This window comes from Mesorhizobium sp. M1342, from assembly GCF_040317955.1.
GTDB lineage: Bacteria > Pseudomonadota > Alphaproteobacteria > Rhizobiales > Rhizobiaceae > Mesorhizobium.
This window is the reverse complement of record NZ_JAMYLI010000005.1, coordinates 1-115,343: the sequence shown is the minus strand read 5'-3', so window position 1 is coordinate 115,343 and position 115,343 is coordinate 1. Positions and strand designations below refer to the sequence as shown.

The following is a 115,343-nucleotide window of genomic DNA, read 5'->3' as shown; positions in this document are numbered from 1 at the left end:
TCGTTGCCGGCTGCGACGGCTATCATGGCGTCAGCCGCAAATCGGTGCCCGAGCGTGCGCTAAAAATCTTCGAGCGGCGGTATCCGTTCGGCTGGCTCGGCGTGCTGGCCGAGGTGCCGCCAGCCGACCGCGAACTGGTCTACGCCAATCACGAGCGGGGTTTTGCGCTGTGCTCGATGCGCTCGACGCATCGCAGCCGCTACTATGTGCAGTGCCCGCAGGACGATCGCGTGGAGGCGTGGTCGGATGAGCGCTTCTGGGACGAGTTGCGCCGCCGCTTGCCGGAGCAGACGGCGGCAAATGTCGTCACTGGACCGTCCTTCGAGAAATCGATCGCGCCGCTGCGCTCCTTCGTTGCCGAGCCGCTGCGCTTCGGCCGGCTCTTCCTGGTCGGTGATGCCGCCCACATCGTGCCGCCGACCGGCGCCAAGGGCCTCAACCTCGCCGCCAGCGACGTGCGCTATCTCTTTGCCGGCCTGCACGATTTCTATCGCGACAAGTCAACGGCCGGCATCGACGCCTATTCAGGCAAGGCTCTGGCACGGGTCTGGAAAGCGGTGCGTTTCTCCTGGTGGATGACGACGATGCTGCACCGCTTTCCAGACACCGGCGAGTTCGGCCAGCGCATCCAGGAGGCCGAACTCGACTACCTCGTGCAGTCACGTGCCGCATCGACCGCGCTCGCCGAGAACTATGTCGGCCTGCCGTACTGAGGGCCGCGGATCATCCGGCGCCTTGCTGCCTGGCAAAGTCCGACAGCATCGGGCGCTGCCCTTTGAGGATCTTCACCTCGGCCTCGGCCAAGGTGAACCAGCCCGCTCTGTCCACCTCCGGGAACTCCTTCAGGAATCCCGACCTTGGCGGCCATTCCATGGTAAAAATGTTGCTCGTGATGGCGGCGACATCAATGTCGGCGGTCGCCTCGACAGACCAGGCCATGACGATCTTTCCGCCTGGTTGCCTGTAGTCGCCGAGACGCGTGAAGGACCCATCGACCCTGATGCCGAGCTCTTCCTCGGTCTCGCGCTGCGCTGCCGCCAACTCGTCCTCGTTCTCGCCGATGAGGCCCTTCGGTATCGACCACGCACCGTCGTCCTTCTTCGCCCAAAACGGTCCGCCCGGATGAACCAGCAACACCCTGAGATCGCCGTCGCCGCGGCGATAGATCAGCAATCCCGCACTGCGTTTTGCCATTGTGATACGTCCGTTTGCGAAGCCGGCAGCCTGCCGATGGTCCTTGAATCGTTGACGCGAACCTTGCACCTAGGGATTGCGACGCTATGTCAGGTTCGTCTGCATTGCACCTCACCCGCGAGTCCGGCAATCTGATACCATCGCTTATTTGGCGGCTCGAAGGCTAGGTGACGATGCAACTCGGTCTTATTGGCTACTATAGCGACTTCGTCGTGTATCCGCTGGTAATCGCCGTGCTGGCAGTGGCCGGGCTGCTCGAGGCCGGCGAAGAGAGTGCACCAGGCTGGATCGGCACGGTCCTCGCCTGTCTAGGCCTCTGGACGCTGATCGAGTATGTGCTGCACAGGTTCGTTCTTCACCATATTCCCTACATCAAGGACCTGCATGATCGTCACCATGTCGAGGAGCGCAGTTCGGTGGGCACCCCGACCTGGCTCAGCCTCGGGGTGCATGCGCTGATCGCGTTTGTGCCCGTTTGGGTGGTCTCGGACTTCGCAACCGCGAGCGCGGTAAGCTGCGGGCTGATGCTGGGGTACCTCTGGTACATCAGCATCCACCACATGATCCATCACTGGCACCCCGCCCATCCGAGCTATCTCTACACGCTCAAGCGCCGACACGCCGTGCATCATCATGTCGACGAAAACGCCAATTTCGGCGTGACGTCGATATTCTGGGATCGGGTTTTCGGGACGGCGCGGCTCTAGTCCGAGGCCAGACCAACCCCAACCGTTCAACGCCTCTTCCCGCGACCGCCGGGAGACTTGGCTCCGCGGGGGCCGCTCTGAACCGGCGTGTTGTTCTGGTTCTCGTCGGACAGTTTTCGCCAGCGGGCAAGGCGCTCCGGATCGAGCGTCCCGGCCTTTAAGGCAGCCTGCACAGCGCAGCCCGGCTCATGCACATGCGTGCAGTCGCGGAACTTGCAGAGCGGCGCGAGCTCGGTGATTTCGGCAAACAGCGTGTCGATGCCGGAGGCGACGTCGCTGACCTGCAAAGTCCGCATGCCCGGCGTATCGATCACCCAGCCGCCGCCGGCAATGGCGTGCAGCGATCGCGACGTGGTGGTGTGGCGTCCCTTGGAATCGTGCTCGCGAATGCCTCCGGTCTGTTGCGGCGATTGCTGCGCCGATCCGGCCAGCGTGTTGACCAGCGTCGATTTGCCGACGCCGGAGGAGCCGATCAGCGCCACCGTCTGGCCGACACCGCACCAGGCAGCCAGGGCGGTTGCCGCATCCGATGTGCGGGGGTTCAGCATCACGACCGGCAATCCGCGCTGCAACGCGGCAGCCTGCCTTTCATAGGTCTCGGCGTCTTCAGCGGTATCGGCCTTGGTCAGCAGGATCACCGGCGTCGTTCCGGCTTCATTGGCCAGCGCCAGGTAGCGCTCGAGCCTGGCGGGATTGAAGTCGGCATTGCACGAGGTGACGATGAACAGCGTGTCGACATTGGCCGCGGCAAGCTGCGGCACCCTGCCGCCCTGGGTGCGGCGTTCCAACACCGTCTTGCGGGACAGGCGGCGCTGGACAAGGTGTTCATGCCCATCGACCAGCACCCAGTCGCCGACCGCATAGTCACCGGTGTTCGCCTGCGCCGGCAGCGTCAGATCGACCGGCCCTGCCTGCGACAGGCCGGTCAGGCGATCGCGGTGGACGGTGGCGATCCGCGTCGGCACGAGATCGGCGTCGTCGGGCTCGAGCTGATCAGCGAAAAAATCCGTCCAGCCCAGGCTGGCGAGAGATGGCATGGAAGAATCCGTCACGGCTTTGACCACGGCGTCGCAGACATCGGACAGTATCCCTGGCAGGTGGCGAACGGGCGAGGCGATTGCCCAAGCCGTGTATGGGCGGCATGGCGACATTTGGCAAGCAGGCCCGTAGCCGAGAGCGAGCGGCAAGCTTCTGCAGCCTATCCCTTGATAGTCGAACTGACGATCAAGTCGACGAAACAGCGCTGTCCGAAAGCGTTTGGCGGGAAAACGGCGGCGAGCCACGTCAGCTTTAAACGTTAACAAATAATTTGACGCATGCAATTTTTTTGCGCTCTATTGGTAACCGTGAAAATTGACTGAATAAGTTCTGTCGAGCATTGTCGCATCCGGTCAACGGCCGCATGACTGGTGGCGGGGCCGATCATGGCAGGGGATCAGGAATATATCGATGGCGGAGAAGACACACCGCACGATGGACGACTTCGCCCAGGCATGCGGCGTGTCCCGGCCGACGCTGTCCAAATATTTCGACGATCCGGCGAGCGTGAAGCCGGCGACGCGGGCGCGCATCGAAGCCGCCCTGCGCTCCTCGGACTATCAGCCCAACCTTTTCGCCCGCAACCTCAACCGCAAGCGCACCCGCAACATCGGCATCGTCGTGCCGACGATCACCGATCCGTTCTACGCCGAGATGGTCAGCCGCATCGAATTTCGCTGCCGCGACGAAGGCTACTGGCCGATCGTCATCTCCTCGCATGGTTCGCCGAAGCTGGAGGCGGAGTCGGTCAGGACGCTGCTGTCCCTGAAGGTCGCCGGCGCGATCATCGCCCCACTGGGCCTGGCTTCTGACCGCGGCGTCTTCGACAAGCTCGGGCAGGACATTCCGATCGTCTATTTCGACACCTATATCGAGGGCGATACGCCGTTCGTTGGCAACGACAACCGGCAGAGCGTCTCGACCATCGTCGACTATCTCTGCCGTTCGGGTGAGCCGCCGGTCTATCTTGACATCCCACACGTCAACCACAACTCCGGCGAACGCCAGGAAAGCTACATCGTCGCGATGGAGACCGCCGGGTTCAAGCCGGTCGTCATCGAGGCCGCCCGCGATTACACCTGGGACTTCGAACGCATCGGCTACGAGCAGACGGAAAAAATGCTGGAGGCCGGCGCCTTGCCCGGCCGCACAATCCTGTGTGCCAACGATCGTCTCGCCTTTGGCGTGATGGCGGCTGCGTTCTCGCGCGGCCTGAAGGTCGGCCGCAGGCCCGATTGCGATCTGCGCGTTGCCGCGCATGACGATCATCCGCTGAGCCGCTACACCTGCCCGGCGCTGACCACCATGGCGCAGGATTTCGCCGCCATGGCCGGGCGCAGCGTCGAGATCCTGCTGGCCTTGCTGGACGAGGCCGATCCGCCGAAGCAGGGCATGGCGCGCACCGTCAAGCTCGGCGCCACCCTGGTGATGCGTCAGTCAGCCTGAGCGACCTGCATCAGCTTTTCTCGAACTGGCGCCAGGCGGCCACCGCCTCGGCCACCGCTTGCCGGGCAGCGGGGATATGGCGTCCCATCGAGACGAAGCCGTGGATCTGGCCCGGCCATTGCCGCAGGATGAGCGGAACGCCCGCGGCTTGCAGGCGCGCCGCATAGGCTGCCCCTTCGTCGGCGAGGATGTCGCAGCCGGCAAGCGCCACAAAAGCCGGCGCCGCGCCGGCGAGGGCAGGCGCCAGCAAGGGCGAGACGCGCCAGTCCGTGATATCGTCGGGCGTTCGCAAATAATGGTCGCGGAACCAGGCCATGGTGGTTGCGGTGAGCCCGAAGCCGTCGCCGAAACGCCGGTAGCTGTCGGATGTCTGCCGCGCGTCGGTGTTGGGATAGATCAGGATCTGCGCGGCAAGGGACGGCGCCAGCCCATCGCGGGCGAGCAGCGCCAGCACGGCGGCGAGATTGCCGCCGGCGCTGTCGCCGGCCACACCGATGCGTCTGATGTCGATGCCGAGATCGGCGGCGTTCTCGGCCAGGAAACGAAGAGTTGCCAGACAATCCTCGAGCCCGGCGGGAAATTTATGGTCCGGTGCCAGGCGATAGTCAGGACAGACAATGACGGCGTTGCCGAGATTGGCCATCAGGCGACAGATCTCGTCATGCGAATCGAGGTTGCCGATGACCCAGCCGCCGCCATGCAAATAGAGCAGCGCCGGCGCCCCGCTTTGCGGTGCGCCGATGCCGCGATGGATGCGGAGCGCAATAGGCCCATTCGGCCCGTCGATCTGCCGTTCCTGGGTCGCAGCGACCGGCTCGTGCTCACCCTGTAGCGCCGGGAACGAGGCGTTGTAGGCAGTTCGCGCCGCCGCCACGCTGCCGGTCTCGAATGGCTCGCCGCCGGCTGCACGACCAATTTCGAGGACGCGCAGCGCATCCGGATCGAGCGTCATGATCATACCCTCAGGCCAGCAGGCTGCTCGCCTCTTCCTCGGTCAGCAGAGCCGGCTGCACGACATCGCCCGCGATGGCGACCGAGCCCTGTGTTTCACCGGAGCGCAGGATAGCCTCCATGACCTCCAGTACATGCAGCGCAAGGCTGCCGCAGGCCCGTGGGGTGTTGCCGGTTTGAAGCGAGCGCACCAGATCGGCGACGCCGAGCATGCGGTAATTGGCGCGATCGGGTGCCGCGTAAGGCCAGTTGCGGGCGCCGTAGAGCTCGCCCTCGCTGGCGAAATCCTGCCAGTCGGTGCCGCGTTCCGACAGCGACACCGTGCCGCCGAACGTGTCGGGGTCGGGCAGGCGCAGCGAGCCCTCCGTGCCGTGCAGTTCGATCGGATGGTTGGAGTGGCGAAAGACGTCCCACGAGGCGCCGAAGGTGACGGTCGCGCCGGAGCGGAACTCGAGCAGCGACAGCACATTGGTCGGCGTGCCGACCTTGAATGTGGTGTTCTTGAATGGCCCTTCGGCGGTGATCAGCCTTTCTTCCTGGCCGCGTGTCGCCATTGCCATGACGCGCTCGACCGGGCCGAGCAGATTGACCAGCATGGTCAGATAGTACGGACCCATGTCGAACACCGGGCCACCGCCTGGCTGGTAGTAGAATTGCGGGTTGGGGTGCCAGTGCTCCATGCCGCGGCCCATCATGAAGGCGGTGCCGGTGACCGGACGGCCAATGGCGCCCTGGTCCATCAACCGGCGCGCACGGCGCCCGGCAGCACCGAGGAACGTGTCGGGCGCCGAGCCGAGCAGCAGGCCGCGCGACCGCGCCTCATTGACCAGGCGCTGTCCATCGGCGGCCGAGGTGGCGAGCGGCTTTTCGGTGAAGACGTGCTTGCCGGCCGAAAGCGCGGCAAACGAAATATCGAAATGCGCCGCCGGAATGGTCAGGTTGAGGACAAGATCGATCTCGGGGTCGGCCAGCAGTGCATCGACGCCGAGTGCCCGTATGCCATATTCCTTCGCCCGCACTGCCGCCATGTCGGCGGAAATATCGGCGCAGGCGCGCAATTCGATGCCGCCGAAGAGGGCGGCATTGCGCAGATAGGTCATCGAGATATTGCCGCATCCGATGACGCCGATCCCGAGTTTCGTCATTGGTATCCCGTGCATTTTCGATCGTACCTCCCGATGCGCCATGCTCCGCCGGATTCGCCCAGCCGGCAACGGATCGCTTTCGCAAAGGGCTATACAACATTTTAAATATTGACGCGCGTAAAATTTTTATACAACATGCGAAAATGCTGGCGCGATATCGGGAGGCTGCCAGCCCTGGGAGGAGAAAATGACCGACATGAAAAAAGGCCGACCGCCGATGCGAATCCGGTGGGTCATGCGCGCATTGGGTATTTCCGTCGTGGCCAGGGACCGCGAGGGAGTCAGGCATAGATCACCTTGGCCCCGGTCCTATCAAGCTGGCTGCGTATCGCGCCGGACAGGCCATCGTCCGTGATCACGACATCGACGCTCGACAGCGAAAAGGCCTTTGAGGTCCCGCTGACGCCCCATTTGCTCGAATCCGCAAGGAGGACAACGCGCCGGGCCATGCGCACGAGGTTTCGCTTCGTTCGCGCCATGTCTTCGTTCACGTCGACCACATCCAGTGACGAGTCAATCGCATGCGCTCCAACAAAGACCTGATGCGCTACCAAGCCGCCGAGAGCCGTGTCGGCATCGGTGATCAGTGTGCTCACCGTGTCTGGATAGACCCGGCCGCCGATCATGTGAACGTCGAGCCCGGGCCGATGCATCAGATGCTGCACGATATTCATCGCCGTGGCCGCGACCACGACATTGCTGAGCGGCGGTAACAGCATGGCAACCTGCATCAATGTCGAGCCGCCGTCGAAGATGACCGATTGGTTGTCCTCGAACAGTTCTACCGCTGCCCGGGCGATGCGTTTCTTTGCATCGAGGTTCGTTTGCATCCGCCGGGCGAACGCGGCCGTGGTCGAATCCGTGGTCCGGGTCACTGCGCCTCCACGGGTCTTGGTCAGCAGTCCCTTACGGTCCAGTATCTCGAGGTCGGAGCGCACCGTGACTTCCGACACGCCAAAATCGTCTGACAGGTCCTTGATGCGAACCTGTCCGCTGCGTTGCACTTCACCCAGGATCGACTGGCGTCTCTGCTCTGACAACATGCCCTGTCCTTGCCTCCATGCGCCAAGCGATCGCCCTGGCTTCGGTTCACTCTACCAAAAATATGCGAATTCGAAAGCTTTCGAAAGATTGCATTTGTCTTTTCTTTCGCAAACACTGGGTCCAGGATTTTGAAATCAATCGATTGGAGATTTTGGACTCATGAGCCTCGGAACCAAGGTGCGCCTGGCGCGCCTCTTCTCACATCCGTCGGGGAATCTTTTTGGCGGCGCGGTCGACCACTTTGTCGGCTATGGCGACGTGCGCAAAGGAGGTCTTGCCGACCTGCCGGGCGCGCTTGCACGCGTCATGGTAGGCAAACCCGACTACGTCAGCATCCAGCCTGGCACTGCGCGCCATCTGTGGCCGCAATACGCGGGCAAGGCTTGCCTGGTGATCCAGGCCGGCTGCTTCACCCCGGACGATCGCATCAGTGAACTAATTGCAACGCCCGAGGATGCGGTGCGCGCTGGCGCCGATGCGTTGGCCGTGGCCATTCCGGTGCGCGGCGCGACCGAGGGCAAATACATACGCTGGCTGACCGATTCGGTGAATGCGGCGGCCCGTTACGGCATGCCGGTGGTGGCGCATATCTACCCTCGCGATTTCACCGACGGGGCAAAAATCGTCTTCACCCCCGACGAGATCGCCTATGCGGCACGCATCGGCTACGAGTCCGGCGTCGACGTGATCAAGATCGGTTACACGGGCGATTTCGAGTCGTTTCGAGAGACCGTTCGGACCTGCCCGGTGCCGGTTGTGATCGCCGGCGGTCCGAAGACCGACACGCTGCTCGGCGCCCTTCAGCAGACGGCGGACGCCATCCGTGCCGGCGCGCGCGGTGCCGTGGTGGGCCGCAATCTCTGGGGGCACGGCGATCCGGAAAAGGCAGCGTTCGCCTTTCGAGGCGTCATCCATGACGGCCTTTCGGCGCAAGACGCCTTGGCGAAGGCGGGTGCCTGAACGATGCCCACCGTCCCTTCAATCCTCGGCTTCGGAGCTATTGCGATCGACGACATCGTCTATGTCGATCAGCCGTTGTCGGCGGGCAAGGGGAAGGTTCTGCAAAGTGCCCGAGCTTTCGGAGGAAATGTCGCGACGGCACTTGCCGCCGTCGCGCGGCTCGGCGGAAGCGCCGGGTTCGTCGGATGGCTGGGCAATGCCGCCGACGACGCCGTGTTGTGCGATCTCGTTGCGAGCGGCGTTGAAACCGCGTTCGCGCCGCGCCACCCGCACGCGCGCCCGGTGCGCTCGCGGATCACCGTCGGTTCGGATGGCGAGCGATTCATCGCGTATGACGACGAAGCGATGCTGGGCACCGCGCCGGACTTTCCGGACGAGGTTCTCAGCCGCGCGACAGTCCTGATCGTCGACAGTTACGGGATCGGGTCGCTGGATGTCGTGGCCCGGGCTCGCGATCTCGGCCTTGCGATCCTCGGTGATGTCGAATGGAGCCACGGCCCGGCCACCGAGAGACTGATCGGGCTCTGCGACCATCTCATTCTTCCGCTCGGCTTTGCGCGGACCGCCACCGGCCGCCGGTCGCCGGCCGAGATACTCGACGCATTGTGGTTGCCGTCGCGGTCCGCCGTGGTTCTGACGGATGGCGGCAGGGGCGTCTTCTATCGCGGACGCGACCAGACAGGGCTCTGGCACCTGCCTCCGCACCGGGTTGCCGTCGTCGACTCGACCGGCGCCGGTGACTGCTTTCATGGCGCCTATGCCCTTGCATTAACGCGCGGGGCCGACACCGCAGGCCGGGTCGCATTCGCGGCTGCGGCGGCGGCCCTTTCGATAACGGGGCGGGGCGGACGCGAGGCGCTTCCGACCAACGACCAGGTCATGGAACTTCTGGCATCGACGAAAGCGCCGTCGGCAGTCGAACTGAAATATGCGCGGCTCGATACCGGAACTTAGTCCGAACTATCCGAGGAATATTTCGCAGGTGAACATAAGCCGAGGACAATCATAAAAATCAGTGGCTTAGACTTGTGGAGGGAGGAATATGGCAGAAGTCGTTCTTGAGAATATCTGCAAGACATACGGGAACAATTTTCACGCAATCGACCAATTGAACCTGTCGGTCAAGGACGGCGAGTTTTTGATTCTCGTCGGGCCGTCCGGCTGTGGCAAATCCACCGCGCTGCGGATGATCGCGGGATTGGAGGACGTCACCAGCGGCAGCCTTCGGATCGGCGGAGTCGACGTTGTCGACATGCCGCCCAAGGACCGCGACATCGCGATGGTCTTCCAGAGCTACGCCCTCTACCCGCATATGACGGTGTTCGAAAACATCGGCTTTTCGATGCGGCTGGCGGGCAAGCCGAAGGCCGAGCGCAAAAAGCGCGTGGACGAGATCGCCAAAACCCTTCAACTGACGTCTCTGCTGGACAGCAAGCCCGCGAACCTTTCAGGCGGACAGCGTCAAAGGGTTGCCATGGGCCGCGCCATGGTGCGCGAGCCGGCAGCCTTTCTCATGGACGAACCCCTTTCCAATCTGGACGCGAAACTGCGCGTTCAAATGCGCGCCGAAATCACCAGTTTGCAAAAGCAGCTCGGCGTAACGACCATATATGTGACCCACGACCAAACCGAAGCCATGACGATGGGCGACCGGGTCGCGGTGTTGAAAGGCGGCGTGCTGCAGCAGGTCGACACACCCAAGAGGCTCTATGAATCGCCGGTGAACGCCTTCGTTGCCGGCTTCATCGGGTCTCCTTCAATGAACCTTTTCGAGGCGACCCTGACGGGCGACGAACTGATGTCCGGCGCCTTAGCCATCCGGCTGCAGGATGCAGCCTTCGTCCGCAGGCCGGACTTGAGGTCGTATGCGGGGCGCAAGGTCGTGTTCGGGATACGACCGGAGGATCTCTATGACAGCAGCCTCGAATCCGGCCGCAAGTATCAGACGATACCGGCAAAGGTGACCTCGATCGAAGAACTTGGATCCGAACAAATCGTCCATCTCGACATCGACGCGGTCCGGGTGGACTCCGGCGACCCCGACGCGGTGCAGGATTTCGGCCTGGCGTCGAATGCGGTGGCGAAATTCGAACCGGTCAGCACAGTCCGCTCCGGCTCGGAAATCAGGTTGGCCCTGGATGATACCAAGCTCCATTTCTTCGATCCCGAGACGCATCTGGCAATCTGAATATCAGCGATAAGACCCGCGGGTGAGGGTGAGGCACCTGCATAAGAAGACTTGTGAATAACCAGACGATCGGCCGCATTGTGCGGTCGAATATAAAGAAGGAGGAGAAGATGACGTTTCGTATAAAACCCGCGATGCTGAAAATAGCCGCAGCCGCATGGTTGCTTGGCGCAACCGGCGCCATGGCGGATACGACGCTGGAATTCACCCAATGGTGGGAGCCCGAATTGCCGGCTGGCTCGCTCAGGGCAATCATGGATGACTTCGAGGCCGCAAATCCAGGAATCAAAGTGACGCTGGTCAGCGGCCCCTACGCGACCACGCGCGACCAGATCTCGGTTGGTGCTGCAACCGGAACGCTCAGCGACGTCGTCGGTCTCGACGGTGCCTGGGTGAACAATCTGAATGCGCAGAGCGCACTCGCCGACATGAATCCGATGATGGATGCGAGCGGTTTCGACAAGAGCCAGGTCGCGGACATCGTCAAGGTGGACGGCAAGGCGGTGATGTTTCCCGTGGCTTCTTTCGTCTATCCGGTCTTCGTGAATTTGGACCTCGCCGCCCAGGCAGGCGTGACCAAGCTGCCGTCGACCCGTGCGGAGTTTCTCGAAGCCGCCAAGAAGATGACGATCGCCGACAAGAACCAGTATGGCTGGGTGCTGCCCCTCTCGCTGCAAACGCCATCCGGCGTCCAGAACGACATGATGTCGTGGGTTTGGGCTTCGGGTCAGTCGATGATGGCGGACGGCAAGCCGGACCTTGAGGGCAAACCGGTGGTGGATATGCTCACCTTCGTCAAATCTCTCAACGACGCCGGAACCATCTCGCCCGGCATCGCCACCAAGACCGAGCAGGAAAAGGTCGAGGAGTTCGTCAACAACCGCGTCGGGATGATGATCGACTCGCTCGCGCATGTGAACCTCATCCGTAAGCGCAATCCCAAGCTGAACTTCGACCTCATCCCGGTCCCGGTCGTGGAAAACTATACCGGCAAGCGCGGCCTTCCCTATGCCTCCTGGGGCATCGGCATCTCTGCTGCCTCGAAACATCAGGAAGAGGCCTGGAAACTCGTCCAATATGTGATGAGTGAAAAGGTGAACGCCAAGCTCGTATCGCTTGCAAACGCCTTCCCGGGCAACGTCAACGCCCAGCCCGATTTCGTGACCTCGGACAAGGCTTTCGGCAAGGCTTTTGAAATCTTCAAGACCGGTTATCTCGCCAATGAGTTCACGGGCCTGCCGGTGGCAGAAGACCTGATGACCCAGTTCGACGTGCAAGCTCAAAAGATGCTCGCCGGCGAGCAATCTCCGGAACAAGCCGCAGCCGCCGCTCAGAAGGGCTGGATGGCGAAATTCTGATCGGCCTGTTCCCGTTTGCTATCTTTGACCGGGTGGCCTGACTTCGGGCAGGCCACCCGGCAACAACGGATCGGCAATTTGAGTGGACCTGTTTTTGAAGCTTACCTTCTCTTGAAGGCGTATCCCAAGGTTGGCACATGACCCGGCAAAAGCGCTCCCACCATAAGCTTAAACGAGCGGTCGCACCCTACCTCTATCTGTCGCCCTCGCTGCTCATAATCGGGCTTCTGATGCTGCTGCCGATGGTGACGGTGATTGGCTACTCGTTCCAGAACAGCGCGGTGCTGCGTCGTGACCCATCCTTTGCCGGACTGAAACACTACCAGGCGATCTTCGACGACCCCGTGTTCTGGGCTTCGCTGTGGCACACGCTCTACTTCACATGCATGAGTGTCATTTTCCACATGACCATTGGCATGGCCTTCGCGCTCATGCTGAACAGCGACCGCATCAATCCGACGCTGCGCAATATTCTGCGCGTGCTCTACATATTGCCCTGGCTGTTCACCGCGGTGATTATCGCCGTGATCTGGCGCCTGCTGCTTGAGCCGAACGGTGTCGTGAACAGCATACTCATGCAAATCGGCATCATCGGTTCCAAGGTCGAATGGTTTTCCTCGCCTGAGACCGCGCTGCACGCCGTCACCTTCGCCAATATCTGGGCGGGCTATCCGCTCTTCATGGTCAGCCTGCTCGCGGGTTTGCAGGGCATTCCCAAGGATTTCTACGAGGCCGCCGATATCGACGGGGCGAAAGCCTACCAGAAGCTGATCTTCATCACCATTCCGCAGCTGATGCCGATCATCATCAGCATCTCGCTGCTTGACTTCATCTGGACCATGCAGGTCTTCCCATTAATCTGGATAACGACGGGCGGTGGCCCGATCTACTCGACCGAGGTCCTCAGCACCTACACGTACAAGCTGGCGTTTTCGAGCTACAACCTGTCGCAGGCTTCGGCGAGCGCTGTGGTCATCTTGTTGATCTCTCTCGGCCTGACGCTGTTCTATATTCGCTATCAAAAGGCTCGGTAGTCATCATGAGGAAAAGGCATACGCCGAAAGACAGGCTGATCACCGTCGCGCTCCATGTAGCGCTTGCAGCGGGGCTCTTTTTCGCGGCATTTCCGATCTACTGGATGCTGAGCAGCTCGTTCAAATCGAATACCGAAATCTTTGCCCTGCCACCAACCATCCTGCCAAAGGCGTTTACGCTGGAAGCGTATGCAGCCATCCTTGGCGACCCGGTAAAGCTGCGCTTCTTCTTCAACAGCTATTTCGTGGCGGGAGCGGTGACTGTGCTGACGGTGCTGATCGCCCTGCTGGCGGCCTACGGGTTCAGCCGCTTCAACTTCCGCGGCAAGGGCAGCCTCAACACAATCATCATCAGCACGCAGACGATTCCGCCGATCACACTTTTGATCCCCTTCTTCGGGCTCGTCGTCTCATACGGCATCTTCGACACCTATGTCGCACTGATCCTGACTTATCTGGTGTTTACGCTGCCCTACGCGATCCTGCTAATGACGGGGTATCTGAACACCTTGCCCCGCGATCTCGATGAAGCTGTAGCCGTCGATGGCGGCACCAGTTGGACAGCGCTTTGGCGGGTGATAGTCCCGATTTCACTGCCTGGCATCGTGGCGACGTCAGTCTACACCTTCCTGTTGTGCTGGAACGAATTTCTCTTTGCGCTGACACTGACGAAGTCAACGTCCATGCGCACCGTCCCGATCGGCATCCAGCTGTTGATGGGGCAGCACGCCTTCGAATGGAACCAGATGATGGCAATGAGTGTGCTCGGCTCGCTACCGCTCTTGCTCATCTACCTCGTTGCCCAGAGGTACTTCCTCGCCGGCATGACCGCGGGCTCGGTCAAGTAGGACGTCCATCCGACGGCGACGCAGGGTGGCATCAAGCAATAGGCGATACCAAGGAATGAAAGGATGAACGTGAAAGACCTCAAAGTCGGCTGCCAGACCTTCACCTGGGAAATGCTGGGAGACCGGTTCACCGGCGGCCCCGACGATCTGCTGAAGGCGATCTCTGACGGTGGCTATGCCGGCATCGAGATCACCGACACCATGATCGGACATTATGGCGACAAGCCGGAGGAGTTCGCCGCCGCGCTGAAGGCGTCGGGGCTGACGCTGGTTTCCTTCGCCTTTGGCTCGAACAGTGGTTTTACGCTGAAGGAGGAGATCGGCGCCGATCTCGAGACCGCCAAACGCTGGATCGACTTCGCCGCCGCCTTCCCTGGCGCGCTCGTGTCGATGGGCTCTGCGACGGTGGTCTCCGACGGTCCGCGCGACGACAAATTCGCCATCGCCGCAGAGGTCTACAACGAGGCTGGCGAGCTTGGCCGCAAGACCGGCGTCCAGGTCGCGGTGCATCCAAGCTCGCACCACAACACGCTGCTGTTCGACCGGGCCGACTACGACACGATCTTTGCCTTGCTCGATCCCGATCTGGTCGGTTGGGTGCCGGATACCGGCCATATCCTGCGCGGCCACAAGGACATGGCCGACACGCTGCGCACCCACCGCGACCGCATCCGCTACATCCACCTCAAGGACGTCGATGCCAACGGTACCTGGGCCATGCTTGGCAAGGGCGTCTGCGACACGCCTGCGGTCATCGAGATCGCCGGCACCGCACCGCGCTTCAATGGCTGGCTGGTGCTGGAGGAAGAATCCGAAACGGCCGCCGCCGATCCCGCCGGCGCGGTCAAGACCAACCGCCAGACGATGCGCTCCTACGGCGCCTGAAGAACGAGACGATGATCAAGAAACAGGACAGACGCCTCAGGGTCGGCGTGCTCGGCTGCGGCCCCATCGCGCAGTTCGCGCATCTGGAATCCTGCGCCAAGGCCGGCAATGCCGACCTCTACGCCATCTGCGACGCGGCACCCGATCTGCTTGCGCGCATGGGCGCGACCTACGAGCCGCAGAAGATGTATTCCGACTATGAGGCAATGCTCGCCGATCCTGAGCTGGAAGCGGTGATCGTCGCCACATCGGACGCCTATCACGTGCCGATGTCGATCAGGGCGCTCAACGCCGGCAAGCATGTTCTCTGTGAAAAGCCGATCGGCACCTCGGTTGAGGAAGGCGAGGCGCTGGCCGAAGCGGTCAGGCGCTCGGGCAAGATCCTGCAGGTCGGGCACATGAAGCGCTTCGATCCGGCACTGGAGGCGGCGCGCGACTTCGTTCGAGACGAGATCGGCGAAGTGCTGGCGCTGAAGGCCTGGTACTGCGATTCCACCCATCGCTACACCAACACCGATGCCGTGCAGCCGCTGCCCGTCACCAGCAGGCTAGCCAGGAAGCCAGCGGGAAATCCCAAGGCTGATCTCAGGCAATATTTCATGCTGGCGCATGGCTCGCATCTCGTCGACACGGCGCGTTTCCTGTGTGGCGAAATCCTTGCGGTCCGCGCGCGCCTCAACGAGCGTTTCGGCGCCTATTGCTGGTTCGTCGAGACCGAGTTCGCCAGCGGCGCGCTCGGCCATCTCGACCTGACGGTTGCCGTGCGCATGGACTGGCACGAAGGTTTTCAGCTCTATGGCGAGAACGGCTCCGTTATCGCCAGGACATTCAACCCTTGGTATTTCCGCGCCAGCGAGGTCGACATTTTTCATGAGAAGGACGCGACATCGCGCCGGCCGCTCGGCGCCGATGGCCATTTCTTCCGCCGCCAGCTGGAAGGTCTTGCCGACACGGTGCTGAACGGCGCGCCGATGCGCGGCGCCAATGTCGAGGACGGCATCGGCTCGATCCGCGCCATGGTCGCCATCGCGCGTTCGGTGGTATCAGGCGAGCGAGTCGAACTCGCCTCGGTTTCGGGGGCGGTGTGATGCGTCTCGGCATTTTCGCCAAGACCTTTGCCGGCACCGACCCGGCCGCCGTGCTGGCTGCGGTGAAGCAGTCGGGATACGAGACGACGCAGCTCAATCTGGCCTGTGCCGGCCTGCCGTCGATGCCGGATGCTGTGCCGGCGGACGCCATCGCCTCCATCCGCACCGCAGCGCAATCGAGCGGTGTCTCACTTGCAGCACTTTCGGGCACCTACAACATGGCGCATCCCGACAAAGCCGTGCGCGACGATGGCCTTCGGCGTCTCGCCGTCGTCATCGAGGCTGCTGCTGCCCTCGACATCCCGCTGCTCACGCTCTGCACCGGCTCGCGCAACGCCGCCGATCAGTGGGCCTATCATCCCGACAATGCCGATCCGGCCGCCTGGTCCGACATGGCCGCCGAGATGGCGAAGGCGCTGGCGTTGGCCGAAGGTGCCAATGTCGATCTCGGCATCGAGCCTGAGCAGGCCAACATCGTCACCTCGGCCAGGGATGCGACCCGGCTGATCGCCGAGATGGGATCGAAGCATCTGAAGATCGTGCTCGATCCGGCAAACCTGTTCGAACACGCCACGCCCGGCGAGGCGCGCGCCATCGTTGCCGCCGCGATCGACGAGGCCGCCGGCCACATCGCCATGGCGCACGCCAAGGACCGCTATAGTGACGGCCGCTTTGCCCCATCAGGGCAAGGCATCGTCGATTTCCCGGATTTCGGCGCGCGGCTGAAGGCAGTCGGCTTCGAGGGATCGCTCGTCACCCACGGGCTGTCCGCCGACGAAGCCCCCGATGTCGCCGCCTTTCTACGAAGGCTCCTCTGATGGGCGCCGCCCCGACGATCCTGCTCCGCGACGATGCAGCGCTTCGTGTCTTCGACACGGGGCAGGGCAGACTTCCCGTCGTCTTCCAGCATGGCCTCGGCGGTGACGCAGCGCAGGTCGCGCAGAACTATCCCGACAGCCCGTCATACCGCCGGCTGACCGTCGAATGCCGCGCGCAGGGCGGTTCCGGCGCCGGTAGCAAGCGCCCGTTTTCGATCGCGATGTTCGCCGATGATGTGCTGGCCGCCGCAGATGCGGCCGGCCTCGACCGTTTCGTCGCCGGCGGCATTTCGATGGGTGCGGCCATTGCCTTGCAGCTTGCCGCCCGCCACCCTGACCGCGTCCTGGGTTTGGTGCTTGTTCGCCCTGCCTGGGCTTTCGACGCGGCACCGCAAAACATGCGCCCTTACGTGGAAGTGGCGGAGCTCATCCTCAGCCGTCCTTTATCGGAGGCGCGAGATATCTTCGCGGCGTCCGCGACGACCGCACGCTTTCGAACCGAAGCGCCGGACAATCTTGCTTCCCTGCTCGGCTTCTTCGCGCGCGAAGACGCGCCCGTCTTCGCCGAGGTGATGCAGGCGATCGCAGAGGATGGACCTGGCGTGACGCGGGCAGCGGCCGCTAGCCTTGCGTTCCCTACGCTCGTCATCGGCAGCGGCATCGATCTGGTCCATCCGCTGGCCGCCGCCCGCAGCCTCGCCGACGCCATCCCCAATGCGACCTTTGCCGAGGTGAGGCCGAAGGCCACCGACAAGGAGCGCCATTTCGCCGAAATTCGCGCCGCCATCGCGGACTTTCTCGACATAAATTTCAACAACCAGGACCAGTCATGATCTCGAAACCTCTCTCAGGCCCGGCCGCCATCGCCGCATTGCCACGCGATCGGATGATCGCCGAATTCTCGCTGTGGTCGGCCAACCTCGCCAATTTCGAAAACGACTTGAAGCGCATCGAGCCCTATGTCGATCTTCATCATATCGATGTGGCGGACGGCCACTTCGCCCCGTCCTTCCTGTTCTTTCCCGATCTTGTCGCCCGCATCGCCGGGCTGACGGCGAAACCCATCCACGTCCATCTGATGGTCGATGAAGCAATCGTCGAGGCGCAGACGCGCCAGTTCATCGAGGCCGGCGCCGACATGATCAGCGTCCATGCCGAGAATGGCGAGGCCGGATTGCGCGCCGTGCGGCTGGCGCGGGAGCTCGGCGCCGAGGCCGGCGTCGTACTCAGGCTGGAGACGCCTGTGGAAGCGGTGACGGCCTTTGCCCCGGAAGTCGCCTTCGTGACGCTTCTTGGAACCGCAATCGGCGTCAAGGGACAGAGCCTGTCGGACAAGGCCTGCGACAGGCTGGGCGCTGCCCGCGCCATCCTGAGAAAGGCCGGCCGTGAGGCACAGGTGGTTCTGGCGGCCGATGGCGGCATCCGCCACGAGACCGTGCCGTCGCTGCGTGCCGCCGGGGCTGAAACCGTGGTTCTCGGTTCGCTCGCCTTCGGTGACAAGGACCTCGCCGGCCGCATCGGCTGGCTGCACGGCTTGAAGGTCGCGGCATGACATCAGAAGCCGCCCTTGCGATCGATCTTGGCGGGACGGAGCTTCGTGTCGCCCTGGTCGACCGCGACGGCAAGATCCTGGCATTCGCGGCGGTGCCGACGCAGGCGCAGGCCGGTCCCGATGTGGTGATCGGCCAGATCGAGGCGTTGGCGGCGACAGTCCACGCCGAGGCGCCGGCACTCTCGATCGTCGGCGTCGGCGTCGGTGCGCCGGGACCGCTCGATCCGCTGGCCGGCATCGCCGTCGGCCCGCCGACACTCGCCGGCTGGCTGGACGTGCCGCTTGCCGACATCCTCGAGCGGCGGCTCGGCCTGCCGGTGCGGCTGGAGAACGACGCCAATGCGGCGGCGCTCGGCGAATGGCGTTTCGGTGCCGGCCATGGTGCGGGCTCGCTGGTCTTCGTCACGGTTTCCACCGGCATTGGCGGTGGTGTCGTCGTCGACGGCCGCATCCTGCATGGCCGCCGTGGCCTTGCCGCCGAGATCGGTCACATGACCATCACCAATGAAGGCGAGCGCTGCGTATGCGGTGTCGTTGGCTGCTTCGAGGCCATCGCCTCGGGAACGGCACTTGGCCGCCGCGCCAGCGCCGCCACGGCAGCCGGAGACGGCTCTACCTTGCGACGCTTGTCAGCGGACGCGGAGGTAACCGGCCGCCATGTCGTCGAGGCGGCACGGCTGCAGGACGCTCTTGCCTCGGCCTTGCTGGAGGAGGAAGCGCGCTGGCTGGGTGTTGGCTTCACCAATCTCCTGCATCTCTATTCGCCCGATGTGCTGGTCGTTGGCGGCGGCATCGCCAATGGGCTCGACCTGATGCTGCCGACCATCGAGGCGACCATCAGGCAACGGGCCATGCGCGCCTATCGCGACGTGCCGGTCGTTCAGGCCCAGCTCGGCCGCCATGCCGGGCTCGTCGGCGCCGCCAGCCTTGTGCTGTTCGACGACGGCGGCACTTTGGCAGCCCGCATGCCTGTTGGCCCAAGCACGTTTCCGGACACCGCTGAGCAAGACCGGCACGGTCTGACGTTGCGACCTGCATGACAAAGGCCAGAGGCAGCACGCCTCCGGCCTTTTACGCATTGACCGCGCGTCATTACTCGGCGGGAACAACGTCCGCCGGCAGGCTATCGTCGGCCGTGCCCGCCAGCGCCCTCGCCAGCTTGGCCTCGTCGAGTTCGCCTTCCCAGCGCGCCACCACCAGCGTGGCGACAGCATTGCCGACGAAGTTGGTCAACGCCCGGCATTCAGACATGAAGCGGTCGACGCCGAGGATCAGCGCCATGCCAGCGACCGGCACCGCCGGAACCACCGAAAGCGTCGCCGCAAGGGTGATGAAGCCGGCCCCGGTGATGCCGGCGGCACCCTTGGAGGAAAGCATGGCCACCAGCAGCAGCAGGATCTGGTCACCCATCGACAGGTGGATGTTGGTCGCCTGTGCGATGAACAGCGCCGCCAAGGTCATGTAGATGTTGGTGCCATCAAGGTTGAAGGAATAGCCGGTTGGGATGACCAGGCCGACGACCGAGCGCTTGGCGCCGGCCTTCTCCATCTTTTCCATCAGCGAGGGCAGGGCGGCCTCCGACGAGGAGGTGCCCAGCACCAAAAGCAGCTCTTCCTTGATGTAGCGGATCAGCGACAGGATGGAGAACCCGTTGTAGCGGCAGACCGCGCCAAGCACGACGAACACGAACAGGAACGACGTCACGTAGAAGGTGCCGACCAGCATGGCGAGGTTGATGACCGCGCCGATGCCGTATTTGCCGATGGTGAAGGCCATGGCGCCGAAGGCACCGATGGGGGCGGCCTTCATCAGCACGCTGACCAGCTTGAAGATCGGTGTCGTCAGCGCCTGCAGGAAATTGAGCACGGGCGTGCCCTTGTCGCCGACCAACGCCAGCGCGATGCCGAACAGCACCGAGAAGAACAGCACCTGCAGGATGTCGCCATCGGCGAAGGCGCCGACGATGGTCGACGGGATGATGTTCATCAGGAAGCCGGTGACCGACTGGTCGTGCGCCTTGGCGGCGTAAGTGCTGATGGTCGAGGCGTCGAGCGTCGCCGGGTCGATGTTGAAGCCGGCGCCCGGCTGCACGACATTGGCGACGACAAGGCCGATGATCAGAGCCAGCGTCGAAAAGGTGAGAAAATAGAGCATCGCCTTGCCGGCGACACGTCCGACCTTCTGCAGGTCGCTCATGCCGGCAATGCCCGTCGTCACGGTCAGGAAAATGACCGGGGCGATGATCATCTTGACCAGCTTGATGAAGGCGTCGCCGAGCGGCTTCATGCTCTCGCCGACCGACGGATAGAAATGGCCGAGCAGGATGCCGACCGTGATCGCGACGAGCACCTGCACGTAGAGTTGGGCATAGAAAGGCTTGCGCTGCGCGGCAAGCGCGCCTGATTGGTCTGCGATGTGCATCGAACTCTCCCTGGCCGGATGGGGCGGAGCGCCCTGCGTGACTTCTCCCATCGCGGCGCTCCGGTCGCACGCCGCTGCCAGGGAGTTTTGCAAGCGTTGTGCCAGTTCGCGGAAAGGCCGGAACCACGGGATTTCCGCCTTTGTCTGACGTCATGCGGGCAAAGCCTGTGCGGATTTCCGCACAGGCAGTGTTTGCCTGGGCGGATTTTCGCATTACACTGGCCGAAAGCCGCGAGCAAAGGGGAGAGGGCAGACGCCGCAAGCAGACACCGATAGCGGATTCCCTGGATTTGCCGGCCGTGAATTGCTGCGCGAGGCGGTGGCGCGGCTGCGCGATGGCCGCTGGGTTGCCGTGGTCGTCGCTCTTGCCTTTCTGGCCGGCGCGATCGCCATTGCCGGGCGCATCGCCTCCGGCCAGGCGGCCGATAATCTGCGCGAGACGGCACTCGCCGCACTGCCGCTGGCGGCGGGAACCCTGACCGGCGAAATCGAAAAGCAGCGCCTGGTTCCACTGGTGTTGGCCAGAGACGATGCGGTGCGCGGCGCTCTGCGCCGGGCCGGAAAAATGAAAGAAAAGGCCCTCAACGACAAGCTCAAGTCGATTGCCGGCGATGCCTCGGCATCCGCCATCTACATCATCGATACGGCAGGCATCGCCATATCAGCCAGCAATGCCGACGAACCGGCGAGCTTTGTCGGCATCGATTACAATTTTCGGCACTATTTCCGGGAAGCGATGAGCAAGGGTGCTGCCAGCCAATATGGCCTCGGCACAATCAGCGGCAGACCGGGGCTGTACCTTGCCAGCCGCGTCGACGATGGCGGCAAGCCGCTTGGCGTTGCGGTGCTGAAGGTCGAACTCGACGGCGTCGAAGCCAATTGGCGTTCCAGCGGTTTGCTTGTGTTCATCACTGATGAACGCGGCGTGGTGCTGGCTACCAGCCAGCCCGACTGGCGGTTCCGTGCGCTGGCACCACTGTCGGCCGAGGACACCGCCGCAGCCCACGAGCAGCTCCAGTTGGCCGATGCAGGCTTCGAGCCGCTGCCGATCCGGCGCGGCGCGGGTGACGGCCTGGCGACGATCGACAACGCGGGAAAACCGCGCCAGTTCGTCGAGGTGGTGCAGGATTTGCCTGGTGCTGTTCCTGGCTGGCGTCTCTGGCTGCTCACTCCCGCCGACGCTGCTCTTTCATCGGCCGCCAACACGGCGCGCCTGACCACGCTGCTTGGGCTTCTGCTGATGGGCTTGCTTGCCTACGTGCTGACCCGGCGCCGGCGAACGCGCAGGCTGAGGCAGGAGGCGCTGGCGCGTATGAATGCCGAGCTGGAGAGCCGAGTCAGCACGCGAACGGCCGAGCTGACCCGCTCCAACACCGCACTTGCCGGTGAAATCGCCGAGCGCGAGAATGCCGAAGCCAAGGTGCGCCGGCTGCGCGACGACCTCGCCCAGGCCAACCGGCTTTCCATCCTCGGCCAAATCGCCGCCGGCGTGGCGCACGAGATCAACCAGCCGGTCGCCGCTATCCGCACCTATGCCGAGAATGCGTGCCGCTTTCTCGAAACCGGCAAAACCGAACCGGCCAGCGGCAATCTGACGTCGATCGTGTCGATGACCGAGCGCATCGGCGCGATCACCGGCACCTTGCGCACTTTCGCCCGTCGACCCGGGGTTGCCGCTTCGCCGCTGCCGGTGCGCGAGGCAATTGATGGCGCGCTGTCGCTGCTGTCGGGCCGCATCCGTGATTCCGGCGTGACCATCGTCAAGCCGCGCGGCAATGCCTCGCCGGTGGTCCTGGCCAGCCGCATCCGGCTGGAGCAGATACTCGTCAACCTTTTGCAGAATGCGCTCGACGCGATGAAGGACCAGTCTGATCCCCGCATCGAGATCCAACTCGCCGAGCACGACGACAGGGTGCTGATTTCGGTGCGCGACAATGGCCCAGGTCTCGGCCCGGAAGCAGCCGGCAATCTGTTCATGCCGTTCCAGACCACCAAGGAGAAGGGGCTTGGTCTCGGGCTGGTGATCTCGCAGGAGATTGCCCAGGAATTGGGCGGCACGCTGCGGCTCGATCCCAGCAATGGCACCGGCGCATCTTTTACCGTCGACTTGAGGCGAATTGAATGATTGAGGGATCAGGGTTGGTGGCGCTCGTCGACGACGATGCGGACCTCCTTCACGCCACAACGCAATTGCTCGAGCTTGCCGGCTTCACTGTGGTCGCGCGCGACGCCGCCGAGGCAGCGCTTGCCGTTGTCGACAGGACCTTTGAAGGCGTGGTGGTCAGCGACATCCGCATGCCGGGCATGAACGGGCTGCAGCTGTTCGATCGCATCAAGGCGATCGACCCGGACATACCCGTGATCCTGGTCACCGGCCATGGCGACGTCGATCTCGCAGTGGCCGCGCTCAAGGATGGTGTCTACGATTTCATCCCAAAACCCTTTGCCGGCGACCGCCTTGTCGAGGCGCTGAAACGGGCATCGGAGAAGCGACGACTGGTGATGGAGAACCGGCGGCTGCGCGAAGCCGCGGCGCTCGCCACTGACGGCCTGCCGCTGATCGGCGAGGCTCCTGCCATCAAGCGGCTGCGCGAGACCTTGCGCCAGATCGCCGACATGGATGTCGACGTGCTGGTCGAGGGAGAAACGGGAACCGGCAAGGAAGTGGTGGCTGACCTGCTGCACAGGTGGGGGCGGCGGCGCTCAAAACCCTTCGTGGCACTGAACTGCGGCGCCCTACCGGAGACGGTCATCGAGAGCGAGTTGTTTGGCCATGAGGCGGGCGCGTTCACCGGCGCGCAGCGGCGGCGGATCGGCAGCATCGAGCATTCCAGCGGCGGTACGCTGTTTCTCGACGAGATCGAATCCATGCCCCCGGCGCTCCAGGTCAAGCTGCTGCGGGTGCTCGAAACGCGCAGCCTCACCCCGCTTGGCTCGAACGATATCAGGCGCATCGATCTCAGGGTCGTTGCGGCGACCAAGGTCGATCTCGGGCGGTCGGACCAGCGCGGTGATTTTCGCGAGGATCTGTATTTTCGCCTCAACGTGGTGACGCTGCGCATACCGCCGCTGCGCGAACGGCGCGGCGATATCCCGATGCTGTTTGGGCATTTCCTCGGCAAGGCGGCGGAACGGTTCGGCCGGCCCGTCGCCAAGATGAATGCAGCCGTCAGCGATCATCTCCAGTCGCATGACTGGCCGGGCAATGTCCGCGAGCTCGCCCATTTCGCCGATCGCGTCGCGCTCGGTCTCGGTCCGGACGATGAGGTGAGGACGGTCTCCGCGCACGCGCCGGAGCCTGCGGCAGCATTGCCCGAACGGGTCGGCCAATACGAAGCGCAGCTCATCCGTGACGCGCTGCGCGACCATGGCGGCGACGTGCGCGGCGCCATCGACGCCCTCGGCGTGCCGCGCAAGACCTTTTACGACAAGCTCAAGCGCCACGGCATTGCCGCATCCGAATTTCGCAATGGCGGCGATACCGATACGCAACCCATCTCGGAAAAGCGATGAATACGACCATTGAAACGACGGCAAATCCCTCGCCGGAAGAACTCGCCTTTCTCGGCGAAAGGTTGACGGCGTTCAACGACGGCGATGTCGGCGCATCCGAAAGGAAGGCGCTTGTGGTGTTTGTGCGCGACGAGGATGGCGCGGTCGTCGCCGGCATTTCCGGTTACACGGCCTGGGGCTGGCTCTATGTGCAATGGCTCTGGGTCGATGAGCGGCTGCGCGGCCAGCACATGGCCGGCACAATGCTGGACGCGGCCGAACAGGAAGCGGTGGCGCGCGGCTGCAACAATGCCTGGATCGATACCTTCAATCCGAACGCCGCCAAGGTCTATCAGCGCCAGGGCTATCGGCCCTTCGGCTCGCTGGCCGATTTCCCTGTCGGCCGCAGCCGCATCTTCCTGCAGAAGGAACTGGTTGGCGGTTGAGCAATTCCAGGAAAAGTGTGAAGCGGTTTTGCGTCCGGAATTGCGTCAAAGCAAGAGTCTAGCCGGCGAGTTTTCCGCCACGCATCGGCTGCGGCGCGCCGGTGGTGCTCGGGAAACTGATCGGCAAGCCGCGCAACACGCGAACCGCGAGGAAGGCAAAACACTCCGCCTCGACCGCATCGCCGCTCCAACCGAGGCTTTCCGCCAGCACCACCTCGACGCCGGCGCGGCTGGCCAGCATTGCCATCATGGTCGGGTTATGGCGACCACCGCCGCTGACCACCAGCTTTTTAGGCCGGCTTGGTAAGAGGTCGAGTGCCTTGCCGACGGCGCCGGCGGTGAAGGCGGTGAGCAAGGCGGCACCATCCTCGGCATCCAGGCCGTCCGCCATCGCGGCACCGAAGTCGAAACGGTCCAGCGATTTCGGGTAGGCTTTGCTCAGATAAGGGTGCTGCAACAGCTTGGCCAGCCGGGCCTCGTCCACCTTACCTGCACGGCCAAGCGCGCCGTCGCGGTCCATCTCGCCGAGCCCCTTCGACTTGATGAAATCGTTCAGCGGCGCGTTGGCGGGTCCGGTGTCGAAGGCGACGACATTGTCGGCGCCATCCCACCAGGTGATGTTGGCGACGCCGCCGAGATTGAGTACGGCGACCTCGCCATTGGCGCCGGCGCTGCGCATCAGCGCGGTGTGATAGACCGCGGCCAGCGGCGCGCCTTGCCCGCCGGCGCGTATGTCGGCCGAGCGGAAATCGTATGCGACCTTGGTGCCCAAGATGGCATGCATCAGCTCGCCATCGCCGAGCTGCCTTGTCTGGCCCAGCCGTCCAACCTGCGGCGCGCGATGCAGAACGGTCTGGCCGTGAAAACCGACGACGCCGATATCGGCCATCGTCATGCCATAGCCTTCGACCAATTCCTTGACGGCTGCCGACTGGGCACGCGTCAGGGCTTCCTCCGCGGTGCGGAAGATCGCCGGCTCCGGCCCGACAAAGTTCCACGCCCGCGCCTCCGTCAGCGTCTCTTCCAGCAGGGAGCGGATAGATGGGGGATAGGGCATCAGCCGATAGGTGCCGAAATCCTCGATCTGCTCGCCATCGGTCTTGATCAGCGCGACGTCGATGTTGCCGTCCAGCACCGTGCCGGTCATCAGGCCGACGGCCCAGATTGGTTCCATAATCGTTTCCTTATCGAACATGATCTTTTCCGAAAACGGTTTCCCACTTTTCGGGGCCATGCTCCAGTCCCCATTAATGAGGCCGCCGACCGCTTGACGAAGCAAAACGATTCCACTGTCGAAATGACGTGTCGGATGGATCCGGTTGGTGAGCAAGGTCCAAGCCTTGCCCCTGTCGAGGCGGGGGTCGCGGTGCCGAGGCGGACCTATCCTCGTAGCGCCACGGGCGACACTGGACTGCGCAACGCCGGTTCTGCGGTCGTTTGGGCTCAACACAGCGGCAATGCCACCTCTTGCCTATCATGCGCGAAGGCGCGACCTTGCTCGATCTGGCAAACGCTTCCGCCGAAATCCGCAAGGGAGAGAAAATCATGACATCATCCGATGTGGCCGTCATTGCAGGCGCGGGCGCTGGTGTGAGCGCCTCGCTTGCGCGCCTTCTCACCCGGGAAGGCTTTCGCGTGGTTCTGGCCGCCCGCAACGTCGAGAAGCTGGGCGCTCTGGTCGATGAGACCGGTGCGCTGGCCGTTGAGACGGATGTCGCCGACGCTGCGTCCGTCGCCAGGCTGTTCGACACCGCCGACAAGGCCGGCCCGCTGGCGCTCGTGGTGTTCAACGCCAGCGCACGCACACGCGGCCCGATCGCCGAGCTCGATGCGGAAGCGGTCAAACAGGCATTGCTGGTCGGCGCCTATGGCGGCTTCCTGGTCGGCCAGCAGGCGGCGCGCCGGCTGCTTGTCCGGGGATCCGGTTCGATCCTGTTCACCGGCGCCACCGCCAGTGTGAAGGGCTTTCCCGGCTCGGGCGGCTTTGCCATGCCGAAATTCGGCCTGCGCGGCCTGGCGCAGTCCATGGCCCGCGAACTCGCCCCGAAGAACATCCATGTCGCCCACTTCATCATCGACGGCCAGATCGAGCCGCCCGGACAGGCAGCCGATCCCGACCGGCCGGACCGCCGCCTGTCGCCGGATGCCATCGCCGAGGCCTATCTCACAACCCATCGCCAGCATCGCAGCGCCTGGAGCTCGGAGCTTGAGTTGCGGCCCTGGGTCGAGACGTTTTGACAATCCAGCTGACCGGCGGGCGGGAAGTAATGCGATCCTTCCGCCGTTCCTTGCATATTAGGCAATGCTGATATTTTGTGGCGCTAAGCTGCTTATCCAATACATAAAAAGACATAGGGTAATATATACGTTTGTTTAACGCCGGTTGTGCATGTTGCAGCTTTCCCGGGTTAATTGAGAACGCGCATGTCGGTTACACGTCGTACACTGCTTGCGGCCGGGAGCGGCGGGTTGCTGATTTCACAAGCCCGGGCAGCCAGCACTCTGGGACAGCAGGCGGAGAGCGCCCCTCAACCTATCGCGAGCGGCGATGCATTGCGCATCGCAATGCCGGCCTTCGCTTCCAATCCGTTCTTCCCGGCCGACGGATCGGGGGACGATGGTATAGACATGGAACTGGCCCACGGCATCGCCGCGGCGCTTGGCGTCGAGCCGGTGTTCGACCGATCCGCCGCAACGTTCGACGATATTGTGAAACAGGTCAGTTCCGGACAGGCCGACCTGGCGATTGGCAAGCTCAGCCGGACGCTTCAGCGCGGCCGGTCGATCATCTATTCGCGCCCCTACGCCATGCTGCGGCAAGGGCTGATCGCCAACCGCCTCAACCTGGCGCGTATCGCGCAAGGCAAGCCGCCCGAAGGGATCGTCCGTGATTTCTCAGGCGATCTTGGCGTGATCGAGGGCTCTTCATTCGCCACTTATGCGGCCACGACTTTCCCGCATGCGCAAATCCACCGCTTGGCAAGCTGGGATCTGATCATCGATGCGATCCGAAACGGGACGATCGACATGGCCTATCGCGATGATTTCGAGATCAAGAAGCTGATGGTCGACGATCCGTCGATGACGGTCGTAGCGCGCTCCATCACGCTGACCGACAAGGTCGATACGATCGCAGTCGGCGTGCGGCCGGACAATCCGCATCTCGCAGCCTTTGTCGATCTGTATCTCGATCTCGCGCGGGGTCAGCAGGTTCTCAGCACGGACGAGATCATCGCCCGCTATCGCCAGGGGAGCAAAGCCTGACATGGCAATCTCCGAGTTAGCCGGACCCCTGCCTTTCGATTGGCGCCTGATGGCCAGGCGCATACTGCGATCACCCGTGACGACGATCGCGATGATTGCTGCAGGGATCCTGTGCGGCCTCTACTATCCAGATTTTGCCCATGCGATCAGCCCTGTCGCACAGCTCTACCTGAATTTCCTCAAGATGGTCGTCCTGCCCTATTTGGTCTCGTCGGTCATCTTCTCCATCACGGCGATGGTCCAGGACCCGAAATCGGTCCGCTACCTCGGCAAGGTGGGTATGGCCGTGCTGGTCGTGTCGTTCCTGAGCGTGCTGGTGAGTGGCACCTTGTCGCTGATCCTGCAGCCGGGCCAGATCGAGAATCCCCAGTCGCGCATCGAGCTTGGCGAGTTCATCAATTCGCAAGGCAGCGTATCCACCGATCTCGCCTTCCCGTTCCAGCCGCCAGCCTCCAATGGGGATCCCAATGGCGGGCACTCGATCCTGCTCGACCTGGTGCCGAACAACGTCTTCAATGCCCTGGCCTCGGGCCAGACCATTCAGGTCCTGCTGTTCTGCCTGCTTTTCGGGCTCGCGATGGGGAAGATTCCCCAGCCCTCGTCCATGAGCCTGACCCAGGCGCTCAACGCGGTCTACCGGGCCTGCACGGTGCTCACCAACTGGTTCATCTGGGGGTTGCCCTTTGCAACCTTCATCCTGATCGCGGACCAGACAGCGTCGACCGGAACCAAGCCGCTCATGCTGATGGGCGGTTACCTGCTGGTGATGGGTCTTTCCTGCCTTACATTCGTTGCCGGGGCATTTGCCATTATCGCGATCCGGTCGCGACGCAGCTACTGGACGACGATCAAGACCTGCCAGCCGCTTCTCATGGTGGCCATCACCACACGCTCCTCGGTCGCCTCGCTCCCATGGGTCATCAACCTGTTGGGCGAGCGCCTGCGGTTCAGCCTGGTGGTCGTCGAACTGCTCGTGCCGTTACAGGCGGCACTGCTGCGGACAGGCCCGGCACTGCTCTATACCTCGGGTGCGCTGTTCATCGCTCAGCTCTACGGCCACCAGCTTGCAGTCCCGGACCTCGTGCTCGTCGGTATCATCTCAGCGCTTCTCGCGCTCACCACCGGCGGCATGGGCAGCCTGCTCATCCTGTCGCAGATGTCCATCGTCTGCGGCTACCTGAAGCTTCCCTTCGAGGCGGCGTTCGTCCTGTTCGTCGCGGTGGATGCAGCCGTCGACACGTTCATGACGCTGGCCAGCGTCTGCACCGTCGCGGCGAGCACGGCAATGATCGCTCCCAGCCACAGGGAGGCGGCACAGCCTGAAACCGTCTCGGAACAGCTCGAAGCCGAGCCTGCCAGATGATCGACGACAGCATCCGTCCCCAGCTCGGCATTATCGGCGGTCTTGGGCCGCTTGCTTCGGCTGATTTCTACTTCAAGCTGACCCGGATGACCCAGGCGCTCAGAGACAACGAACATGTGCCTGCCGTGATCCTCAGTGTCCCGCAGCTGCCCGACAGGACCGAAGCGATCCTTGCCGGCCATGACGGGCCGCTGGCGCCTTTGAAAGCCGCGGTCGCGACGCTCAATGCGCTCGGCGTCGCCCGCATCGCGATGCCGTGCAACACCGCCCACCATTGGTACGGCCAACTGGCGGCGAATTCGCGCGCGGAAATCATCCATATCGGAGATGCTGTGGTGACGGAGACGCGTCGCAGCCTGGATCAGGGCCGGGTTGCTGTTCTCGCCACCCAAGGCACGCTGGTCTCCGGCTTCTACCAGGACAGGATGTCGGCAGCGGGATTTGAGCTCTGCCTTCCCGCGAACACCGAGTTTCAGGCCTGCGTCGACAGCGCGATCAGCCTCGTCAAGGCGGGTTCGATCGCGGATGCGGCGGTTGAAACCGAGCGCGCGCTCGACATCGCGCAAGCGGCCGGCGCCGATGCAGCCCTGCTCGGCTGCACCGAACTGTCGGTGGTGGCCGCCAGCCTCAACGATATCAATGGATTGGTCGTCATCGACAGCAATGCGGCCTTGGCGCGAGCCTGTCTGACACGATTGGGCTTCGGTGCCCAGGAAGCCCGCGGCCTGCCGACCGTATCGCGGCTGCCGGAACATGACCGATCGATGCGCGCCAGCTTGGCCGCACTGGTCTAGCCCTATGGATAGAACCTCATAGCATTTCGGAACCCGTCAGCCTTGGCGCGGCACGCCCTTGGCAAGCAGGTAGACGAGGTACGGCCCGCCAAGCAGCGAAGCGAACAGGCCGGCGGGCAGTTCGTAGGGAAAGGCCGCCATGCGCGACAGCCAGTCCGAGACGATCATCAGCAGGGCGCCCAGAAGCATCGCTCCGGCGAGATGGACGCGGGCGTGGGAAAAGCCCACCAGACGGGCAAGGTGTGGCGCGATCAGGCCGACGAAGCTCAATGGCCCGACGACCATGGCGGCCAGCGCAGTCAGCAGCGCGGCAACGATGATCAGCATCAGCCGTCCGCCGGCAACCGGCACGCCCAGCCCGCGTGCGCTGTCGGACCCGAGCGGCAGGATATCCAGCCAGCGGGCGGCAAGGAACAGCGGCAACGTCAGCGGCAACAGACAGGCGAGTGCTAGCCCTGCATCGAGCGCCGACGCCTGGCCGGTCGAGCCGCTCAGCCAGCGCAACAGAATGTAGGACTGCGCGTGGCCCATCGCGATCGTTGCGGTGATCGCAGCGCTGCACAGCGCGCTCATGGCGATACCGGCAAGCAGCAGCCGCTCGGCACCGAACTTTGCTTGTGCGGCAAGGGCCAGCATGGCAATCAAGGCCGCCAGTGAGCCCAGGGCTGAGCCGGCGAGCTGCCAGCCGAGACTGGCCGTGGCGCTGACCATCAGCACGGCTGTCAGGCCGGCCCCGGCGCCGGTGCCGACTCCCAGCACTTCGGGGCTTGCCAGTGGGTTGCCGGTGACCCGCTGGATGACGACGCCGGCGGCCGCGAGCATGGCGCCGGCGGCGGCCGCCACGCCGATCCGCGGCGCACGCCACGCGGCGAGATCGGTTAACAGGTCTCCCCCAGCAATAGACCAGCCGTCCGGGCCACGCCCGACGACAAGCGCCACGATGGCAGCGACAAGCGCCAGCGCAAGCAGAAGCAGGATGATGAGCCAGGGCCGGCTGGCCTTGCGCGGTGCGGTACCATTCGAACCGAGATGCGGCCACTCGAAAAGGCGCAGCCGCGGCAACAGCCACAGCAGCAGCGGACCGCCGAGCAGGGCGGTGCCGGCACCGGTCGGAATGCGTTCGCCACCGGAACCGGCGGCCAGCTGTACCAGCCCGTCCGTCAGCCACAGCAGCACGGCGCCGATCAGCGGCGCGGCGATCAGTTTTTGGCGCAGTGTGCGGGCGCCCGAAAGCGTGGCCAGCGCCGGCGCTGCAAGACCGACGAACCCGATGACGCCAACCTCTGCCGCGACCGACGTCGCCATCCACACGGCAAGCGCGATGATGAGAAAGCGGCTTGAGTGACGGGCGACGCCCAGGCCGCGTGCCGAGGCATCGTCGAGACCAAGAATGGTCAGCGGCCGCAGCAGCATCAATGCGGCAACCACACCGGCCGCCAGCCTGATCGTCAGCGCGATGGTCGGCTCCCAGTCCTGCTGGACCAGCGATCCGCCGCCCCAGATGAACAGCGAAAACAGGTACTCGCCATTGGCGAGGATCAGTGCTGCGCTGACGGAACTGGCGGTCAGCGCCACCATCATCCCGGCGAGCACGATGGAGACCGGTTCCAGCCCGCGCCGCCAGGTCAATGCCAGCACCAGCAGCACCGCGGCGATGCCACCGGCGAAGGCGACCAGGCCCTGCGACCGCTCCATCAGCAGCGGTGCGTAAAGCGAGGCGATCGTCATGGCCAGTTGCGCGCCGGCCGAAATACCGAGCGTCGACGGTTCGGCCAGCGGGTTGCGCAGCACATGCTGCAACAGCAGGCCGGACAGGCCGAGCACCGCGCCGGCCAGCACCGCCACGGCGGCGCGCGGCAGCGTGCTGTAGACCAGGATGACGCTGTCGAGATCAATGCCGTCGCCCGGCGGTGCGGCCGGCCATTGCATGCCGACGCGCCATGCGAAGAGGAGGGCGGCCAGCGCCGCCAGGAAGCTCCACAGGGCGATTGGCGACAGCGCGGCACTCGTCGCGGTGCGATCGCTTATGGTGCGCTCAGCCATGGCTCTGCCCGGCAAGGGCGGCCGTCGCCAGACGCGCGAAGCGGCGTGCCGATGGCAGGCAACCGAAATGGTTGACCGGATCCAGCACAGCAACACGCCCCTGGCGGACAGCGGGTAGCGCGTTCCACAAGGCATTTGTAGGAAGCGAACGCCCGACATCTGCCGGCAGTGGCGAAACGATCAGGATCGACGCCTCGGGCACGCGCGCTAGCGCCTCCAGTCCGACGGGTGCCGCCGCGCTGTAGCTCGTCTCGTTGGTCCATGCATTGACCAGGCCGAGACGCGTCAGCACATCGCCGAACATGGAATCGCGGCCAAAGGCTCGAAAATGCCTGCTATCGCCGAGACTGATGACGAAGACCCGCGCGGGGGAGGGGGGCAAGGTGGCGCCAAGCTGCGTGATCTCGACCGCCGTCTCATCGACGTAGCGCTTCGCCTCGGCCTGCCGTCCCAGCTTTTCGCCCAGGGCCAGTGTCGCCGCCTCGGCGAGCGCATAAGGTGGCACGCCGGCCTCGTAGACCGTTTGCGCAAACACCGGCGCGATGCGTTCGAGCATCGGGCGCTGGTATTCGTAGAAATTGGAGATCACGATGAGATCAGGCGCGACGATGCGCAGCAGCTCGTAATTGGGCGCGCCGCGCAGCCCGAGATCGGTTGCCGATTGAGGAACCGCCGGCTCGACCGCGATCTTGCGGAACTGGATCAGTTCGGTCGCCGCCACCGGCTCGATGCCGAGCGCCAGCAACGTCTCCAGCATGCCCCAGTCGATCGCGGCAACGCGCATCGCCGCCGCCCTGGCGGCGACCGGTGGCAGCAATGCCGCGGCCGCCAGCGCAAGCACGTGCCGTCTGTTGGGCAGATGGATCATCACTGGCGGATTCGGCACATGGCTACCAAGTCGTATGCGCCTTCAGCTTGAATGAGCGGCCTTCGCCATAAGAACAGGCTTCGACAGTGGTGGTCTGACAACTGGAGACATAGGTTTTGTCGAACAGATTGGTGATGTTCAGATCGACACCCCAGGTCTCCTTGTCGTAGCCAAGCTTCAAGTCGGCCAGCGTGACAGCTGGAACCTTGTTGTTGTTTGCGTTGTCTGCCCATGAGGAGCCGACGTAGCGCAGGCCGCCGCCGATCGAGATGCCGTCGTACCAGCCGCCACGAAAAGTATAGTCGACTGAGGCGGAGGCCATCACCTCTGGCACGATGAACGGCGTCTTGCCAATCAGCGCCGGGTTGGCGTCCTTGGTGATATCGATGTCATAGGCGGTGAAAGCGCCGGTGAGCCGGAAATCCTCGGTGACGTTGACCTTGCCTTCCAGTTCTATACCGCGTGAGCGCACTTCGCCGGTTTGCAACTGCGTGAAGAAAGTAACGTTCGACGGTACATTCTGACGGGTCAGGTCAAAAAGCGACAGGGTGAACAGGCCATCGACAAAGGTCGGCACATATTTGACGCCGACTTCGTACTGCACGCCCTCTTCCGGCTTGAACAGATTACCGTTGGCGTCGGTGCCGATGAGCGGGTTGAAGAAGGTGGCAATGCTGGCATAGGGGGTTACGCCATTGGCAAACTCATAGGCGAGGCCCGCGCGACCGGAGAAGTCGCCGACAGTCTGGTTCTGCGTGCTGGAACTCGCCGAGTAATATGTCGGCCGATTGTCGGCGTCGAGCCAGCCACGGTCGTAACGGCCGTTCAGCGTCACCAGCCAGCCGTCGCCGAAGCGCAACTGGTCCTGCGCGTAGAAGCCGAGCTGCTTCTGGGTCAAGTCCTGATTGAGGTAGCTGACTCGTGGCGTCAGTGGCGCGCCGTAGATTGGGTCGAAAGCATCAATGGGAGGGGTTGTGCCGAAGAGCGCCGACGATTGCACCTGGTCGATGTTGTAATATTTGTAGTCGATGCCGGCCAGCAGCGTGTGTTCCACAGCGCCTGTCTCCACCTTGCCCTCGATCTGCAGGTCCGACAGGAATGTCGTGGCGTCGGTATCGTGACCGAAATTGATGCGATTGAGCTGCGTCGCGCTCGCCCACCCGTTGGCGTAGACGTTGACTTCATTAATCGAGGCCGCACTGAGGCGCATGTTGGAACGCACCGTCCATTGGTTGTCGAAAGTGTGCTCGAACTCGTAGCCGATCGAACCTTGCTCGCGCTTGTAGAGATCGACACTCGGCTCGGTAAAATTGGCATCTGGGTCGATTCGACCGTAATTCACGCCGCCGATAATCCGATCCGTTACAGTGCCGATGTAAGGCAGGAAGCTGCCGCCATTGTGGTTCTCGTCGATGTGGCTGTAGTTGGCCAGTACCGTCAGCTTGGTCTGCTCGTCGGGCTGCCAGGTGATGCTGGGCGAAATGAAGCCGCGCCAGCCATTCTGCAAATCGCTGTAGGTGTCGCCGCCGGCGACTTTGCCCGTTACCCGGTAGCTGACAACACCATTGCCGTCGACGTCGCCGATGTCGAAGCCCAGATAGACATTGCCGGCATCGTTGACGCCGGTCTCGATATAGCGCTGCCTGCCATCCGGTCGCTTGCTGACATAGTTGACGAGGCCGCCGGGATTGCTGCCGCCATAGAGTACGGAGGCCGGCCCTTTCAGCACTTCGACTCGCTCGAGGCCGAAGCTGTCGACGTAGAAGCCGCCAAAGGCGTAGCTGAACAGTTGCAGCCCATCCATGTAGGTGCCATCAGCCGTGGCTTGGAAACCGCGGATGAACAGCCAGTTGGTGTCGCTGTCCGGGCCGAAGGGCTGTGCGAACACCCCGGCCGTGTAGCGCAAGGCCTCGTCGACTTTCTGTGCGCCCTGGTCGTCGATCTCTTGACGTCCGACCACCGACACGGATTGTGGGATATCCTTGATGTCGGTCGCCGTCTTGGAGCCGGTCCTGCTTTTTTTGGCGACGACGCCTTTAACCGGTCCGGTCGCGCCATCGCCGGCCTCGCCCTCGACCACCACCGGTTCAAGCTGGGTGCTGGTTTGCACCGACTGCGCCAACGCGGCCATTGGCGGGATCATCGCGGCTGCGGCGACGCTGGCCGCCAGAAGCGCCTTCATCAGGTAAGTTCTGCTCATCAGGAAAGTCCCCGCCTGTCGATATTGAGATACCTGATTATTTATCTCAACTTATCTGCTGGTCATTGGACGGAATTGGGCGGTTTGTCCATTCTTGTCCAAACGAGGGACATCGCGGTGTGATGTTGCGGAAATGTCACTGGCGACTGGTGCTCCTCATCCAGGCGCCGGGTGTCACGCCGACAATCGACTTGAACACACGCGTCAGATGCGCCTGGTCGAAAAAACCCGTTGCCTCGGCGATGTCGCCAAGTGAAGCGGTGCCACGCGCCATCATGGCCTTGGCCCTGTCGACCCGCGCCTGCATCTGCCAACGATGCGGCGGCACGCCCGTCGCCGCCTTGAAGGCGTGACTCATCGCGGTTTCGGACAGGCCGGTCAGCGCGGCGAGGTCGGCAAGCCGGATCCTTTCCAGGCAATGCGCGTCGATGTAGTCGGTGACGAGGCGCAGCTTGCGGCGCGACAGCGGCGACCGCCGCCTAAGGGTATCAGGCCGGTCGATCTGGAACAGGCTTGCGAACAAGGCATTGAGCAGACCCTCGCCATAGAGATCATGCAGGGGCCGGTCGCTGCCGCATTCGGCGGCGATCAGGCCGGCAAGCATGGCGATCCGGTCGTCGCGAAACTGGAAGCGCGACATCCGCAAGGCCTCGTGGTCAAGGCTGCGGCCGAAGCGGCGCGTCAGCACTGCGGCGTCGAAATGCAGGTCGAGATGCCGGATCCGCCGCAGCCCCTCGACCCGGCCGCGGATCGGCACGCCGGCCGGTATGTAGGCCATGGAAAAAGCCTGGTCGTGGCGGCGCAATTCGCCCTTGGCGTCTTCGACGAAGAAAGCGCCATCGCCATCCACATCGAGCGCGACGAACAGCCGGGGGTCGGGAGAGACGTAATAGCCTTCGGCCTTGTCACCGCATGAGACATCCCAGAGGTCGGCGACCACGCCGTCCCAGACATGCCATTTCAGGTCGCCAATGACTGAAAAGCCCTCAATCCGGCTTTCCATGCGCGCAACGAAGGTCAAGTCCTGTGATCCCAGCCATAATACATGATAAAACCATCATGTTTATGCCCGGTTAGCGACCCCACCGCAAGTGCTTTGCGGCTGCTCGAAAATCGGCCGGAACCAATGCCGCTGGGGCAATCGGGCCTCAAACACTTTCGAGGTATGTCTCGATCTCGAAATCGCTGACATTGAGCGCGAACGTGTTCAATTCCTGGCGTTTGCAGGCAACGAAGGAGTCGCGCAGGATGGCTGGAAAAATCTCCGCCACATGCGTCCCGCTCTCGAAGGCGGCGATCGCCGACGCCCAGTCCGGCGGCAGCTTTGCCGGCGGAAGTCCCTGGCCGTCGGTGCCGATCGGATCGCCTGGCGATATTTGTCTTTCAATGCCCGTCAGTGCGGCGCCCAATATGGCCGCTAGCACCAGATAGGGATTGGCGTCGGCTCCCGAAACGCGATGCTCGATGCGGCGCGCACCGGTTGGCCCGCCGGGAATGCGGATCGCGACCATACGGTTCTCATAACCCCAGGCGACTGCGGTCGGCGCATAGGATCTCGGGCGCAGCCTGCGGTAGGAGTTGAAGTGCGGCGCGAACACCAGCGTGCTTTCGGCCATTGCCGCAAGCAGGCCGCCGACCGCATGGCGCATGGTCTCAGAACCCTGGTCGGTGCCGTCATCGAAGACGTTGCGCCCTTCGCCGTCGATCAGGCTGAAATGAACGTGAAAGCCGTTGCCGGCCCGGTCGCCATAGGGCTTGGCCATGAAACAGGCGGCAAAGCCGTGCTTGCGGGCAATGCCCTTCACGGTGCGCTTGAACAGCACCGCATCGTCAGCCGCCCGCAAGGCGTCCGCGACATGGTTCAGATTGATTTCGAACTGGCCGACGCCGTTCTCGGCGATGGCCGTGTCGACGGGAATGCCTTGCGTCCGGCAGGCCTCGTAGACGTCATGGATGAAGGATTCGAAGTCGTCAATCTCGTCGATCGACAGCGCCGCGTCGGAATCGAGGCGGCGTCCGGTCACCGGCGAGACCGGTCCGACCGGCCGCTGCGACTGCGGATCGACGAGGTAGAATTCGAGTTCCGTTGCCGCGACCGGAGTCAGGCCCAAGGCCTTGTAGCGATCGAGGATGCGGGCCAGCGCCCGTCGCGGGTCGCCGAGATAAGGCGCGCCGCTTTCGTCGGCGAGCCAGAGGGGGACAAGCGCCGTCGGATGCGCCGTCCAGGCCACCGGCAGAATGCCGCGCCCCGTCCACTGGCACAGTCCGTCGGCATCGCCGGTCGAGAATACCAGTGTGTTGCCTTCGATGTCCTCGCCCCAGACATCGAGCCCGATCAGCGAAAAAGGCATGCGCAGCTTGCCTTCCAGCGCCTTTCTTGCCTGCTCGACGGGAATGCGCTTGCCGCGCATGATGCCGTTGAGGTCGCACACCGCGGCTCTCAGGCTCTGGATGTCGGTCCTGCTATCAAGCCAGTTCAAAACGTCCGCAATTGCATCGCTCAATTTATGACCTCTGGTTTTCGAAGGTGCCGCAACCTGACCGGCTGCACTGTCCCTGATAAAAATAGCTTGTGAGTTTTAGGAAAACAGACTTGGCTGTCGCCAAGCGCTTTTCCTTATTTTTTCAAGTCACTAGCCGGGATGTCGGGAGGCATTTCAAAACCAATTGCGCGATCTGCGATCGCAACATAGAGGCAAGAGGCCGGAAAGCCAAGTGGCGTCGCCCGAATCCGCACAAACGCGACGCGCATCAGTTTCTCGCCTTCGGAAATCTCGCCTGCTGCAGTATGTGCGAGGCCCCTTCGTCGATGTCGCGCACGATGGCAGCGCGGGCGCGCTCGCCATCCTGGGCCTCGATCGCAGCGACGACTTCCTCGTGAAAGTCGATGTCGAGGATGGAGGCGAGGTTATCCTCGAAACCCATGGCAAGGTTCCTGAGGAAAGGGCCGACCTGCATCCATACGGTTTCGATCAGGAAGATCATCTGCTCGTTGCCGCAATGGCGATAGATCGAGAATTTGAAGTCGTGGTTCTTGCGCAGGTAATCATCGATATCGCCTTTGCGGGCCGCCAAAGTCAGGTCGGTGGCGTGGCGTCGGATCGTGCGCAGATTGTTGCCATTGATGCGTTTTGTCGCCAGTTCGGTCGCCGAGCCTTCGAGGATAGTCCGCACCGCGGTCAATTGCGAAAACCGCTCGGCCGATATCGCCGGCACTTCGACGCTGCCGTTCGGCATCGGGCTGAGCGCCCGCAGCGCCTGCAGCCGCATGAAGGCGCTGCGCACCGGCATGTCGCTGGTGCCGAGTTCCCTTGCGAGTTTTCGCGACGTCAGCTTCTGGCCCGGCGTGAACTGGCCGGACATCAGCGCCCGCACAAGTTCCAGATAGACTTTTTCATGCAAGGGAACGGTGTCGACGGCGGTCAACCCGAATTGTGTTTTGTCGGCCATTGGCGGGGCGCTGCTTCATCGGTTCAGAAATCTGTGCGGCCGGCTGGTTTCGCCGCTGGGGATTCTGCGTGGCCGAGCCCGGCGAGAACGCCGAAGTCAGCGACTTATCAAGCACATGATAGACGCTTCGATCGTTGCGCGGCAAGCCGACGCGTCGCACCAAGGCCGACGGCTTGATTGTCAGGCATATGGCGTCTCTGCCACGCTGTGCAAAACGGTCATCACAAATCTTGACCTCGCATGCACTTGCACCTCTGGCCGCTGTCTGGCTTTTTGGGCTACCCATCGCAACGGAGTGATTCGCATCATGCCGCTCGATTGCAAGGTTTCAAGGCAGTCTGCGGGTGGGTCGTGAAGCGCGCGCAATTGGCGAAGGAGACACAGGCATGGCCGAGTTCAAGAAGCCCGAAATCTCCGAGATGAGACCCAAGATCACCGTGATCGGCGTTGGTGGCGGCGGTGGCAATGCCGTCAACAACATGATCGCGGAGCAGCTTCAGGGTACTGAATTCATCGCCGCCAACACGGACGCCCAGGCGCTGACCATGTCGAAGGCGTCCAGGCTGATCCAGCTTGGCGCCCACGTCACCGAAGGATTGGGCGCCGGATCGCTTCCCGAGATCGGCCGCGCCGCGGCCGAGGAATCGCTCGACGAGATCATGGACCATCTGGCCGGTACGCATATGTGTTTCGTCACCGCCGGAATGGGCGGCGGCACGGGAACCGGTGCGGCTCCAATCATCGCCCAGGCGGCACGCAAGGCCGGCATCCTGACGGTTGGTGTCGTCACCAAGCCGTTCGCCTTTGAAGGCCGGCGCCGCATGCAGATGGCCGAAGAGGGCATCGAGCGGCTCCGCGAGAGCGCCGACACGGTGATCGTCATCCCGAACCAGAACCTGTTTCGGATCGCCGATGCCAAGACCACCTTCGCCGATGCGTTCGTCATTGCCGATCGGGTGCTCTATGCCGGCGTCAGCTGCATCACCGACCTCATCGTCAAGGAAGGCCTGATCAATCTCGACTTCGCCGATGTCAAATCGGTGATGCGCGACATGGGCCGCGCCATGATGGGCACCGGTGAGGCCTCCGGCGAGGGTCGGGCGATGAAGGCGGCCGAAGCCGCGATCGCCAACCCGCTGCTCGACGAAGTGTCGATGAAAGGCGCCAAGGGCGTGCTGGTCTCGATATCGGGCGGCAGGGACATGACCCTGTTCGAGGTCGACGAGGCCGCCACCCGCATCCGCGAAGAGGTCTACGAGGATGCCGACATCATCGTTGGCGCCATCTTCGACAAGGGCATGGAAGGCCGCTTCAGGGTCTCGGTCGTGGCGACGGGCCTCGACCGTGCTTTTGGCGCCGAGGATGCCGAAGCCGGCATCGCACGCGACCACGCCGGTCAGCCGGCGCGGACGCTTCAATAAGTCATATCGCGCGTTTATCCTCGCCAAGAGGTAATTTCTCGGGGGAGACATCGCTGAATAGCAATTGCATTGCCGACGGATCAGATTGACTGGCGCAACTATTGTGTTCAGCTGTATCGATCTCTGTACGGTTGCTGCTACAAGAATCCGTCATAGACGGCCATCTATACTGGCTACCCGTATCGTTCGAGCGACGAGAGGCGCGGCTTGGAATTCGACTTGAAAACCATCGAAGCGCTCGCGCCCGATCAGGCGTCGTTGAGCGCCGCTTCCAGGTTGACCAGGCAATCGAACTGGCCACGGCTCGAAAAGAGCGATCAGCTGGGGCTCCTCTGGGGGGAATGCCAGGGTTCCGGCTCCAATCCCTATCGTGTGGTCGTCGACACCGGCGACCATGGCTACAAATGCACCTGTCCGTCGCGGAAATTTCCCTGCAAGCACACTTTGGCGCTGATGTGGATTGCAGCCACCACGCCGGCCAGTTTTACCGCCGCAGGCTCGACCCCGGAATGGGTGAATGATTGGCTCGGCCGCCGCAGGAAGGCCTCGCCACAGCCGGCGGCGCCAGCGCCCGGTGCGGGAGGCAAGAGCATTGGCGAGGCCTCGCGCGACGACGAAAGCGCAGACATCGAGGACGCCGCTGCGGTCGAGCGCCGCGAGGCAGCGCAGCGCAAGCGGACGCTGGATACGCAATCCGCGGTGTCGGCGGCGTTGGATGAGCTGGATCAATGGATCGCTGACCAGTTGCGGCTTGGCCTGGCCGGTTTTGTCGACAACAGCAGTGACCGTTGCCGCCGGATTGCGGCACGGCTGGTCGACATGAAGGCGACAGCGCTTGCCGGCCGCATCGACGAGATTCCGTCACGGCTGATGGGGCTGCGCAGCGAGGAGCGCCCGGACGCGGCGCTCCGCGAACTCGGCAAGCTTGTGCTGGTGGTCAAGGCCTGGCGATCGACACCAGGAGACGCCGAACTGAGGCGGCTCGTATCGACGTCCGAAAGCCGTGAGCAGGTTCTGGCCAATCCCGATGCCAAACAGGTCGAAAGCGTCTGGGAGGTGCTTGGCGAGAAGATCGAGTCGCGCCGTGACGGTCTCGTCAGCCATTCGACCTGGCTCCTCGACCTGAAGAGCGCGAGCCCGCAATTTGCTCTCTTGCTCGACTATTTTCCGGCCTCGGCCGGTCGCCGGTCGAACGCCTTCACACCGGGCGACCGGTTCGATGCCAGGCTGGTCTTTTACCCGGCACGCCAGCCGCTGCGGGCCTTGGTGGCGGACCGCAAGGGCGACGTCCCGACAGGTGAGTGGCCCGATTTCGGCTTTCACACAGCCGATCCGCTCGCGGCGCATGCTGCTCACCAGAACGCAGCCCCTTGGCTCACCGATTGTCCTGTCATGCTGCCGCCCGGCGCGATCCTGCTGGACGATCGGGGCGCCGCCTGGTGGCAAGCCGCCGGCGATCCGCATGGTATCGCCTTGCCGATTGCCGACACCGTCAATCCAACGCTGCTTGGGCTGGACCTTATGGCAACGGCAGCACTTTGGAATGGCAGCCGGCTTGACCTGCTGGCGGCGCAAAGCGGTTTCGGTAGGCTTGACCTGTCGTGAACGAGATCGAGCAGACCGGCCTGGCGGCCATGCGCGACTGCTGGATCACCGGCGGGATCACCTTCGACCTGGCTCCGGGCGCGTGGAAGGAGATCGCCGGCGGTGCCAGCCCCGACGAGCGCGAACGCCGGCTGCTGGCGATCGCCGCACAAGCTCTCGGCATCGCCTTGCGGCCAGCCGCGCCAAAGACGCTGAAACGCCGCCCGCAATTGCCCGAACTCGCCTTGCCGATGCTGCCGGAACGGCTGCGGCCGCTATTGCGAGCCGCGCTAAAGCATGCCGCCGACACAAGAAGCAAGTCGCGTGTGGTCACGCTCGTCTCCAGCCGCGGCTTCGTGCTGCATCCGATGGACTGGATGCCAGCCGCGTCGGATCAGAGCAGTCCGGACGTCTATGCACCCTGGATCGACTGGCAGGCAGGCGCGGACGGCGAAAAACCTGCAAGCCAGGAGCATCTGACGGTGGAAAACTGGGATGACTTCTATCCCGCCGCACGCCGCACCGCGCTCGCCGATATGCGCCGCACCGCACCGGCTTCGGCTAGGCAGCTGATCGAAACCAAGGCATCCGGCGAGCCGGCGGAAATCAGGATTGCACTCGTCGACCTGTTGCGCTTCGGCCTGGGCGCTGATGACGTGCCGTTCCTGAAGAGCCTCTCCGCCGATCGTTCCGGCAAGCTGCGCGAGCTCGCTGGCCGGTTGCTGGCAAGATTGGGAGAGCACGGCTCGCCAGGCGATGGCGGGCCGGAAGATCCGACGGCCGAACTCGCTGCCTTCATCGCGGAAGGCAAATCCGGCTTCATCCGCCGCCGCACCACCTACACGCCGGCAAAACTCAAATCGCCGGCGCAGGAAAGACGTCGCGCCGAACTGTTCGAGACCTGCAACTTGGTCGACCTCGCCACGCGCTTCGGCACCACCGAATCCGAGTTTATCGGGGCGTGGCAATTCGGCGCTGAGAACAATGCCGATATCCTTGTTGCCCGAATGGTCGCGGCGTCGGGCAGCGACGCCGCGGTGACGCACATGGCGGATATGCTTGTCGCCGAAGGTGGCAAGCCCGCACTCTTCGTCCTCCACCTCATGGCGCGTCTGGACAGCCGCAGGAAGCGCGTCCTGGTCAGGTCGATCCTGAAGGACACGCAACATCTCGGCGCGCTCAATCTGGCCGAGGGCCTCGAAGCAAGCTGGCTGGAATGGACCGACCTGACAAACGGCCAGACGCTCCCGGCGCTTCGCTCCGCTGTTGCAGGAAACGATGACGCTGTGAAGCGAGGCGTCGACCAGCTCCTGGAAACTATGGGCTTTCTCGCCACGGCGGCGACGGCGGAGAAATTGATCGGAGACGTCGTTGCGGCCGGTATGGCGCCGGCAGCGCCTTCACTCGGTCTTCTGCGCCTCAACGCAGCGCTGGCCGAACCTTAACCGACACATGATCAATCCGGAGAACAGCTAATGAACGCAGCCATCCGTCTTCCGGTCGAGCAGGCCTATGCCGCCGAATTGCAGGCGCTCTCGCGCAATGACGACCGGCAAAGGCCTGCCGGATGGAGCCTTTCGCCAAAGGCGGTCCTTACCTACCTGCTCGGCGGAAAGGCTGACGACGGGACAGTGATAACGCCCAAATATGTCGGCCGGCGCCGGCTGATGGAAACCGCGGTGGCGACGCTCGCCACCGATCGCGCGCTGTTGCTGCTGGGTGTCCCCGGCACGGCCAAATCCTGGGTGTCGGAACATCTCGCCGCCGCCATCATGGGCGATTCGACCCTGATCGTGCAGTGCACGGCTGGTACCGACGAGAACCAGATCCGCTATGGCTGGAACTACGCACAGCTTCTGGCAAAGGGCCCAAGCCAGGACGCGCTGGTGCCGACGCCGCTCTACCGCGCCATGCAGGACGGCAAGCTTTGCCGCCTCGAGGAGCTGACGCGCATGGGCTCCGATGTCCAGGACACGCTGATCACCGTGCTGTCCGAAAAGATGATGCCGATCCCGGAACTCAACACCTCGATCTACGCGCAGCGCGGCTTCAACATCATCGCCACCGCCAACAACCGCGACAAGGGCGTCAACGAGCTGTCCTCGGCGTTGAAGCGCCGCTTTAACGTCGTCGTACTGCCCTTGCCCGAAGACATGGCGGAGGAAGTGGCGATTGTCTCCAAGCGGGTCGGCGAGATGGCCGGCGGTCTTGACCTGCCGGTGCCGAAGAATGTCGGTGAGGAGATCGCGCGCGTGCTGACCATTTTTCGCGAGTTGCGCTCCGGCGCTACAGCCGACGGCAAGGTGACGTTGAAGACGCCGTCCGGTTCGCTGTCCACGGCCGAAGCCATTGCCACCATGGTCGGCGGCCTCAGCCAGGCGGCCTGGTTCGACAGCGGCAAGCTCGGCGCCGAAGGTCTTGCCGCCAGCCTCGTCGGTGCGATCGTGAAGGATCCGGTGCAGGACAAACTGGTGCTGGAGGAGTATCTGGAAACCGTGCTCAAGAAGCGGCCAGACTATGCCGGCTACTACGCGGCCTTGAACGCGGCGATCTGACGCCATGGCGCTTAGCGACGTTTCCTATTTCGGCATACGCCATCACGGGCCAGGCTCCGCCGGCAGCCTGGTGCAGGCGTTGCAGGAGTTGAAACCGGTCGCCGTGCTGATCGAAGGACCGGCCGACGCCAGCCCGCTGCTGCCGTTGCTGGCCCACCCCGAAATGCAGCCGCCGGTGGCGCTGCTCTGCTATCCCGAAGACGATCCGGCCTCGACAAGCTTCTGGCCCTTCGCCGAATTCTCGCCGGAGTACCAGGCGACGCTCTGGGCCGTCACCAACAATGCGGCAGTGCGCTTCATCGATTTGCCGTCTTCAGCCCGCACTGCGCCGATTGAGGCCGTGGGGGAAACCGATAGCGATGGAACGGAAGCCAGCGTTGAGGCTGACTTGGCGCCGCATCTGCGGGACCCGATCGGAACGCTGGCACAAGCTGCCGGCTATGAAGATGGCGAAAGCTGGTGGGCTGATATCATCGAGCAGAACCCTGAGCCCGGCCCAATCTTCGCGGCAATAGCCGACGCGATGACGACGTTGCGCGAAGGCGAAGGTCCGCTTGCCGAATTCGAGGCAAAGCGCGAAGCGCATATGCGACTTGAAATCGCCGCCGCGCGAAAGGAATTCGATGGGCCGATCGCTATCGTTTGCGGTGCCTTCCATGTGCCGGCACTGCAGGCGACGCGACCGCTGAAGGAGGACCAGGCGCTACTCAAGGGGCTCGCCCGCCGCAAAAGCATGATGACCTGGGCGCCGTGGACGGGGCCGCGCCTGGCGCTGGGCTTCGGTTATGGCGCCGGCGTTGTCGCGCCCGGCTGGTGCAAGCATCTGTGGCAGACGCGCGGGCAAGGGGACTCCTCGGTCCTGTGGCTGGCGAAGATCGCGGCGGTCCTGAGGGCCAAGGGGCACATGGTCTCGACCGCCTCGCTGATCGAAGCCGAACGGCTGGCCCGCACGCTGGCTGCGATCCGTGAACGGCCAAAGCCCGGTTTCGAGGAATTGCGTGACGCCGCGATCGCCGCCCTGTTCAACGGGGAAGCGCTGCTGTGGGCGCTGGTCGAAGCCGAATTGCTGCTGGGCGCCGATGTCGGTGAAATTCCGCCGGACACGCCGCTGGCGCCGCTGATCGAGGACCTGCAGCGCAGCCAGAAGGCGGCGCGGCTGAAGCCCGAGGCGCTGGAGCGTGAATTGTCGGTCGACCTGCGCAGCGAAAGCGGGCTGTTTCGATCGACCTTGCTGCACCGGCTGTCCGTGCTTGGCGTGCATTGGGGCAAGCTGACCGACAGCGGCCGCAGCCGCGGCACCTTTCGCGAGCGCTGGATGCTGTCGTGGGAACCTGAATATGCCGTTCGACTGGTCGAGAACCTGGTCTACGGACCAACCATCGAAAAGGCGGCCAATGGCCGGCTGATCCAGATGATCGGCGCGGCGACGTCTCTTGATGCGATGGCCGCACTGGTCCAGGGCGCCATCACGGCAAACCTGTCGGAAGCGTCGATCGCCGGTCTCGCGGCATTGGAGGAACGGGCGGCGCGCAGCAGCGAATGCCTGGAAATCCTGACATCGGTGCCGCCGCTCGCCGACATCATCCGCTACGGCGAGGCTCGCAAGACGGAAACCGCCCGTCTGTCCGGCCTCCTGGAGCGGCTGATCGTCGAAGGCGGGATCGCACTTGCCTATGCCGCCCGCGACCTCGATGCCCAGGCATCCACGACGCTGGTCGGCGCCATGCGCAAAGCCGACGAAGCGATCAGTCTGGTCGAGCCTGAACAGGACGTGCTGGACATCTGGCGCAATGGACTGGCTGCGGTGCTCGATGGATCGCGCTCGACGGCGCTGGTGGCAGGCTGTGCCGCGCATCTGCTCTACGAAGCCGGCCATTTGTCAGCCGACGCGGCAACCGGTCTGATCGCACGACGTCTGTCTCCAGGAACGCCGGTCACCGAGGCTGCAGGGTTCTTCGAGGGTTTCTTCAGCACTGCCGGCCAACGGCTGATCTACGACGAGGGCCTGCGCGGTGCGGTGGATGCCTGGCTCGCATCCCTCGACGAAGAGGCCTTCATTGCTCATCTGCCGTTGCTGCGCCGGGTCTTTTCGCATCTGGACTCGATGGAGCGGCGACGGTTGATCGAAGCGGTGCTCGGCCGCACCGCACGGCTGCCTGCCGGACTGACGCCGACTCCGGATGGCGGCGAAGCGTGGCGCCGGCACCTGGAACGGCTTGGACCCCTGCTGATGAGCGAGGCCGGCAATGGATGACGAGGCCGAAATCAGCGAGCCAATCCAAGCCGGCGACGGACGGGAGCGCCGCTGGCGCATGGCGATCGGTGCCGATGAGGAAACCTCGTCAGCGCTGTCCGACACCGACAAGCGGCTTTCCGCGGCGCTCGATGCGCTTTACGGCGATGGTGCCGGCGATGCGGCTGCCGATCCGCGCAAGCGGCGCGGCGGCCTCGGCCGCTCGGCGCCAAGGGTGGCACAGTGGATGGGCGATATCAGGTCGTTCTTTCCCGCACAGGTCGTCCAGATCGTCCAGAAGGATGCCTTCGAACGGCTCAACCTGAAGCAGATGCTGATGGAGCCGGAATTCCTCAAAGCGATCGAGGCCGACGTCAATCTCGTCGCCGACCTGATTTCGCTCCGCTCGGTCATGCCGGCCAAGACCAAGGACATTGCGCGCACGATCATCGCCGATATCGTTGCCAAGCTGATGCAGCGGCTGGAACAGAAGACAGCCGAGGCGATACGCGGCGCGGTCGACCGATCGCAGCGCACCAACCGCCCACGCCAGCGCGACATCGACTGGCCGCGTACGATCTCAGCCAACCTTCGCCATTACCAGCCCGAGCACAAGACCATCGTGCCGGAGAAGCTGGTCGGCTTCATGCGCAAACAGCGAAGGCTGGTCGACCTGGATGAGGTGGTGCTGTGCGTCGACCAGTCGGGCTCTATGGCAAGCTCGGTAATCTACGCCTCGATATTCGCGGCGGTGATGGCCTCCCTGCCGGTGGTGCGGACCAAGCTTGTCTGCTTCGACACGGCAATCGTCGATCTGACCGAGGAGCTTAGCGATCCTGTCGAAGTCCTGTTCGGCGTGCAGCTGGGCGGCGGCACCGACATCAACCAGGCCGTGGCCTATTGCGCGGACCGCATCGAACGGCCGACCAAGTCGCATATGGTGCTGATCACTGACCTTTATGAGGGCGGCAACGGGCAGGAATTGCTGCAGCGGCTTGCTGCACTCGTTCGCTCCGGCGTCAACGTCGTGGTGCTCCTGGCGCTGACCGACCAGGGCAGGCCGGGTTATGACCCGAAGATGGCAGGCTCGGTGGCCGCCCTCGGCATTCCGGTCTTTGCCTGCACGCCGGATCTGTTTCCAGACATGATGGCGGCGGCATTGCGTCGGGAAGATATCGGCGCATGGGCGGCTGGCGCAGATATCAAGCTGGTTCGTGCCGAGGCCGAGACTCCGGAGTAAAACAGCCGTCGCCAGAGCTGCCAGGTTGCTTCTGGCAGCTCTGGGATAAATCGCTGGAACTCAGCCGAACTTCGGGTCGAGGCTGCCCGACTTATAGCGCTTGGCCATTTCGGCGACCGGCAGCGGCTTGATCTTCTGCGCGTTGCCGGCGGTGCCGAACTGTTCGAAGCGCTCCTTGCAGAGCTTGCGCATGGCGGCCATGGCCGGTGTCAAATATTTGCGCGGATCGAACTCGCTCGGGTTCTCGGTCAGCACCTTGCGGATCGCGCCGGTCAGCGCCATGCGGTTGTCGGTGTCGATGTTGATCTTGCGCACGCCGTGCTTGATGCCGCGCTGGATTTCCTCGACCGGCACGCCCCAGGTCGGCTTCATCTGGCCGCCATACTTGTTGATGATCTCCTGCAAGTCCTCGGGCACAGAGGACGAGCCGTGCATGACCAGGTGCATATTGGGCAGGCGGCGATGGATCTCCTCGATGACGTTCATGGCCAGCACCGCGCCGTCGGGCTTGCGCGAGAATTTGTAGGCACCATGGCTGGTGCCCATGGCAACCGCCAGCGCATCGACATGGGTGTCCTTGACGAACTCGACCGCTTGTTCGGGATCGGTCAAAAGCTGGTCGTGGCTGATCGCGCCTTCGACGCCGTGGCCGTCTTCCTGCTCGCCGCCGCCGCTCTCCAGCGAGCCGAGCACGCCAATCTCGCCTTCCACGGACACGCCGCCCCAATGCGCCATGTCGACGACGCGCTTGGTGATGCCGGAATTGTAGGCGTAGTCGGCCGGCGTCTTGCCGTCTTCCTTCAGCGACCCGTCCATCATGACCGAGGTGAAGCCGTACTGGATAGCGGTGACGCAGGTGGCTTCGTTGTTGCCATGGTCGAGATGCATGCAGACCGGAATGTCGGGGTGGATTTCGACCAGCGCGTCGATCAGCTTGGCCAGCACCACGTCATTGGCATAGGCGCGGGCGCCGCGGCTTGCCTGCAGGATGACCGGTGACTTGGTCTCCTCGGCGGCCTCCATGATGGCAAGGCCCTGTTCCATGTTGTTCATGTTGAAAGCGGGCACGCCGTAGCCGTATTCGGCAGCGTGGTCGAGCAATTGTCTCAGTGTTATGCGAGCCACCCAATAGTCTCCCGTATCTGGTTTCAAGCGCAACGTCGCGGGCCGGCCGGTTGCCGGTCGGCCCTTGATGCTTCTGGCGGGATTTCAACGGAACCGCAACCTTCAGAGCTCTTCTCGATCGCAATTCTTGTTGCAGGGTTGAAATCCGGCCGTTTTGGTGACTTAAGCCGCGATCAACTCCCGCGCCGCCAGGAGTTGCACGCAGGCGTTCGCCGCTTCCTTGCCCTTGACCGTGAAGTGCTCGAAGAAGAAGCGGTGGTGCTCGGCGCTGTCATGGTAGTTGAGCGGCGTGAGAACCGCCGACAGCACCGGTACACCGGTCGACAGCTGCACGTTCATCATGCCGTCGATCACCGCGCTGGCGACGAACTCATGCCGGTAGATGCCGCCATTGACGACGAAGGCGGTACCGAGGATCGCGGCATAGCGGCCGGTTCCGGCCAGGGTTTTGGCATGCAGCGGAATCTCATAGGCGCCCGGCACGTCGAAGACATCGACGGTGAAGCGCTCGCCTCCGATGTTAGCCAGTTCCGCCTCGAAGGCCTGTACGCACTGGTCGACGATATCGGCATGCCAGCGCGCCCTGATAACGGCGATGCGGGTCGTTTCATAGTCTTTGTGGGAATGCTGATTCATGGGTCCATCCTTCCGTTTCGAACCAGAATCAGGACGCACGATACGCAATCCGGCCCGCCGGGGCGGTCCGTTTTGCGTTTCGTTCTCTTCCATCCGGACTGTAACCGTCGGCTCCGGAATCACACCGGATCTGCTGACCCCTCCGACCATCGGAGGGCGCTCGCGGGCTTGGGTAAAACCCTTACCGCCGGTGGGGACTTTCACCCCGCCCTGAGAACATTAACGGCTTTGTATGAAAGGGCAGGGCGCTGCTGTCAACCGTGGGAAGGTTGGGCCAAGCACGTCGACTACCGCGTGCGCCACGCCGCCGCCGATGCGGCGATCAGCATGAGCAGCGCTGCAACCATCGCGCAGGCAGCAAAGCCGAAGTTGGAATAAAGCGGCCCGAAGCTGGTGGTGCCGACGAAAACCGCCAGATAGGTCACCGCGCTGTTCAGGCCCATGATCGTGCCGCGCCGCGACGGATCGAGTGCAGACAGGCGCATCACCAGGACATTCAGGCCGAAATGATTGGCCAGTCCCCAGATTGCCACCATGGTCAAGGTCAGCCCGAAACTGCCGCTTGCCGCAGCCATGGCGACGTAGACGACGGCGACCAGAAGATAGGCGAATGGCATGACGCGCCGCGCACCCAGTCTGTCGATGACGCCGTCAAGAAGAGCAGCGGTGCCGAAGCCTACACCATAGGCAAGCGCCGCCAGCCCATTGGCGCTAACCGGCTGTCCAAGCCCGACATGAAGATGGTCGCCGAGATAGCCATAGACGCCGTAGAACGAAGTCATGAAGGCCGCGCACGCGACCAGCAGCGGCAGGATTCCGGGAATGCCGAGCGCTTCCAGCGGGGCGGGCGCCGGTCCGGCCTTCCTGATGTCGCTAAGCGACGTCACTGTCAGCCCCATCCATGCAAGGGTCGCAAGCACCGCGACCGCTGCGAAAACGGCGCGCCAATGCACAAGATCGGCAAGCACGGCCGACAGCGAGACGCCGGCGACCATGCTGAGCGTCCATCCGGTCAGCACGACGCCGATCGTGCCGCTCTCCCTGCCCGGTGGGGCGATGGCCGCCGCGCTGGCATAGATCGCGGGCATGGCGATGCCGGCAGCGATGCCGGCCAGCAGCTGTGCGGAGACCAGCATGATCACCGTCGGTGCCGCGGCACTTGCGACCAGCGCGAGTGCCAGCAGCAACAGTGCGCCCTGCAGCATCCTGCGAGCACCGAGCCGGTCGATGTAGCGGGCCAGGAACAGGGCGCTGGCCGAGGTGCCGAGGCCGAACGCGGCCGCCGCAATCATCACGGCAGGCACGCTGGTTCTGAACGACGAGGCGACAGCCGGTGCGATCGGACCCAGCACTAGCGAGTTCGAACCGATGACGGCGATGCAGCCCGTCAAGAGATAGGCAAGCGCCGGGATCGGGGCTCGGGCAGTCAATGGCGCAACTTGATCAATGTTCGACATATCAGCATAATGGCCGTATTCTATTCAGTGGAGAACCAGGAATTTCGCCATGGATGAAGAAACAGATGGTATTCCGCAGAACAAGGCTACCGCCCGCGACCTCGACGCGATTGACCGAAGAATATTAGGCGTCCTGGTCGATGACGCCACGATCAGCTACGCCGAACTCGGCGATCGCGTCGGCTTGTCGCCACCCGCAGCGCATGAGCGGGTCAAACGGCTCCGTCGCAGCGGCGCCATCCGCAACACGGTCGCCATCATCGATCCCCGGGCGGTGAAAAAGCCTTTGCTTGCCTTTGTCCATATCGACACCAGGGGCTGGGGAAAGACGCCGGAACTGATGGCGGTCTCGCAATATCCCGAGGTCGAGGAGATCCATACCGTCGCCGGCGATACCTGCATGCTGCTGAAGGTCCGCACGGAAGACACCAGAGCACTCGAAGGCCTTCTGGCGCGCCTGTACGAAACGCCGGGCGTCACCTCGACGCGCAGCTATGTGGTTTTATCGACCTATCTGGAGCGGCCGGTGCAGCCGGGCATTACCGAGACATGGCCGACGCCGAAGCATATGGCCGAGCCTCTGTACTAGGGACGTGGCTACGCCCGCTCGGGGAACATCGCCTTCAATCCCTCGCGCGATGCCTTGGCAACGCCGCGCTCGGTGATCAGGCCGGTGACCAGCCGCGCCGGCGTCACGTCGAAGGCCGGGTTGGCCGCAGGCGTCGTCTCCGGCGAAATGCGCACCTGGGCAATCTCGCCGGCAGCGGTCTTGCCCCAGACCAGCGAGACCTCGTCGGCCGAGCGCTGCTCGATCGGGATCTCGGCCAGTCCGTCATGCACCGTCCAGTCGATGGTCGGCGACGGCAGCGCGACATAGAACGGCACATCATTGTCGGCGGCGGCGAGTGCCTTCAGATAGGTGCCGATCTTGTTGCAGACATCGCCGTCGGCCGTGGTGCGGTCGGTGCCGACGATGACCATGTCGATCTCGCCGCGCTGCATCAGATGGCCGCCGGCATTGTCGACGATCAGCGTGTGCGGCACGCCGTGGCCGGCCATCTCCCAGGCGGTCAGTTGGGCGCCCTGGTTGCGCGGCCGTGTCTCGTCGACATAGACGTGGACCGGAATGCCGGCTTCCGTGGCCAGGTAGATCGGCGCCGTGGCGGTGCCGTAGTCGACGGTGGCCAGCCAGCCGGCATTGCAGTGGGTCAGGATGTTGACCGGCTCGCCCTTCTGCTTGCGCGCAGCGATCGCCTTGATGATGGCGAGACCGTTCTCGCCGATGGCGCGGTTGAGGCCGACATCCTCGTCGGCGATCTCACTGGCCCGCCGATAGGCGGCTGCCGCGCGTTGTTCGGGAGGCAAAGGCCGCAGGAAGCGCCGCATCTCGTCCAGCGCCCAGCGCAGATTGATCGCCGTCGGCCGCGTCTCGTGCAGGGTCTCCCACACGGCGTCGAGCGCTTCATCCGACGGATCGTCGGCCATCTGCATGGCGACGCCGTAGGCAGCGGTGACGCCGATCAGCGGCGCGCCGCGTACCCACATATCGCGGATGGCGGTGGCGATGCCGTCGACCGTGCCGATCGTTTCGATGCGGAAATCATGCGGCAGCCAGCGCTGGTCGATGATCTCGACCGAACGGCCGTCGTCGCTCAGCCAGATGGTGCGATAGTGGCGGTCGCCGACGTTCAAAGGCTGCTCTCCTGTTCGATCAGCGCGGCCAGTTGGTTGACCTCGTCGATGCTGTGGATCTGGCGCCGGTTGACGGCGAGGTGACGGCCGAATTTCAGCGCCTTTGCCTCACAACTGGCGCGCAAATCCTCATCGGCAATGGTCTCGAAATCGGCATTGTGGGCGAGGCCGAGGATGCGCCTGTGCACCTCGATGCCGGCAAAGCCGAGCAAATCGGTCCACATCTGGTGCAGAACATGGTCGAGCGCCTGCTCGGCACCGAGCCTGTCGCCCTGATCCTCGAACAGGCTCCTCTGGTAGAGCATGCCGGTGCGTTCGGTCCGCCATAGATGCGAGAACTCGGCGCGGAACACCGCCCAGGTCTCGGTCGTCACCCCGAGCAGATAGGCGCGCATGGCGTCGCGCTTTCCCTCCTGCTCGTGGCCGCGCTGCGAGAAGAAGGACATCCAGAAATTGGCGAGCAGCATGCCGACATCGAAGGCCATCGGGCCGTAGAAGGCAAACTCCGGATCGATCATCCGGGTTTCCGTGTCGGTGACCATGATCGAGCCGGAATGCAGATCGCCATGCAGCAGCGTTTCGGCATTGGCGGCGAAGATGTGCTTCAGCCGCTGCGCCTCGACCTTCAGGTCACGGTCGGCGCGCAGTTCGGCGACCAGGCTGTCGAGCTGCGGCGAGGTGTGCCGGTTCATCTTGGCGTCGAAATAGGGGTCGGAAAACACCAGGCTTTCGGTGATGTCGCAGAGCTCGACATTGTCGGCGAACAGCGCCAGATCGGCCTTGCGGTCCTTGGCGGCCATGTGCAGGTCGGAGCCGCGAAACAGCGTCCGGGCCATGAACAGGCCGATGTCCCGGGCAATGTTCGGCGGCTGGCGGCCTTCGATCAGGGCGCGGCGCAGGATGATGTGCGGCGGCGCAAGATATTCCATGATGATCAGCGCCTGGCCTTCATCGAAATAATGGATCGCCGGCACCGAGCCTGGCGCGCGCGCCTCTTGCCTGGTCAGCGCGTGATATTCGAAGAAGGAGCGCTTCAATGGCAGCGGCCAGCTGTCGCCGACCAGGCGAACATAGGGCAGGGCCTGCTTGACGACGGCTGCACCATTGGCGCCCTCGACGATGAACACCAGGTTGAGATTGCCGTCGCCGACCTCGCGGACCTTCCAGGCGCCAGTGTCCTTGCCGATCTTCGCGCACAGCGCCTCGTTGCCGCCAAGGCGTGCAGCCAGGGTTTCGACCGATAGGGCTTCGAACGGCAATTTTTCAGTCATCGTCATCCTCCCGCTTATGCGCTCCGAACATAACGGACGCATGGCGGCCCGGCCAAGCTAGGAAGCGATCTGGCAATTGTCAATCGTGTTGACAATTGCCGATGCAGCCCATAGCGTCATGTCAGGGAGGAACGCATGGTCGGTAATGCCGTGTTCCGCGTAGAGGGACTGAGGAAATCCTTTGGCCATAACGAGGTGCTAGGCGGCGTCTCGGTCGAATTGCATGCCGGCGAAGTCACCGTGCTGATGGGCGCCAACGGCGCCGGCAAATCCACCCTCGTCAAGATCATCTCCGGTGTCTACGAACGCGGCGGCGGCACGATGGCGCTCGCCGACCAGGATTTCGCACCGAAAACCCCTGCCGAGGCGATCCGCGCCGGCGTCGTCACCGTGCACCAGAATATCAACGACGGTGTCGTCGCCGATCTCGACGTCGCCACCAACCTGACCCTCGACCGACTGAGCGGCAGCGGTGCGCCGACCCTGTTCAATCCAATGCGCGTGCGGCGGGAGGCCAAGGCGGTTGCCGAGCGCATGGGGCTGACCATCGATTTGAAGGCGCGGGTGAGCGATCTTTCGCTGGCCGATCGTCAGATGGTGGCGATTGCCCGCGCCCTGGCGCACCAGCCGAAAGTGCTGATCCTCGATGAGCCGACCTCATCGCTCTCCAGCGCCGAGGCTGATCGGCTGTTTGCGCTGATCGACAGGCTGCGCGAGCAGGGCGTGGCGATCCTCTACATCTCGCATCGCATGTCGGACATCAGGCGGTTGGCTGATCGCATCATCTCGATGCGAGACGGGATCATCTCGGGCATTTTCGACAAGAAACCGCTCGACTATGAGGGCGCGGTCAATGCCATGCTCGGCCGCAAGATCCATCTCGACCAGATCGTCGTCAGGAATTCGGCCAAGGCCGTCCTCAAGATAGAAGGTCTGCGCATTGCACACGGCGCTCGGCCGATTTCGCTGACGCTCGGCGACGGCGAGGTCGTTGCCATCACCGGCCTCGTCGGCGTCGGCAAGACGGCGCTTGCCGAGACGCTGTTTGGCGTGCGCCAGCCGCTCGCCGGTACAATGACGCTGAACGGCAGGCCTTATGCGCCTGAAACAGCCGGCGAGGCGATCGCCGCCGGCGTGTTCCTCGTCGCCAAGGACCGCGGCGAGAACGGCATCGTCCAAAGCTTCAACATCCAGGAAAATATCAGCCTGCCGTTTCACAAGCGCATGTCGCGCTTCGGCATCCTGAGGCGCCGCCTCGAACGCACCACGGCACGCCGGCAGATCGAGGAGCTGAGCATCGTCTGCCGTTCCGAGAAGGACGAAATGTCGGAGCTGTCCGGCGGCAACCAGCAGAAGGTGATGGTCGCCCGCTGGATGGCGCAGGAGGCAAGACTGTTCATTCTGGATGAGCCGTTTCAGGGCGTTGATATCTCGGCCCGGCGCGACATTGCCGCCAAGCTCAGGGCCAGTGCCAACGGCCGCGCCACGCTGCTGTTTGTCACCGAGCTCGATGAGGCGCTGGAGACCGCTGATCGCATCTTGGTGATGTCGGAACAGACCATCGTCGGCGAGCACCGCAATGCCGATGTCGATCTCGACCGCCTGTTGGCCGAGGTCGCCGGCGGGCCGCTGCACAGTGCGGCCTGAGCGTGGGCGATAGGAATTGGAATGGAGAGAGCATGGGTTCGGGTTGGGTAAAGACGGCAGCAGCGCGCGGGAGCGCCGGATGACATTGCGCGACCACGCCATCCGCTACGGGTTCATCGTGCTCTTGTTCGGGCTCGTCGCCTATTTCTCGATCGCCGCCGACGGTTTCGTTTCGCCGCAAAGTGCCGTTTTCATCTTCCAGTCAGTCGCCATCACCGGCGTGCTGGCGCTCGGCGTCACCGCCACGCTGGTCGTCGGCGGCTTTGATCTGTCGATCGGATCGGTCGCTACATCAGCCATGATGGCGGCCGCCTATGTGATGGTGGTGCTGGAACAGAACGCCCTTGTCGCGGTCGTCGTCTGCCTGCTGATCGGCGCCGTTGTCGGCCTGATCAATGGCTGGCTGATCGTCTACATGCGCGTGCCCGATCTGCTGGCGACGCTCGGCATGATGTTCCTGCTGGTCGGCCTGCAGCGCATTCCGACAGAAGGCCGCTCGATCGCCACCGGCATGACCATGCCGGACGGTTCGGTCGCCAACGGCAAATTCTCCGACGCCTTCCTGGCGCTCGGCCGCCACCGCTTCGACTTCTTCATCCCGAACCTCATTCCGGTGTCGGTAGTCGTGCTGCTCGTGCTCGCCGTGCTGATCTGGTTCTTTCTCGAATACACCCGCTTCGGGCGCATGATGTATGCCGTAGGCAGCAATGAGCGCGCCGCCGAACTCGCCGGTGCGCCTGTCAAGGCATACAAGATCTGGGCCTACGTTATTTCAGGAGTTTTTGCCTCGATCGGCGGTATTTTGCTCGCTGCCCGGCTTGGACGCGGCGACATCGCCTCGGGTAATAATCTGCTACTCGATGCGGTCGCCGCGGCACTGATCGGCTACGCGGTGCTAGGTGCCGCCAAGCCGAACGCCTTCGGCACTGCCATCGGTGCGCTGTTCGTCGGCATCTTGCTGCAAGGCCTGACGATGATGAACGCGCCTTACTACACGCAGGATTTCGTCAAGGGCGTGGTTCTGGTCGTCGCCCTTGTCTTCACCTTTGCGCTTTCGGGCAGGGGCAGGAGGTAGCTTTCGACCGGAACAGGATTTTCGAGTTCAACAAGAGTGGAGGAAAACAAAGTGAGCATTACAAGAAGACTTCTGGGGAAGGTGGCGCTCGGATTGGCCGGCGCAACCATGCTGATGCAGGTCCCGGCTTTTGCCGCGGACAAGCCGGCGCCTTTCGACAAGCCCGGCGTCAAGATCGCGCTGGTGCGTTATCTCTCGACCGGTGACTTCTTCCAGGCCTATCTCTCGGGCGTCGAGGCACAGTCGAAGGCGCTCGGCATCGACCTGCGCGTCCTCGACAGCCGCCAGGATGCCGCCCTTCAGTCCGACATGGTCGATCAGGCCATCGCGCTCGGCGTGCAGGGCATCATCATCCAGCACGGCCTGACGGAATCGATGAAGGACGCCGCCCAGCGTGCGGTCGACGCCGGCATCAAGGTGGTGGCGTTCGACGTCAATGTCGAAAATCCCAAGATCCCGCAGGTCGAGCAATCCGACCGCGACCTGGCGCGCCTCGCGCTCGAGCAGGCGGTCAAGGACAATGGCGAAAGCTGGAATGCCGGCTATGTCTATGTCGCCGGCATCGCGCCGCTCGACCGCCGCAACGAGACCTGGGTCGACGTCAAGAAGAAGTATGCCGGCATCAAGGAAGTCGCGATGTTCGGCACGCTCGACAATCCGATTGCCAACTCCGTCGCCAACCAGGCGCGTTCGGTGCTGACGGCGCATCCCGACATCAAGGTGATGTTCGCTCCCTATGACGAATTCGCCAAGGGCGTGAAGATCGCTGTCGACGAAGCAGGCTTGAACAAGGGCATCAAGATCTATTCGGCTGACATTTCGACCTCAGATATTGCTGCGATGCGTGAGCCCGACAGCGCCTGGGCCGCGACCGCCGCGACCAATCCGGCCGTCGTCGGCCAGGTCTCGGTGCGTGCGCTGGCGCAGCTGCTGGCCGGCGAAGATCCCGGCCACAATGTCGTCGTGCCGCCGACGCTGATCACCCAGAAGGACCTCATCGACAAGGACATCAAGAACATGGAGGACCTGTCGGCCAAGCTGCCGCAGTTCGCCCACGCCGATGTCGCGATGCCGGCCTGGATGCCAAACCCGAACGCCAAGTAACTTTCGCTGTCGAAGGCCGCCTGCAGTCGCTTGCTGCAGGCGGCCTTTTGCCGAATATTCGCAGAGCCAGTCACTGGTTCTGGAAGGTTCGGTGCGTAAATGGAAGCACAGGCGGCAATCGAGAAAAACCTGTCCGGCGCCGTCGCTGGAACATTGTTTCGATGCCCGCACGCTACCACCGGCGTGGTGGTGCTGGGTGGATCGAGTGGCCGCATCGATGTCGGGCGTGCACGGCTCTTTGCAAACCAGGGTTCGTCGGCCCTTGCCCTGCAATGGTTTGGCGGTGAGGGCCAGCCTCCCGGAATATGCGAAATTCCCCTCGAAACCTTCTTTGCGGCAACCGACTATCTCATTGGAACGGGATGCCGCCGCATCGTCTATGTCGGCACATCCAAGGGTGCCGAGGCATCACTCCTTGCGGCCGTCCATGACCAGCGCATCAACGCTGTGGTCGCCATCAGCCCCTCATCGGTGGTTTGGGGAAATATCGGTGCGGGCCGGGATGGCGTCAGCTGGCCTGAGCGGTCCTCATGGTCGCTCGACGGTATCCCCCTGCCATTCGTGCCGACAGATCCGGATTGGGTACCCAAGCTCGTGGATGGTCTGGTGTCTTACAGCGGATTATTCGAACGCAGCTTGAAAACCTTCAAGCGGGAGGCGAATGCCGCGACCATCCCGGTGGAAAAGATATCGGCCGAGATTGTGCTTGTCGCGGGTGGCGACGATGCGCTGTGGCCCTCCCTATGGTTTGCGGAAGAGATTGTCCGGCGGCGCGGCAAAGCCGGCAAGATCACCCACCTCGTTTCATCGCCGGATGCGGGGCACCGAATTCTCTTACCGGGGGAGATCACGCCGCGCTCGGTGTCGCATGAGCATGGCGGCAGTGACGAGGCTGATTCGAGGCTGGGAACCAGGGCCTGGAAACACATCCTAGAGTTGCTGTAGCACGCGTTTCGCGGCGGCTGAAGAATGCTGGTCGTTCCAGAAGTCGAGCACAGTCGAGATTATTGCCTCTGGCGCGTCTTCCTGAACGAGATGTTTGGCATTTGGAACCGTGATGAACGGCGCACCGGGGATGCGGCGCGCGAGTTCTCGCCCGTCGTCGAGCGGAATCCACTCGTCGTCTTCACCCCACAGGATCGTCACAGGGCAACGTATCTCGCCATATCGCCACTCGACCTCTCGACTGTACTTGTCGTCCATCTGTGCGATCTGACGCCAAAAAGCCTTCTGTCCTTCGTCTCCAAGCCATGGCTGCAGATAGAGCTGCATTTCGTCCGCGCGCAATGCGTTCGCGACAGCGCCGCCGATATAGGCGCGAAGCATGGCTTCATGGATATAGGCCGGCAGACTGGCAAACGCTTTCTCGTTTTCTTTTGCCGCTTGAACCAAGGGCGATCCCTGAGGGCTGATCGCGACCGGATCGATCAGCACCAGTGAGCGATAATCGAGCCTGTTGAGAAGGTGGCCACGCAACGCGACGGAGCCGCCGAAGTCATGCGCCACAATGTCGGGCAGCTCCAGCTCCCAGTGAGCGTAGAGCGCCGCGAACAGCTGGTTTTGAATGCCGCGCGACACGTCCGCGTCGGGCTTGGCGGATTGCCCGTAGCCGAGCATGTCGAAATAGTAGATCCGGCGCCGTTGCCCGAGCCAAGCTGCAATCCGCCGCCATTCCACCGACGAGAACGGGGTGCCATGAAGCAAGACCGCCGGCGGGCCGTCGCCGATCGTTCCCCATGCGATCGGGTGACCCGAAAAAATAAAGCGTTCGGGCAGGGACCAGTTTTCGGCTGGCATGAGGGAACTCCTCGAGAAGGCAAAAATTTGGCTGCTTGACCTTGCTCGATCTCAATGGCCGGTCGGGTCGAAAGTTCCCAACCGCCCTTTCTCCAGCGCGTTTCCGGGCAATAAGCTCAAGTTTCGGAGTTGCACCGCACCTTTTCGTCTAACGGATCTCTACATCAGCGCAGCGCTGCCGCGATATTGCCGCCATCGACCGTCGTCACATCGGCGGTGGTGCGGTCGGCCAGCGCGTGATGCAGGAAGGCCTGCGCCACGTCCTGCGCCGTCACTTCCTGGCCGAGCAGATTGCCGGACATGTAGTCCTTCTCCGACACGCCGCGCGCGCCTGAGCGGCTGGTAATCATGGCGTCGGTCAGAAGCCCTGAGCGGATGCGGTCGGCGTTGACGGCGTTGGAGCGGATGCCATGCGCGCCATAGTCGAGCGCGTATTGCCGGGACAGGAACAGCGTCGCTGCTTTCGGCACGCCATAGGCGCCGAACTTCGGACCTGGATTGACCGCCTGCTTGGAGGTGTTGAACAAAAGCACGCCGCCTGTGCCCTGCTCGAGCATGATGCGCACGGCATTCTGCGCCACCGACTGATGGGCGAAGAAATTGAGTTCGAAACTCTTGCGCAGGAGTGCGTCATCGAGCTCACCGATGCGGCCTTCCCAGGCCGCGCCGGCATTGGAAACCATGATGTCGACACCGCCGAACACGGCGACGGCTCTGTCGAAGGCGGCACGCACCTGCGCCGGGTCGGTGATGTCGGCTGCGACGCCCATCGAGTTGTTGCCGGCCTTCTTCGCCGCGTCGGCAGCCTTTTCGGCGTCGAGATCGACGACGACGGCATGGGCGCCATTGTCGGCGAACAATTTGGCTGTCGCTGCGCCGATCGCGCCGGCGCCGCCGGTGATCAGCACCACCTGGCCAGTCAGTGGCTTCGGCTTGTTGGACGCGAGCTTGGCCTGTTCCAGCGACCAGTATTCCAGCGGGAACAGATCGGCCTTGGAGAGCGGGTGGAAACGGCCGACCGCCTCGGCGCCGCGCACCGCCTCGACCCACATCTCGCCGACATCCGAGGCGATCTTCGCGTCCTTTAGCGTGCGGCCGTGGCCGAACATGCCGAGGCCGGGCACCAGCGTCAGCCGCGGCATCTGGTCGAGCATGGTGCGCTTGACGTCGTCGAGCGAATCATTGGTTTCGAAATAGGCGCGATAATCGTTGGCGAACGCGTCGACATGGCTCTTGATCACCGCCTTGTAGTCGCCGGCCTTGTCCGCATCGGGCGCCGGCAGCGCCATCGGCCCGGTCTTGATGCGGATCGACAGATCGGGTGTCGACACGCCGCGTCCGGCATAATCGGCAATCTCGGATGAATTGATGAAATCGACGATTGCCGGCGAAGTGCGGAAGTCAGAGATCATGCGGTCGAAGCGGCCTTCGCCGCGCGCTACCGCCACCGCTCCGCGCAGCATCGGCGCAATGGACGCCGGTGTCGCGAGCTTTGCCGGCAAGACTGCCTTTGCCGCCTTCGGCTTGCCGCTTGCGGCAATGAAGTCCTCGGCGACATTCACATAGTGGATCATCCGGTCGTAGGCCTGTTTGGCGTCGTCGCCGAAGGTGAAGATGCCGTGCTTGTCGAGGATCAACCCTTCGACATCAGGGTCGGCATCGAAGATGTCGGCCGCCGCCTTGGCGAGGTCGAAGCCGGGCATGATATAAGGCACGTAACCCATCTTGCTGCCGAAAACCGTCTTCACCAGCGGCTTGGAGTCCTCCTGGTCGACGATGGCGAGGATGGCGGTCGAGTGCGTGTGGTCGACGAATTTGTGCGGCAGGAAGGCATGCAGCAGCGTCTCGACCGACGGGTTGGGCGAGGACGGATCGATGAGGTTGACGCGTTGCAGGGCAACCATGTCCTCGTCGGCCAGCCTGTTCAGCGCGCGCGCCTTGAGCAGCGGCTTGAGCTTGACCGCCGGCAGGCCCTGCGGCTCGATGACGCCCATGTCCCAGCCGCTGCCCTTGACGCACAGCACGTCCCACTGGTCGCCGACGAGGTCGGTTGCCGTCGTCTTGCACGAGGTGTTGCCGCCGCCATGCAGGACCAGCCGTGGTTCGCCGCCGAGCAGCCGGGTCGTGTAGACGCGCAGCGCCAGGTCGCGGCCGACACCCTTTTTCGCGTAGTCGGCGACGAGTTTTTCGGCTGCTTCGTCATTCCACAAATTCTTCATGTTCGCTTCGTCCGGTTGCTGTCTTTGTTGGTGAAACAGGATTGCCGCGACGCTTTGATGACAATGCGCCGGCAGCGGAGAGGGGGGGTCTAGGAGGCCTTTTCTATGGTGGCAGCCGCATGGTCCAGGAGCCGCTGCGCCATGTGCGCGCCGACCACCAGATGCGTGCAAAGGCCGCCGGCGATCGCCGCGAGCAGCGGTTCGAACTTGCTGTCCTCCTGCACCACCACCAACCGCCTGGCGATGGCGCGCAGCGAGGCAAGCTCGGCGGAGATCACCCGCCTGTTATAACTGCAGTCGAGCACCTTGCCCTCGGCGTCTATGATCTGCCCGGCAATCACGCCGGCAGCGCCTTGGCTGCGCAGATCCGCCATTTCACTGGGCGTCAGCGCGCCGCATTTGACCAGATGGCTGTCGGCGTCGACCGCGCCGACCGAGTATAATGCCAGGTCGCATTCGCTGACACCCGACAATTGTTCCCGGATCACCGGCTCGGCACGCAGCGCCCGCGCCAGCTCTTCCGTCGACAGCACCAGGGGCGCGTAGAAGTTGAGGCCCTTGGCATTCAGCCGCCGCGCGATTTCCATGGTGCATTGGTCGGGCCGATAGGAATAGGGCGCGCCGAGATTGCCGCAGAGCTGCACCACCGTGACATCCTGCAGATCGGCATAGGACATGACGTCGGCGATCATATAGACGGTGCGGCCCCAGGCTACGCCGATGCGGTCGCCCTTCTTGACCAGTTCGAGGAAGACGCTCGCCGCCAGCACGGCGATTTCCGTCGACGGGTCGGCAATATGATCATTCTCCGGTGCGATCCAGACGGCGTCGAGGCTCAACACATCCTCGAGCTTGCGCGCCAGCACGTCGTCGGTGAAAAGCTGGGTCGAAGTCGAGATGTTGACGATGCCGGTCTCGCGGGCCTTGCGCAGGTACATGGCGACTGAGGCACGGGAAATGTTAAGCTGGCTCGCCACCTGGTCCTGCCGCAGGCCATGGGCATAGTAGAGCCAGGCGGCCTTGTGGATGAGTTGTTCTGCCGGTCGGATCGCCATGCCGTCTCCTCGGCTGACATTATTCACGGCTCTCGACAAAAGTCAAACTGGGCAGAGGTATGCGATGCTCCCGCTTACGCCGAATCTGGTTCATCATTGCGCCGAATGCGCTCTGTCGTGGCATCGTTTGTGGTGACGCGGCCCGAGCCTGTGATTAGAACGTCTGAAAGAAAACCGCGGGGGAGCATGGGATGGGCAGTCCTTACGAACAGGATCTCGACAAGAACGCGGCCAACCATCAGCCGTTGACGCCGCTCACCTATCTGGAGCGCGCGGCCAAGACCTATCCCGACAATATCGCCATCATCCATGGCCGCCAGCGCATCGACTATCGCACCTTCTGGCAGCGGTCGCTGAAGCTTGCCTCGGCGCTCGACAGGCGCGGCATCGGCAAGGGCGACACCGTCACCGTCATGCTGTCAAACACGCCGCCGATGCTGGAGGCGCATTTCGGTGTGCCGATGACCAAGGCGGTGCTGCATTCGCTCAACACCCGCCTCGATGCCGCGGTCGTCGCCTTCCAGCTCGATCATGCCGAGACCAAGGTGCTGATCGTCGACCGCGAATTCTCCGGCGTCGTCAGACAGGCCCTGGAACTGGCCAAGGTCAAGCCGCTGGTCATCGACTATGACGATCCCGAATACGCCGCCGACGCGCCGTATCCGAAGGGTGAGCGCATCGGTTCGCTCGACTATGAGGACTTCATCGCCGGGGGCGACGCGGACTTCGCCTGGTCGATGCCCGACGATGAGTGGGACGCGATCTCGCTGAACTATACCTCCGGCACTACAGGCAATCCGAAGGGCGTCGTCTACCACCATCGCGGTGCTGCCCTGATGGCCTACACCAACACCATTCATGCCGGCATGGCCAAGCACGCCGTCTATCTCTGGACGCTGCCGATGTTCCACTGCAATGGCTGGTGCTTTCCGTGGACGCTCGCAGTCCAGGCCGGCACCCATGTCTGCCTGCGCTGGGTGCGGCCGAAGCCGGTCTACGATGCGATCGCCGATCAGGGCGTCACCCATCTGTGCGGCGCGCCGGTCGTCATGTCGGTGCTGATCAATGCCAGGGACGAGGACAAGCGCGCATTTCCCCAGACGGTCACTTTCAACACGGCCGCAGCACCCCCGCCGGAAGCGGTGCTATCCGGGATGGCGGATGCCGGATTTGCCGTCACCCATCTCTACGGCCTGACCGAGACCTATGGCCCGGCAGTGGTCAACGAATGGCACGGCGCCTGGGATGATCTCGAAAAGGGCGAGCGCAGCGCCAGGAAGGCGCGGCAGGGCGTGCGCTATGCAGCGCTCGAAGGCCTGACAGTCATGGACCCCGAGACGATGCGGACGACACCGGCCGATGGCGAGACCATCGGCGAGGTCATGTTCCGCGGCAACATCGTCATGAAGGGCTACCTGAAAAACCGCAAGGCGAGCGACGAAGCCTTCGCTGGCGGCTGGTTCCATTCCGGCGATCTCGGCGTCATGCACCCCGACGGCTACATCCAGCTCAAGGACCGCTCCAAGGACATCATCATCTCCGGTGGTGAGAACATTTCCTCTATCGAGGTCGAGGACGCGCTCTACAAGCACCCGTCGGTTGCCTCTTGCGGCGTCGTCGCCAGGCCCGACGACAAATGGGGCGAGGTGCCTGTCGCCTATGTCGAGCTGAAGCCCGGCAAGGTCGCTACCGAAGCCGAGATCATCGATCACTGCCGCGCGCTACTTGCCCGGTTCAAGGTGCCGAAGGCGGTCATCTTCGCCGAAATCCCGAAGACCTCGACCGGCAAGATCCAGAAATTCCGGTTGCGCGAGATGGCAAAGGACCTGACTTCGTCATCCTAGGGTGGAGCAGTCGCGAAGCGACGTCGCGGAAACCCTAGGATCCATGCCGTGACCTCTCAGCCATGCTCCAACGTCGAGGATGACAGGGCGCGCTTACCAGCGTAACTTCTTGATCCGCCACACTCTTCAGCAGACGTCGCGGCATGGATCCTAGGGTCTGCGCCGCGTCGCTTCGCTCCTTGCTTCGCCCTAGGATGACGAATTCATCAGGGCCAGCCGCTAATAGCGATCGTCGATTCCACCTTCTCACTGTCACCATCTGTCACCATTCGTACGCGTACATCGAATCCGCGTTGACAGGCCGCTCTTTTCAATTTACGAGTGACGAAAATCGAAATTCGTCACTCGTAAATTGACAGAGGATCATGTCCGAAGCCGCCACCATAGTCGCCGAAGCCGCCCGACAGGAAAATGTAACGCGCATTCTCGATTGCGCCGAGCGCCTGTTCCGGCATTATGGCTACGGCAAGACCAATGTCGCCGACATCGCGCGTGAACTCGGCATGTCGCCCGCCAACATCTATCGTTTCTTCGCCTCCAAGGTCGAAATCCACCAGGCCGTCTGCGGCCGGATGCTCGGTGCCAGCTACAAGATGGCCTACGAGATTTCGCGCCTGCCGATCAGCGCCGAGGAGCGGCTCCGGCGTTACGTGCATGCGCAATACAAGATGACGATGGAGGTCATGCTCGACGACCAAAAGGTCCACGAGATGGTCATCGTCGCCCTCGAACGGGATTGGGGTGTGATCGACAAGCATGTCGACAGCATTCACGACCTGTTTGCGGAAATCATTCGTGACGGCATCGAGGCCGGTGAGTTCAGAAAACAGGATCCGGTGATCGCGTCTCGCTGTTTCGGCGCCGCGACCGTCATCCTGTGTCATCCGCAGATGGTGGCGCAATGCCTTGCCAAGACCAACCGGGCAATGCCTGACGACCTCATCGACTATGCAATCAAGGCTTTGAAGTAGCCGCCGCCCGCCGGGCGCCGGTTCAACGATTCATCTCCATTTCGGGAGTACGCGCGTGTCTTCGTTCAGTTCAATCATCGGCAGGCTGCCGGCTGTGGGCCCGGTGCTGCTTGTCACCGCCACTCTCGGGCTTGCCGGCTGCAGCCAGGAAAAAGCCGAAGTCAAGGATATCATCCGTCCGGTCAAGGTTGTCGAGATCGCGAAGGTGCATGACACCCGCATGCTTTCCTATTCCGGGTCGGTGCGGGCCCGCACCGAGAGCGCTCTGGCGTTCCGCGTCAATGGCAAGATCACCGAGCGCCTCGTCGATATCGGCCAGCATGTGGCCTCGGGCGATGTGCTCGCCCGCATCGATCCCATTGACTACGACCTTTCGGTCAAGAGCGCGCAGGCAGCGCTCGATGCCGCCGAGCGGCAGGTCGAGACCGTAGAGCTTGCCCGCAAGCGTGCCGAGCAGCTTTTTGCCAAGAATTTTGCCCCGAAATCACAGCTCGAACAGGCGACCTTGACCTATGACCAAGCGGTCGCCTCGCGTGATTCCGCCCTTTCGACACTTGCTCAGGCGAAGAACCAGGTCGGTTATACCGATCTCAAGGCCGACAGGGATGGCATCGTCACCACCGTCAGCGCCGACGTCGGCCAGGTGGTCGGTTCCGGCACGCCGGTTGTTACTGTCGCTGTCGACGGCGAAAAGGAAGTGCTGATCGCCGTTCCCGAAATGGAAATCGCCGAATTCAAGCCGGGCAAGGCAGTCAAGGCAGGCTTCTGGTCCGACGATGCGCTGGCGCTCGATGGCAAGGTCCGCGAAGTCGCCGGCAGCGCCGATCCGCAGTCACGCACCTTTGCCGTCCGCGTCAGCCTGCCCAACGATCCGCGTGTTTTGCTTGGCATGACCGCCAGCATCGAAGCTTCGGCGGCCAATGAGCGGCAGCTGGTCTCGATCCCGCTGAGCGCACTGGCCGAGCAAGGCACCCAATCGATCGTCTGGACCGTCGATCGTGGCGCCGACACCGTTCATGCCCGTCCGATCAAGGTTGCCGAGTTCGCCGCCGATGGCGTGCGTGTCGCGGAGGGTTTGAAACCCGGCGATGTCGTGGTCGCCGCCGGAACGCAATTCATGACCGAAAACCTGAAAGTGAAGCTCGCCGGTGATACGGCGCTGCAATCGGCATCCGCGGCGGACGGCGACGCCAAGCAGGTGCGCTGACGACAGACAACCGGCTGCGCGTTTTCGCAGCCGCTGGTTTCCGGGCGGCAGGCGCCCGACCGAGACGCTCGATTGATGTAACCCCCACATCGATTTCGCGTCCCACCGCGATGAGTGCTCCTCCGCTCGGAGAGCCTTGCCGCCCGGAAGCCACTACGAACCCTCGATTTTGTTGCGCTAGATAGATGGACCAGCGTCGATGACCAATTCCACGGAAGAGAAGCGGCCCTTCAACCTGTCGCGCTGGGCAATCGGCCATCCCGCCATTGCGCGGTTCCTGTTCGGCCTGATCATCATTTCCGGCGCGCTCGGCCTGATGCGCATGGGCCAGAAGGAAGATCCCGATTTCACCTTCCGGGTCATGGTCGTCCAGGCGATCTGGCCGGGCTCCTCGATCCAGGAGATGGAAGACCAGGTCGTCAACAAGATCGAACGCAAGCTGCAGGAAACGCCGCATCTCGATTTCGTGCGCTCCTTCACCCGCGCGGGCAGCGCCATCATCACCGTGCAGATCAAGGGCGACACCAACACCGCCGAGGTGAACGACGCCTTCTACCAGGTGCGCAAGAAGGTCGGCGATATCCAGGGCGACCTGCCGCAAGGTCTGCTCGGCCCCTATTTCAACGACGAGTTCGGCGACACCTTCATCACCCTGCATTCGATCAGCGGCGATGGCTTCAGCTATCCCGAGCTGAAGAAGTTCGCCATCCAGGCGCGCGACATGCTTTTGACGACGCCCGGCGTCGAGAAGGCCGTCATCATCGGCGACCAGCCGGAAAAGCTCTATATCGACGTCTCGTCCAAGGCGCTCGCCGAACGCGGCCTGACGCTGACCGATCTGCAGAATGCGATCAAGGGACAGAACAATGTCGACCCGGCCGGCTCCGTGGATACCGGCACCAACTCGGTGCGCATCTCCGTCGAGGGCGATGTCGGCAAGGTTGAGGACATCAGGAACCTGCGCCTGCGCGCCGGCGGCCAGGTCACAAGGTTGGGCGACATCGCCACGGTGACCTCCGGGCTGCAAGATCCGTTCCAGCGAAAGTACCGCTTCAACGGTCACGACAGCGTGCAGTTGGGCGTTGTCATGGCCAAGGGGTTCAAGGTTACCGACGTCGGCAAGGATGTCGAGGCCACCTACAAGCGCTTCGAGGAGGCGCTGCCCTACGGCGTTGCGGTCGACCAGATCTCCGACCAGCCGGGCGTCGTCACCGATGCGGTGGCGGAATTCATGCATGCGCTTGGCGAAGCGTTGCTGATCGTGCTGGTCGTCTCGTTCCTGTCGATCGGTTGGCGTTCCGGCCTGGTCATCGCCATCGCCATCCCGCTGGTGCTGGCTGCGACCTTCGCCATCATGTACGAGCTCGGCATCGACCTGCAGCGCATCTCGCTCGGCGCGCTGATCATCGCGCTCGGTCTTCTGGTCGACGACGCGATGATCGTCGTCGAGATGATGGAGCGCAAACTGGAGGAGGGGATGGTCAAGGTCGAGGCGGCGAGCTTCGCCTATGCCTCGACCGCCTTCCCGATGCTGACCGGCACGCTGATCACCACGGCCGGCTTCATTCCGGTCGGCTTCGCGGCCTCGACCGCCGGCGAATATGTCCGCACCCTGTTCTATGTCGTCGGCATCGCGCTGATCGTCTCCTGGTTCGTCGCGGTCTATTTCACGCCATGGCTCGGCAACATGATCCTCAAGCAGCGCAAGCATGCCGGCAGCCATCACGATGTCTTCGACACACGTTTCTACCGCCGGCTTCGTGCTACCGTCAGCTGGGCCGTGCGCCATCGCATCATCGTCCTGGTGATGACGCTGGTCACCTTCGGCACCAGCCTGTGGGCTTTCCAGTTCATTCCGCAGAACTTCTTCCCGCAATCGTCGCGGCCGGAAATCCTTGTCGACCTTTGGCTGCCGGAAGGCACCAGCATCAAGGAAGTCGAGGCGCAGGCCAAGGCGCTCGAAACCAAGATGATGGACGACAAGGACAAGCGTTTCATCGCCACCTATATCGGCGAAGGCGCGCCGCGCTTCTTCCTGCCGCTCGACCAGCAGCTGAGCAACCCCAACTTCGCCCAGCTGCTCGTCATGGCTAATGACGAACCGGCCCGCGAACGGCTGATCGTCAAGTTGCGCACCGTCCTGGCGCAAGACTTCCCATCCATCCGTGCCAAAGTCGATCGTCTGTTCCTCGGCCCGCCGACCGGCTGGCCGGTGCAGATGCGCGTCATGGGGCCGGATCGCCAGGAGGTGCGCCGCATCGCCGACCAGGTGAAGGCGAAGTTCCGCGAGGATCCGCTGCTTGGCGCCGTGCATGATGACTGGCTGGAGCCGGTTCCGGCGATGAAGCTGGTCATCGACCAGGATCGTGCCCGCGCACTCGGCGTCACCTCGCAGCGCATCCGCCAGATGCTGCAGGCGGCGATGTCCGGCGCGCCGCTCGACGACTTCCGCGACGGCGAGGAGACGGTGTCCATCGTCGCCCGCGAGCCGGATGCCAGCCGCAGCCTGCTGTCCTCGGTCGACTCGGTCTATATCCCGACCGACTTCGGTGGCTTCGTGCCGCTGTCGCAGGTTGCCAAGGTGGTGCCGGTGCTGGAGCAAGGCATCGAGTGGCGCCGCGACCGTCTGCCGACCATCAGTGTGCGGGCAACGCTGCCCGACGGCGTGCAGTCCAATGACGTCGTCACCAAACTGTACAAGGATATGCAGGGCCTGCGTGACGGATTGGCGCCCGGCTACAAGGTCGAGATCCAGGGCGGTGCGGAGGATTCGGCGGAAAGCCAAGCTTCGATCGCCGCCAAGGCGCCGATCATGCTGGCCGTCATCGTCGTGCTTTTGATGATCCAGCTGCAGAACTTCGGCAAGGCGATGCTGGTGCTGGCGACCGGTCCGCTTGGCATTATCGGTGCTGCCGCGGCACTCTTGATCAGCGGCGCGCCGTTCGGCTTCGTCGCCATTCTCGGCGTCATCGCGCTGCTCGGCATCATTATGCGCAACTCGATCATCCTGGTCGACCAGATCGACCAGGACATCGCCGCGGGCATGGACCGCTACGAGGCGATCATCGGTTCGGCCGTTCGCCGTTTCCGGCCGATCACGCTGACGGCGCTGACGGCGGTGCTGGCGCTGATCCCGATCTCGCGCGGCGTCTTCTGGGGTCCGCTCGCCTACGCCATGATGGGCGGCATCCTGGTTGCCACGGTGCTGACCATCCTGGTCCTGCCGGCCGGTTACGCCCTGTTCTTCGGCCGGGAGCCGAAGAAGCGCGGCGCGGAGGGACGGACGGACGATCTGGAACTGAGTCAGGAAGCCGAAAAGCCGCAACTGGCGCTGGCCGCCGAATAGATCGATCACGCAGTCGAAAAGGATCGGGCGCGCCGAAGCGCGCCCGATCCTTTTCACTTTTACGAGATCAGATGACGAAGAACCAGTTGGCGAGCAGCATCACCACCACGCCGGCGACCAGGGTCAGATAGGGCAGTATGCCCGCCTTTTTGACCGAGAGGTCGGCCCCCGTCATGCCGAGATCGGCCAGCATATGGTCGGGGAATTTGCCCTTGTCCTGGATATAGTGGCGGAAGCAGAACACCGGGATGATTAGGGCCGCCGTGATCAGGCCGGCCCACAGCGCCATCGGGTTCCACACCTTGGCGCCCGCGCCCATGAAGATCATGTTGACATAGGCGAAGATCGCGCCGACGCCGAGCAACCAGCTCGGCGCCTTCCAGGGCCGGGCGATATGGCCGTTGTCGATGCGGTGGATCCAGCCGGCGTTGAGGTTGAGGAAGTTGAAGATGATATAGCCGCAGTTCGACACGGCGAGGATGAAGAAGAAGCTCGTCGCGTCGGCCGAGGCAATGGCCAGCACGATCAGGTTGAAACAGAGATCGGTCCACATTGCCCGCGTCGGCGCGCCATGTTCGTTGACGTGGCTGAGATAGCGCGGCAGCCAGCCGTCGACCGAGCCTTGGTAGAGCGTACGCGAAGAGCCGGCCATCGCCGTCATGATGCACAGAACCAGCGCCAGGATCATCAGCATCACCAGGAGGCTGTGGATCAGCGCGCCGCCGCCGACCATGCCGGCCAGCGCGTCGGCGACACCGGAGCCGTCGACGATCGGTGTCGCCAGCATGCCGTTGAGGCCAAGCACGCCCTGGAAGGTGAACGGCACCAGGATGAACAGCAGCATGCACAAAAGGCCGGAATAGAAGATCGCCTTGAACGTGTCGGTGCCCGGGTTCTTGAACTCCGAGGTGTAGCAGACGGCGGTCTCGAAACCGTAGGTCGACCAGGCGGCGATGAACATGCCGCCAAGCACCAGCGTCCAGCCGGCAATGTTCCAGGCGCCGGGTTCGGGCGCATAGGCGGCCGCCAGCGGCACCAGCGGCGAAAAATTCGCCCAGTTGATCTGGCCGGTGACGATCGGCACCACGCCGACGATCAGCATCGGGATGATGACCAGCAGGCCGATATATTTCTGCACGTTGGCAGTGCCGAGGATGCCGCGATGCTGGATGGCGAAGATGATCAGCATCAGCACCGCACCGATGAAGAAGGTCGCGTTGAGGGTGAACGAGACCGGCCCCAGCGTGTGGCTGTAGAGCGTCCAGTTGCGGATCACCGGCGTTGCCGCGGCGGTCACCGCGGTGATGGCGTCGGCGGCACTCGTCCCGGCATGCGCGGCGATATAGGCGACGACTTCGGGCGAGGCATCGGTGAACAGCGGCACCGGCGCCAACGCGTTGAGGATATAGGCGGCGGCGATCGAGCAGCCGAGCGACAGCACCGGCGACCAGGCGAACCAGTTGCACCACACCGACAGCGGCGCGATGAACTTGGAATAGCGCAGCCATGCGGTGGCGCCGTAGATCGACGCGCCGCCCGACTTGTTCGGAAACAGGCCGGCGATTTCGGCATAGGTGAAGGATTGCAGGAAGCCCATGATCATGGAGAAGATCCAGATCGCGAAGGCCAGCGTGCCGGTCGTGCCGGCAATGCCGCCGATCGAGAACAGGACGAGGGCAGGCACGCCGCTCGCCACCCAGAAGGCGCCCCGCCAGTCGATATTTCGGTGCAATTTGCCTTCGGCAAGCGGCTCCAGGACAGTCACTATCGTGCTCATATGTCTTTGTTCCCCATTTTGATGTTCCCCGTTCGTGACCGCCGCGGCTTAGCGAGGCTTCACCATCGACGCATGCATTGATCGACTGCCGGTGTTTCCACTCAGTCGTATTTTTTTCTTAACAGTGAAGATTGATCCGGCGCGCTTTCACGTCAAGCGAATTGTCGCGCCGTGCACATCACGCTTGCGAAACATGTCAACTTCACACTGGCGGGCAGGATTGTTCGGAAAAGGACCAGGGGTCTGGAAACGAAAAACCCGCCGGAGGCGGGTCGCGGCGCAAATCAGCACCATGGACGAATATGTAGCATAGCTGCCCTCAGCGGGTCAAGAAAAAATTCCTATCACCGACTGCCAGCACGGCCTCACCGTCTTGGAAGGCCGTCAGGAGCGTGGTTTGGTCTTTTGCGGATCGTAGTGGGCGAAGGCGACGACGCGCGCCGGCAGCCGCTTGGCATGGCCGTCGAGCTTGCCGATCTCGACCTCGGTACCGACAGCTGAATGGGTGACGTCGAGCCTGGCCAGCGCGATGGTCTTGTTCAGCATCGGAGAACGCATGCCCGACGTGACCACGCCGATCTGGGCGCGGCCGACATGCACGCAGTCGCCATGGCCGACGTCGATATTGGCCTCGATGTCGAGGCCGACCAGCTTCGTCTGCGGGTGCTCCTTGCGGCGGATCAGCGCTTCGCGGCCGATGAAATCGTCGGTCTTGCTCTTCAGCGGCACGGTGAAGCCGATGCCGGCCTCGAACGGGTCGGTCTGGTCGGAGAATTCGTAGCCGGCGAAGATCAGCCCGGCCTCGATGCGCACCATGTCCAGCGCCTGCAGCCCCATCGGCTTCAGTCCATGCGACTGGCCGGCTTCCCAGATGGCGTCGAACACTTTTTCGGCGTCGCGCGGATGGCACCAGATCTCGTAGCCGAGCTCGCCGGTATAGCCGGTGCGCGAGACCACGACCGGAATGCCGTTGCCGCCACCAATGCGGGCGACGGCGAAGCGGAACCATTCGAGTTCGTCGATCGATGGCTGCAATGGCGAAGTCCAGATCACTTCTCGCAGGATGTCGCGGCTCTTCGGACCCTGCACGGCGACATTGTGCATCTGGTCGGTCGACGAGCGCACCAGCACGTTGAGACCCAGCTTGGCGGCCGTCTCGCGCAGCCATTCGCCGGACAGATCGTCGCCGCCGACCCAGCGGAAATTGTCCTTGCCGAGCCGCAGCAGGGTGCCGTCGTCGACCATGCCGCCATGCTCGTAGCACATGGCCGAGTAGACCACCTGGCCGACGCCCAGCTTCTTGACGTCGCGGGTCAGCGTGTATTGCAGCAGCGCTTCGGAATCCGGACCGGTGACCTCGAACTTGCGCAGCGGCGACAGGTCCATGATCACCGCGGCCTGACGGCAGGCCCAGTATTCTGCGATCGGACCGTCCTTGGCGAAGGAATTGGCCAGCCAATAGCCCTTGTACTCCTGAAAGTTGCGGGTGTGCTTGGCAAAGCTCGAATGAAAAGCTGTCTCGCGGGTCATTTTCGGTTCCGAATCGGGCGTCATGCGTCTGGCGATCGCTCGCGAGAATTTGTGCTGGCCGGAATAGGTCCGCACATGGATGTCGGTCGGGTTCCAGCCATTGGCCGGCGTCGTGTCGTCGGGGCAGGCGGAGGAAACGCAGACAATGTCTGTGAGCGCCCGCAGCAGCACGTAGTCGCCCGCCCGCGACCACGGCTCGTCGGACACCATGACGCCATGCGCGTCGATCGCCGTGTTGAAGAAGAAGTTGATCGCCATCCAGCCCGCGCGGGGATTGACGCCCTTGCCGGCCAGCGCACGGTTGAAGTTCTCCGAGCAGTTGGTGTGGCCGGGATAGCCGATGTCGTCGTAATATTTGGCCGCGCAGGCGAGCGCGAAGGCGTCGTGCCGGCCGCATGTGTCCTGCACCACCTCGACCAGCGGCTCCATGTCCTGGTCATAGTATTTGGAATACAGGCCGGGCATCGGGTAGCTCGCACCCATCAGCGTGCGCGTCGTGGTCACGTCGAGCGGATGATCCAGTCCCCTGTCCAGCTTGCGCGCCGAAAAGCACTGGAAATCGGTGCACTGGCGCCCGTCGACATCGATGATCTGGAGATAGTCGCCGGCCTTGACGAAATAGGCCTCCGCCGTCGCCGAATGGACGCGCAAATCGAGCACCGGGTCGGCCAGCGGATCGGCCAATAGCGATTTCACCGCCGCGCGGATCGTGGCGCGGCGAACGATGGCAGTCAGCGGCGTCGCCGTGTCGTGACCGTCGACCAGCATCGGCCCGCCGGGGGCCGCAATCAGCATCGCGCCATCGCGCGCGACGGTGAAAGCCTGTTCGATGCCGGCGGGCGTCGCGTCGCCGAACACGCGAACCGCCTTGGCATGGTCAAGCTGCACCTGCCGGCGCGCGAGCACGCTCCGTAGCGATGCGAGGCTGTCGTCGTCCTCTATGAGCAGCGCCTTGATGCCGGCAGCGTTGCTGTTCGATGCTTCACCGAAAATGCCGGGATCGGTCGCGCCGGTCCTGTCCCAGGCCAGCAACTCGCAGGCCTGCCCGCCTTCGACATTGCGCACGGTGATCGTGTCACCAGCCTCGATGTCGATCAGCACCGCGCCATTGCCCTGGATCGTATAACGCTCCATGCCCGGCGGCAGCGCGATCTGGCCGGGCCTCAGGATGAGGCTCGGCCGGGGCGGTCCGGCAGCGATTGCGGGGTAGGGCGACTGGCTCATTTCAGCCTTGCGGTTCGAGAAACAAGTTTGCCTGTGTGTGAAATTATTTTAGCGGTAAGAATAGCAGTGCGCGTGCGTTTGGCAAGGCGAAGCGCACTTCTTCCCTTCTCCCCCAAGGGAGAAAGGTGGGGCGCGCGCAAACGCTACTCGAAATCCTCGGAATGGCTGACCGTAACGCCGTACTCCGCAGCCGAGTCGAGCATCGTATGCCAAAGGCTTTCGGCAAAGGTCGCGAACACCAGGAGGTTGAACACCGCCAGGCCATCCGGCCGATCATTCCCGCGCCAGAGCGTGACGCTGGTGTGGTCCATCGACGTCGCAGCAGCGGCACCAATCGGAAACGAGGCGGCATGCAGGTCGATCGACGACAGCTTGGCGAGCATGGCGCGCGCCTGGATTCCGGAAACGCTGATCAACGCGCGTGCATGTGATTGATCCGATAGCGAAGCGGGACCGGTGAATGCCGGCGCCAGCGTCCACATCGTGTGCTTGCCACTTTTCGACAAGATCAAGAACTGATCAGGCCCCGACCAGATCAGCGTGGCATCCGGAGTTTGTACCGCCTTCGGCGCATCCGGTGCCGCGATGCCGAAGCGGGTCCTAGTCGCCTTTGCCAGTTCGGCTCCTTTGCCGCGCCGCGCCATCACCTGGATCAGGTCAAAATTGCGAACCTCGGTCAGCGAGACGCCGGCCTCGATACCGCGTGCACCATGCACGCCGGCAACAAGCGCCTTTTCAAGGGGACTGCGGGGAGCCCAGGAAAACTCAGCCACGCTGGCGCCCTCCATCCGGATCGTAGAAGACGGGATTGCACAATTCGACATCATAATCCTCACCGCGCAACGGATCATGCGCGTGGACGATTTCGCCGATCCGCTCGCGGCCGCGCTCGACCAAGGCCAACCCGATCCACTGATCCAACGTGGGCGAGAAGCAGACCGAGGTGATATAGCCCTGGTCGTTGCCGGGGCCGGGCGTCTGACCCTTCGGGATGATGTGCGCGCCAGAGCGCAAGCGGCGGCCCCTGTCGGTCGGCTTGATGCCGACCACGACCTGGCGATCCGGGGCGACCAGCGCCTCGCGTCCGGCCATCACGCGGCCGATGAAATCCTTCTTGGTCGACATCATTTTGCCGAGGCCAAGATCGGCGGCTGTCGTCGTGCCGCTCAGTTCCGGTCCGGCGACGTGACCCTTTTCAACGCGCATGACACCGAGCGCCTCGGTGCCGTAGGGCGTCACACCGAAGGGCGCGCCGGCCAGCATCAGATTGTGTGCCATGGCATCGCCGAAGCGTGCCGGCACGGAGATCTCGAAGGCCATTTCGCCGGAGAACGAGATGCGGAACAGCCGCGCCTTGAGTCCGCCGCGAAGGGTCACCTCGCGGGCGCCCATGAACGGAAAGCCTTCGTTCGACAGGTCTTCCGACGGATCGACGATCTCCTGGAGCAGGTCGCGTGTCTTCGGCCCGGCGATCGAGAATTGCGCCCACTGGTCGGAGACGGAAGTGAGCTGCACGTCGAGCTCCGGGAACAGCACCTGGCGGCAGAATTCGAGATGCTGCATCACCAGCCCGGCCTTGGCCGTGGTGGTGGTGAGAAAATAATGGTCCTCGGCCAGCCGCGATGTCGTGCCATCGTCATAGACGATGCCGTCCTCGCGCAGCATCAGCCCATAGCGCGCCTTGCCAACTGCGAGGCTGGAGAAGGTGTTGATGTAGACGCGATCCAGGAAGGCGCCGGCATCGGGGCCGTGCACGTCGATCTTGCCGAGCGTCGAGACATCGCAGAAGCCGACGCCACCGCGCACCGCCTTGACCTCGCGGGTCACCGATTCCAGCCAGTCCTTCTCGCCGGCGCGCGGGTACCATTGCGCGCGTTTCCACAGGCCGGTGTCGACGAAGACAGCACCTTGTTCCACGGCCCAGTGGTGCGACGGCGTCAGCCGCGTCGCATGGAACGTCTCGTCGCGGTGATGGCCGGCGAAGGCGCCGATGGCGACCGGCACGTAAGGCGGCCGGTAGATCGTCGTGCCGGTCTCGGGGATCGAACGGCCGCTGACCGCGGCCATGATGGCAAGGCCGGCGACATTCGAGGTCTTGCCCTGGTCGGTGGCCATGCCGAGCGTCGTGTAGCGCTTCAGGTGTTCGACGGATTCAAAGCCTTCGCGTTGCGCCAGTTCGATGTCAGAGGCGGTGACGTCGTGCTGGTAATCGACAAAAGCCTTGCCCTTGCCGGCGACGTGCCAGAGCGGCGTCAGCGAGAATGCCTCGTCGTCGGCGGAAGGCGCGGTACCCACTGTGCCGCCATGTCCCGTGTCACGCGCCGCTGCCGCGCCGGCGGCAAATCCCTGGCTCAGGCAGGCGCCGAGGCCGAAATCGCCATTGGCGGCGCCAGCGGCGACCATGCCGGGAGGCGCGCCGTCGGGCACGAAGGCGGAGATGTCGTCACGCCACGCTGGCCGACCGCGATGGAAGGAGGTCAGCCCGACCGCCGGGTTCCAGCCGCCGGAAACGGCGAGCCCGTCCGCTTCGACCTCGGCGCGCGCGCCGCCGGTGAGCGACACCGCGATTTTCCTGACGCCATCCTTGCCGCCATCGACGCCACTGACGGAACCATGCAGCACCGGGAAGCCGCCCTTGGAGGCCAGCGAACGATGCGCCGGCGACACTTCGGACCGTGCATCGATGACCGCCGCGATCTGTAGGCCGGCACCGAGTGCAGTCTCGACCGTGCGCCAGCCATCCTCATTGTTGGTGAACAGCGCGATGCGTTTGGCCGGTGTCGCCGCATAGCGCGCGACATAGGTGCGCATGGCGGACGCCATCATCACACCGGGCGTGTCGTTGCCGGCAAACACGATCGGCCGTTCGATGGCGCCGGCCGCGACAACGCAACGCTTGGCCACGATCCGCCACAGCCGCTGGCGCACCTGATGCTGAGGCGGCGAGGGCAGGTGGTCGTTGACCCGCTCGATCGCGCCATAGGTACCGCCATCGTAGACGCCGAATAGTGCCGTGCGGGTCATGATGCGGACGTCCGGCATATCAGCCAGTTCAGTCAGCGTCCGCGACAGCCATTCGGCTGCCGGCACACCATCGATCGTGCCGCCATCCGACAGCAGGCGGCCGCCGGGGACAAAATCCTCTTCGCACAGGATGACGCGGGCACCAGCGCGGCCGGCTGCCAATGCCGCGGCCAGACCGGCCGGGCCGGAGCCGGCGATCAGCACATCGCAATGCGCCCATGCCTTGTCGTAGTGGTCCGGATCGGCGACGCCTGCGGCGCGGCCAAGGCCGGCGGCGCGACGGATCGCCGGCTCGTAGATCGCTTCCCAGAATTTCGCCGGCCACATGAAGGTCTTGTAGTAGAAGCCGGCAACGAAGATCGGCGCGAACAGCTGGTTCACCGACATCACATCGTGGCGCAGCGACGGCCAACGGTTCTGGCTGGCGGCCTCGAGCCCGTCATAGAGTTCGGCTGTCGTCGCCTTGGTGTTCGGCTCGCGCCTAGCGCCCGTGCGCAGCTCGACCAGCGCGTTGGGTTCTTCCGAACCGGCAGTGAGAATACCGCGCGGGCGATGATATTTGAACGAGCGGCCGACCAGCTTGACGCCATTGGCGATCAGCGCTGAGGCGAGCGTATCGCCCTGGAAGCCGGAGAAAGCCTTGCCGTCGAAACGGAAGTTCAGTGGCACCGAGCGGTCGATGAGACCGCCATTGCCGAGCCGGTGTGTCTGCGCGCCGGCCATCACGCACCGACTTTCGCGGCGCCGGCACCCACCGCCGGCTCAACGGCGGAAATCTCGTGCGTCAGCGTGTTGCGGGTGACCTTCAGCCAGGCCCGGCAACCACCGCCATGGTACCAGTGTTCGCTGGTCTGTCCGGCGACATTGTCGCGCAGATAGACATAGTCGAAGACCTCGTCTTCCGAGGCGCCGGCTTCGGGCCGCACAGGCTTGGCGTCGCCGAGATAGGTGAACTCGCCGAGTTCGCGTTCACCGCAGAAGGGACAGACAATGCGCATGCTGTTCTAGACCGCCTTCAATGCAGGTTCGGTTGGGCGCCCTGGCCCTTTTCGTCGATCATGGCGCCAGTCCGGAACCGGTCGAGGCGGAACCGCGCGGCTTCTTCGTGCGATTCGTCGCGCGCAAGAAGATGGGCAAAGACGAAGCCGGAGCCCGGCGTCGCCTTGAAGCCGCCATAGCACCAGCCGGCGTTGAGATAGAGCCCGTCGACCGGCGTCTTGTCGATGATCGGCGAACCGTCCATCGACATGTCCATGATGCCGCCCCACTGGCGCAGCAAGCGCACGCGGCCGATCATCGGCATCAGCGCCATGCCGCCCTCGCAGACGTCCTCCATGACAGGCATATTGCCGCGCTGGGCATAGGAATTGTAGCCGTCTATGTCGCCGCCGAACACCAGCCCGCCCTTGTCGGACTGGCTGACGTAGAAATGGCCGGCGCCGAAGGTCATGACACCAGGGATGAGCGGCTTGATCGCCTCGGAGACGAAGGCCTGCAGCACATGGCTTTCGATGGGCAGGCGCAGGCCGGCCATCGCCGCGACGCGCGATGAACTTCCGGCAACAGCCATACCGACCTTGCCGGCGCCGATCTTGCCGCGCGACGTCTCGACGCCGGTCACCTTGCCATTGGCGTCCCTGACGAAGCCGGTGACTTCGCAATTCTGGATGATGTCGACGCCGAGTTCGCTCGCCGCATGCGCATAGCCCCAGACAACAGCATCGTGCCGCGCCGTGCCGCCGCGTCGCTGCAACAGCCCGCCTTGCACGGGAAAGCGCGCATTGTCGAAGTTCAGGAACGGTATCATCTTCTTGACGGCAGCGAGGTCGAGCAGTTCGGCGTCGATGCCGTTGATACGCATGGTGTTGCCGCGCCGCGCATAAGCGTCGCGCTGTGCGTCGGAGTGGTAGAGGTTGATGACGCCGCGCTGGCTGACCATTGCATTGTAGTTGAGGTCCTGCTCCATCCGCTCCCACAGCTTCATCGACAATTCGTAAAAGCCGGTATTGCCTGGCAGGCCGTAATTGGAGCGGATGATGGTGGTGTTGCGGCCGGCATTGCCGGAGCCGATCCAGCCTTTTTCGAGCACGGCAACATTCTTGATGCCGTACTCGCTGGCGAGAAACCAGGCGGTGGCAAGGCCATGGCCGCCACCGCCGATGATCACCACATCGTAGCGGTCCTTCGGCGTGGCGTCGCGCCAGGTGCGTTGCCAATTCTTGTGGCCGGACAGGGCAGCACGGGCGAGCGAAAAGATCGAATATTTCATACGTTCATTCCGAGGTCGCTCGCACCGCGCTGGTGGTCAGATATCCAGCGTGTGGTCGCGCTCCCATTGCGTGAAGTGCGAAGCATAGGAATTCCATTCCTGGTGCTTCAGCTTTAGGTAGGCCGACGAGAATTCCTCACCCAGCGCCGCCTTGAGCGATTTGTCCTTGTCGAACTCGCGCAGCGCGTCGAGCAGATTGAGCGGCAGTTTTGGCGCGCCCTTCACCGTGTGCCCATGCTGGTACATGTCGATGTCGTAGCGCTTGCCGGGATCTGCCTTCGAGCGGATGCCGTCGAGGCCGGCGGCGATGATAACCGCCTGCAGCAGATAAGGGTTGGCAGCACCATCCGGCAGCCGCAGTTCGAAGCGGCCGGGGCCGGGCACGCGCACCATGTGGGTGCGGTTGTTGCCGGTCCAGGTCACCGTGTTCGGCGCCCAGGTGGCGCCCGAAATGGTGCGCGGCGCATTGATGCGCTTGTAGGAATTGACCGTCGGGTTGGTGATCGCGGCAAGCGCGGAAGCATGCTTCATGATGCCGCCGAGGAAATTCCGGCCCTTGGCCGACAGGCCAAGCTCCATCGCATTGTCGGCGAAGACGTTGGTCTTGCCCGATTTGTCCCAGACCGAGATATGGGCATGGCAGCCATTGCCGGTCAGGCCCTGGAAGGGTTTGGGCATGAACGTCGCGCGCAGGCCGTGCTTCTCGGCGATCGACTTGACCATGAATTTGAAGAACGAGTGCTTGTCGGCGGTCGCCAGCGCGTCGTCGAAGGCCCAGTTCATCTCGAATTGGCCGTTGGCATCCTCGTGGTCGTTCTGGTAGGCGCCCCAGCCGAGCGCCAGCATGTGGTCGCAGATCTCGGCGATGACGTCATAGCGGCGCATCACAGCTTGCTGGTCGTAGCAGGGCTTTGAGGCCGTGTCGTATTCGTCGGAAATCGTCTTGCCGTCCGGCGAGATCAGGAAGAACTCGGCCTCGACGCCGGTCTTGACATGCATGCCGTCGCTGGCGGCCTCCGCGATCAGCCGCTTCAGCGTGTTGCGCGGCGCCTGGTCGACCTCCTTGTCGTCCATGATGCAGTTGGCCGCGACCCAGGCGACCTCAGGCTTCCACGGCAGCTGGATCACCGAATCCGGATCCGGAACCGCCAGCATGTCGGGATGCGCTGGCGTCAGATCAAGCCAGGTGGCGAAACCGGCAAAGCCGGCGCCATCCTTCTGCATGTCGGCGATGGCTTGCGCCGGCACCAGCTTGGCACGCTGGCCACTGAACAGGTCAGTGTAGGAAATCATGAAATATTTGACGTTTTTCGCCCTTGCGAATTCAGCAAGATCAACTGTCACGGAAGTTCCCCATTTTTTGTCGATTGTGGCCCCAGAGCGTGTGGGCTTCGGCCCTTCATTGATTAGAAGCCGTTCTTCCCCGGTATCCAGTTGGTGCCGGCCAGCGGTACGCCGGCCATGGCGGCTGCCTCGATCGTCAGCGCGACGAGGTCCTCGGGTTCCAGATTGTGCAGGCTGTTCTTGCCGCAGGCACGGGCGATGGTCTGCGCTTCCAGCGTCATCACCTTGAGGTAGTTCGCCAGCCGGCGTCCGGCGGCCACCGGGTCGACCCGCTTCATCAGTTCGGGGTCCTGCGTGGTGATGCCTGCGGGGTCGCGCCCCTCGTGCCAGTCGTCATAGGCGCCGGCCGTGGTGCCGAGCTCGTTATACTCCGCCTCCCAGCGGGGATCGTTGTCGCCGAGCGCGACAAGGGCGGCCGTGCCGATCGAGACCGCGTCGACGCCGAGCGCCAGCGCCTTGGCGACATCGGCGCCGTTGCGGATGCCGCCGGAGACGATCAACTGCACCTTGCGGTGCATGCCGAGATCCTGCAGCGCCTGCACCGCCGGCCTGATGCAGGCAAGCGTCGGCATGCCGACATTTTCGATGAACACCTCCTGTGTCGCGGCGGTGCCGCCCTGCATGCCGTCGACGACGACGACATCGGCGCCGGCCTTCACGGCAAGCGCCGTGTCATAGTAGGGCCGGGCACCGCCGACCTTGACGTAGATCGGCTTTTCCCAGTCTGTGATTTCGCGCAATTCGAGGATCTTGATCTCGAGATCGTCGGGACCCGTCCAGTCCGGATGGCGCGAGGCCGAGCGCTGGTCGATGCCCTTCGGCAGCGTGCGCATTTCGGCGACGCGGTCGGAAATCTTCTGGCCAAGCAGCATGCCGCCGCCACCCGGCTTGGCGCCCTGGCCGACGACGACTTCGATCGCATCGGCACGGCGCAGATCGCGCAGGTTCATGCCATAGCGCGACGGCAGGTATTGATAGACCAGCTGCTTGGAATGGCCGCGCTCTTCCTCGGTCATGCCGCCATCGCCGGTGGTGGTCGAGGTGCCCGACAGTGTGGCGCCGCGCCCGAGCGCTTCCTTGGCGGGCCCCGACAGCGAACCGAAGCTCATGCCGGCGATGGTGATCGGGATCTTCAGCTCGATCGGCTTCTTGGCATGGCGTGAACCCAGCACGACCGATGTGTCGCAGCGTTCGCGATAGCCTTCGAGCGGATAACGCGAGATCGAGGCGCCGAGGAACAGGAGGTCGTCGAAATGCGGCAGCTTGCGCTTGGCGCCGGCGCCACGGATGTCATAGATGCCGGTCGCCGCCGCACGGCGGATCTCGGAAAGCGTATAGTCGTCGAAGGTCGCGGATTTGCGCGGCGTCGTCGGCGGGTTGCGATAGGTCATGCTGCCTCAATACGCGTCGGCGTTGTCGATATTGAAATTGTAGAGCGTGCGCGCCGAGCCGTAGCGCTTGAACTCCGACGGCTTGACGCCGGTGACGCCGGCACGGTCGAGCAGGCCTTGCAGCAATTCCAGATGCTCGGCCCGCATCTCCTTGGCGATACAGTCGGCACCCAGGCTGTCGACCTTGCCGCGCACGAAGAGACGCGCCTCGTAGATGGAATCGCCCAGCGCGTCGCCGGCATCGCCCAGCACCACCAGATTGCCCGACTGCGCCATGAAGGCCGACATGTGGCCGATATTGCCGTGCACGACGATGTCGATGCCCTTCATCGAAATGCCGCAGCGCGACGACGCATTGCCTTCGATGACCAGCAGGCCGCCCTTGCCGGTGGCGCCGGCATACTGGCTGGCGTCGCCTTTGATGGTGATCGAGCCCGACATCATGTTCTCGCCGACGCCGGGACCCGCCGAGCCGTGCACGGTGATGGTGCTGCCGGAATTCATGCCGCCGCAATAATAGCCGACGCTGCCGCGCACATCGATGGCAACAGGCTGGTCGACGCCGACGGCGACCGAATGGCTGCCTTTCGGGTTCAGCACTTCCCATGCCGTTTCGTTCGAGCCGGGAGCCAGATTGTGCAGCGCCTGGTTGAGTTCACGCAGCGACAATTGGTCGAGATCGAAGACCCGAGGGTCGTGTGCTGCCGTCTTTGAAAGCGTGGTTGCCGGCATGAATTCAATGCTCCCAGAAATAGACGGTTGCGGGTTCGGGTTCCCAGACCCTCGCATTGTCTATGCCAGGCAGTTTGGTCAGCGCGCGATATTCCGAGCCGAAGGCGACATACTGGTCGGTCTCGGCCATCACGGCGGGCTTGCAGGCGATCGGATCGCGCACCACGCCAAAGCCGTTCTTGGTGCCGACGACGAAGGTGAAGAAGCCGTCGAGGTCGGAGAGCGTGCCTTCCAGCGCTTCGCCGAGATTCTTGCCATGCGCCATCTGCGACGAGAGATAGGCGGCGGCCACTTCAGTGTCGTTCTCGGTCTCGAATTTCATGCCTTCGCGGATCAACTCGCGGCGGACATTGTTGTGGTTCGACAGCGAGCCATTGTGCACAAGGCACTGGTCGGCGCCGGTCGAGAACGGATGCGCGCCCATTGTCGTCACAGCCGATTCCGTCGCCATCCGGGTGTGGCCAATGCCATGCGTGCCGGTCATCTTGCGGACATCGAAGCGATCGACGACCGCCTCGGGCAGGCCAACTTCCTTGTAGATCTCGACAACGTCGCCGGCGCCCATGATGCGGATGTCGGGGCGCAGCGTCTGGATGGTTTCGCGCGCTTCATCGATCTTGGCGGGCGTGGTCCTGACGACCGCATGGGTGGATTTCACCGCGATCGTCACCGGGGTGCCGATGGCCTTGGCGAGCTCCGCCTCGAGGCCGCGGAAATCGCGGTCCGGCTTGGCCGACTGAATGGTGATCTTGGCCTCATTTTTGGAAGGCGCGCCATAGATGGCAATGCCGGCGCTGTCGGGACCGCGATCGCTGAGCGAGATCAGCATCTGCGACAGCATCGCGCCAAGCTGGGGCTCCAGCGACTTGTCCTTCAAAAACAGTCCGACAATTCCACACATGTCAGCCTCCCGATGTTTGTAGCTAAGAGATCGTTTGTAGCTAAGAGAGGATGTATCGAATGAGTTGCACAAATTCAATCGTATGAAAAAAATATTCCTCTAGTTACCTATGCGGCTCAATGCCGCTCTGCGCACTGTCGCCGTCTCGCCGGGCATTGTGAACCCATTTCGCGGTGCGGATGCGAGCGATCTTGTAGGCGTCGAGAATCGACAAGGCATAGATCAGGAAGCCGCCGGCGTGACGGCCGACAAAGCTGGCATCCGACGGTGCGATCTTGGCCGTCACCCATGCCAGGATCACCATGAAGAAAAGGAACTGCAGGCCGCGCACCGGCACGCCGAGAATGACATGCCCGCTTCCCGGCAACACGATTGCGGCGCCGAGAACCAGATAGGGGTTGGTGGGTGCAGTGGTGGGAATGGTCATGCGGCCTGCCGTTCGCTTTTGTTGATGGCGTCGCGAAGCGCCGACACCGACACCAGCAGTCTTTCGATCAGCGCGGGATCGAGTGTGGCGTCGCCGAATTCGGCCTGCCGAAAGACGCCATAACGCGCCCGTTCGGCTTCGGCCAGCAGCCACACGATGCGTACCCCTTTCGGGGTGATCAGCAGTTCCTTGGCGCGCCCTTCGGAAAAAATCCCGAGGTGGCCGGCGATGGTCTCCAGTGGGAAGTGGACGCCCCTGCGATCGGTCCGCAACACGGCCTCAGCCGGAAATGCTGAGCTCTTCGGCAGCGTGTGCTCGAGATGATCGAAATTGGAGAAGGTCGTCGGCGATCCCGGCCGCATCATCATGTCGAACGTCGCCGGCACCGCGACCTCTTCGGTGATCGAAACACTGAGCCAGCGCGCCGGCAGTTTTCGCGTCGCCAGCGTATCGACGATGGTGCGCACCTGGACACGTTTGCCGTTCCAGGATCCTTCCCAGGTGATGACGCCGGCGGTGCCATCCGAAACATTGGCAGCGTCGGCGATGACTGTGCGGATGCGGCCCTGCTCGACGGCGAGCGCCATCGACGCCCTGCTGTGGCTGGCACGCGCCTGCCAGGCAAGGTGGAGGACGACAGCTAGGACAATGGCCCCGGCCAGCAGTGCTGATGTCACCTCGGACATTTTCTCATGCCAGGCCCGCCCGGGATCCGGACGGGCCTACTCCCATCAATAACCCTGCGGCTTTGGCCACGGCATGGTGAATTGGTCGCCGCGCCGCACGAATTTGTAGCGATAGAAATGGAACCACAGCGAGATCAGGAAATAGAAGGCGACCATGGCGATCAGCTGCGAGCCGAAGCCGAGGAAGATGGCGAAGAAGGTCACCACGCACAGGCAAAACAGCACGATGGCCGGGATCGGGTGGAAGGGGTGCGTGTAGCCGCGCCGGATCGAGCCCAGCGGCCACTTCTTGCGGAACATGATGATGTTGATGCTCATGAAGGTATATTGCAGCACGCCCGACAGGATCGAGAAGGTGATCGCCTGGTTGAGGTCGGCGATGAAGGCGAAGGCCAGCGCGATCGGCAGCAGGAACAGGATCGAACGATAGGGCGTGCGATATCTCGGATGCACGGCCGAGAACCATGTCGGCAGATAGCGGTCGCGGCCGAGCGAGAACCAGGCGCGCGCCGCATCGTTGATGCAGCCATTGGCGGAGGCCATTGCAGCAAGCAGCGTGGCGACGAACAACAGGTTCTCGAGCAGCGGGCTGCCAGTCAGTTTGCCGGCGTCCCACAGCGGATAATAGGTGATGCCGAGATATTCCCATGGCATCATCGAGGCGCAGACATACCAGGTCATGGCGGCTGCGATCAAAAGCGTGATCATGCCGGCCATGGTGCCGTAAGGCAGCGAGCGGGCCGGCGAGCGCACTTCCTCGGCGGCCTGTGTGGTGCCCTCGATGCCGAGATAGTACCAGATGCCGAACTGGAAGGCGGCGATGACGCCGATCCAGCCATAGGGGAGCGCATTGGGGGGAGTGACCAACTCGTTCAGCTTCAGCACGGCGCCTTGCGTCCACGGGCTGACCGAAAAGAACAGGATGACAATCGAGATATAGGCGACTGCTGTGATGACGAAGTTGACGTTGAGCGTCATCAGCACGCCGCGATAGTTCAGCCACGCCAGCACGACGATGGTCGCGGCGATGAAGGAATTGTGGGTGAGCCCTTCGACGCCGGCCTTGGCGACGATGGTGTCGCCGAGCAGGATGGCGTCGGACACTTCGAGCATGGTGTAGGCAAAGACCAGGAACAGCGCGACGTTGAACGCCATCAGCGGTCCGACGATGTGCTTTGCCTGCGCATACTGGCCGCCGGCGGCGGCCACGGTCGATGTCACCTCGGAATCGATCATGGCGACCGAGGTGTAGAGCAATCCCACGACCCAGCAGACGATCAGCGCGGCCAGTGCGCCACCCTTGTCGGCCGAGAAATTCCAGCCGGTGAATTCGCCGACCAGGACGATGCCGACGCCGAGCGCCCAGACATGGGCCGGTCCGAGCACGCGCAGGAGTGAAACTCTGTCCCCTTGGGCAGCCGGGGCAGCCGGTTCAAGTGCGATCGTCATTGTTCAATCCTCACTCAGATCCGGTGTTTTTCGGAAGTGGCTTCCAGTTCGCCTTCGCGCGAGGAGGTCAGCACCTCTTCGGAGAAGGTCGTGTCGACCTTGAACCAGTCGTAGAGCATCCACAAAGCGAGCACGATCGAGATGCCCCAGCATGCGTAAGAGAGTGCCACCCACATGATCGTGTCCCCCGAATTAGATCGTCCTCAGAACTCTTACTTGTCGTCGAATTTTTCGTTGATGACGTCGCGGTATTCGCGGTCTGATGCACGAAACAGGAAGATGAAATAACCGATCAGCACCGCCGCCATGATGATCAGCGTCGGCCAGTCGATGACATAGTGGAAGCGGTTCTGGATGATGTCGTGCGCGGTCTCGGGCGTATAGCCGAGCTTTTCCCAGATAGACGCCATGGTCGGGTTCTGGCCTAGCGCTTCCCAGGTCTTGGCGTCGAGCGCGTCGATGGATTTCGCCGCGCCGGCGAGGCCCAGCTTGAGCGGTAGCCACAGTGCCACGAAAATGGCGACGACGACGACGGCGATGTCGAAAACCTGCCCGGCCTTGCTTTGCTCCGGCGGCGTGTAGCGGGACATCTCTTCTACCCCTCAGGACTTGCGGTTGCTGAACGCGTCGGCGTTCTTGATGTCGAGCCCGTAAATGAATTCCTTGTCTTCCTTGTAGTGCTTGACCATCGCCAGGATGGCCGCGGTGTTGAAGATCAGCACGGCGGCGGCGGCGATCGCGACGACGGCCTTGATGCCGCTGTGCGGGATGTAGGGCCATGTCATGAGGAGGACGAAGAGGATCGTCGCCCACAGGCAGACGATCAGGAGCGCGGCTCCGCGCAGGTCGGAACGGTACAGCGCTTCGATGCGCTGCTGCATGTCTGACATCGGTTTCTCCCCTTTTCCGCCGTCCGGTTCCGAATCTCCCGTCCGCCGTCCTCTTTCAACAGAGTGAAATTTTTTTCATAAGTTCTGTCTGAATCCCGCAATTGTCAAGCGCGATTTACGCGGGGTTAACCGTTTGCTTGGCGCAACGGATTTTGCCTGAGAATGAAATTAATTGCTTATGGGTATTGCGGCGCCCGGAGGTTTGCGATCAATATTCGGCCAAAGCTCCCGCCGCTGCGCAGGGGGCAGGGAACAGCAGAGCATTATCGAAACGGAGGACGAGCGGATGACGGCATCCTGGAGATTTTCGACCCTGGCGGATCGCCATCGCGCGCTCGGTTCGAAGCTCGAAGACTGGAGCGGCATGGGAACCGCCTGGACCTACGACAAGGATGCCGACGAGGAGTACATCGCCATCCGCACCAAGGCTGGTCTGATGGATGTCTCCGGCCTCAAGAAAGTCCATATCACCGGGCCGCATGCCTCACACCTGATCGACCTGGCGACGACGCGCGATGTCGAAAAGATCTATCCCGGCAAGTCGGCCTATGCCTGCATGCTGAACGAGGCGGGGAAATTCACCGACGATTGCATCCTCTACCGCACCGGCCCCAATGCATGGATGGTCGTGCATGGTTCGGGCACCGGCCATGAGGAGTTGCAGCGTGCTTCGGTAGGACGCGACGTCTCGCTGCGCTTCGACGACAATCTGCACGATCTGTCGCTGCAGGGTCCGACAGCGGTCGACTATCTGGCCAAGCACGTGCCGGGTATTCGCGACCTCAACTATTTCCATCACATGCAGACGCAGCTGTTCGGTCTTCCGGTGATGATCTCGCGCACCGGCTATACCGGCGAGCGCGGCTACGAGATCTTCTGCCGCGGCCAGGATGCCGGCACGATCTGGGACAGGATCCTCGACGAGGGCAAGAGCGCCGGCATCATTCCGTGCCGCTTCACCACGCTCGACATGCTGCGCGTCGAAAGTTATCTGCTCTTCTACCCCTATGACAACTCCCAAAAATATCCGTTTGAGAACGAAGGCCCAGGCGACACGCTTTGGGAACTCGGCCTCGACTTCACCGTCAGCCCTGGCAAGACCGGCTTTCGCGGTGCCGAGGAGCACTATCGTCTGAAGGGCAAGGAGCGCTTCAAGATCTATGGCGTCCTGCTCGACGGTAAGGAGCCGGCCGATGAAGGCGCGCCGGTCTATCGCGACGGCAAAAAGGTCGGCGTGGTGACCTGCGCCATGTATTCGCCGCTGGTCGAGAAATCGATGGGCATCGCCCGGCTCGACGTCGACTGCGCGGTCAAGGACACCAAGCTCGAAATCCGCAACAAGAGCGGTGCCATCAAGGCGACGGGGCAGCCACTGCCATTCGACGATCCCAAGAAGACCAAGCGCACCGCGAAAGGTTGAGGCATAGTCAACGGCGAGGGGTTCGAGGCACGAAGGCATAAATGGCAGCCAAAAGCATCATCAGCCGGCCGGTTTACGGAAATTTGTCTCCGCAACCCGGCAAGCATCATCTTTTCATCGCGGACGCGGAAGGGGCGCTGGCAATAGCGGAGATGGCCGTGAGGGCGCCCCCCGCGTTTTTCGACGACGCCGAAATCGTCTTCATTCCTGGGCCGGACGGCAAACACACCGTCGCGCTCGAAGCGTTGAAGCCGGCACAGTTCCACCAGGCGCCGTCCTTTGCCAGCCTGCTGCCACGGCTCCGGCAGACACTGGCCAACGCGCATATGGGCCTGCGCCTCTATCTCTCGGGCACCGAGGGCCTGATCGGCCAGGCAATGCAGGTGGCGCTTGAAGCCGGCATCGACCACACCTCGATCCAGACCGAGCACCGCGGCTCGCTGGCGCGCCGCATGCAATGCGTCCATTGCAAGGGCATCACGGAGAATGTGACGACGCAGCCGGCGACCTGCGCGCATTGCGGCCTGCTGCTTCTGGTGCGCGACCATTATTCCAGGCGCATCGCAGCCTTCCAGGGCGTCTGCATCAATGCGGAAGATCGCTCGGAGATTCCTCCGATGGAGGAGATTTTTCGATGAGCACCGGAACAACAAAACTCGATGTCGTTGTCAGCGACGTCGTCCCGGTCAACGACCTCGTCACCCGCTTCCATTTTCGCCGGCGCGACGGGCAGCTTTTGCCGACTTTTTCCGGCGGCGCCCATGTCGTGGTCGAGATGCGCGACGGCGAACGCACCAGGCTCAATCCCTATTCGCTGATGGGCTCGCCGCTCGACACGCGCGAATACACGATCTCGGTACGCCGCGACGATGTCGGCCGTGGCGGCTCGCTGTTCATGCACCGGAGCGTCAAGCCCGGCATGGAGATGGTGGTCAGCTACCCCGTCAACCTGTTCTCGCTCGACCTGCGCGCCAAAAAGCATCTGATGCTGGCCGGCGGCATCGGCATCACGCCGTTCATGGCGCAGACCGCTCAGCTTGCGGCGGAAGGCGGCAATTTCGAACTGCACTACACCTGCCGCACCGCATCGCTCGGTACCTATGCCGATGTGCTGCGCGAGCGCTACGACCGCCGGGTCAGGCTCTATCATGACGACCTTGAGGAGCGCATCGAACTCGACCGGTTGCTGTCGACGCAGCCGCTCGGCACGCATCTCTATGTCTGCGGTCCGGCCGGGATGATCAACTGGGTGCGCGATCGTGCGGCAAGCCTCGGCTGGCCGGCGGAAACCGTGCATTTCGAGCATTTCGCGGCACCTCAACCCGGACTGGCGTTCGACGTGACGCTTGCCGTCAGCGGCAAGGCGATCCGCGTCGACGAACAGCAGAGCCTGCTCGAGGCGATCGAGGCGGCCGGCGTCGATCCGCCCTATCTCTGCCGCGGCGGCGTCTGCGGCCAGTGCGAGACCAACGTCGTCTCTTGCGACGGCAGGTTCATCCACAACGACCACTGGCTGAGCGAGGAAGAGCACCGTTCGGGCAAGAAGATCATGCCGTGCGTGTCGCGCTTCGAAGGCCGGTCGCTGGTCCTGGAACGGTAGGAGAAGATCATGGGCATTACCTTTCGCAAGGAAACGTTCCGCGACGACTTCACCTTCAAGAACAGCCCTGAGCACATCAGGCGCTTCCCGTTCCCATTCCACGAAGACGCCTACATGTATGCGGTCAACATCGAGCCGCATGTCGTCGGGCCCAGGGGCAGCGTGCTGGAGAACCTGATCGACGTCGACGAGCACTATGTCGCCGAGATGCAGGACCGCGCTCTGGTGCTGGCCGAGGATCCGCTGCGCTGCCAGTCGCTGCCGCATATGACGCTGGCCGGCTGGGACCTGCTCGAGCTTTTGATGGAACAGCAGGCGCTGGGTTATCCCGAGCATTTCACGCTGACCCGCGACGGCGACCGCTGGCGCTGGATCAACCGGCCGCTCGGCATCGACGACACCTTTACCTTCGGCGACACCTCGACGCTGCCTTACGGGCCGATGGAGTACATCACGCGGCAGAGCCAGGGCGATTTCTGCATCCTCGACCAGCGCGACGGCAATCTGTGGATGGATGCCGGCATGGTCACCACCCAGGCCGACTGGTCGCTCGATTTCGACATCGGCATGAACTTCTTCGAGTGGCACGCGCCGGTGCCGCTGGCGCATGAGAAGGGGATTTTCGTCAGGGCGCTGAAATTCCTCACCAACATCCAGCAAGGCAAGCCGGCGCGGCGCCTGAACTGGACGATGACGATCAATCCGCGCCTCGACACCAGCCCCGAAAACTACCACAAATGGGGTCCGGACCGCACCACGGTGACGCCGGAGAATGTCGGCGACAAGGTGCATCTGCGGGTCGAGCTGCAGAGTTTTTGGCGCTTGCCGCGCTCGAACGGCATCGTCTTCCCGATCCGTTGCTATCTGATCAAGATGGACGAGTTGGTGACGCAGCCGAAATGGGCCCGGCGCCTGCACCGCGTCATCCGCGACCTGCCCGACGAACTCGCCAACTACAAGGGCCTGACGCGCTTCCGCCCGACGCTGGTCGAGTGGCTGTCGAAGCTGGATGATGGCAGTGCGACATCACCGGGGTTTGGGCCGGATTGAAGCGCCCGCGCCTGTTTGCGCCGGCCCTCTCAAGACCTGGGTTCCTCTCCCCCACTGTCGTGGGGGCGAGGAACCCAAGCGTCTCACCCCGCGCTCTGCGGATAGCAAATAATCGACAAATACCGCATCGGCAGCTTCGTCAGTTGCTCGGGTCCGTGCGGCGCATCGGCGTCGAAGAACAGGCTGTCGCCGGGCTTCATCGGGTAGAGGTTGCTGCCGTGCCGGTAAACGACCTCGCCTTCGAGCATGTAGAGGAACTCCATGCCCTCATGCTGGAAGGTGGGGAACACGTCGGAATCCTCGGTCAGCGTGATCAGATAGGGTTCGACGACGACGCCGCTGGTGTTGGAGCCGATATGACCGAGCAGATTGTACTGGTGGCCGGCGCGGGTGCCGCGGCGCTCGACATCGAGGCCTTGGCCGGCCTTGACGAAGACGGCGCTGCGCTCTTCCTCGAAGCGGCGGAAGAAGGCTGTGACGGGGACGCCGAGCGCGCGCGACAGCGCCTGCAAAGTGGTCAGCGACGGCGAGGTGATGCCGTTCTCGATCTTCGACAGCATGCCCAGCGAAATGTCGGTGGCGACCGCCAGATCGGCGACGGTGATACCGAGCTTCTTGCGGAAGGCCCGCACCTCGCGGCCGATCGCCACCTCCAGCACTTTTTCGCGGGTGTCGCGAATGGCATGCGGGTTCTGCGTCAGCGGCGCGCGGATGGTTTTGCCGTCGGCCGAGACCTTTGGCAGCGGCTTGGCCTTTGCGGCTGCAGGACCAGCCTTGGAATCGGAAGTTTTCTTCGCCATGTCGCCCCCGGCACTCCTGAGATTTATTTCACTCTAGGTGAACATGTCAGGTGCCGATACAGCAGCGCAACCGCGACGGCAAGTCGCCTGAAGGCGCCCGCGCACGATCCGGCGTTTGGCCACAATCGGTTTTTTGCGGAAAATCCGCCCGCGCGGAACCTTGTTTCAACACCGGGCTGTTGACAGCACGAAAGGGCCAATTACTGTCCTGTGAGTGAAATTTGTTTCGTAAGAGCAATTCCAGGAAAAGTGTGAAACGGTTTTCCGTCCGGAGTTGCGCCAAAACAAAAGTCGAATTCAGATCGGGAGGCCTGCAATGAAAAGTCGCGTTGCCGTCATCGGAGCCGGACCATCCGGCCTGGCACAGCTCAGGGCCTTCAAATCGGCGGCCGACAAGGGCGCCGATATTCCAGAGATCGTCTGCTTCGAAAAGCAGTCCGACTGGGGCGGCCTGTGGAATTACACCTGGCGTACAGGTCTCGACGAACATGGTGACCCGGTGCACGGCTCGATGTACCGCTACCTCTGGTCGAACGGACCGAAGGAATGCCTGGAATTTGCTGACTACACATTTGAGGAGCATTTCGGCCGGCCGATCGGCTCCTATCCGCCGCGCGCGGTGCTGTGGGACTACATCAAGGGCCGCGTCGAAAAATCCGGCCTGCGCAAATGGGTGCGCTTTAACAGCCCGGTGCGCATGGTGACGTTTTCCGACGAGACGAAGAAATTCACCGTCACCGCGCATGACCGCACCAACGATGTCACCTACTCCGAAGAGTTCGACAATGTCGTCGTCGCTTCCGGGCATTTCTCGGTGCCCAACGTGCCCTATTTCGAAGGCTTTTCCACCTTCAACGGCCGCATCCTGCACAGCCATGATTTTCGCGACGCGATGGAGTTCAAGGGCAAGGATATCCTGATCATCGGCCGCTCCTATTCGGCCGAGGACATCGGCTCGCAGTGCTACAAATACGGCGCCAAATCCATCACCTCCAGCTACCGCTCGAAGCCGATGGGCTTCAAATGGCCGGACAATTGGAAAGAGGTGCCGCTGCTGCAGAAGGTTGTGGGCAAGACCGCGCATTTCAAGGATGGCACCACTAGGGATGTCGATGCCATCATCCTGTGCACCGGCTATTTGCACTCCTTCCCGTTCCTCACCGAAGAACTGAAGCTGAAGACCGCCAACCGCATGTGGCCGGACGGGCTCTATGAGGGCGTCGTCTGGGAGAAGAACCCGAAACTGTCCTTCATAGGCATGCAGGACCAGTTCTACACCTTCAACATGTTCGACGCGCAGGCCTGGTTCGCGCGCGACGTCATCATGGGCCGCATCAAGCTGCCGTCCGCCGAGGCGATGACCGAGCACGGCGCGAAGTGGCGCGCGCGTGAGGAAACGCTCGAAGACGCCGAGCAGATGATCTGGTTCCAGGGCGACTACACCAAGGAATTGATGGATCAGACCGACTATCCCGGTTTCGACGTCGAGGCGGTCAACCAGACCTTCATGGAGTGGGAGCACCACAAGGGCGAAGACATCATGAGCTTCCGCGACCACGCCTATCGCTCGCTGATGACCGGCACCATGGCGCCACTGCATCATACGCCCTGGCTGCAGGCACTGGACGATTCGATGGAGAGCTATCTCGAGGTGAAGGGGGTCGCGGCGGAATAGCGGGTGGGCTTGCCTTCAGGCCGGCACCGCGACCCAGCCGTGGCGACTCTTGCCGTAGACAGACTGTGTCGGCTCCGGGAATGACGGGTCGCCGAAACAGCCGACGGCAACGGCCACCGCTGCGGGTCTCCGCGATGGATACCAGAAAACCGTCGAGCCGCACGTTCCGCAGAAATGGAAGGTGACGGGAAAGCCGCTGTCGGAATCACGTTGGTATGTCTGGAATGAGCCGCTGATCTCGATCGCGGCGGCATCGAAGAAGGCGGCGATCCCGAACGGACTGCCGGTCCGTCGCTGACAGTCCAGGCAATGGCAAAGCGAGACCTTGGCCGACTCTTGCGGGCATCGGATCTGCAATTGGCCGCAGGTGCAGCGAGCTGTCCGGCCTGTCATCACTCTCTCCTTTGCAGGGTTGGGCGGTTCAGCTTTACTCAATCCAGCGGATAGTCGGGAGCAGCATCGGTCTCCGTCACCTTGACCGACAACACGTCGCAGTCGTTGGCCCAGTCGGGGCCATCGCCGCGCATCGCCATCGTGTCGGCCATCAGCAGGAACTGCATGGTTCTGAGCGCCCAGTCGGTCGGCTCTTCCGGCCAGGCGAAGACGCCGGCGGCGTCGCCGCCGAATTTCACATGGTGGCAGACGAAACCGACCTCGACCTTCCAGGATCGCAGCGTTGCGCCTGGTGGTGGGTAGGGCGGGTCGGGAAGCTCGAAGTAATTGGCGACATGAATTTTTGTCGGCACATCAGGCGCGATGCCCTTGGCTTTGAAGGCGGCAACGGCGTCCTCATGGAATCGCTCGAGCAGGCCTTGCCCCGACAGCCTGTAGGTCGCGCGGAAGAAGCCGCCGCACCAGACGGATTCGTTGGTGTCGTTGGAGATCAGCAGAGTGGCGCGAAAACGGCGCAGCCTTGGCGCCAGCGCCGGCCAGTCGCATTCGGCAGGTGTCGCCGGCGTCGCGATGAACTCGTCGAGAAGATCGCTGCCGCGCACCGGGCTGCTCAATACCGGGCAGTCTTCGCCGTAGAGGTGCCAGAGCTTTCGCAACTCCGCTGCCGCGATGCCGGGCTTTCGCAGTTCCTCCACCGAGGCGCGGACCCGCGCGATCGCATAGTTCGTCGCCGCCTCCAGCGTGCCGAAGCCGGATATCAGGTGCTCGCCGTCCGGCTCGCCGGTTCTGGCCATATCGAAAACGAGGACGGCGAAGGGTGGCTCGCCCGGCTCGGACATCCGGCTTCTATCCCAGCCTTGCCCTGGCCTTCGCCGTCCAGGCATTGAACAGCCGGTCGGCGACGATGCCGATGAAGGCGATGGCCAAGCCCGCAACGATACCACGACCGGAATCGGCCTTGGACAGCGCAATGAACACTTCCTGGCCGAGATCGCGCGTGCCGACCATGGCGCAGATGATGATCATCGCCAGTGCCATCAGGATCGTCTGGTTGACGCCCAGCATGATCTCCGGCAGCGCCAGCGGCAGTTGCACGCGAAAGAAGGTCTGGCGCGGCGTGCAGCCCGACACCTTCGCCGCTTCGATCAGCGCCGGCGGCACCTGCCTGATGCCGTGATTGGTGTAGCGGATCGCCGGCACCACGGCGAAGGCGACGGTGGCGATCATCGCAGTGACGTCGCCGACCCGAAACAGCATCACCACCGGAATGATGAAGCAGAAGGACGGCAGCACCTGCAGCGTATCGATGACAGGCGTGACGATCTTTTCGAAGCGGTCGCTGCGCGCGGCCATCAGGCCGATGGGGATGCCGATAAGGCAGGCGATGAAGGCCGAGATGCCGCAGAGATAGACCGTCGCCATGGTCTTTTCCCACAGCCCGGTGACGGCACAGAAGGCGGTCAATGCGGCGACCAATATGGCCAGGCGGAAGCCGCTAAGCTGGTAGCCGGCGAGGCCAAGCAGGAAGACGGCACCCAGCCAGGGAAAGCCTTCGCAGAAGGCACGCAGCGGGTTCAGCACATTGAGGATGAGCGCCACGCGAAACGCTTCGATCGTGTCGAAGAAATTGATCGTCACCCAGTTCACCGCTGCCCTCCATAGCGGCGCGGTGGTGAAGGTGATCGCTTTCGGCACTGCCGCGAAGGCCGGCACGAACAGGCCAAGCAGCGTGGTGATGACAAGGATGGCGATGGCCAGTGTCAGATTGGGGTAGCGCCGCCAGAGGCCGAGGCTTGCCTCCTGATGGACATGGCCCTTTGCTTGGCTGTGCGCGATGGCCTGGCTCAGCCGGTCGAGCGCGATGGCGAGCGCGACGATGGCAAGACCGGCTTCCATCGCTTCGCCGACCTTCAGCGCGCGCAGCGCCAGAAGCACGTCGTAGCCGAGGCCACCGGCGCCGATCATCGAAGCGATGATCACCATGTTCAGCGCCAGCATGATAACCTGGTTGACGCCGATCATCAGTGTCGGCCGCGCCGAGGGTAAGAGCACCCGCCACAATTTCTGCCGCGCCGTGCAGCCGGCCATCTCACTGAAATCGTCGATTTCCGAGGGTACACGCGACAGGCCGAGCATCGTTGCCCGCACCATCGGCGGCGTGGCGAAGATGGCGGTCGCGATCATCGCCGACACCGGGCTGTTGCCGAACAGCAGCAGCATCGGGATAAGATAGGCGAAAGTCGGGATCGTCTGCATCAGGTCAAGGGCAGGGGAGACGACAAGCCTTTCCGCCCATGGCTTGCGCCACGCCCAGATGCCGGCGAACAGGCCGGTGACGATGCAGAACGGCACCGCGATGGAAATCAGCGCCAGCGTCAGCATGGCACTGGTCCATTGGCCGAACAGGGCGATGTAGAGGAAGCAGCCGCCTACCAGCAGACTGAGTTTTCTGCCGCCAACGGCATGACCGGCGAGGAAGGCGGCGGCGCAGACGCCGACCCAGGACAGGCGCGGCAGGATATAGGCGTCAGCGCCGTGGCCGATCTTGAAATTCTTGGCCAACAGATTGAGCGCGAAATCGAGGGGAACGCCGAGCACAGCGGTGATCGAGCGGGTCAACCAGGACAGGTTCGACTTGATCCAGCGCATCAGCGCGCTGACCCAATCGGCGACCGGCACGACGGCGCTGGCCGGATAATTGACGGCCCAGGGCAGGCGATCCTGCAGCAGGAGCACGACAAGCACAACGGTAAGCGCTGCCGCCCAGATCAGCAGCCATACCTGAATCGGCCGTGGCCTTGCCTCGCTGGCGCTTGCTGTCACCGTCATGCGCCGACCCTTGAGCGATCGATGCCGGCCAGCAGATCGATCACCGCTTGCGGCGTCACCTCGCCGATCGGCTTGCCGGTGCCGTTGACCACCGCGAACGGCTTGTTGGCGGCAACGATGCCGGCCGAGAAGCTGGCGATCTTGGCATCCGGGGCAACGGTGCCGCCATGTTCCGAGCCGTCGCAGGCGCGCATCAGGCTGCGTGCTGAAATAACCTTGGCGCGGTCGACGTCCCGGGTGAACTCGGCGACATAGTCGGTCGCCGGATTGACCACCAGCTCCTCCGGCGTGCCGATCTGGATGACCTCGCCATCCTTCATGATGGCGATGCGGTCGGCCAGCCGGATGGCCTCGTCGAAATCATGGGTGATGAAGACGATGGTCTTGTGCAGCATGGTCTGCAGCCGCATCAGCTCGTCCTGCATTTCGCGGCGGATCAGCGGATCGAGCGCCGAGAACGGCTCGTCGAGGAACCAGATTTCCGGTTTTGTCGCCAGGCTCCGGGCGATGCCGACACGCTGCTGCTGGCCGCCGGACAGCTCGCGCGGATAGAAATGCTCGCGGCCACGCAGGCCGACAAGTTCGATGACCTCGCGCGCCCGCGCTTCGCGTGTCGCCCGGTCCTGACCCTGGATGCCGAGCGGGAAGGCGATGTTCTCCAGCACGTTGAGATGCGGCAGCAGGGCAAAGTTCTGGAACACCATGCCCATGCGGTGCCGCCGCAATTCGATGAGTGCTGCATCGGAGATTTTCAGGAGGTCATTGCCTTCGAATTCGACCTTGCCATGGGTCGGCTCGACCAGCCGCGACATGCAGCGGACCAGCGTCGACTTGCCGGAGCCCGACAGGCCCATGATGATGAAAATCTCGCCCTGGCGGATTTCGAGGTCGACGGCGCGCACCGCGCCGACCAGCCCGGCAGCAGTGACGTCTGCCATGCTGGCCTTGCCGTCGCGTTCGCGGATGAAGTTGGCCGCGTTCGATCCGAACAGCTTCCAGACGTTGCGGCAGGCGAGCTTTATCGGACGGGCATCCTTTGGCGTGCCCACCACGTTTGGCTCCCGTTCAGTCTTGTCCGTCATTCAAACGTCCTTCTGGAACATCAAGAATTGAGACCCGGCTGATCAAGCAGCCGGGTCTCATTTTTCCAGTTGGAACGATCACTGCGCCCAGGCTTTCCAGTCGGCCTCGTGGGCGGCGATCCAGGCTGCGGCGACATCTTCCGGCGTCTTGCCGCCGAGATCGATCTCGCCGCTCATCTTGTTGAGTTCGTCGGTGTCGACCGTGTAGGCCTTGGCCACCTTGTAGGCGACCGGCCATTTGTCCTTCATGCCGGACCAGGAGTACTTCCAGATCTCGCCATGCGGCTTGCCGCAATCATATTTGGCGTCGGGATTGGTGCCCCATTTCGGGTCGTTGTAGCACTCGGGCGTGTATTCGGGGAATTCCACCCACTCGCCCTTGTACTTGGCCGGCGCCCAGTGCGGCGAATAGATCCACAGCATGATCGGCGCCTTGCGCTGATAGGCCGAGTCCAGTTCGGCGAACATCGCCGCGTCGGTGCCGGCATGGATGACGGTAAAGGGCAGCTTCAGTGCCTCGACGCGCTCGTCGTCAAAGCCTTCCCAGGTCACCGGGCCGCCGAGATAGCGCCCCTTCGGTGCGGTCTCGGCCGTCGAGAAGGCTTCGGCGCATTTCGGGTCCTTCAGCGCTTCCCAATTGGGTAGGCCGGGGCACTTCTCCTTCATGTATTCGGGAAACCACCATTCTTCCTTGGCCTTCGGGCCGAGCTTGCCCAGCCGTTCGGTCTGGCCTGTCGCATCGGAGGCCTTCATGGCCTCGCCGGCGGTCGTGTCCCAGAATTCCATGCCGACATCGAGATCGCCATTGGTGAGGCCTGTGGTCAGGCTGGAGAGGTAGTCGGCGGTCGGATACTCGACGGTGTAGCCGAGCTTTTCCAGGATGCCGCCGAGGATCTTGGCGTTCAGGTTGACGCTGGTCCAGTCGAACAGCGCGATCTTGATCGGGTCGTTCGATTCCGGCGCGGCTGCGTAAGCCGGTGATGTAAGCGCACTTGCGGCGGCAAGCGCGAAGGCTCCCATTGTTAAGTTCGAAATCACACTGCGAAGTGACATGCTTGTTCTCCTTCAAGCTGTGAAAATTATCGTTCGTTCCCTTCTTGCGGCTTTTCTTGATTGTGTTGGAAAGGCTGGTCTTTGCGCAAGGCCGTCGGCGCCAAATTATTGCCCCGGCTTTGGCCAGCGCAGGCAAGATGGTGCTCAATTTCGGTGATGATGGGATAGGATTGGAGTGTCGGCGTCATGAGTGCCGACGGATCGCTGAGGGAGCGGTCATCCGCGGATCGATTGCCAGTCCTGCGGCGCCCTGCAAGGTGCGAGCCATCAAGGTCCTATGATCTCGGCTACCCGCCTGGTAAGCCCCATCGCGCCAAGGCCGTTTCATAGGATGAAATTATATATACCAAGGTTCATGTCGTGCAACGACTAACGCTTCGCGAGACGTACAAATTCAGACTGCAGGCGAAGCTGAGCTCTTACCAGCAGACGTAGCCGCCATCGACAATCAGGTCGAGGCCGGTGACGAAGCTCGCTGCGCGGCTGGCGAGGAACACCGTCGGCCCGACCATTTCCTCCGGCGCCGCCATGCGCCCCATCGGCGTGTCGCGCTTGAAGATCTTCACCTCTTCCGCCACCTCCGGCCGCTTGTTCATCGGCGTCAGCGTGTAGCCCGGGCTGACGACATTGACGCGCAGGCCGCGATCGGCCCACTCCATGGCGAAGCTCTTCGACATGTGGATGACGGCGGCCTTCGAAGAGTTGTAGTGCGCCTGCGTCAGGCCGCGGTTGACGATGGTGCCCGACATCGAGGCGATGTTGATGATCGAGCCCTTGCCTCGCACCAACATCTTGCGCGCTTCGGCCTGACAGGACAGGAACACGCCGGCGACATTGACGTCGTGAACCTTCTGCCATGTCTCCAGCGGCATCGTCTCGGCGGGTTCGGAGCCGGCAATGCCGGCATTGTTGACGGCGACGGTGAGCGCACCGAGTTCGCTTTCAACGCGATCGATCGCAGCCGCGAGATCGCTCTGCGATGTCACTGTACCGGTCAGCACCAGCGCTTTGCGGCCGAGTGCCGCGATTCGGTGCGCGGTCTCGTCCAGCCCACCCTTCGATGTATGGCCGAAACAGGCGACGTCGGCACCTGCCTCGGCGAGCCCGATCGCGATTGCCTGGCCGATGCCGCTACCGGCGCCGGTGACCAGCGCGACATCGCCATCCAGCTTGAAAAGATCCATCGAGTGCCCTCCCTGCCTCGGAGAGGGTATGGCTGAGCCGTGTTTCGATCAAGCGCCCGCGCGCAGGCGGCGTCGATGCTCAGAAATAACCGCTCGACGCGGCCGTGGCTTCCTTCGGGATTTCGACGCCGTCGACCAGGATCTTGTCGACCAGTTCGTGGTGGAAGCAGACCAGCCCCTTGATGCGCTCTGCCTCGTGCACCGGTTCCGGATAATACCAGACGAGGTTCTCGTGACGTTTGGCCTTCGTCGTCACGTGATAATAGCTGGAGATGCCCTTGTAAGGACAACGCGAGATGTAGCGGCTGGGCGCGAACATATCGAGCCGCGTGTCGGCGATCGGCAGATAGTGGCGCACCGGATGGCCGGTCTCGAACAGGAACACGCCGCGGCGTGAATCGGCGACCTGTTCGCCGTCGAGGATGACCTGCACGCGCCGCGACGACGGCAGGCAGTCGATCCGGCGGAACGGATCGCGGGCGTGGACGAAGATCTCCTCGTCCTCCTCGAACCAGTGGCCCATCTTGCTCCAGGTGAACGACATGTAGTCCGATATAGGCGGACAGCCCTTGACCGGATCGAGATAGCGCCAGGCCGCGTCCTCGACCAGCGTGATGCCGGTGTTGAGCGAGTAGTGGGTGGCTGTGCCCTTGAACGGATCCTCTGTCGTGGTCTTGCTCGGCAGCAGGAATTCCTCGCGAACGTCGCCGATCGGGAAATAGTAGACCGGCAGGTGATCGGATTCGTAGAACACCAAGGCATTGGTCGTATCGGCCACGGTCATCGACCCCACCTGCACACGCAGTCGCTTCTGCGTCGGCATGGTGAAGGCTATGTAGCCCGGCTCGAATTCATACTGCACGAGGGTGTCCAGCAAGGGAAAATGCGGCCCACGGCCGCGCAAATGAGGCTTGCGAATGGTAGTCTCCCGTTTTGTTTCTTTTGTCATCGGGCGTTGGGGCACGATCAGCTCAACGACACGCGGTCGAGCAGCAGGCCGGCCGCGATCGGCGGCAGGCCGCTGACATTCTTGCGCACCGGCACCAGCAGATCGGGGAAATAGCTGAAGATGACAGGCGTCTCGTCGAGCAGCAGTTTCTGGATGTCGGAGGCGGCGGCGCGCTGCGCGCCGACATCGAGCGCCTTGAGATAGCTGGTGACCATGCCGTCATAGGCCGGGCTCTTGAAATGCGCCGCGTTCCACGGGCCGTCGCTGACCAGCGGGCTCTTGAGAAACACGTTCGGCACGCTGCGATGCGCGTAATCGGTAATGCCGAGCGGGCTGTCCAGCCAGTCCGACTGGCCGAACACCGCCTTGCCGTAATATTTGTCCTGGTCCTCGATGTTGAGCGAGATGCGGGCACCGATTTCCTTGGCGAAATTCTGGAACAATTGCGCATAGCCCGGAATGTCGGAATAGCGCAGCGTGGTCAGCGTGATGTCGAAGCCTTCGGCGAGACCCGCCGCCTCGAGCAACTGCTTGGCCTTGGCGATCTCCTGGACGCGTTGCGGCACCGACTTGTCGGTCGCAGGGAAGGCCGGCGCGAACGGGCTGTCATTCCCGGTCGCCGCCATGCCGCGGCACAAGCCGTCGACCAGCTTGGAGCGGTCGATGCACAGCGCCAGCGCCTGGCGTACGCGCTTGTCGGTGAACGGGCCGGTGTCGCAGCGCATGTGAAGCTGGCGGTGCGCGGTCGAAGCGACACGCAACACGGTGATATCAGGACTGTTCAGCACGACCTGGCTGACATCGAGCGGAACAGCATCGAGAATGTCGACCTCGCCCGCCTGCAGCGCCAGGATGCGCGGTTGCACGTCACCGTAGAACTTGAACTCGAGCCGGTCGGGCAGCGCTTTCTCACCCCAATAGTCTGGGTTGCGGATGAAGGTCGCGCCGACCTTCGGCGTGTAGGTCTCCAGCCGGAACGGCCCGGTGCCTTCAAACGTCTTTTCGTAGTCGCCCTTGTAGCTCGCCGGCAGGATGACGGCGTTATAGTTGTCGATCGACACCGAATAGGGAAAGCTGCCATTCGGCGCATCGAGATGGAAGGCGACGGTGTGGTCGTCGACCTTCCGGGTGCCGCCCTTCGACAGCAGCCCCTTGAACACCGACAGCGCGTTGGAGGCACCGTTGGGGTCGGCCAGCCGATCGAAGGTTGCGACGACGTCGTCGGCCTTGAAGTCCTCGCCATTGTGGAATTTCACGCCCTTGCGCAGCTTGAAGGTCCAGATGCTGCCGTCCTCGTTCGGCGCCCAGCTTTCCGCCAGCACCGGCTTCAAGGTGAGGTCCGGCTGCGTGATGCAGAGAAACTCGGCGGTCTGGAAAACCAGCTGATAGCTGCCGCTGTCATAGTAGGTGACGGGATCGATGGCGCCGCCCGGCGTCGCCACGCCGGCGCGCACCGTGCCGCCCGGCTTGCCCTCGGCGCGTGCCTGCTGTGTACCGAAGCCAACTGCTGCGACAAGGCTGCCCAGGAACGGCAGGGAGAGGCCAAGCACGCTGCCATGGCGCAGGAAGTCGCGCCGGCCCATCCTGCCGGCCAGCAATTCGTCGACAGCGGAATTTTCGATTGCAGTGAGCGTTCTGCGAGCGTTGTCGATCATCCGGAAATGCTTGGGCATGGCTGGATTCCTCGCTTGTCTTGGGATTCAGTCATCTAGTTCATTGTTGACTGCCGCCGGAAAGCGATATTTTTTGATAGGGGTCATCGAAATTTTCGATGCAAGAGGTGGGTATGGACACTGAGAATCTGCGCAGCTTTCTCGAAGTCGCCACCCATGGCAGCTTTACCGTCGCGGCCAGCCGGCTCAACCTCGCCCAGTCCACGGTCAGTGCGCGGATCAGGGGACTGGAGGATCAGTTGGGACGCCGGCTGTTCGTGCGCGACCGCGATGGCGTCACGCTGACGCCGGCCGGCCGGCAATTCCTGCCGCACGCATCGTCCATCACCCGCACCTGGGAGCAATCACGGCAGGATATCGCCGTTCCCGATGGCTACGAAACCTTGCTGCGGCTGACCGCGCCGGCCTATCTCTGGGACCGCATCACCTCGCCCTGGGTCGAGTGGATGCGCGCCAGGCGGCCGAACGTGGCGCTGCGGCTTGAAGGCAGTTTCCCGGATCTGGCGATCGACCAGCTGGCAGAAGGCCTGCTCGACATCTGCATCCTCTATCTTCCGCGACCGCATCCCGGCATTGTCTACGAGACGCTGGCCGTCGATCAGGTCGTGCTCGTCCAGCACGCCGCACAGACCAAGCCATGGACCGAAAACTATATCCTGATGGACTGGGGACTGGAATTCCGCATCGAGCACGACCGCGCCTTTGCCGGCATGGTCAAGCCGGCCATATCGGCCGGGCTGGTCTTCATCGGCCTCCAGCATGTCCTGTCGCAGCAAGCCGCCGCCTATCTGCCGCTCAGCGCCGTCAGCGGCCATATCGAGCGCGGTGAGATGCGGCGCATCGACAACACACCGGTATTCCAGCGGCCAATCTACCTCGCCTATCCCTCGAATCCCGTGTCTTCGGATGTCCTGGATGTCGCGCTCACCGGGCTGCGCACGCTGGCCAGGGACTGGGCTGAAGTTCAGGGCTTTTCGGAAGGTGACCGTTCCCTCGGCATGGCCGGGCAGATCTGACCGGCCAAGCCACGCGAGCGACAGCGCTATGCCGGCTCGGTTGCGACCGCCCTCTGCAGCCTAGCCAGTTCGGCGTAAGGAATGTGGCAGCGGATCGAATGGCCGGGCTGGGCTTCGCTGAGTGGCGGCTCCTGCTGTTCGCAGATCGGGCCGATCTTGCGCGGGCAACGCGTGTGGAACACGCAGCCCGACGGCGGGTTGGTGGCGCTGGGGATTTCGCCATCGAGACGAATACGCGCCGTCTCGGTCTGGTCGAGTTTGGGCACGGCCGACAGCAGCGCTTCGGTATAGGGATGATGCGGGCCGGAAAAGACGTCTTCCGACGGTCCTAGTTCCATGATGCGGCCGAGATAAAGTACGGCGATCTTGTCGGAGAGGTAACGCACCACGGCAAGGTCGTGCGAGATGAAGATGTAGCTGACGTCTTCCTTGGATTGCAGGTCGGCGAGCAGATTGAGGATCGCTGCCTGTACCGACACGTCGAGCGCCGAGGTCGGCTCGTCGCAGACGACGATGCGCGGATCGCCAGCGAAGGCGCGCGCGATGGCAACGCGCTGCTTCAGGCCGCCCGAAAGCTGGCGTGGCTTGACGGCAAGATGCCGGTCTGTGAGCCGCACCGAGCGGACGAGGTCGTTGAGACGAGCCTCCAGCGCCTTGCCGGAGAGGCCCGCCAGCCGCTTCAGCGCGCGGCCGATCAGGTGGCGGATCGAATGCGAGCGGTTGAGTGCGGAATCCGGATTCTGGAAGACGATCTGCATCGCCTTGATCTGGTCGTCGCTGCGGTTCTCCAGCCGTGGCGCCAGCGCCTTGCCTTCCAGCTCGATGGTGCCGCCTGCGTCTGGCGGCACCAGGCCGAGCAGCAGCCTGGCAAAGGTCGTCTTGCCGCTGCCGGACTCGCCGACCAGCCCGAGCGTCTCGCCGGGTCTGAGATCAAGCGAGACGTCCTTGACGGCGCGCAGTGCATGGCCGTGGCTGGCATAGGTCTTGTTCAGCCCGGCGACGCGCAGCACCGGTGCTGCTGCCACCTTTGGCGCCGGCGCCACATCGCTCGGTGTCGCACGCGGCAACGCTTGCGCCTTGTCGTGATAGTGGCAGCGTGACAAGCGCCTCCCGCGTTCGTCACTCAGATCATAGAGCGGCGGCAATTCGGTGCGGCAACGGTCGTCGGCGAGCGCGCAGCGGTCGGCGAAGGCGCAGCCCTTGATGTCGGCCCCGATGCCGGGCAGAAACCCCGGAATGGTGTCGAGGCGGCCCTGATCCTTGCGCTGGCCACCGCGCGGCAGGCAGCGCAGCAGCGCCACCGTGTAGGGATGGCGCGGATCGTTGAACACGACCTCCGTCGGCCCTTCCTCGACCAGCATGCCGGCATAGAGCACGCCAACCCGGTCGCACATGTTGGAAACGACCGCGAGGTTGTGGCTGATGAACAGGATAGAGGCCGACAGTTCCTGCCTGAGCTGTGCGATCAGGTCGAGCACTTCGGCCTCCACCGTCGCATCGAGGCCGGTGGTCGGCTCGTCGAGGATCAGCATCGACGGATCGTTGGCCAGCGCCATGGCAATCGCCACGCGTTGCTGCATGCCGCCGGAAAGCTGGTGCGGGTAGCGCTGCATGACGCTGACGGGGTCGGAGATGCGCACGCGGTTCAGCATCGCAATCGCCCGGTCGGTGGCCGCTTGTCCCGAAATGCCGCCGAGTTCAAAAATCTCGGTCAGCTGACGGCCGACGCGGATCGACGGATTCAGCGCCTTGCCCGGGTCCTGATAGACCATGGAGACGCTTTCCGCGCGCGCCCGCCTGAGCGCCTCGGCGTCCAGCTTCATCACATTCTGGCCATCGAGGGAGATGGCGCCGCCGGTGATCGAACCGTTTCTAGGAAGATAACGCACGACAGTGAGCGCCACTGTCGACTTGCCGCAACCGGATTCGCCGACCAGACCGTAGGCTTCGCCCTGGCCGATGCTGAGGCTGAGGTTGCGCAGCACGGCGCGATTGCGGCCGGCGACGCGGTAGGCAACCGAAAGATCGGTGAGTTCGAGTGCGTTTCCGGCCTTGGCGGAGTTAGTCATTGAGCGCTCCGTGAACGCCGTCGGCCGCCAGATTGACGCCGATCACCAGCGAAGCGATGGCGAGCGCATCGAACAGCACCGTCCACCAGAAGCCGCCGCCGATCATGCCGTAATTGTTGGAGATCGACAGCCCCCAGTCGGGCGAGGGCGGCTGGATGCCAAAGCCCATGAAGGAGAGCGTGGCGACGGCGAAAATGGCATAGCCGAGCCGCACGGTGGTTTCGACCAGGATCGGCGGGATGACGTTGGGCAGGATCTCGACGAACATTGTATGCAGCGCACTTTCATGCCGAAGCTGTGCGGCGGCGACATAGTCGAGTTCGCGCTCGGCCAGCACCGCCGAGCGCACGGTGCGCGCGATGATCGGCGCGAAGCTCAGGCCGATGACGACGATGACGGTCGTCTTCGAGGTGCCGAGCGCAACGATGGCCAGCAGCGCGACGATGACCACCGGGATCGCCATGAAGGCTTCCAGGATGCGGCTGACGACATCGTCGACGAGACCGCGAAAATAGCCGGTAAGGAGGCCGAGCGCCGTGCCGGCCACTGTCGCCAGCAAGGTTGCCAGCGGTGCGACGGTCAGGATGTCGCGCGAACCGACGATGACGCGCGAGAAGACGTCGCGGCCGATCTGGTCGGTGCCGAACCAGTGTTCGGAAGAGGGCGGCGCCAGCGCGTTGATGATGTCGTCCGCAAGTGGATCATAAGGTGCGAAATGCTCGCCGAACAGCGCACAGGCAACCCAGAACAGCACGATGGCGAAACCAACAAGGAATGTTCGGGAGCGCAACAGCGAGAAAAAGACCTCCGCCAGCGGGCCGCGCCGGCGCGTGTCGTCTGGTGTCGGAGAGCTGGTTTGGACGGCGCTCATTGATCTGACCCCAGACGGATACGCGGATTGAGCACGGAATAGAGGAAGTCGGCGACAAGGGTGGCCACGGCATAGACAATGCCGATGGTGAGGATGCCCGACTCCAGCATCGGGAAATCCTTGCCGCGCGCGGCGGTGAAGATCAGCGACCCGATTCCCTGATAGCGAAACAGCGTTTCGATGACGACAAGGCCGCCGATGAGGTAGCCGGTCTGCGTCGCGATGACAGTGATGGTCGGCAGCAGCGCGTTGCGCAGCACATGCCGCCAGATCACCGTGCGCCAGGGCAGGCCCTTCAGCACGGCCGTTCGCGTGTAGTCGGAATCGAGCGCCTCGATCATGCCGGAGCGTGCCATGCGGGCGATGTAGCCGAACAGCACCAGGAACAGCGGCAGCGAGGGCAGGATCAGGTAATAGAGCTGCGTGAAGAAGCCGGCATCGCGCGGCCATGCGGCCGAGATCGGCAGCCAGCGCAGCCACACGCCGAAGATCAGGATCAGGATGATGCCGGTGACGAATTCCGGCAGCACCGTCACCGACAGGCCGCCAAGGCTGATGATGCGATCGAGCGGCCGGTTGAGGTTGAGCGCTGCAATGACGCCGCCGAGAATGCCGATCGGCACCACCAGAACGAAGGCGACCGCCGCCAGCTTCATCGAATTGCCGAGCGCATCGATGACGAAAGGCGCGACCGGCGAGCGGAAGATGTAGGACGTGCCCATGTCGCCCTGGACGAAATTGGAGATCCAGCTCCAATACTGCGCCAGCAGCGGACGATCGACACCGAGCGTGTGATTGAGCGTGTCGACCGCGCGCTGGTCTGCGAACGGACCCAATATTGCGCGCCCGACATTGCCGGGCAGCACCTGGCCGCCCAGGAACACCATGATGCTGAGCAGGAACAGCGTGACGAGCGACAGCGAGACACGCCGGACAAGGAAGGAGAGAATGGCTAGGACTCCTTGTGGAGCCAGCCCCCATGCGGGAGCTGGCTGTTAGAGGATTGGCTTTTCCTTTCCGCTCAGGCCTTCGATGCCTTATCGAGGAACAGCTGCGACATGGCGGTCGGCTGTACGCCGGCCACGCCCTTCGCCGTCGCCGTCAGATAGTCGTAGAAATAGCCGAAGATGACAGGCGTTTCCTCGAGCAGCAGCTTCTGGATCTTGCCGGCGTCGGCCTTCTGCGCCTCGAGGTCAAGGGCCGCGATGTAGCTGGTCGCCAGCGCATCATAGTCCTTGTTCTTGAAGTGTGCCGCGTTCCAGGTGCCTTCACTCTTCAGCGGTGCCGCGAGATAGACATTCGGCACGCCGCGGTGACCATAGTCGGTGATGCCCATCACCGAATCCAGCCAGTTCGACTTGCCGAACACCGCGTCTCCGTAATAGCCGCTCTGGTCGAGGATATTGAGGTCGAGTTGAACACCGATCTCCTTGACCCAGTTCTGGATGAGCTGGGCGTATTCAGGGATTTCTAGGTAGCGTTCGGTGGTCAGGGTTATCTTGAAGCCCTGGCCAAAGCCGGCTGCTTCCATGAGCTGCTTGGCCTGGGCGATATCCTGCTTGCGTTGCGGCACGCTCGTATCGGTCGAAGGATAGACGGCGGCGAATGGGCTGTCATTGCCCAGAGCGGAGCGTCCCTTCATGAGGCCGGCGGCCAGCTTGTCGCGATCGAGGCAGAGCGCAATGGCACGGCGCACGCGCGCATCCTTCAACGGGCCCTCGTCGCAGCGCATGTGCAGTTGCTGATGGGCTGACGACTTCAAGCTGATGATGTCGACGTTCGGATCGTTGAGCAGAGCGACGCCGGCCAGCACCGGCATCTGGTTGATGATGTCGACCTGGCCGCCCTGCAGCGCCAGGATCTGCGGCTGCATGTCGGTGAAGAAGGTGAACTCGGTGCGTTCCGGCAGCGCCTTCGGCCCCCAATAGTCCTCGTTGCGGACGAAGGACGCACCGACCTTTGCCGTGTATTTCTCTATTCTGAACGGCCCGGTGCCGTCGAAGCTCTTTTCATAGTCGCCCTTGTAGCTCGCCGGGATGATGACGGCGTTATAGTTGTCGGACGACAGCATGTAGGGGAAGTTGCCGTTCGGCGCATCGAGGTGGAATTCCACCGTGTAGTCGTCGACCTTCTTCGAGGCGCCCTTCTGCAGGATGCCGGTGAACACCGACAGCGCATTGGACGAATTGGCCGGATCGGCAAGGCGGTCGATGCTGGCCACGACATCGTCGGCTTTCATCTCGCCGCCGCTGTGGAATTTTACGCCTTTGCGCAGCTTGAAGGTCCAAACGGTGCCATTGTCGTTCGGCTTCCAGCTTTCGGCCAAGGCCGGCTGAAGAACGAGGTCAGGGCCGTCGACGCAAAGGAATTCGGCAACCTGCTGCATGACCAGCAGGCCGCCTGCGTCAGCGATGGTGACCGGGTCGATTGTCGCTGCCGGCACGCTGCTGGCGACGCGGATGGTGGCGCCGGGCGCGCCTTGGGCGCGCGCCAGCGACGGCATGCCGCTGAGGCCGGCTGCCATGCCGATACGGCCCAGCAGCGGCAGCGACAGGCCGAGCAGGCTGCCGTGACGGACGAAGTCGCGGCGGCTGACACGACCGTCGACAAGGCCGTCGATCAGGTGATTTTCAAGCGGCGTGCGATTGCGCCGGATCAGGTCGAGAATGGTGTAGTTCTTGCTCATGGGTTTTTACCCTTTCCCCTATTTCTTATGGTTGACGAAATTTCGTGGATTGCTCCATTTCGGATCGCCAGAGAGGCCTGTCGATCGGAATCTTAGCATGCGGTTTTGCCCGGTATCTAGTCGTGGCACGGACGCGCCGGATTGCTGGCTGCACTGCTTCCATCGTCTTTGTCCAACCTTCCCGGCCGAAGTCGCGGTGGTTGGCTTCTCGTGCCTGGCCGTCGGTCTTGCCGTCATCTAGTTCAGCGGCAAACGGCGATAGGTTCCGGGCTTTGCCGGGTCATGATACTTGTTGCACGGTCCTTTCTCGGTAAAGTCTCTGTGACAGGCAGCGAGGTTTTCGCGCGATAAGGTGACGCCGAGACCGGGACCTTCCGGAACGCGCACGAAATTGTTTCTCGGCGAAAACGGCCCTTCCTCGGTGACATCCATCGGCAGCATGCGAAACAGCGACTGGTTAGGCTCCCTGATCCAGCCTAGTGCCGCGCACAGGTGCAGATAGGCGGCACTGCCGATGCCGCTGTCACCGCTGTAGCACCAGAAATCGATGCCGGCATGCTCGCAGGCGCCGACGAAGCGCAACAGCCGGCCTATGCCGCCATGCGTCGTCGGGTTGCCGACGAAGGCGTCCGGCACCTTGGTTTCCATGGCGCGCGCAATGTCGATGTTGTGGGTCGAAAACGGGATCGAGCAATGGCGCCGCAATTCGCGCATCTCCTCGATCGTGGCCACCGGATCCTCCCAGTTGCGCACGCCGAGGTCTTCCAGCGACCGCGCTAGGCGACGCGCGGTGCTGAGCGAATAGGCCTGGTTGGAATCGATGCGGATCATCGCATCGTCGCCGAGTTTCTTGCGGATCAGCTCGACCATCCTGAGCGAGATTTTCGGATCTTCGGTCGAGAACTTGCCTTCGAAGAAGGTCGTTCCATGCGTCTCGTGCAATTCGACGCAATAGTCGGCGACTTCCTCCGGCGTCGTCTCGCCCTTCACCTTTGGCCCGTCACCGCGCAGCGAAAAATAGTCGGTGAACGGGATGTCCTTGCGCACGGCGCCGCCGAGCAACTGGTAGAGCGGCTGGTTCCACGCCTTCCCGCGCAGGTCCCACAAAGCCATCTCGATGGCGCCGAAAGCCATGATGCGGGTGCGGTCGTTGATCGACTGCACGCCGGTCCAGAAGGGCAGGCAGACATGCTCGGCGCCGGCGATGTCGAAGGCATCGCGCCCGACCAGCCATGGCGCCAGGACATCGTTGATGATCGCGGCCGCCGCCGGCGTCGGCGCTTCGCCGAGGCCAATCAAGCCATCCTCCGTCTCGACTTCGACGATGGTCGGCGAAAATCCGTCGAGTTCGCCGAACACCCAGGCATAGGGCGCCTCGAGGCGCAAATTGATCGGCGTGGCTTTGATGCTGCGGATTTTCATCTCAGCGGCCGACTTCGAAGAAAGGCTTGCCCAGCAGATCGGGAACGACGTCGATACCGAGGCCCGGTCCGTCCGGAATGCCCATGCGGCTACCGGTGACCGGCGGCATGTTCGACGCCGTGCGCACCGTCACCCATTCATGGAAGGCGATGGCGTGCAGCCGGCGCTCCTCGGGCGTCGACAGCGACAGGTGTGCCATCGCAGCGGTGTCGATCTCGGCGCCACCAGTGTCCTCGACCGTGATCATGAAACCCAAATCGACGGCAACATCGCGGATCTGACGGGTCTTGGTCACGCCGCCCAGCCGCGAGATCTTCAGCGTTAGCCCGTCGGCCGCGCCCCGACGATGGATTTCCAGCATCTCCTCGAGCGAGGTGACGGATTCGTCGAGCACCATTGGCTTGTCGAGCATGCGGCGAACCGACATGTTCTCGTCGATCGTCGTACAGGGCTGCTCGAACGTGTAGTCGATGCTGCGCGTCGCGTCGGCAAACTGGCGCGCCTGGTAGGGGGTCCAGCCGGCGTTGGCATCGCAGAAGATGACCGTGCCTTTCGGCACCGAGGCGGCGACCGCGGCGACGCGTTCGATGTCGTCATGGACATTGCCGCCGACCTTGACCTGCAGCCGGTGGAAACCATCCTTGACGATGCGCTTGGCCAGCGCGGCCATGGCGTCGACGCTGCCGTGCGTGACGACCTTGTAGAGTTCGGCCGTCTCGCTCTCCTTGCCGCCCAGCAGCGTTACCAGCGGCACGTCGGCGGCTCGTGCCGCCAGATCCCAGCAGGCCATGTCGAGCGCCGACTTGATGTAGGAATGGCCCTTGAACACCGTATCCATCAGCCGCCCGATGCTTGCCAGCCCGCGCGGATCGTGGCCGATAAGGTGCGGCGCGATTTCGGGCACGCCGGCGCGGGTGCCGGCCGGGAAGGCTGCCGAATAGAAATTGCCGAGCGGCGCCATCTCGCCCCAGCCGGTAAGGCCGCTGTCGGAGGTGATCGACACGATCACCGCGTCGAATGCGTCGGCTTCGCGCCCCTTCGACATGCGGTATGGCCCGTCCACGAAGGGCTGCACGACGTGGTAGGCCTTGATGGTTTCGATCTGCACGTGTCTTGTCCGCTGTCTGTGAGTTGGGAACGGGTCAGGCGCCCCTCGACGGGCGTTGTTCGAGGCCGCGCGCGTAGGCAAGCAACTCCTCGAAATCGAGATCGATGTGCTCCCTGGCATGGCGCTGGGCGGCACGCATGTCCTTGCCCTTCAGCAACCGCACATAGGTTTCGTGAACGTCTTCGGCCGGAACCGGCTCATTGCGGGCATGTTGGTGGAGCGCAAAATACATCTGCAGCCGGCTGGTCAGCCGTTGCCAGGTTTCCAGCAGCACCGAATTGTCGGCCCATTCGTAGATCAGGCCATGCAGTTGCAGCGCGGTTTCGATTTGGCGTGTCGTGTCCAACGCACGGGTCGCCTGCTTCACGGCTTCGTGGCGCCGGTCGAGCTCGTCGAAGAAGCGTTGGTCGCGCAGCGGCCACGCCCGCTCGATGGCCAGCTCGTCCATCACCTTGTTGAACGAATAGGCATCGTCGATGTCCTTGGCTGTGACCTCGATGACAAAGGTGCCGGCATAGGGAATGCTGGTCAGGATGCCTTCCTGCACCAGCTCGCGCATTGCCTCGCGCAACGGCGCGCGGCTGACCCGCATTTGTTCGGAAATCCGCAGCTCGTTGAGCTTCTGGCCGGGTGCGAGCTGCCCGGTCAGGATCGCGCGCCGCAACAGCGCGACGATCTCGGCGCGTCGCGTCGTGTCCGCAATCGGACTGAAATCCGCTTTCGCCATTCGGCCGCTCCCAGGGAAATCGAAAGCAAGACAAGCAGATTGTCGACAATCTGACAAGAGGTCATCTTCGGATTCTTGGGGCCGCTGGCATATTGCCTCTTCGGTCTCAGGCGGCGCGGCCGTAGAAGCCGACGCGCTCCTCGGCGCTGAACATCACGCCGGGCTTCTCATAGTAGGAAAACACCGCGATCATGCGCTCTCGCTCGCCTTCGACGGTGGTGACGCGATGCGCGGTGTTCTTGCCGCGGAAGACATTGAGTGTGCCCGGTTTCATGCACAGGATCTTGGAATCGGGGTCGCGCCCTTCCAGCAGCCTTGCGACGCCGTCATAGTTGGGATTGTCGTCCGACCTCAGATCGGTGCGGTATTCGAGGTCGCCGCCACGCTCCGCTGCCTGCAACAACAGCGTCGTCGTGAATTCGGAACGATCGAAATGCCAGTTCAAAGCCTCGCCGGCGCGATAGGCCATGACGTTGGTACGGGCCAGGGGATCCTGCATGACATGCAATCTGGGCTTGCCCATCGTCGCTGCCAGGAAGCGCAGTAGCGGTTCGTATTCGTAGATGGCGAGCACGACACTGCCAGGAATCTGGTCGGCACAGACGGTGTGACTGATGGTCTCCACCTTGCGCAGCGCCGGATGGTCGGGTGCAAGCTCGGGAATGTCAGGCTTGAAGTAGATGTTGTGCATGCGCTTGTGCGCATGCGAGCGCGCGGCCATCACCGGCTGGATTTCGCGCACGGCTTGTTCCGCCACGCCGGGGCGCAAAAACCCTTCCAGATTGAACATGCCGTCGGCTTCGAGCGCGGCGACGGATTGTTCGACAAGGCGCTGCCATTCGGCGCTGCCTTCGCGGTCGAGCGGATAGCGGTTGAGATCGAGGATGTCTTTCATCGTCATGGCTCCGAAGGTTGTGAGCTTATGAGACGGCAAAAAAATCTTTCTCTCAACGTCGAAAATAGTTAGGATTGGCCAAGAAAAACTTACGGACTCGATGTGGAACGGTTGCCGCCGCTGAATGCGATCAAGGCTTTCGAGGTTGCGGCGCGTGCCGGCAGCTTCACTTTGGCCGCCTCTGAACTCGGCGTATCGTCGGCGGCGGTCAGCCAGCAGATCCGCAACCTCGAGAGCTGGTTCGGCAAGCAGCTGTTTGTGCGTAGCGGCAATCGCATCGCGCTCACCGACGCCGGCCACGCCATCTATCCGCAGACAGCGAAAGCTTTGGGAGACATCGCCACCATAGGCCAGCGCATGCTGGAGGGCGGGGTGCGGACGCGTCTGGTCGTCAGTGTGCCATTCTCGTTGGCCGAACTGTGGCTGGCGCCGAGGCTGGCGGTACTTCTCGATGCCTTTCCGCAGATGGCGATCGACGTTCGGGTCGAGGACGATCCGGTCGACCTGATGCGCCAGAACATCGATCTGCGCATCAGCTATGGCGACTATCACTATCCCGGGCTGAAACTTGTTCGTCTCGTCCATGACGATGTCCTGCCGGTCTGTGCACCGGAATTCTGGCACCGGCACGGCAATGGCGATCCCAGTCTGGCGGATTTGCACGAGAGCCAGTTCATCCACACCAATTGGGGGCCGAACTATGCCTCGCACCCGACCTGGGCGGACTGGTTCGCGGCATCCGGCGGCAGTCGCTCGCCCGACCCGTCGCACGGGCGGCGCGTCGGCCTGTCCAGCCTGGCGATCGCCTCGGCAAGACTGGGTCTGGGCATCGCCCTTGGCCAGCGGGTCATGGCGCGCGCCGATCTGGAGGCCGGTCGGCTGATTGCGCTCTCCTCCGTCTCGGTGCGCCTCGGGCATCCCTACTGTGCGTTTATGCCGCCGGCCAAGGCCGACCGCGCCGATGTTGCCGGTCTGGTGGAACTGCTCAGTCGAGCGGGGGCCCCCGGCCGGTGGGGGGGGGGGGGGGCGGGCGGGAGCCCCGGGGGGGGGGGGGGGGTGGGGGGGGGGGGCGGTTTGGGGTTTGGGGAGACACGGGGGCCGGGGGCGGGGTTTGGAGGCTT

The 115,343-nt window shown here is 63.2% G+C and carries 98 protein-coding genes and 1 riboswitch (1 of these 99 running past the window's edge); of the genes, 44 read left to right on the top strand and 54 right to left on the bottom strand.

The features are described 5' to 3' along the window. Positions 1-713, top strand: partial view of a 4-hydroxybenzoate 3-monooxygenase gene (gene pobA, locus NKH06_RS06780; protein ID WP_023808802.1) — the 3' portion only. Its footprint begins 460 nt before the window's first position; only the last 713 of its 1,173 coding nucleotides appear in the window; its start codon lies off the left edge, out of view; its stop codon occupies positions 711-713. A 10-nt stretch (positions 714-723) separates the two neighbouring features. On the opposite strand, the gene NKH06_RS06775 is transcribed toward pobA, so the two are convergent. Further along, positions 724-1,194 carry an NUDIX hydrolase gene (locus NKH06_RS06775; protein ID WP_023808801.1) on the bottom strand — a complete coding sequence of 157 codons (471 nt, stop codon included), beginning with the start codon at positions 1,192-1,194 and terminating at the stop codon, positions 724-726. Between the two features lie 173 nt (positions 1,195-1,367). Here NKH06_RS06775 and NKH06_RS06770 point away from each other — a divergent pair, with 173 nt between their 5' ends. Next, on the top strand, positions 1,368-1,901 hold the full coding sequence (locus NKH06_RS06770) for a sterol desaturase family protein (RefSeq protein ID WP_023808800.1): 534 nt from the start codon (positions 1,368-1,370) through the stop codon (positions 1,899-1,901). Between the two features lie 26 nt (positions 1,902-1,927). On the opposite strand, the gene rsgA is transcribed toward NKH06_RS06770, so the two are convergent. Next, a complete protein-coding gene (gene rsgA, locus NKH06_RS06765; protein WP_031212275.1) occupies positions 1,928-2,938 on the bottom strand; it encodes a ribosome small subunit-dependent GTPase A in 1,011 nt (336 codons plus the stop codon). Positions 2,939-3,350: 412 nt separating this feature from the next. On the opposite strand from rsgA, the gene NKH06_RS06760 reads away from it, so the two are divergent. Continuing rightward, a complete protein-coding gene (locus NKH06_RS06760; protein ID WP_023808798.1) occupies positions 3,351-4,385 on the top strand; it encodes a LacI family DNA-binding transcriptional regulator in 1,035 nt (344 codons plus the stop codon). A gap of 10 nt (positions 4,386-4,395) precedes the next feature. Here the strand turns inward: NKH06_RS06760 and NKH06_RS06755 are convergent, their stop codons facing one another. The 3 genes from NKH06_RS06755 to NKH06_RS06745 form a co-directional block, all read right to left on the bottom strand. Further along, the gene (locus NKH06_RS06755) at positions 4,396-5,337 is read right to left on the bottom strand and encodes an alpha/beta hydrolase (protein WP_023808797.1); all 942 of its coding nucleotides are present in this window, start codon (positions 5,335-5,337) and stop codon (positions 4,396-4,398) included. A 10-nt stretch (positions 5,338-5,347) separates the two neighbouring features. After that, positions 5,348-6,496 carry a Gfo/Idh/MocA family protein gene (locus NKH06_RS06750; RefSeq protein WP_023808796.1) on the bottom strand — a complete coding sequence of 383 codons (1,149 nt, stop codon included), beginning with the start codon at positions 6,494-6,496 and terminating at the stop codon, positions 5,348-5,350. A 266-nt stretch (positions 6,497-6,762) separates the two neighbouring features. Beyond that, entirely contained in the window at positions 6,763-7,524 is a 762-nt protein-coding gene (locus NKH06_RS06745; RefSeq protein ID WP_023808795.1) for a DeoR/GlpR family DNA-binding transcription regulator, read from the bottom strand. A gap of 160 nt (positions 7,525-7,684) precedes the next feature. On the opposite strand from NKH06_RS06745, the gene NKH06_RS06740 reads away from it, so the two are divergent. From NKH06_RS06740 to NKH06_RS06685, 12 genes are all read left to right on the top strand, one after another. After that, the gene (locus NKH06_RS06740; RefSeq protein WP_352892575.1) at positions 7,685-8,485 is read left to right on the top strand and encodes a beta/alpha barrel domain-containing protein; all 801 of its coding nucleotides are present in this window, start codon (positions 7,685-7,687) and stop codon (positions 8,483-8,485) included. Between the two features lie 3 nt (positions 8,486-8,488). Beyond that, complete coding sequence (locus tag NKH06_RS06735) at positions 8,489-9,439, top strand: PfkB family carbohydrate kinase (protein WP_352440062.1); 951 nt, start codon at positions 8,489-8,491, stop codon at positions 9,437-9,439. 88 nt (positions 9,440-9,527) lie between these two features. Beyond that, positions 9,528-10,673, top strand: a complete 1,146-nt coding sequence (locus NKH06_RS06730) for an ABC transporter ATP-binding protein (protein WP_023808792.1) — start codon at positions 9,528-9,530, stop codon at positions 10,671-10,673. Between the two features lie 110 nt (positions 10,674-10,783). Continuing rightward, positions 10,784-12,031 (top strand): ABC transporter substrate-binding protein, encoded by a 1,248-nt coding sequence (locus NKH06_RS06725; protein ID WP_352440061.1) that lies wholly within the window; start codon positions 10,784-10,786, stop codon positions 12,029-12,031. A gap of 137 nt (positions 12,032-12,168) precedes the next feature. Beyond that, positions 12,169-13,065, top strand: coding sequence for a carbohydrate ABC transporter permease (locus tag NKH06_RS06720; RefSeq protein WP_023808791.1), 897 nt, complete (start codon positions 12,169-12,171; stop codon positions 13,063-13,065). A gap of 5 nt (positions 13,066-13,070) precedes the next feature. Further along, positions 13,071-13,913, top strand: a complete 843-nt coding sequence (locus NKH06_RS06715; protein ID WP_023808790.1) for a carbohydrate ABC transporter permease — start codon at positions 13,071-13,073, stop codon at positions 13,911-13,913. Between the two features lie 63 nt (positions 13,914-13,976). Continuing rightward, positions 13,977-14,798: a sugar phosphate isomerase/epimerase family protein gene (locus NKH06_RS06710; RefSeq protein ID WP_023808789.1), complete on the top strand. Its 822-nt coding sequence runs from the start codon at positions 13,977-13,979 to the stop codon at positions 14,796-14,798. 11 nt (positions 14,799-14,809) lie between these two features. Beyond that, entirely contained in the window at positions 14,810-15,886 is a 1,077-nt protein-coding gene (locus tag NKH06_RS06705) for a Gfo/Idh/MocA family protein (RefSeq protein ID WP_023808788.1), read from the top strand. Further along, complete coding sequence (locus tag NKH06_RS06700) at positions 15,886-16,704, top strand: sugar phosphate isomerase/epimerase family protein (protein ID WP_023808787.1); 819 nt, start codon at positions 15,886-15,888, stop codon at positions 16,702-16,704. The genes NKH06_RS06705 and NKH06_RS06700 overlap by 1 nt, the downstream gene beginning before the upstream one ends. Then, positions 16,704-17,537, top strand: coding sequence for an alpha/beta fold hydrolase (locus NKH06_RS06695; RefSeq protein WP_128302403.1), 834 nt, complete (start codon positions 16,704-16,706; stop codon positions 17,535-17,537). The genes NKH06_RS06700 and NKH06_RS06695 overlap by 1 nt, the downstream gene beginning before the upstream one ends. Continuing rightward, the gene (locus tag NKH06_RS06690) at positions 17,534-18,256 is read left to right on the top strand and encodes a ribulose-phosphate 3-epimerase (RefSeq protein ID WP_023808785.1); all 723 of its coding nucleotides are present in this window, start codon (positions 17,534-17,536) and stop codon (positions 18,254-18,256) included. The genes NKH06_RS06695 and NKH06_RS06690 overlap by 4 nt, the downstream gene beginning before the upstream one ends. Further along, complete coding sequence (locus tag NKH06_RS06685; protein ID WP_128302404.1) at positions 18,253-19,296, top strand: ROK family protein; 1,044 nt, start codon at positions 18,253-18,255, stop codon at positions 19,294-19,296. The genes NKH06_RS06690 and NKH06_RS06685 overlap by 4 nt, the downstream gene beginning before the upstream one ends. 52 nt (positions 19,297-19,348) lie before the next feature. On the opposite strand, the gene NKH06_RS06680 is transcribed toward NKH06_RS06685, so the two are convergent. Beyond that, on the bottom strand, positions 19,349-20,677 hold the full coding sequence (locus NKH06_RS06680; RefSeq protein ID WP_023808783.1) for a dicarboxylate/amino acid:cation symporter: 1,329 nt from the start codon (positions 20,675-20,677) through the stop codon (positions 19,349-19,351). A 304-nt stretch (positions 20,678-20,981) separates the two neighbouring features. Here NKH06_RS06680 and NKH06_RS06675 point away from each other — a divergent pair, with 304 nt between their 5' ends. The 3 genes from NKH06_RS06675 to NKH06_RS06665 are packed head-to-tail and all read left to right on the top strand — an operon-like array spanning position 20,982 to position 24,615. Further along, positions 20,982-22,802, top strand: coding sequence for a sensor histidine kinase (locus tag NKH06_RS06675; RefSeq protein WP_352892572.1), 1,821 nt, complete (start codon positions 20,982-20,984; stop codon positions 22,800-22,802). Beyond that, positions 22,799-24,190 (top strand): sigma-54-dependent transcriptional regulator, encoded by a 1,392-nt coding sequence (locus NKH06_RS06670; RefSeq protein ID WP_128302406.1) that lies wholly within the window; start codon positions 22,799-22,801, stop codon positions 24,188-24,190. The genes NKH06_RS06675 and NKH06_RS06670 overlap by 4 nt, the downstream gene beginning before the upstream one ends. Further along, the gene (locus NKH06_RS06665) at positions 24,187-24,615 is read left to right on the top strand and encodes a GNAT family N-acetyltransferase (protein WP_023808780.1); all 429 of its coding nucleotides are present in this window, start codon (positions 24,187-24,189) and stop codon (positions 24,613-24,615) included. Before NKH06_RS06670 ends, NKH06_RS06665 begins: the two co-directional genes overlap by 4 nt. 58 nt (positions 24,616-24,673) lie before the next feature. On the opposite strand, the gene NKH06_RS06660 is transcribed toward NKH06_RS06665, so the two are convergent. Next, on the bottom strand, positions 24,674-25,789 hold the full coding sequence (locus NKH06_RS06660) for an anhydro-N-acetylmuramic acid kinase (RefSeq protein ID WP_023808779.1): 1,116 nt from the start codon (positions 25,787-25,789) through the stop codon (positions 24,674-24,676). Between the two features lie 371 nt (positions 25,790-26,160). Here NKH06_RS06660 and NKH06_RS06655 point away from each other — a divergent pair, with 371 nt between their 5' ends. The 4 genes from NKH06_RS06655 (at position 26,161) to cuyB (ending at position 30,036) form a co-directional block, all read left to right on the top strand. Next, complete coding sequence (locus NKH06_RS06655) at positions 26,161-26,853, top strand: SDR family NAD(P)-dependent oxidoreductase (protein ID WP_023808778.1); 693 nt, start codon at positions 26,161-26,163, stop codon at positions 26,851-26,853. 315 nt (positions 26,854-27,168) lie between these two features. After that, positions 27,169-27,879, top strand: coding sequence for a substrate-binding periplasmic protein (locus tag NKH06_RS06650; protein ID WP_352722132.1), 711 nt, complete (start codon positions 27,169-27,171; stop codon positions 27,877-27,879). Position 27,880: 1 nt separating this feature from the next. Then, positions 27,881-29,242, top strand: coding sequence for a dicarboxylate/amino acid:cation symporter (locus NKH06_RS06645; protein WP_128302408.1), 1,362 nt, complete (start codon positions 27,881-27,883; stop codon positions 29,240-29,242). After that, positions 29,239-30,036 carry a cysteate racemase gene (cuyB, locus tag NKH06_RS06640; protein WP_023808776.1) on the top strand — a complete coding sequence of 266 codons (798 nt, stop codon included), beginning with the start codon at positions 29,239-29,241 and terminating at the stop codon, positions 30,034-30,036. The genes NKH06_RS06645 and cuyB overlap by 4 nt, the downstream gene beginning before the upstream one ends. A gap of 36 nt (positions 30,037-30,072) precedes the next feature. Here the strand turns inward: cuyB and fhuB are convergent, their stop codons facing one another. The 6 genes from fhuB to NKH06_RS06610 all read right to left on the bottom strand — a co-directional run bounded on the left by fhuB (position 30,073) and on the right by NKH06_RS06610 (position 38,597). After that, positions 30,073-32,079 (bottom strand): Fe(3+)-hydroxamate ABC transporter permease FhuB, encoded by a 2,007-nt coding sequence (gene fhuB / locus NKH06_RS06635; protein WP_023808775.1) that lies wholly within the window; start codon positions 32,077-32,079, stop codon positions 30,073-30,075. Beyond that, positions 32,072-32,947 (bottom strand): iron-siderophore ABC transporter substrate-binding protein, encoded by an 876-nt coding sequence (locus NKH06_RS06630; RefSeq protein ID WP_502914425.1) that lies wholly within the window; start codon positions 32,945-32,947, stop codon positions 32,072-32,074. The genes fhuB and NKH06_RS06630 overlap by 8 nt, the downstream gene beginning before the upstream one ends. Before the next feature lie 22 nt (positions 32,948-32,969). Then, complete coding sequence (locus NKH06_RS06625; protein ID WP_245486018.1) at positions 32,970-35,147, bottom strand: TonB-dependent siderophore receptor; 2,178 nt, start codon at positions 35,145-35,147, stop codon at positions 32,970-32,972. A gap of 136 nt (positions 35,148-35,283) precedes the next feature. Further along, positions 35,284-36,168, bottom strand: a complete 885-nt coding sequence (locus tag NKH06_RS06620; protein WP_023808772.1) for a helix-turn-helix domain-containing protein — start codon at positions 36,166-36,168, stop codon at positions 35,284-35,286. A gap of 127 nt (positions 36,169-36,295) precedes the next feature. Then, positions 36,296-37,651, bottom strand: coding sequence for a glutamine synthetase family protein (locus NKH06_RS06615; protein ID WP_127268594.1), 1,356 nt, complete (start codon positions 37,649-37,651; stop codon positions 36,296-36,298). A 247-nt stretch (positions 37,652-37,898) separates the two neighbouring features. Continuing rightward, a complete protein-coding gene (locus NKH06_RS06610; RefSeq protein WP_023808770.1) occupies positions 37,899-38,597 on the bottom strand; it encodes a GntR family transcriptional regulator in 699 nt (232 codons plus the stop codon). Between the two features lie 386 nt (positions 38,598-38,983). Here NKH06_RS06610 and ftsZ point away from each other — a divergent pair, with 386 nt between their 5' ends. The 6 genes from ftsZ to NKH06_RS06580 all read left to right on the top strand — a co-directional run bounded on the left by ftsZ (position 38,984) and on the right by NKH06_RS06580 (position 47,630). Next, positions 38,984-40,018: a cell division protein FtsZ gene (ftsZ, locus tag NKH06_RS06605; protein WP_023808769.1), complete on the top strand. Its 1,035-nt coding sequence runs from the start codon at positions 38,984-38,986 to the stop codon at positions 40,016-40,018. A 219-nt stretch (positions 40,019-40,237) separates the two neighbouring features. Continuing rightward, the gene (locus NKH06_RS06600) at positions 40,238-41,623 is read left to right on the top strand and encodes an SWIM zinc finger family protein (RefSeq protein ID WP_245273044.1); all 1,386 of its coding nucleotides are present in this window, start codon (positions 40,238-40,240) and stop codon (positions 41,621-41,623) included. Continuing rightward, a complete protein-coding gene (locus tag NKH06_RS06595; RefSeq protein WP_352892568.1) occupies positions 41,620-43,047 on the top strand; it encodes a DUF5691 domain-containing protein in 1,428 nt (475 codons plus the stop codon). The genes NKH06_RS06600 and NKH06_RS06595 overlap by 4 nt, the downstream gene beginning before the upstream one ends. A 30-nt stretch (positions 43,048-43,077) precedes the next feature. After that, on the top strand, positions 43,078-44,157 hold the full coding sequence (locus tag NKH06_RS06590; RefSeq protein ID WP_027036087.1) for an ATP-binding protein: 1,080 nt from the start codon (positions 43,078-43,080) through the stop codon (positions 44,155-44,157). A gap of 4 nt (positions 44,158-44,161) precedes the next feature. Continuing rightward, entirely contained in the window at positions 44,162-46,411 is a 2,250-nt protein-coding gene (locus NKH06_RS06585; protein ID WP_352892566.1) for a DUF5682 family protein, read from the top strand. Continuing rightward, positions 46,404-47,630 (top strand): VWA domain-containing protein, encoded by a 1,227-nt coding sequence (locus NKH06_RS06580; RefSeq protein WP_128302412.1) that lies wholly within the window; start codon positions 46,404-46,406, stop codon positions 47,628-47,630. Before NKH06_RS06585 ends, NKH06_RS06580 begins: the two co-directional genes overlap by 8 nt. A gap of 60 nt (positions 47,631-47,690) precedes the next feature. Here the strand turns inward: NKH06_RS06580 and fba are convergent, their stop codons facing one another. The 3 genes from fba to NKH06_RS06565 form a co-directional block, all read right to left on the bottom strand. Further along, entirely contained in the window at positions 47,691-48,755 is a 1,065-nt protein-coding gene (gene fba / locus NKH06_RS06575) for a class II fructose-bisphosphate aldolase (RefSeq protein ID WP_013532928.1), read from the bottom strand. Positions 48,756-48,917: 162 nt separating this feature from the next. Next, positions 48,918-49,391: a 6,7-dimethyl-8-ribityllumazine synthase gene (locus NKH06_RS06570; protein WP_352440047.1), complete on the bottom strand. Its 474-nt coding sequence runs from the start codon at positions 49,389-49,391 to the stop codon at positions 48,918-48,920. Positions 49,392-49,468: 77 nt separating this feature from the next. After that, positions 49,469-49,613: riboswitch (FMN riboswitch) on the bottom strand. Positions 49,614-49,678: 65 nt separating this feature from the next. Next, the gene (locus NKH06_RS06565; RefSeq protein WP_352440046.1) at positions 49,679-50,848 is read right to left on the bottom strand and encodes an MFS transporter; all 1,170 of its coding nucleotides are present in this window, start codon (positions 50,846-50,848) and stop codon (positions 49,679-49,681) included. Positions 50,849-50,897: 49 nt separating this feature from the next. On the opposite strand from NKH06_RS06565, the gene NKH06_RS06560 reads away from it, so the two are divergent. Beyond that, positions 50,898-51,437 (top strand): Lrp/AsnC family transcriptional regulator, encoded by a 540-nt coding sequence (locus NKH06_RS06560; RefSeq protein WP_023808760.1) that lies wholly within the window; start codon positions 50,898-50,900, stop codon positions 51,435-51,437. Between the two features lie 8 nt (positions 51,438-51,445). Here the strand turns inward: NKH06_RS06560 and mtnA are convergent, their stop codons facing one another. Further along, a complete protein-coding gene (gene mtnA / locus NKH06_RS06555) occupies positions 51,446-52,540 on the bottom strand; it encodes an S-methyl-5-thioribose-1-phosphate isomerase (protein WP_352440044.1) in 1,095 nt (364 codons plus the stop codon). Then, on the bottom strand, positions 52,537-53,811 hold the full coding sequence (gene mtnK, locus NKH06_RS06550) for an S-methyl-5-thioribose kinase (RefSeq protein WP_352892564.1): 1,275 nt from the start codon (positions 53,809-53,811) through the stop codon (positions 52,537-52,539). Before mtnK ends, mtnA begins: the two co-directional genes overlap by 4 nt. Before the next feature lie 135 nt (positions 53,812-53,946). Between mtnK and NKH06_RS06545 the strand changes: the two genes are divergently transcribed. From NKH06_RS06545 to NKH06_RS06530, 4 genes are all read left to right on the top strand, one after another. Further along, positions 53,947-55,458: a sugar ABC transporter ATP-binding protein gene (locus NKH06_RS06545; RefSeq protein WP_352554823.1), complete on the top strand. Its 1,512-nt coding sequence runs from the start codon at positions 53,947-53,949 to the stop codon at positions 55,456-55,458. Positions 55,459-55,537: 79 nt separating this feature from the next. Next, positions 55,538-56,533, top strand: coding sequence for an ABC transporter permease (locus tag NKH06_RS06540; protein WP_127291078.1), 996 nt, complete (start codon positions 55,538-55,540; stop codon positions 56,531-56,533). 51 nt (positions 56,534-56,584) lie between these two features. Then, complete coding sequence (locus NKH06_RS06535) at positions 56,585-57,637, top strand: substrate-binding domain-containing protein (protein ID WP_128302418.1); 1,053 nt, start codon at positions 56,585-56,587, stop codon at positions 57,635-57,637. Between the two features lie 99 nt (positions 57,638-57,736). Further along, a complete protein-coding gene (locus NKH06_RS06530; RefSeq protein ID WP_352440041.1) occupies positions 57,737-58,582 on the top strand; it encodes an acyl-CoA thioester hydrolase/BAAT C-terminal domain-containing protein in 846 nt (281 codons plus the stop codon). On the opposite strand, the gene NKH06_RS06525 is transcribed toward NKH06_RS06530, so the two are convergent. The 3 genes from NKH06_RS06525 to NKH06_RS06515 form a co-directional block, all read right to left on the bottom strand. Next, on the bottom strand, positions 58,568-59,434 hold the full coding sequence (locus NKH06_RS06525) for an alpha/beta fold hydrolase (protein WP_128302420.1): 867 nt from the start codon (positions 59,432-59,434) through the stop codon (positions 58,568-58,570). The two genes, NKH06_RS06530 and NKH06_RS06525, sit on opposite strands and share 15 nt — an antisense overlap. A gap of 164 nt (positions 59,435-59,598) precedes the next feature. After that, positions 59,599-61,653, bottom strand: coding sequence for a bifunctional aldolase/short-chain dehydrogenase (locus tag NKH06_RS06520; protein ID WP_352892563.1), 2,055 nt, complete (start codon positions 61,651-61,653; stop codon positions 59,599-59,601). A gap of 89 nt (positions 61,654-61,742) precedes the next feature. Beyond that, entirely contained in the window at positions 61,743-62,708 is a 966-nt protein-coding gene (locus NKH06_RS06515; RefSeq protein ID WP_023808751.1) for a sugar-binding transcriptional regulator, read from the bottom strand. A gap of 191 nt (positions 62,709-62,899) precedes the next feature. On the opposite strand from NKH06_RS06515, the gene NKH06_RS06510 reads away from it, so the two are divergent. From NKH06_RS06510 to NKH06_RS06495, 4 genes are all read left to right on the top strand, one after another. After that, positions 62,900-64,552 (top strand): acyl-CoA synthetase, encoded by a 1,653-nt coding sequence (locus NKH06_RS06510; RefSeq protein ID WP_352892561.1) that lies wholly within the window; start codon positions 62,900-62,902, stop codon positions 64,550-64,552. Positions 64,553-64,917: 365 nt separating this feature from the next. Beyond that, positions 64,918-65,523: a TetR/AcrR family transcriptional regulator gene (locus NKH06_RS06505; RefSeq protein ID WP_023808749.1), complete on the top strand. Its 606-nt coding sequence runs from the start codon at positions 64,918-64,920 to the stop codon at positions 65,521-65,523. 55 nt (positions 65,524-65,578) lie between these two features. Further along, complete coding sequence (locus NKH06_RS06500) at positions 65,579-66,730, top strand: efflux RND transporter periplasmic adaptor subunit (protein ID WP_352892559.1); 1,152 nt, start codon at positions 65,579-65,581, stop codon at positions 66,728-66,730. Positions 66,731-66,929: 199 nt separating this feature from the next. Beyond that, positions 66,930-70,076: an efflux RND transporter permease subunit gene (locus tag NKH06_RS06495; protein WP_352751219.1), complete on the top strand. Its 3,147-nt coding sequence runs from the start codon at positions 66,930-66,932 to the stop codon at positions 70,074-70,076. Between the two features lie 67 nt (positions 70,077-70,143). On the opposite strand, the gene NKH06_RS06490 is transcribed toward NKH06_RS06495, so the two are convergent. From NKH06_RS06490 to NKH06_RS06415, 16 genes are all read right to left on the bottom strand, one after another. Continuing rightward, a complete protein-coding gene (locus NKH06_RS06490) occupies positions 70,144-71,853 on the bottom strand; it encodes a trimethylamine N-oxide permease (protein WP_352892557.1) in 1,710 nt (569 codons plus the stop codon). A 384-nt stretch (positions 71,854-72,237) separates the two neighbouring features. Further along, positions 72,238-74,607 (bottom strand): trimethylamine N-oxide demethylase, encoded by a 2,370-nt coding sequence (locus tag NKH06_RS06485; RefSeq protein ID WP_352892555.1) that lies wholly within the window; start codon positions 74,605-74,607, stop codon positions 72,238-72,240. A gap of 143 nt (positions 74,608-74,750) precedes the next feature. Beyond that, entirely contained in the window at positions 74,751-75,380 is a 630-nt protein-coding gene (locus NKH06_RS06480) for a sarcosine oxidase subunit gamma (RefSeq protein ID WP_352892553.1), read from the bottom strand. Beyond that, positions 75,373-78,354 (bottom strand): sarcosine oxidase subunit alpha, encoded by a 2,982-nt coding sequence (locus tag NKH06_RS06475; protein ID WP_352892552.1) that lies wholly within the window; start codon positions 78,352-78,354, stop codon positions 75,373-75,375. The genes NKH06_RS06480 and NKH06_RS06475 overlap by 8 nt, the downstream gene beginning before the upstream one ends. Further along, positions 78,354-78,629, bottom strand: a complete 276-nt coding sequence (locus NKH06_RS06470) for a sarcosine oxidase subunit delta (protein ID WP_352892550.1) — start codon at positions 78,627-78,629, stop codon at positions 78,354-78,356. The genes NKH06_RS06475 and NKH06_RS06470 overlap by 1 nt, the downstream gene beginning before the upstream one ends. A 17-nt stretch (positions 78,630-78,646) precedes the next feature. Further along, positions 78,647-79,900 (bottom strand): sarcosine oxidase subunit beta family protein, encoded by a 1,254-nt coding sequence (locus tag NKH06_RS06465; RefSeq protein WP_127270293.1) that lies wholly within the window; start codon positions 79,898-79,900, stop codon positions 78,647-78,649. Between the two features lie 36 nt (positions 79,901-79,936). After that, complete coding sequence (gene glnT / locus NKH06_RS06460) at positions 79,937-81,244, bottom strand: type III glutamate--ammonia ligase (protein WP_352440034.1); 1,308 nt, start codon at positions 81,242-81,244, stop codon at positions 79,937-79,939. A 62-nt stretch (positions 81,245-81,306) separates the two neighbouring features. Continuing rightward, complete coding sequence (locus NKH06_RS06455; RefSeq protein WP_023808740.1) at positions 81,307-82,635, bottom strand: FMN-binding glutamate synthase family protein; 1,329 nt, start codon at positions 82,633-82,635, stop codon at positions 81,307-81,309. Between the two features lie 6 nt (positions 82,636-82,641). Next, complete coding sequence (locus tag NKH06_RS06450; protein WP_023808739.1) at positions 82,642-83,367, bottom strand: GltB/FmdC/FwdC-like GXGXG domain-containing protein; 726 nt, start codon at positions 83,365-83,367, stop codon at positions 82,642-82,644. Positions 83,368-83,371: 4 nt separating this feature from the next. Beyond that, on the bottom strand, positions 83,372-84,268 hold the full coding sequence (locus NKH06_RS06445) for a class II glutamine amidotransferase (RefSeq protein WP_023808738.1): 897 nt from the start codon (positions 84,266-84,268) through the stop codon (positions 83,372-83,374). A gap of 103 nt (positions 84,269-84,371) precedes the next feature. Next, positions 84,372-84,695: a hypothetical protein gene (locus tag NKH06_RS06440; protein ID WP_352440033.1), complete on the bottom strand. Its 324-nt coding sequence runs from the start codon at positions 84,693-84,695 to the stop codon at positions 84,372-84,374. Continuing rightward, positions 84,692-85,381, bottom strand: coding sequence for a hypothetical protein (locus NKH06_RS06435; RefSeq protein ID WP_023808736.1), 690 nt, complete (start codon positions 85,379-85,381; stop codon positions 84,692-84,694). The genes NKH06_RS06440 and NKH06_RS06435 overlap by 4 nt, the downstream gene beginning before the upstream one ends. 45 nt (positions 85,382-85,426) lie before the next feature. Continuing rightward, a complete protein-coding gene (locus NKH06_RS06430; RefSeq protein ID WP_352892549.1) occupies positions 85,427-86,830 on the bottom strand; it encodes an APC family permease in 1,404 nt (467 codons plus the stop codon). A 14-nt stretch (positions 86,831-86,844) separates the two neighbouring features. Further along, entirely contained in the window at positions 86,845-87,006 is a 162-nt protein-coding gene (locus NKH06_RS06425) for a hypothetical protein (RefSeq protein ID WP_013532900.1), read from the bottom strand. A gap of 36 nt (positions 87,007-87,042) precedes the next feature. Beyond that, the gene (locus tag NKH06_RS06420; protein ID WP_023808734.1) at positions 87,043-87,420 is read right to left on the bottom strand and encodes a hypothetical protein; all 378 of its coding nucleotides are present in this window, start codon (positions 87,418-87,420) and stop codon (positions 87,043-87,045) included. A gap of 12 nt (positions 87,421-87,432) precedes the next feature. Further along, positions 87,433-87,720: a hypothetical protein gene (locus NKH06_RS06415; RefSeq protein WP_023808733.1), complete on the bottom strand. Its 288-nt coding sequence runs from the start codon at positions 87,718-87,720 to the stop codon at positions 87,433-87,435. A 286-nt stretch (positions 87,721-88,006) separates the two neighbouring features. Here NKH06_RS06415 and NKH06_RS06410 point away from each other — a divergent pair, with 286 nt between their 5' ends. Genes NKH06_RS06410 through NKH06_RS06395 form a run of 4 tightly spaced genes read left to right on the top strand, consistent with a single transcriptional unit; the run spans position 88,007 to position 91,790 of the window. Then, entirely contained in the window at positions 88,007-89,140 is a 1,134-nt protein-coding gene (locus tag NKH06_RS06410) for an aminomethyl transferase family protein (protein ID WP_352440032.1), read from the top strand. A gap of 41 nt (positions 89,141-89,181) precedes the next feature. Next, a complete protein-coding gene (locus NKH06_RS06405; protein ID WP_352440031.1) occupies positions 89,182-89,778 on the top strand; it encodes a dimethylamine monooxygenase subunit DmmA family protein in 597 nt (198 codons plus the stop codon). After that, positions 89,775-90,740 carry a PDR/VanB family oxidoreductase gene (locus tag NKH06_RS06400; protein ID WP_352440030.1) on the top strand — a complete coding sequence of 322 codons (966 nt, stop codon included), beginning with the start codon at positions 89,775-89,777 and terminating at the stop codon, positions 90,738-90,740. The genes NKH06_RS06405 and NKH06_RS06400 overlap by 4 nt, the downstream gene beginning before the upstream one ends. 9 nt (positions 90,741-90,749) lie before the next feature. Further along, complete coding sequence (locus tag NKH06_RS06395; RefSeq protein ID WP_352440029.1) at positions 90,750-91,790, top strand: heme-dependent oxidative N-demethylase family protein; 1,041 nt, start codon at positions 90,750-90,752, stop codon at positions 91,788-91,790. A gap of 83 nt (positions 91,791-91,873) precedes the next feature. Here NKH06_RS06395 and NKH06_RS06390 read toward each other — a convergent pair whose 3' ends face one another. Further along, positions 91,874-92,590, bottom strand: a complete 717-nt coding sequence (locus NKH06_RS06390) for a helix-turn-helix domain-containing protein (RefSeq protein WP_183444659.1) — start codon at positions 92,588-92,590, stop codon at positions 91,874-91,876. 316 nt (positions 92,591-92,906) lie between these two features. Here NKH06_RS06390 and NKH06_RS06385 point away from each other — a divergent pair, with 316 nt between their 5' ends. Further along, a complete protein-coding gene (locus NKH06_RS06385; protein WP_352440028.1) occupies positions 92,907-94,265 on the top strand; it encodes a trimethylamine monooxygenase in 1,359 nt (452 codons plus the stop codon). Positions 94,266-94,280: 15 nt separating this feature from the next. On the opposite strand, the gene NKH06_RS06380 is transcribed toward NKH06_RS06385, so the two are convergent. The 8 genes from NKH06_RS06380 to NKH06_RS06345 form a co-directional block, all read right to left on the bottom strand. Continuing rightward, on the bottom strand, positions 94,281-94,658 hold the full coding sequence (locus tag NKH06_RS06380) for a GFA family protein (RefSeq protein ID WP_352772238.1): 378 nt from the start codon (positions 94,656-94,658) through the stop codon (positions 94,281-94,283). A gap of 38 nt (positions 94,659-94,696) precedes the next feature. Continuing rightward, the gene (locus NKH06_RS06375) at positions 94,697-95,497 is read right to left on the bottom strand and encodes a hypothetical protein (RefSeq protein WP_352440027.1); all 801 of its coding nucleotides are present in this window, start codon (positions 95,495-95,497) and stop codon (positions 94,697-94,699) included. A 7-nt stretch (positions 95,498-95,504) separates the two neighbouring features. Continuing rightward, positions 95,505-97,487 (bottom strand): ABC transporter permease, encoded by a 1,983-nt coding sequence (locus NKH06_RS06370; protein WP_352440026.1) that lies wholly within the window; start codon positions 97,485-97,487, stop codon positions 95,505-95,507. Then, the gene (locus tag NKH06_RS06365; protein WP_352440025.1) at positions 97,484-98,569 is read right to left on the bottom strand and encodes a quaternary amine ABC transporter ATP-binding protein; all 1,086 of its coding nucleotides are present in this window, start codon (positions 98,567-98,569) and stop codon (positions 97,484-97,486) included. The genes NKH06_RS06370 and NKH06_RS06365 overlap by 4 nt, the downstream gene beginning before the upstream one ends. A gap of 78 nt (positions 98,570-98,647) precedes the next feature. Continuing rightward, positions 98,648-99,622 (bottom strand): ABC transporter substrate-binding protein, encoded by a 975-nt coding sequence (locus NKH06_RS06360; RefSeq protein WP_127291030.1) that lies wholly within the window; start codon positions 99,620-99,622, stop codon positions 98,648-98,650. Positions 99,623-100,041: 419 nt separating this feature from the next. Beyond that, complete coding sequence (locus NKH06_RS06355) at positions 100,042-100,806, bottom strand: SDR family oxidoreductase (RefSeq protein ID WP_127291028.1); 765 nt, start codon at positions 100,804-100,806, stop codon at positions 100,042-100,044. Between the two features lie 79 nt (positions 100,807-100,885). After that, complete coding sequence (locus NKH06_RS06350; protein ID WP_245273042.1) at positions 100,886-101,683, bottom strand: DUF427 domain-containing protein; 798 nt, start codon at positions 101,681-101,683, stop codon at positions 100,886-100,888. An 89-nt stretch (positions 101,684-101,772) separates the two neighbouring features. Then, a complete protein-coding gene (locus NKH06_RS06345) occupies positions 101,773-103,428 on the bottom strand; it encodes an ABC transporter substrate-binding protein (RefSeq protein ID WP_023808721.1) in 1,656 nt (551 codons plus the stop codon). Between the two features lie 113 nt (positions 103,429-103,541). Here NKH06_RS06345 and NKH06_RS06340 point away from each other — a divergent pair, with 113 nt between their 5' ends. After that, on the top strand, positions 103,542-104,444 hold the full coding sequence (locus tag NKH06_RS06340; protein WP_023808720.1) for a LysR family transcriptional regulator: 903 nt from the start codon (positions 103,542-103,544) through the stop codon (positions 104,442-104,444). A 26-nt stretch (positions 104,445-104,470) separates the two neighbouring features. Here NKH06_RS06340 and NKH06_RS06335 read toward each other — a convergent pair whose 3' ends face one another. From NKH06_RS06335 to NKH06_RS06300, 8 genes are all read right to left on the bottom strand, one after another. Continuing rightward, entirely contained in the window at positions 104,471-106,513 is a 2,043-nt protein-coding gene (locus NKH06_RS06335) for a dipeptide ABC transporter ATP-binding protein (protein ID WP_352440024.1), read from the bottom strand. Further along, a complete protein-coding gene (locus tag NKH06_RS06330) occupies positions 106,506-107,384 on the bottom strand; it encodes an ABC transporter permease (RefSeq protein WP_352440023.1) in 879 nt (292 codons plus the stop codon). Before NKH06_RS06330 ends, NKH06_RS06335 begins: the two co-directional genes overlap by 8 nt. Beyond that, complete coding sequence (locus NKH06_RS06325; protein WP_352440115.1) at positions 107,381-108,334, bottom strand: ABC transporter permease; 954 nt, start codon at positions 108,332-108,334, stop codon at positions 107,381-107,383. The genes NKH06_RS06330 and NKH06_RS06325 overlap by 4 nt, the downstream gene beginning before the upstream one ends. 71 nt (positions 108,335-108,405) lie before the next feature. After that, entirely contained in the window at positions 108,406-110,070 is a 1,665-nt protein-coding gene (locus NKH06_RS06320; protein ID WP_352440022.1) for an ABC transporter substrate-binding protein, read from the bottom strand. Between the two features lie 237 nt (positions 110,071-110,307). Continuing rightward, positions 110,308-111,492, bottom strand: coding sequence for a mandelate racemase/muconate lactonizing enzyme family protein (locus NKH06_RS06315; RefSeq protein WP_352440021.1), 1,185 nt, complete (start codon positions 111,490-111,492; stop codon positions 110,308-110,310). A 1-nt stretch (position 111,493) separates the two neighbouring features. Next, a complete protein-coding gene (locus NKH06_RS06310; protein ID WP_352440020.1) occupies positions 111,494-112,600 on the bottom strand; it encodes a mandelate racemase/muconate lactonizing enzyme family protein in 1,107 nt (368 codons plus the stop codon). 34 nt (positions 112,601-112,634) lie between these two features. Continuing rightward, a complete protein-coding gene (locus tag NKH06_RS06305) occupies positions 112,635-113,327 on the bottom strand; it encodes a GntR family transcriptional regulator (RefSeq protein WP_023808713.1) in 693 nt (230 codons plus the stop codon). Positions 113,328-113,433: 106 nt separating this feature from the next. Beyond that, the gene (locus NKH06_RS06300) at positions 113,434-114,222 is read right to left on the bottom strand and encodes a HalD/BesD family halogenase (protein WP_023808712.1); all 789 of its coding nucleotides are present in this window, start codon (positions 114,220-114,222) and stop codon (positions 113,434-113,436) included. A gap of 102 nt (positions 114,223-114,324) precedes the next feature. Between NKH06_RS06300 and NKH06_RS06295 the strand changes: the two genes are divergently transcribed. Further along, the coding region (locus tag NKH06_RS06295) for a LysR substrate-binding domain-containing protein (protein ID WP_352892547.1) at positions 114,325-115,343 on the top strand (1,019 nt) is incomplete at its 3' end.

Bases quoted from the DNA above. Each gene is read 5' to 3' on its own strand.
- NKH06_RS06775 (WP_023808801.1), bottom strand. From the start codon at position 1,194: ATGGCAAAACGCAGTGCGGGATTGCTGATCTATCGCCGCGGCGACGGC.
- NKH06_RS06770 (WP_023808800.1), top strand. From the start codon at position 1,368: ATGCAACTCGGTCTTATTGGCTACTATAGCGACTTCGTCGTGTATCCG.
- rsgA (WP_031212275.1), bottom strand. From the start codon at position 2,938: ATGCCATCTCTCGCCAGCCTGGGCTGGACGGATTTTTTCGCTGATCAG.
- NKH06_RS06760 (WP_023808798.1), top strand. From the start codon at position 3,351: ATGGCGGAGAAGACACACCGCACGATGGACGACTTCGCCCAGGCATGC.
- NKH06_RS06755 (WP_023808797.1), bottom strand. From the start codon at position 5,337: ATGACGCTCGATCCGGATGCGCTGCGCGTCCTCGAAATTGGTCGTGCA.
- NKH06_RS06750 (WP_023808796.1), bottom strand. From the start codon at position 6,496: ATGCACGGGATACCAATGACGAAACTCGGGATCGGCGTCATCGGATGC.
- NKH06_RS06745 (WP_023808795.1), bottom strand. From the start codon at position 7,524: ATGTTGTCAGAGCAGAGACGCCAGTCGATCCTGGGTGAAGTGCAACGC.
- NKH06_RS06740 (WP_352892575.1), top strand. From the start codon at position 7,685: ATGAGCCTCGGAACCAAGGTGCGCCTGGCGCGCCTCTTCTCACATCCG.
- NKH06_RS06735 (WP_352440062.1), top strand. From the start codon at position 8,489: ATGCCCACCGTCCCTTCAATCCTCGGCTTCGGAGCTATTGCGATCGAC.
- NKH06_RS06730 (WP_023808792.1), top strand. From the start codon at position 9,528: ATGGCAGAAGTCGTTCTTGAGAATATCTGCAAGACATACGGGAACAAT.
- NKH06_RS06725 (WP_352440061.1), top strand. From the start codon at position 10,784: ATGACGTTTCGTATAAAACCCGCGATGCTGAAAATAGCCGCAGCCGCA.
- NKH06_RS06720 (WP_023808791.1), top strand. From the start codon at position 12,169: ATGACCCGGCAAAAGCGCTCCCACCATAAGCTTAAACGAGCGGTCGCA.
- NKH06_RS06715 (WP_023808790.1), top strand. From the start codon at position 13,071: ATGAGGAAAAGGCATACGCCGAAAGACAGGCTGATCACCGTCGCGCTC.
- NKH06_RS06710 (WP_023808789.1), top strand. From the start codon at position 13,977: ATGAACGTGAAAGACCTCAAAGTCGGCTGCCAGACCTTCACCTGGGAA.
- NKH06_RS06705 (WP_023808788.1), top strand. From the start codon at position 14,810: ATGATCAAGAAACAGGACAGACGCCTCAGGGTCGGCGTGCTCGGCTGC.
- NKH06_RS06700 (WP_023808787.1), top strand. From the start codon at position 15,886: ATGCGTCTCGGCATTTTCGCCAAGACCTTTGCCGGCACCGACCCGGCC.
- NKH06_RS06695 (WP_128302403.1), top strand. From the start codon at position 16,704: ATGGGCGCCGCCCCGACGATCCTGCTCCGCGACGATGCAGCGCTTCGT.
- NKH06_RS06690 (WP_023808785.1), top strand. From the start codon at position 17,534: ATGATCTCGAAACCTCTCTCAGGCCCGGCCGCCATCGCCGCATTGCCA.
- NKH06_RS06685 (WP_128302404.1), top strand. From the start codon at position 18,253: ATGACATCAGAAGCCGCCCTTGCGATCGATCTTGGCGGGACGGAGCTT.
- NKH06_RS06680 (WP_023808783.1), bottom strand. From the start codon at position 20,677: ATGCACATCGCAGACCAATCAGGCGCGCTTGCCGCGCAGCGCAAGCCT.
- NKH06_RS06670 (WP_128302406.1), top strand. From the start codon at position 22,799: ATGATTGAGGGATCAGGGTTGGTGGCGCTCGTCGACGACGATGCGGAC.
- NKH06_RS06665 (WP_023808780.1), top strand. From the start codon at position 24,187: ATGAATACGACCATTGAAACGACGGCAAATCCCTCGCCGGAAGAACTC.
- NKH06_RS06660 (WP_023808779.1), bottom strand. From the start codon at position 25,789: ATGGAACCAATCTGGGCCGTCGGCCTGATGACCGGCACGGTGCTGGAC.
- NKH06_RS06655 (WP_023808778.1), top strand. From the start codon at position 26,161: ATGACATCATCCGATGTGGCCGTCATTGCAGGCGCGGGCGCTGGTGTG.
- NKH06_RS06645 (WP_128302408.1), top strand. From the start codon at position 27,881: ATGGCAATCTCCGAGTTAGCCGGACCCCTGCCTTTCGATTGGCGCCTG.
- cuyB (WP_023808776.1), top strand. From the start codon at position 29,239: ATGATCGACGACAGCATCCGTCCCCAGCTCGGCATTATCGGCGGTCTT.
- fhuB (WP_023808775.1), bottom strand. From the start codon at position 32,079: ATGGCTGAGCGCACCATAAGCGATCGCACCGCGACGAGTGCCGCGCTG.
- NKH06_RS06630 (WP_502914425.1), bottom strand. From the start codon at position 32,947: ATGATCCATCTGCCCAACAGACGGCACGTGCTTGCGCTGGCGGCCGCG.
- NKH06_RS06625 (WP_245486018.1), bottom strand. From the start codon at position 35,147: ATGAGCAGAACTTACCTGATGAAGGCGCTTCTGGCGGCCAGCGTCGCC.
- NKH06_RS06610 (WP_023808770.1), bottom strand. From the start codon at position 38,597: ATGGCCGACAAAACACAATTCGGGTTGACCGCCGTCGACACCGTTCCC.
- ftsZ (WP_023808769.1), top strand. From the start codon at position 38,984: ATGGCCGAGTTCAAGAAGCCCGAAATCTCCGAGATGAGACCCAAGATC.
- NKH06_RS06590 (WP_027036087.1), top strand. From the start codon at position 43,078: ATGAACGCAGCCATCCGTCTTCCGGTCGAGCAGGCCTATGCCGCCGAA.
- NKH06_RS06585 (WP_352892566.1), top strand. From the start codon at position 44,162: ATGGCGCTTAGCGACGTTTCCTATTTCGGCATACGCCATCACGGGCCA.
- NKH06_RS06580 (WP_128302412.1), top strand. From the start codon at position 46,404: ATGGATGACGAGGCCGAAATCAGCGAGCCAATCCAAGCCGGCGACGGA.
- NKH06_RS06570 (WP_352440047.1), bottom strand. From the start codon at position 49,391: ATGAATCAGCATTCCCACAAAGACTATGAAACGACCCGCATCGCCGTT.
- NKH06_RS06565 (WP_352440046.1), bottom strand. From the start codon at position 50,848: ATGTCGAACATTGATCAAGTTGCGCCATTGACTGCCCGAGCCCCGATC.
- NKH06_RS06560 (WP_023808760.1), top strand. From the start codon at position 50,898: ATGGATGAAGAAACAGATGGTATTCCGCAGAACAAGGCTACCGCCCGC.
- mtnK (WP_352892564.1), bottom strand. From the start codon at position 53,811: ATGACTGAAAAATTGCCGTTCGAAGCCCTATCGGTCGAAACCCTGGCT.
- NKH06_RS06545 (WP_352554823.1), top strand. From the start codon at position 53,947: ATGGTCGGTAATGCCGTGTTCCGCGTAGAGGGACTGAGGAAATCCTTT.
- NKH06_RS06540 (WP_127291078.1), top strand. From the start codon at position 55,538: ATGACATTGCGCGACCACGCCATCCGCTACGGGTTCATCGTGCTCTTG.
- NKH06_RS06530 (WP_352440041.1), top strand. From the start codon at position 57,737: ATGGAAGCACAGGCGGCAATCGAGAAAAACCTGTCCGGCGCCGTCGCT.
- NKH06_RS06525 (WP_128302420.1), bottom strand. From the start codon at position 59,434: ATGCCAGCCGAAAACTGGTCCCTGCCCGAACGCTTTATTTTTTCGGGT.
- NKH06_RS06520 (WP_352892563.1), bottom strand. From the start codon at position 61,653: ATGAAGAATTTGTGGAATGACGAAGCAGCCGAAAAACTCGTCGCCGAC.
- NKH06_RS06515 (WP_023808751.1), bottom strand. From the start codon at position 62,708: ATGGCGATCCGACCGGCAGAACAACTCATCCACAAGGCCGCCTGGCTC.
- NKH06_RS06510 (WP_352892561.1), top strand. From the start codon at position 62,900: ATGGGCAGTCCTTACGAACAGGATCTCGACAAGAACGCGGCCAACCAT.
- NKH06_RS06505 (WP_023808749.1), top strand. From the start codon at position 64,918: ATGTCCGAAGCCGCCACCATAGTCGCCGAAGCCGCCCGACAGGAAAAT.
- NKH06_RS06495 (WP_352751219.1), top strand. From the start codon at position 66,930: ATGACCAATTCCACGGAAGAGAAGCGGCCCTTCAACCTGTCGCGCTGG.
- NKH06_RS06490 (WP_352892557.1), bottom strand. From the start codon at position 71,853: ATGAGCACGATAGTGACTGTCCTGGAGCCGCTTGCCGAAGGCAAATTG.
- NKH06_RS06485 (WP_352892555.1), bottom strand. From the start codon at position 74,607: ATGAGCCAGTCGCCCTACCCCGCAATCGCTGCCGGACCGCCCCGGCCG.
- NKH06_RS06475 (WP_352892552.1), bottom strand. From the start codon at position 78,354: ATGGCCGGCGCGCAGACACACCGGCTCGGCAATGGCGGTCTCATCGAC.
- NKH06_RS06470 (WP_352892550.1), bottom strand. From the start codon at position 78,629: ATGCGCATTGTCTGTCCCTTCTGCGGTGAACGCGAACTCGGCGAGTTC.
- NKH06_RS06465 (WP_127270293.1), bottom strand. From the start codon at position 79,900: ATGAAATATTCGATCTTTTCGCTCGCCCGTGCTGCCCTGTCCGGCCAC.
- NKH06_RS06455 (WP_023808740.1), bottom strand. From the start codon at position 82,635: ATGACCTATCGCAACCCGCCGACGACGCCGCGCAAATCCGCGACCTTC.
- NKH06_RS06450 (WP_023808739.1), bottom strand. From the start codon at position 83,367: ATGCCGGCAACCACGCTTTCAAAGACGGCAGCACACGACCCTCGGGTC.
- NKH06_RS06445 (WP_023808738.1), bottom strand. From the start codon at position 84,268: ATGTGTGGAATTGTCGGACTGTTTTTGAAGGACAAGTCGCTGGAGCCC.
- NKH06_RS06440 (WP_352440033.1), bottom strand. From the start codon at position 84,695: ATGACCATTCCCACCACTGCACCCACCAACCCCTATCTGGTTCTCGGC.
- NKH06_RS06435 (WP_023808736.1), bottom strand. From the start codon at position 85,381: ATGTCCGAGGTGACATCAGCACTGCTGGCCGGGGCCATTGTCCTAGCT.
- NKH06_RS06430 (WP_352892549.1), bottom strand. From the start codon at position 86,830: ATGACGATCGCACTTGAACCGGCTGCCCCGGCTGCCCAAGGGGACAGA.
- NKH06_RS06425 (WP_013532900.1), bottom strand. From the start codon at position 87,006: ATGTGGGTGGCACTCTCTTACGCATGCTGGGGCATCTCGATCGTGCTC.
- NKH06_RS06420 (WP_023808734.1), bottom strand. From the start codon at position 87,420: ATGTCCCGCTACACGCCGCCGGAGCAAAGCAAGGCCGGGCAGGTTTTC.
- NKH06_RS06415 (WP_023808733.1), bottom strand. From the start codon at position 87,720: ATGTCAGACATGCAGCAGCGCATCGAAGCGCTGTACCGTTCCGACCTG.
- NKH06_RS06410 (WP_352440032.1), top strand. From the start codon at position 88,007: ATGACGGCATCCTGGAGATTTTCGACCCTGGCGGATCGCCATCGCGCG.
- NKH06_RS06405 (WP_352440031.1), top strand. From the start codon at position 89,182: ATGGCAGCCAAAAGCATCATCAGCCGGCCGGTTTACGGAAATTTGTCT.
- NKH06_RS06400 (WP_352440030.1), top strand. From the start codon at position 89,775: ATGAGCACCGGAACAACAAAACTCGATGTCGTTGTCAGCGACGTCGTC.
- NKH06_RS06395 (WP_352440029.1), top strand. From the start codon at position 90,750: ATGGGCATTACCTTTCGCAAGGAAACGTTCCGCGACGACTTCACCTTC.
- NKH06_RS06390 (WP_183444659.1), bottom strand. From the start codon at position 92,590: ATGGCGAAGAAAACTTCCGATTCCAAGGCTGGTCCTGCAGCCGCAAAG.
- NKH06_RS06385 (WP_352440028.1), top strand. From the start codon at position 92,907: ATGAAAAGTCGCGTTGCCGTCATCGGAGCCGGACCATCCGGCCTGGCA.
- NKH06_RS06380 (WP_352772238.1), bottom strand. From the start codon at position 94,658: ATGACAGGCCGGACAGCTCGCTGCACCTGCGGCCAATTGCAGATCCGA.
- NKH06_RS06375 (WP_352440027.1), bottom strand. From the start codon at position 95,497: ATGTCCGAGCCGGGCGAGCCACCCTTCGCCGTCCTCGTTTTCGATATG.
- NKH06_RS06370 (WP_352440026.1), bottom strand. From the start codon at position 97,487: ATGACGGTGACAGCAAGCGCCAGCGAGGCAAGGCCACGGCCGATTCAG.
- NKH06_RS06365 (WP_352440025.1), bottom strand. From the start codon at position 98,569: ATGACGGACAAGACTGAACGGGAGCCAAACGTGGTGGGCACGCCAAAG.
- NKH06_RS06360 (WP_127291030.1), bottom strand. From the start codon at position 99,622: ATGTCACTTCGCAGTGTGATTTCGAACTTAACAATGGGAGCCTTCGCG.
- NKH06_RS06355 (WP_127291028.1), bottom strand. From the start codon at position 100,806: ATGGATCTTTTCAAGCTGGATGGCGATGTCGCGCTGGTCACCGGCGCC.
- NKH06_RS06345 (WP_023808721.1), bottom strand. From the start codon at position 103,428: ATGCCCAAGCATTTCCGGATGATCGACAACGCTCGCAGAACGCTCACT.
- NKH06_RS06340 (WP_023808720.1), top strand. From the start codon at position 103,542: ATGGACACTGAGAATCTGCGCAGCTTTCTCGAAGTCGCCACCCATGGC.
- NKH06_RS06335 (WP_352440024.1), bottom strand. From the start codon at position 106,513: ATGACTAACTCCGCCAAGGCCGGAAACGCACTCGAACTCACCGATCTT.
- NKH06_RS06330 (WP_352440023.1), bottom strand. From the start codon at position 107,384: ATGAGCGCCGTCCAAACCAGCTCTCCGACACCAGACGACACGCGCCGG.
- NKH06_RS06320 (WP_352440022.1), bottom strand. From the start codon at position 110,070: ATGAGCAAGAACTACACCATTCTCGACCTGATCCGGCGCAATCGCACG.
- NKH06_RS06315 (WP_352440021.1), bottom strand. From the start codon at position 111,492: ATGAAAATCCGCAGCATCAAAGCCACGCCGATCAATTTGCGCCTCGAG.
- NKH06_RS06305 (WP_023808713.1), bottom strand. From the start codon at position 113,327: ATGGCGAAAGCGGATTTCAGTCCGATTGCGGACACGACGCGACGCGCC.
- NKH06_RS06300 (WP_023808712.1), bottom strand. From the start codon at position 114,222: ATGAAAGACATCCTCGATCTCAACCGCTATCCGCTCGACCGCGAAGGC.